General features: G+C 47.6%; 71 protein-coding genes. 11 read left to right on the top strand and 60 right to left on the bottom strand.

Going from position 1 to position 83,172, the window contains the following annotated elements; genetic code table 11:
- Positions 1–30 precede the first annotated feature (30 nt).
- From ARB69_RS12180 to ARB69_RS12130, 11 genes are all read right to left on the bottom strand, one after another.
- Entirely contained in the window at positions 31–1,041 is a 1,011-nt protein-coding gene (locus tag ARB69_RS12180) for an aldo/keto reductase (protein ID WP_050640106.1), read from the bottom strand.
- Positions 1,042–1,094: 53 nt separating this feature from the next.
- The gene (pfkB, locus tag ARB69_RS12175; RefSeq protein ID WP_055153340.1) at positions 1,095–2,027 is read right to left on the bottom strand and encodes a 1-phosphofructokinase; all 933 of its coding nucleotides are present in this window, start codon (positions 2,025–2,027) and stop codon (positions 1,095–1,097) included.
- Positions 2,028–2,245: 218 nt separating this feature from the next.
- Entirely contained in the window at positions 2,246–3,289 is a 1,044-nt protein-coding gene (locus ARB69_RS12170; protein WP_055153338.1) for a galactitol-1-phosphate 5-dehydrogenase, read from the bottom strand.
- Position 3,290: 1 nt separating this feature from the next.
- On the bottom strand, positions 3,291–4,811 hold the full coding sequence (gene xylB / locus ARB69_RS12165) for a xylulokinase (RefSeq protein WP_055153336.1): 1,521 nt from the start codon (positions 4,809–4,811) through the stop codon (positions 3,291–3,293).
- A gap of 93 nt (positions 4,812–4,904) precedes the next feature.
- Positions 4,905–5,903, bottom strand: a complete 999-nt coding sequence (locus tag ARB69_RS12160) for a LacI family DNA-binding transcriptional regulator (protein WP_050640110.1) — start codon at positions 5,901–5,903, stop codon at positions 4,905–4,907.
- A 100-nt stretch (positions 5,904–6,003) separates the two neighbouring features.
- Positions 6,004–6,855: a class II fructose-bisphosphate aldolase gene (locus ARB69_RS12155; protein ID WP_055153334.1), complete on the bottom strand. Its 852-nt coding sequence runs from the start codon at positions 6,853–6,855 to the stop codon at positions 6,004–6,006.
- A gap of 229 nt (positions 6,856–7,084) precedes the next feature.
- Positions 7,085–7,399, bottom strand: coding sequence for an L-rhamnose mutarotase (rhaM, locus tag ARB69_RS12150; protein WP_050640112.1), 315 nt, complete (start codon positions 7,397–7,399; stop codon positions 7,085–7,087).
- 218 nt (positions 7,400–7,617) lie between these two features.
- Entirely contained in the window at positions 7,618–8,703 is a 1,086-nt protein-coding gene (locus ARB69_RS12145; RefSeq protein ID WP_050640113.1) for a rhamnose ABC transporter substrate-binding protein, read from the bottom strand.
- Positions 8,704–8,923: 220 nt separating this feature from the next.
- Entirely contained in the window at positions 8,924–9,934 is a 1,011-nt protein-coding gene (locus ARB69_RS12140) for an ABC transporter permease (RefSeq protein WP_050640114.1), read from the bottom strand.
- Between the two features lie 2 nt (positions 9,935–9,936).
- Entirely contained in the window at positions 9,937–10,929 is a 993-nt protein-coding gene (locus ARB69_RS12135; protein WP_050640840.1) for an ABC transporter permease, read from the bottom strand.
- Between the two features lie 15 nt (positions 10,930–10,944).
- Positions 10,945–12,435 carry a sugar ABC transporter ATP-binding protein gene (locus ARB69_RS12130; RefSeq protein WP_050640115.1) on the bottom strand — a complete coding sequence of 497 codons (1,491 nt, stop codon included), beginning with the start codon at positions 12,433–12,435 and terminating at the stop codon, positions 10,945–10,947.
- A gap of 305 nt (positions 12,436–12,740) precedes the next feature.
- Here ARB69_RS12130 and ARB69_RS12125 point away from each other — a divergent pair, with 305 nt between their 5' ends.
- Both ARB69_RS12125 and ARB69_RS12120 read left to right on the top strand, forming a co-directional pair.
- The gene (locus ARB69_RS12125) at positions 12,741–14,312 is read left to right on the top strand and encodes a response regulator transcription factor (protein ID WP_055153332.1); all 1,572 of its coding nucleotides are present in this window, start codon (positions 12,741–12,743) and stop codon (positions 14,310–14,312) included.
- A complete protein-coding gene (locus tag ARB69_RS12120) occupies positions 14,309–16,339 on the top strand; it encodes a histidine kinase (protein ID WP_055153330.1) in 2,031 nt (676 codons plus the stop codon). The genes ARB69_RS12125 and ARB69_RS12120 overlap by 4 nt, the downstream gene beginning before the upstream one ends.
- A gap of 55 nt (positions 16,340–16,394) precedes the next feature.
- Here ARB69_RS12120 and ARB69_RS12115 read toward each other — a convergent pair whose 3' ends face one another.
- Complete coding sequence (locus tag ARB69_RS12115) at positions 16,395–17,897, bottom strand: L-fucose/L-arabinose isomerase family protein (protein WP_055153328.1); 1,503 nt, start codon at positions 17,895–17,897, stop codon at positions 16,395–16,397.
- Positions 17,898–18,037: 140 nt separating this feature from the next.
- On the opposite strand from ARB69_RS12115, the gene ARB69_RS12110 reads away from it, so the two are divergent.
- On the top strand, positions 18,038–18,916 hold the full coding sequence (locus tag ARB69_RS12110; RefSeq protein ID WP_055153326.1) for a helix-turn-helix domain-containing protein: 879 nt from the start codon (positions 18,038–18,040) through the stop codon (positions 18,914–18,916).
- A 34-nt stretch (positions 18,917–18,950) separates the two neighbouring features.
- Here the strand turns inward: ARB69_RS12110 and ARB69_RS12105 are convergent, their stop codons facing one another.
- The 19 genes from ARB69_RS12105 to ARB69_RS12010 all read right to left on the bottom strand — a co-directional run bounded on the left by ARB69_RS12105 (position 18,951) and on the right by ARB69_RS12010 (position 37,381).
- Positions 18,951–21,227: an EAL domain-containing protein gene (locus ARB69_RS12105; protein WP_055153324.1), complete on the bottom strand. Its 2,277-nt coding sequence runs from the start codon at positions 21,225–21,227 to the stop codon at positions 18,951–18,953.
- Between the two features lie 865 nt (positions 21,228–22,092).
- Complete coding sequence (locus ARB69_RS12095) at positions 22,093–23,238, bottom strand: 1-propanol dehydrogenase PduQ (protein WP_050640122.1); 1,146 nt, start codon at positions 23,236–23,238, stop codon at positions 22,093–22,095.
- A gap of 12 nt (positions 23,239–23,250) precedes the next feature.
- A complete protein-coding gene (locus ARB69_RS12090) occupies positions 23,251–24,015 on the bottom strand; it encodes a DeoR/GlpR family DNA-binding transcription regulator (RefSeq protein WP_050640123.1) in 765 nt (254 codons plus the stop codon).
- Between the two features lie 134 nt (positions 24,016–24,149).
- Entirely contained in the window at positions 24,150–24,698 is a 549-nt protein-coding gene (locus ARB69_RS12085; RefSeq protein ID WP_050640124.1) for a BMC domain-containing protein, read from the bottom strand.
- Positions 24,691–26,040, bottom strand: a complete 1,350-nt coding sequence (locus tag ARB69_RS12080; protein ID WP_050640841.1) for a 4Fe-4S dicluster domain-containing protein — start codon at positions 26,038–26,040, stop codon at positions 24,691–24,693. The genes ARB69_RS12085 and ARB69_RS12080 overlap by 8 nt, the downstream gene beginning before the upstream one ends.
- A 7-nt stretch (positions 26,041–26,047) precedes the next feature.
- A complete protein-coding gene (locus ARB69_RS12075) occupies positions 26,048–26,314 on the bottom strand; it encodes a EutN/CcmL family microcompartment protein (protein ID WP_025656506.1) in 267 nt (88 codons plus the stop codon).
- A gap of 295 nt (positions 26,315–26,609) precedes the next feature.
- Positions 26,610–27,257 carry a phosphate propanoyltransferase gene (gene pduL, locus ARB69_RS12070; protein ID WP_025656505.1) on the bottom strand — a complete coding sequence of 216 codons (648 nt, stop codon included), beginning with the start codon at positions 27,255–27,257 and terminating at the stop codon, positions 26,610–26,612.
- A gap of 227 nt (positions 27,258–27,484) precedes the next feature.
- Positions 27,485–27,763: a BMC domain-containing protein gene (locus ARB69_RS26695; protein WP_025656504.1), complete on the bottom strand. Its 279-nt coding sequence runs from the start codon at positions 27,761–27,763 to the stop codon at positions 27,485–27,487.
- Between the two features lie 272 nt (positions 27,764–28,035).
- Complete coding sequence (locus ARB69_RS12060; RefSeq protein ID WP_055153319.1) at positions 28,036–28,320, bottom strand: BMC domain-containing protein; 285 nt, start codon at positions 28,318–28,320, stop codon at positions 28,036–28,038.
- A 75-nt stretch (positions 28,321–28,395) separates the two neighbouring features.
- On the bottom strand, positions 28,396–28,671 hold the full coding sequence (locus tag ARB69_RS12055; RefSeq protein WP_009003872.1) for a BMC domain-containing protein: 276 nt from the start codon (positions 28,669–28,671) through the stop codon (positions 28,396–28,398).
- 12 nt (positions 28,672–28,683) lie between these two features.
- Positions 28,684–29,028: a BMC domain-containing protein gene (locus ARB69_RS12050; RefSeq protein WP_055153317.1), complete on the bottom strand. Its 345-nt coding sequence runs from the start codon at positions 29,026–29,028 to the stop codon at positions 28,684–28,686.
- 26 nt (positions 29,029–29,054) lie between these two features.
- The gene (locus tag ARB69_RS12045) at positions 29,055–30,266 is read right to left on the bottom strand and encodes a zinc-dependent alcohol dehydrogenase (protein ID WP_050640125.1); all 1,212 of its coding nucleotides are present in this window, start codon (positions 30,264–30,266) and stop codon (positions 29,055–29,057) included.
- A 16-nt stretch (positions 30,267–30,282) separates the two neighbouring features.
- Complete coding sequence (locus tag ARB69_RS12040) at positions 30,283–31,671, bottom strand: aldehyde dehydrogenase family protein (RefSeq protein WP_050640126.1); 1,389 nt, start codon at positions 31,669–31,671, stop codon at positions 30,283–30,285.
- Complete coding sequence (locus tag ARB69_RS12035) at positions 31,662–32,183, bottom strand: GlcG/HbpS family heme-binding protein (protein WP_025656500.1); 522 nt, start codon at positions 32,181–32,183, stop codon at positions 31,662–31,664. The genes ARB69_RS12040 and ARB69_RS12035 overlap by 10 nt, the downstream gene beginning before the upstream one ends.
- Positions 32,184–32,255: 72 nt before the next feature.
- The gene (locus tag ARB69_RS12030) at positions 32,256–33,065 is read right to left on the bottom strand and encodes a class II aldolase/adducin family protein (RefSeq protein WP_025656499.1); all 810 of its coding nucleotides are present in this window, start codon (positions 33,063–33,065) and stop codon (positions 32,256–32,258) included.
- Between the two features lie 98 nt (positions 33,066–33,163).
- Positions 33,164–33,661 carry a EutP/PduV family microcompartment system protein gene (locus tag ARB69_RS12025; RefSeq protein WP_050640127.1) on the bottom strand — a complete coding sequence of 166 codons (498 nt, stop codon included), beginning with the start codon at positions 33,659–33,661 and terminating at the stop codon, positions 33,164–33,166.
- Positions 33,662–33,666: 5 nt separating this feature from the next.
- A complete protein-coding gene (locus ARB69_RS12020) occupies positions 33,667–34,029 on the bottom strand; it encodes a BMC domain-containing protein (RefSeq protein WP_025656497.1) in 363 nt (120 codons plus the stop codon).
- 5 nt (positions 34,030–34,034) lie between these two features.
- Positions 34,035–34,829 (bottom strand): glycyl-radical enzyme activating protein, encoded by a 795-nt coding sequence (locus tag ARB69_RS12015; RefSeq protein WP_050640842.1) that lies wholly within the window; start codon positions 34,827–34,829, stop codon positions 34,035–34,037.
- Positions 34,830–34,849: 20 nt separating this feature from the next.
- Complete coding sequence (locus ARB69_RS12010) at positions 34,850–37,381, bottom strand: glycyl radical protein (RefSeq protein WP_050640129.1); 2,532 nt, start codon at positions 37,379–37,381, stop codon at positions 34,850–34,852.
- Positions 37,382–37,778: 397 nt separating this feature from the next.
- Here ARB69_RS12010 and ARB69_RS12005 point away from each other — a divergent pair, with 397 nt between their 5' ends.
- Positions 37,779–38,510 (top strand): phosphatase, encoded by a 732-nt coding sequence (locus ARB69_RS12005; RefSeq protein WP_050640843.1) that lies wholly within the window; start codon positions 37,779–37,781, stop codon positions 38,508–38,510.
- 79 nt (positions 38,511–38,589) lie between these two features.
- Here the strand turns inward: ARB69_RS12005 and ARB69_RS12000 are convergent, their stop codons facing one another.
- Entirely contained in the window at positions 38,590–38,967 is a 378-nt protein-coding gene (locus ARB69_RS12000) for a helix-turn-helix domain-containing protein (protein WP_050640130.1), read from the bottom strand.
- Between the two features lie 157 nt (positions 38,968–39,124).
- On the opposite strand from ARB69_RS12000, the gene ARB69_RS11995 reads away from it, so the two are divergent.
- Positions 39,125–39,772: a Uma2 family endonuclease gene (locus ARB69_RS11995; RefSeq protein ID WP_055153315.1), complete on the top strand. Its 648-nt coding sequence runs from the start codon at positions 39,125–39,127 to the stop codon at positions 39,770–39,772.
- A gap of 494 nt (positions 39,773–40,266) precedes the next feature.
- Here the strand turns inward: ARB69_RS11995 and ARB69_RS11990 are convergent, their stop codons facing one another.
- The 12 genes from ARB69_RS11990 to ARB69_RS11935 all read right to left on the bottom strand — a co-directional run bounded on the left by ARB69_RS11990 (position 40,267) and on the right by ARB69_RS11935 (position 56,503).
- Positions 40,267–41,520, bottom strand: a complete 1,254-nt coding sequence (locus ARB69_RS11990; protein WP_055153313.1) for an L-rhamnose isomerase — start codon at positions 41,518–41,520, stop codon at positions 40,267–40,269.
- 52 nt (positions 41,521–41,572) lie between these two features.
- Complete coding sequence (gene rhaB / locus ARB69_RS11985) at positions 41,573–42,988, bottom strand: rhamnulokinase (RefSeq protein ID WP_055153311.1); 1,416 nt, start codon at positions 42,986–42,988, stop codon at positions 41,573–41,575.
- A 208-nt stretch (positions 42,989–43,196) separates the two neighbouring features.
- Positions 43,197–43,490, bottom strand: a complete 294-nt coding sequence (locus ARB69_RS11980; RefSeq protein ID WP_055153309.1) for a DUF6506 family protein — start codon at positions 43,488–43,490, stop codon at positions 43,197–43,199.
- Between the two features lie 174 nt (positions 43,491–43,664).
- The gene (locus ARB69_RS11975) at positions 43,665–45,173 is read right to left on the bottom strand and encodes a glycoside hydrolase family 43 protein (protein ID WP_070102407.1); all 1,509 of its coding nucleotides are present in this window, start codon (positions 45,171–45,173) and stop codon (positions 43,665–43,667) included.
- A gap of 12 nt (positions 45,174–45,185) precedes the next feature.
- Complete coding sequence (locus ARB69_RS11970) at positions 45,186–47,129, bottom strand: glycoside hydrolase family 127 protein (protein WP_055153307.1); 1,944 nt, start codon at positions 47,127–47,129, stop codon at positions 45,186–45,188.
- An 83-nt stretch (positions 47,130–47,212) separates the two neighbouring features.
- Positions 47,213–48,949: a glycosyl hydrolase family 95 catalytic domain-containing protein gene (locus ARB69_RS11965; protein WP_157355628.1), complete on the bottom strand. Its 1,737-nt coding sequence runs from the start codon at positions 48,947–48,949 to the stop codon at positions 47,213–47,215.
- A 28-nt stretch (positions 48,950–48,977) separates the two neighbouring features.
- Positions 48,978–49,670 carry a glycoside hydrolase N-terminal domain-containing protein gene (locus ARB69_RS11960; protein ID WP_055153303.1) on the bottom strand — a complete coding sequence of 231 codons (693 nt, stop codon included), beginning with the start codon at positions 49,668–49,670 and terminating at the stop codon, positions 48,978–48,980.
- 214 nt (positions 49,671–49,884) lie between these two features.
- Positions 49,885–51,405, bottom strand: coding sequence for a response regulator transcription factor (locus ARB69_RS11955; RefSeq protein WP_055153301.1), 1,521 nt, complete (start codon positions 51,403–51,405; stop codon positions 49,885–49,887).
- Positions 51,406–51,480: 75 nt separating this feature from the next.
- The gene (locus ARB69_RS11950; RefSeq protein ID WP_055153299.1) at positions 51,481–53,286 is read right to left on the bottom strand and encodes a cache domain-containing sensor histidine kinase; all 1,806 of its coding nucleotides are present in this window, start codon (positions 53,284–53,286) and stop codon (positions 51,481–51,483) included.
- A 46-nt stretch (positions 53,287–53,332) separates the two neighbouring features.
- A complete protein-coding gene (locus tag ARB69_RS11945; protein WP_055153298.1) occupies positions 53,333–54,166 on the bottom strand; it encodes a carbohydrate ABC transporter permease in 834 nt (277 codons plus the stop codon).
- Positions 54,166–55,038, bottom strand: coding sequence for a carbohydrate ABC transporter permease (locus ARB69_RS11940; RefSeq protein WP_055153296.1), 873 nt, complete (start codon positions 55,036–55,038; stop codon positions 54,166–54,168). Before ARB69_RS11940 ends, ARB69_RS11945 begins: the two co-directional genes overlap by 1 nt.
- A gap of 133 nt (positions 55,039–55,171) precedes the next feature.
- Positions 55,172–56,503: an ABC transporter substrate-binding protein gene (locus ARB69_RS11935; protein WP_055153294.1), complete on the bottom strand. Its 1,332-nt coding sequence runs from the start codon at positions 56,501–56,503 to the stop codon at positions 55,172–55,174.
- 376 nt (positions 56,504–56,879) lie between these two features.
- On the opposite strand from ARB69_RS11935, the gene ARB69_RS11930 reads away from it, so the two are divergent.
- From ARB69_RS11930 to ARB69_RS11915, 4 genes are all read left to right on the top strand, one after another.
- Entirely contained in the window at positions 56,880–57,791 is a 912-nt protein-coding gene (locus ARB69_RS11930; RefSeq protein WP_055153292.1) for a glycyl-radical enzyme activating protein, read from the top strand.
- Positions 57,792–57,891: 100 nt separating this feature from the next.
- Positions 57,892–60,324 carry a pyruvate formate lyase family protein gene (locus ARB69_RS11925; protein WP_055153290.1) on the top strand — a complete coding sequence of 811 codons (2,433 nt, stop codon included), beginning with the start codon at positions 57,892–57,894 and terminating at the stop codon, positions 60,322–60,324.
- 365 nt (positions 60,325–60,689) lie between these two features.
- A complete protein-coding gene (locus ARB69_RS11920; RefSeq protein WP_050640144.1) occupies positions 60,690–61,358 on the top strand; it encodes a Crp/Fnr family transcriptional regulator in 669 nt (222 codons plus the stop codon).
- A complete protein-coding gene (locus tag ARB69_RS11915) occupies positions 61,355–62,098 on the top strand; it encodes a YczE/YyaS/YitT family protein (protein WP_055153288.1) in 744 nt (247 codons plus the stop codon). The genes ARB69_RS11920 and ARB69_RS11915 overlap by 4 nt, the downstream gene beginning before the upstream one ends.
- Before the next feature lie 69 nt (positions 62,099–62,167).
- Here the strand turns inward: ARB69_RS11915 and ARB69_RS28260 are convergent, their stop codons facing one another.
- From ARB69_RS28260 to ARB69_RS11885, 7 genes are all read right to left on the bottom strand, one after another.
- Positions 62,168–62,341: a Txe/YoeB family addiction module toxin gene (locus ARB69_RS28260; protein WP_276508103.1), complete on the bottom strand. Its 174-nt coding sequence runs from the start codon at positions 62,339–62,341 to the stop codon at positions 62,168–62,170.
- Positions 62,342–62,379: 38 nt separating this feature from the next.
- Positions 62,380–63,333, bottom strand: coding sequence for a PHP domain-containing protein (locus ARB69_RS11910; protein WP_055153346.1), 954 nt, complete (start codon positions 63,331–63,333; stop codon positions 62,380–62,382).
- Positions 63,334–63,422: 89 nt separating this feature from the next.
- Complete coding sequence (locus tag ARB69_RS11905; RefSeq protein ID WP_055153344.1) at positions 63,423–64,382, bottom strand: AraC family transcriptional regulator; 960 nt, start codon at positions 64,380–64,382, stop codon at positions 63,423–63,425.
- 55 nt (positions 64,383–64,437) lie between these two features.
- Entirely contained in the window at positions 64,438–65,223 is a 786-nt protein-coding gene (locus ARB69_RS11900) for a ParA family protein (protein WP_050640146.1), read from the bottom strand.
- Positions 65,224–65,238: 15 nt separating this feature from the next.
- Complete coding sequence (locus ARB69_RS11895; RefSeq protein WP_055153286.1) at positions 65,239–66,270, bottom strand: asparaginase; 1,032 nt, start codon at positions 66,268–66,270, stop codon at positions 65,239–65,241.
- A 19-nt stretch (positions 66,271–66,289) separates the two neighbouring features.
- The gene (locus ARB69_RS11890) at positions 66,290–66,850 is read right to left on the bottom strand and encodes an HD domain-containing protein (RefSeq protein ID WP_025656473.1); all 561 of its coding nucleotides are present in this window, start codon (positions 66,848–66,850) and stop codon (positions 66,290–66,292) included.
- Positions 66,847–70,674: an efflux RND transporter permease subunit gene (locus ARB69_RS11885; protein WP_055153284.1), complete on the bottom strand. Its 3,828-nt coding sequence runs from the start codon at positions 70,672–70,674 to the stop codon at positions 66,847–66,849. Before ARB69_RS11885 ends, ARB69_RS11890 begins: the two co-directional genes overlap by 4 nt.
- Before the next feature lie 371 nt (positions 70,675–71,045).
- On the opposite strand from ARB69_RS11885, the gene fabG reads away from it, so the two are divergent.
- Together fabG and pduB are read left to right on the top strand one after the other, a co-directional pair.
- Positions 71,046–71,774, top strand: a complete 729-nt coding sequence (gene fabG / locus ARB69_RS11875) for a 3-oxoacyl-ACP reductase FabG (RefSeq protein ID WP_025656471.1) — start codon at positions 71,046–71,048, stop codon at positions 71,772–71,774.
- A 68-nt stretch (positions 71,775–71,842) separates the two neighbouring features.
- Positions 71,843–72,571, top strand: coding sequence for a microcompartment protein PduB (gene pduB / locus ARB69_RS11870; protein ID WP_025656470.1), 729 nt, complete (start codon positions 71,843–71,845; stop codon positions 72,569–72,571).
- A 14-nt stretch (positions 72,572–72,585) separates the two neighbouring features.
- Here the strand turns inward: pduB and ARB69_RS11865 are convergent, their stop codons facing one another.
- The 9 genes from ARB69_RS11865 to ARB69_RS11825 form a co-directional block, all read right to left on the bottom strand.
- A complete protein-coding gene (locus ARB69_RS11865; RefSeq protein WP_055153280.1) occupies positions 72,586–74,007 on the bottom strand; it encodes an MATE family efflux transporter in 1,422 nt (473 codons plus the stop codon).
- Positions 73,994–75,235, bottom strand: coding sequence for a GTPase HflX (gene hflX, locus ARB69_RS11860; RefSeq protein WP_055153278.1), 1,242 nt, complete (start codon positions 75,233–75,235; stop codon positions 73,994–73,996). Before hflX ends, ARB69_RS11865 begins: the two co-directional genes overlap by 14 nt.
- A gap of 55 nt (positions 75,236–75,290) precedes the next feature.
- A complete protein-coding gene (locus ARB69_RS11855; protein WP_050640153.1) occupies positions 75,291–75,704 on the bottom strand; it encodes an RrF2 family transcriptional regulator in 414 nt (137 codons plus the stop codon).
- Between the two features lie 95 nt (positions 75,705–75,799).
- Entirely contained in the window at positions 75,800–76,366 is a 567-nt protein-coding gene (locus ARB69_RS11850) for a class I SAM-dependent methyltransferase (RefSeq protein ID WP_055153277.1), read from the bottom strand.
- Between the two features lie 25 nt (positions 76,367–76,391).
- Positions 76,392–77,045 (bottom strand): tetratricopeptide repeat protein, encoded by a 654-nt coding sequence (locus ARB69_RS11845; RefSeq protein ID WP_055153275.1) that lies wholly within the window; start codon positions 77,043–77,045, stop codon positions 76,392–76,394.
- Between the two features lie 11 nt (positions 77,046–77,056).
- Complete coding sequence (locus tag ARB69_RS11840; RefSeq protein ID WP_050640156.1) at positions 77,057–78,916, bottom strand: heavy metal translocating P-type ATPase; 1,860 nt, start codon at positions 78,914–78,916, stop codon at positions 77,057–77,059.
- Between the two features lie 32 nt (positions 78,917–78,948).
- Positions 78,949–79,308, bottom strand: a complete 360-nt coding sequence (locus tag ARB69_RS11835; RefSeq protein ID WP_050640157.1) for an ArsR/SmtB family transcription factor — start codon at positions 79,306–79,308, stop codon at positions 78,949–78,951.
- A gap of 198 nt (positions 79,309–79,506) precedes the next feature.
- Positions 79,507–81,930 carry a heavy metal translocating P-type ATPase gene (locus tag ARB69_RS11830; RefSeq protein ID WP_083487083.1) on the bottom strand — a complete coding sequence of 808 codons (2,424 nt, stop codon included), beginning with the start codon at positions 81,928–81,930 and terminating at the stop codon, positions 79,507–79,509.
- Positions 81,931–82,202: 272 nt separating this feature from the next.
- Positions 82,203–82,934: a GTP pyrophosphokinase gene (locus ARB69_RS11825; RefSeq protein ID WP_050640158.1), complete on the bottom strand. Its 732-nt coding sequence runs from the start codon at positions 82,932–82,934 to the stop codon at positions 82,203–82,205.
- Between the last annotated feature and the right edge of the window lie 238 nt (positions 82,935–83,172).

Below are 83,172 nucleotides of genomic sequence, written 5' to 3'. Positions count from 1 at the left end.
CCCGTCAGTCTCACGGCAGGCGGACCTTACCTACAAAGTTACAATAACCCCATCTTCATCCCAGAGGTCATGCCAGTCTTTTGCGCCTTCCCACAAGAATACCTGCCCCTTTACAAGGCGGTTGTTTCTCTCAAGAGTTGCAATTTTTGCCATTTCCTCGTCAGTAAGCGGATCATCTAACATGCTCTTTAAGTTGCTTACATACTCAACCTCATGTACAGAGAACGGAATCGGTATCTGTCCTCTCTGATGCGCCCATTTCAGTGCGATCAGAGCCGGATGCACGCCGTGAGCTTTTGCGATCTCCTGCATTTCCGGTGTCTGCAGGTCAGCCACGTCCTCCGGACACATATCTCTCTCCGGTCTCTGGGGGGAGCCTAACGGCATGAAACCGATTGGCTGGATGTTGTGAGCCACAAGATAATCGAATAATTCCTGCTGCTGGAAGCATACATGAAGCTCGAGTTCGCATGCTGCCGGCATAATTTTCATAAGAGGCAGTACAGCTTCCAGTTTCGGTATTGTCATATTGGAGATACCAATATGGCGGACCAGCCCTTTTTCTACCAATGCCTCGCACTGTCTGTAAGTGCTCATAAACTCTTCCACGCTGAATGGTTTGGAGTCCGGATTTCTGGAGTCCACATCGCATCCAGGTGCATGATAGTTCGGGAACGGCCAGTGGATAAAGAACATGTCGATGTAATCACACTGCAGGTCTGCAATGCTCTTTCTGCAGGATTCCTCCACTCTTTCGTGCATATCGTTCCAAACTTTTGTCATAATATAAAGCTCTTTGCGCTCTGCCACGCCTTCGTCAAATGCAGCTTTGAAGACCTCCCCGATCTGGTCCTCATTTCCATAGCACGCCGCGCAGTCGAACATGCGGTATCCGCATCGGATTGCTCCTGCGACCGCGTCTGACACCTGCTGTGCTGTAAATCTGTCGGAACCAAACGTTCCCATTCCTACACATGGTACTTCTTCACCTGTATAAAGCTTCACTTTTGGCACATCTGCCGGATTAATAAATTCTCCCATCTTTTTATCTCCTTCTTTCTTTTCTTATTTTCACCGTATAAATACGGGAATTTTTATTTCATTTTTACGATCCGGATTTCCGGGAAAATACGCTCCATATCTTCTTTTACATAGAAACCGGTCTCTTCTCTCAGGGCTGCCGCCGCGGAAATCGCACTTGCTTTTCTCAATACCCCTTCCATGGAAAGCCCCTCGCTCAGCCCCAGAGCGAATCCGGCTATCATGGAATCGCCGCATCCCACAGTATTCACTGCATCAATTTTCGGAACCTCTGCCCGGTATATCCCTTCACTGCACACAACGAATGATCCTTCTCCGCCTAGTGAAACGGCTACAATCTCCACGCCATCGTTGTGGATTCTTTTCGCAGCCTCTATCATATCGTTGATACTCTCGCATTCTTGCCCCGTCAGCATCCTGATCTCATCCAGATTTGGCTTAATCATCGTCGGTTTCGCTTCTATTCCCATCTCCAGCAGCCTTCCGCTTGTATCCAGAATCACTTTTTTCCCGGCATCCCTGCAGACCTTAACCAGCCTCTGGTATGCAGTTCCGTCCAGACCTTTGGGTACGCTTCCCGACATTGCCACGACATCGGCCTTAGCCGCCAGCCCCTGGAATTTTTCCAGAAATCCGTTGAAATCCTGCTCGGATACGGTAAAACCAGGTTCCAGAAATTCTGTCTGCACATGGTTCACCTCATCCCATATGTTAATACAGGATCGGCTCTCCGCCTCCATATGATAAAATGCACTTTCAATCCCGAATGGTTTCAGGGAATCTTCTATATAAGCGCCCGCATGCCCGCCGACAAAACCCGTGGCAACCACTTCAGCACCCGCAATTGCTGCAGGCTTGGAAACATTGAGCCCTTTTCCGCCCGGCGTATAAGCGCATTCTCTGACCCGGTTCACTTCACCGGTTTGAAAGCCCTCCACTACATATCTCTTGTCGATCGCCGCATTTAACGTGACTGTAAGTATCATGAATTCAGCCCTCCCAAGCTTTAGTTAATCATATCTGTCCACGACCAGATGTACTAGTACAGCCGTGCATGAATCTTTCAGTAATAAGTGCCTGATATCTGCGTCAGAGGTGTGCCTGCTTTCGCGACGGCGTAGTGGTTCCTACGTCTAGTGAAAGCAGGTGCAGCTATGGCGTAGAGAGCAGGTGCTTATTGCTGAATTATTAGTGCGCTGCTGTACTAGTTCATCAACAGAACCTTTCCTTTTACAAGCCCCGGTGTCTTAAACATCTGGAATGCTTCCTGGGCCTGGCTCATGGGCATCTTTTTATATATGAATCCCGGATCAAATTTGAGCTGTCCGGTTGCAAAATAATGCGCCGTCAGTTCCCACTCTTTTCCGGGGAACGGAGAGCTGTAGGACATCCAGGAACCTGTCAGTTTGAACTCTTTGCGGTTCATGTTCTCCCACATGGCCGGCGTAAATGTAAGGTCTACATGGGGAGTCCCAATAAAACATACATGCGCTTTATTTGCCGCCAGCTCGAAGGCCATATACATCGTAGGCGCCTGTCCTGCGGTCTCGTATACGTATGCATAACCCTTGCTGCCCGTGACAGCCATCGCTTCCTCCATGTAGTCTTCTTTTGTTGTATTGATCACTTCATCTGCTCCGAGACGTTTTGCAAGCTCCAGCCTTTCATCGCTGATATCAAAAACAACCACTTTTTTGGAACCGAAGATCTTCGCCCATTGCATCGTAAACATCCCAATGGTTCCGCCGCCCAGAATCGCAACATACTGTCCCCCCTGGTAGTCGTTCTGCAGAAGGCCGTGCAGTGCGACCGTGGAAGGTTCGAACATGGCCCCCTGCTCATAGGAAATACTCGGGTCAAAAACAACCGCATTCTGCTCCGGTACGACTACATACTCCGCATTGCTGCCCTGCTGTCTGGATCCGATAAAGCTGTAATGCTTACAGAGGGAGAAGTTGCCGTTCTGGCAGTCGTCGCATTTCATACAGGGAAGAAGCGGCGCCCCGGATACCCGGTCCCCTACTTTTACTTTCGTAACGCCTTCCCCCACTTCCACGACATCACCCGAGAACTCGTGTCCCAGTACGATGGGATAGAAATGCACGCCGTTATGAAGCACCCTGGGAATATCAGAGCCGCAGATTCCGGAAGCCTTCACTTTCACCTTGACTTCGCCCGGCCCTGCCTGGGGCTCCTCGTAATCCAGATATTGTACATCCTCATTTGCGCATACTACTGCTGCTTTCATTTTACCTGCCTCCTGTTTTTTTCATGGTTTCTTTTAAATTATGATATAGTTCCAGATAAATCTGATAGTTCTTTTCGTAAACGGAAGCATTGTCCGGATTCGGTTCATGGGACCGTCTGTTCTCCACCGTCAGGGCAACTGCCTCCTCAAAACTCTCATACATGCCCACACCCACGCCTGCAAGTATGACAGCGCCCAGTGTTGTAGCTGTATCAGAGGAAGGAACGAGGATCGGTTTTCCCGTAATATCGGACTTGATCTGTGTCCAGAGCAGTGAATTGGCTGAACCGCCCATGGCACGCAGTACGCTGACCTTTGCCCCCGCCTCTTCTGCCACATCGAGATTATGTTTCAGGGCATATGCCACGCCTTCCATGGCAGACCGGATAAAGTGCGCCTTTGTCTTGCTGAAATCCAGGCCGTAAAATACGCCCTTTGCATCCGGATCCCAGATAGGAGAACGCTCGCCGGACATGTAGGGCAGAAATACGGTTCCGCCGCTTCCCGGAGATACCTTTTCCGCCATCTCATTAAATAATTCCAGAGAGCTTTTTCCCTGTCTCTTCCCTTCTTCCCTCTCGTAGTCTCCAAACTGCTGTTCCAGCCACCTCATAACACCCCCGCCGCCGGTGGTGCCGCCCTGAAGCAGCCATTGGCCCGGAACCACATGGTATCCCAGAATTAATCTTGGGTCCGCCTGATATGTATCTGTGCAGATGCTCATGCCGCCCGCCTGGCCGCCCTGTTCCTGAGTCTCTCCCGGATGGATGACCCCCGCGCCTAAGGTTCCGCACGCCGCGTCCAGACCTCCTGCCACCACCGGTGTTCCAACGGCCAGACCGCTTTCTGCGGCAGCCTTCTCCGTAACCTTACCGATCACCTCATGGCAGGGATGGATTTCCGGCAGAAACTCCGCCGGGATCCCAAGCCTCTCACACATTTTTATATCCCACGTTCCTGTGTGCATGTCAAAGCAATGCAGCCCATATCCCTGGGAAAGATCCTGAGTCATCTCCCCCGTCAGCTTATAGGCAATATAGCTGTTGGACTGCAGAATCTTATAAGTTTGCGCATATATCTCCGGCAGATTTCTCTGGTACCAGATAATCTTGGCCGTTGTGTAAGAGGGCTGCAGAGAATTACCGGAAAGTTCGAATATCTCGTCCGCCCCGATCTTCTTATTGAGTTCATCGCAGATATCCGCAGCCCTTGTATCCATCCAAATCGGTGTATTCGTAAGCACACTGCCCTCCCGGTCAACCGCAATTGCCGACCAGCTCTGCCCGTCAATTCCGACGCCGGCAATCTGCTCCGGCCGGATACTGCCGTGGGACAGTACTTCTTTAACCGCAGAACATATGGCATCCCACCATTCTTCCGGATTCTGTTCTGCCCATCCCGGATGAGGATAATACACCGGATAACTGCCATTTGCCGTGGCTATTACCTTACCGCCCCGGTCAAATACAGCAATCTTACAGGCACTGGTTCCTATATCAATTCCCAGTAAATATTGTTCCATCTCTACCTCCCATACCATCCGCTGTTTATATAAACGGAAATATCAAATTGCTCTCTATCGAAACGTTTCGGTTCTCCTTAAAAGAAAATTCTGTCATCTGACAGATTTTCCTTCCACAAAGGTCGTCTTTAGCTTCACCGTCTCTTTCTCTTCCTGCGCTCCCGCATCGTCCAGCCTCCTAAGCATCAGTTCCGACACGCAGCTGCCAATCTCTTTTGTGGGCTGGGCCACAATACTCAGCCTGGGAATGCTTGCCTTGGCAAACTCCACATTATCAAACCCAATAAAGGAAAGCTGCCCGGGGATCTCAATCCCCAGCTCGTTAACCTCTATGATCGCACCCATGGTCATCTCGTAATTGGAAACGAATACTGCCGTCATATCCGGATTTTTCCTGAACAGTTCCTTCATGGCTGCCGCGCCGCCCTTAATCGTATAGTCGCCGCGGACCACCAGCCCTTCTCCAAAGGCAGCGCCTGCCTTCTCCATAGCCATACAATAGCCCCGGTACCGCTCTTCTGCGGTATAGATTTCTTCCGGTCCGGCAATCATGCCGATCTTCCTGTGTCCTGCCTTGAGCAGCCGTTCCACAGCATCCCTTGCCGCACCTTCATTGTCTACCAGGACACAGTCGCATTCTATGTCTTTGAGTTTCCGGTCAATCAACACCACCGGCTTTCCGGCCCGAAGGAACTTCTGCAGATATACGCCCCTTTTTCCTGAGGGCATAATGATCAATCCGTCCACTCGCCTGTGAAGCAGAAACTCGACAGCCTCCTCTTCCCGTTTTTCGTCCGTACGGCAGTCGCAGATCATGGTTGCATATCCATGGCTTCTGAGCTGGTCCTCCACTTCCGTGATAATCTCAGCACAGAAAATATTGTTCAGCTCCGGTATGATAATTCCGATTGTTTTCGTCTTATTTGTCTTCAGGCCTCTTGCCACCTCGTTGACTTCAAAGTGAAGCTCCTCTATCGCTTCCTCTATCTTGATCCGGTTCTTCTCTCTTACATTGCCTCCATTTAAATAGGAAGAAATAGTTGCCAGGCCAAGTCCGGTTTTCTTCGCAATATCCTTGATCGTAGCTGCCATGGTTATCCCTGCCTTATCTGCCCCTGTGCCGTGCACAGAAAGACTATTTTACGTTACTGTTCAAACCGTGCCGTATACGCCCAAAGGGTGTGAACAGGAACTAATTCACTTTATGGTCGCATCCGCATACCTTCATGCGCTCCATCACCAGATTCTTCACTGCTTCCATACCCACAATGCCAAGTTTCTTAGGATCAAAGGTATCTGGTTTCTCCTTAAGAAGTTTTTTGCCTGCGTCTGTATAAGCAACCCGCAGCTCTGTGGCAAAGTTCACTTTGCACATCCCGCGCTCCACACACTCTTTGACATCATCATCGCTGAGGCCTGAAGCCCCGTGAAGAACAAGCGGTACAGAGACCACCTTTCTGATCTCGGACACTCTTTCTTTATCCAGCACCGGAGTGCCTGCATAGAATCCGTGAGCCGTCCCGATTGCAATTGCCAGGGAGGAAACCCCGGTTCTCTCCACAAATTCCTTTGCTTCTGCAGGATCTGTATTGGTATCCGCTTCTGCTTCCAGATCGTCTTCCTTACCGCCGACCTTACCCAGCTCTGCTTCCACCGGTATGCCACATGCTTTGGCTGCATCTACCACCTTTTTGCTGACAGCAATATTATCTTCAAAGCTCTCATGTGAGCCATCGATCATGACCGAGGTATACCCCGCCTTGATTGCCTGTACCGCCAGATCAAAGCTGCTGCCATGGTCCAGATGTAAGCATACAGGAACCGAAGCCTTTTTTGCTTCCGCAGCAACGATCCCAAAATAGGTGTCCAGTGAACCGTACTTCACTGTGGAAGGGGTCGTCTGCAGCATAACAGGCGCACGCAGCTCCTCCGCAGCCGCAATCACGGCCTTCACCATCTCCATATTCTCCACATTAAAGGCACCTACAGCATAACCGCCCTTCTGCGCATCCCATAACATTTGTTCTGATGTAACTAATGGCATATGTATTATCCTCCTTAGGGTTAACCGAAACGTTTCGGTTTGTTTATATTTATATAATAATCCGGTTTTGTCAGAATGTCAATCCCCAGTTTTCAAAACATTATAATAGAAACAACTTAAAATCTTAACCGGATAGAGGCTCATGTGTTTCTTAACATAGAGAAGGGGAGCCGTCTGTTTCCCGACAGTCCCCTTATTGCAGATCCAATACATATGCACGATGTTTATATCAATCCAAATGAAATACAGGATAAAGATCGGTAGATACAGGACTATTATCCGGATTGGTCTCCATGATATCCGCCATGAAGTCCCACCATTTACGGCAGATCTCTGTGTCCGCGCTCTTGTCCCATTTTTCTGCGTCTTCGAGTTCTATATAGCCGTACAGAATATCGGTCTCCTTATCGAGGAAGATCGAATAGTTGGATCCGCCGTATTCATGGATCATATCTCTCATCTCCGGCCACAATTGATTATGGCGCTTTTCATACTCTTTTTCCATTCCCGGGTATAATTTCATTTTAAAACTTTTTCTGATCATGTTGTCTCCTTTCATGTCTCGGCATTCTTATGTACATGCCCTTTGTGCTGTTTCCAGAATATCACTTACCACGGCTTCTGTCCAGTGAGATATCCTGCATTTATCCGGAATCTTTTCACCCGGATTTCTTGTGCAAGCAGCGTCTTTTTGGAATCATAAGTAATATAAGCGAGCCATTTTGGCCCGCTTATATTACTTATTTATGGGTTTGTAAAATTTTAGTAAACGTCTTTCCACTCGTCGATGTTAGAAGGATCGAATTTGAACGGTGCGCCGAGGATGACTTCTGTTCCGCCGTCTGATGCTTCTACTACTGTGTAGTCGCCCATGTCGCCGGCTGTGAATGTGTCGTCTACTGCTCCTGTGATTGTTCCGTCAACTAATGCGATTGATGTGTAAGCCCCAAGGCGTCCAACATCGATCGGATTCCACAGATACATATACGGGCAGGAATGAGCGTCGTCATCACCGATGTATTCAGCCATTTCTGAAGGCAGTCCAAGTCCTGTCAGTTTTACAGATGATTTCTCGTCCTGAAGTACCTTAGCTGCTGCATTGATACCAACAGTTGTAGGTGCGCAGATAACTTTCAGATCCGGGTATTTGGATAACAGAGCCTGTGTCTGGTCTGTTGATTTCTGCGGCTCGTCATCTCCGTATGCAACTTCTACAAGTTCCAGTTTGGAGTATTTGTCTTCTTTCATGATCTCTTTCATAGCGTCGATCCATGCATTCTGGTTTGTTGCCTGTGATGTAGCTGAAAGAATTGCCCACTGTCCTTCTCCGCCTGTGATGTCCAGAACTGCGTCCATCAGAGCCTGGCCGATCTCAGTTGTTCCAGCCTGATTTACGAATGTCTGACGGCTGTCAGGGTTCGCTTTAGAGTCAAGGCAGGATACTTTGATTCCTGCATCCATTGCTTCTTCCAGTGCTGCCTGAAGTGCATTCTCATCGTTTGCAGCGATACAGATAGAATCTACTCCCTGGGAAATCAGTGACTGGATAACAGATACCTGTGCATCCGCTGTAGCAGCCTCAGGATGTTTTACGATGCATTCTCCGCCTTCTGCCTCGATTACTTCCTGGAATCCTTCTGCCTCTTTTTCATTGTAAGGATTTCCTGCTGATTTTGTGACAATTGCATAAGTCTTCTTTCCAGAATCACTGCTGTCATCTTTTGCAGTGTCCTCTGTCTTTGCGTCAGAACCGCCGTCTGTAGTGCCCTCATCCTTTGAGCCGCATCCTACAGCCAGTGTTGCCGCCATTGCTACACATAACAGTACGCTTAAAACTTTTTTCTTCATGCTTTCTTTCCTCCCTATGGAATTTTATTATATACAAAGCGCCTTTCCCGGCGCCCGGTATCAGATTAATAAGAATAGAGTTTCGCTTGCGAAACTCGCGCCTGCGGCGGTCGCACCGCGACATCTACATCTTACGCCGCAGTGCGCAACCCGCCTGGAAGGCTTTTTTATCTTATAGGTGAACTTTCCTATAAGATAAAAACAAGTTATCAGAAACAGACTACTTAACTGCTGCCGTTTTTTTCTTTAACTTTAACTCGCCTCCGATATTTGGCAGTAATACCGCCAGAATCAGCAGAGCGCCTAATATAATCAGAATTAACTGCGGGTTCATGTTGATCTGTCCAAGACCGATTCTCAGGCAGATGATGATGAATGCGGATATGATTCCGCCCTGTAACTTACCCTTGCCCCCGGCGGTTGAGATTCCTCCGAATACCGCCATTGCAATGGCATCAAGCTCAAAACCGTTTCCTGTCGTGGTGTTGGCTCCATAAAGTACGGATGTAAGGAAGAGCGCTGCAAGCCCGGCCATGAATCCCATTGCCATATAGATGATCAGGCGGATCTTCTGTACATGAATTCCTGAATAGTAAGCTGCCAGCCTGTTGGAGCCTATGGCATATACACTCCTTCCGAATGTCGTCTTGCTGAGTACAACGGTAAAGATGACTGCAAATATAATCACTACGAAGAGAATATAAGGGATCATCCCCACTTTTCCTGCGATCATGCGGAACCCGTCAGCGTTGCTTAAGGATATGGATCCGCCGCTTCCAAGAGCGATCTCCGCAATTCCTCTGAATACGATCTGCGTTCCCAGCGTTACAATCATAGGAGGCAGTTCGGTAAACTTTGTAAGGATCAGCCCGTTCACCAGTCCGCAGACCGTGCCGACCACAAGCGCGGTCAGAACGACTAAGATAAACGGCATATCTTTGTTGCATACCATGCATGTCATCGTGGCTGACAGGCAGACCGTAGCGCCTACGGAAATATCAATTTCTCCAAGTATCAGGATGTATGCCATGGGAAGCATCAGAAACACTTCTGTCAGATATTTGGGCATCTCTCTGAGTACATTGGATACCTGATAGCTCTGGGAGATACTTGCACAAAAAACGTTGATTAAGATAAACAATACTACCAGCATGCCTTCCCAGCTGAGAACCGTCTTTTTCCATGACTTCTCTGGCACATTGGCTATGGTTCTTCCGGATTTTCCTGCCATGATTACATCTCCCTTCCCTTCAGATTATTTTTATCCATTACACGCTGTGTTACGACGTTCAGGATTACAACGACTAATATGATAACACCCTTTACTGTATTCTGTGCAATCGAGTCGATTCCTACGAGAGGAAGTGCCTTTGCGATAATCGCCAGGATCAGAGAGCCAAGGAATGCTCCTACAACGCTTCCGCGCCCGCCAGTCATGCTGACACCGCCGATTACACAGGCTGCGATAACATCCATCTCTTTTCCGTACAGCATATTGGGCTGTGCGGAAGAGTAAACCGCTACGGCCAGGGCTCCGCACAGTCCGGCGAGAATTCCCATTACCGTATAAACCATCAGTTCCACATTGGACGTATTGATACCGGATATTGCAGCCGCCTCACGGTTGCTTCCTACCGCATATACTTTTCTTCCCACCTTCGTCCATTTCATAACAATGAAGAATATAATATAACATGCAAACATGATTAATACAACATTATTAATTCCCAGTACCTTGCCCAGGGCAAAGTTTTTGAATTCACCCAGGTTCTCTGCACTTGCCCACTGGCTGTTTCCGATCATGTAGGCCATGCCCCGGTATATGTACATGAATCCCATCGTTGCAATGATCGGGAGTACCTTTCCCTTTGCGATGACAAGTCCGATTACCAGCCCGCACAGCGCTCCGATTCCGATTGCAATCACAAAGAGCAGAAACGCATTTTCTACGATGTTATATTTCAGCAGCATCCCGACTGTCATTCCTGAAAATGCAAGCGTGGATGCGATTGAGATATCGATGCCGCCAAGCAGCAGCACTCCCAGCATTCCCAGCGTCATGATCATGATAACCGCGTTATTTTTCAGCATATCTGATATAGATTTTAGCGTCATGAACGAAGGGCTTCTGAATGAAATGACCACACAGAGGATAATCAAAACGATCAGAAGGCTTGCTTCACGGGAGCCGGTGATTTTTTTCCAGATAGATTTATTTTCTTTCATCTTTCCCATTTCCTCCTATTTTGATTTTTCCATTGCCAGCTCAAGAATTCCTTCCTGGGTCGCCTCATCACGGTTCAGTTCACCAGTTACTTTTCCGCCGCACATCACGACGATTCTGTCGCTCATGCCAAGGATCTCCGGCATTTCGGAGGAGATCAGGATAATCGCGTATCCCAGTTTTGCCAGGTCGCCCATGATCTGATAGATCTCTGCCTTGGCTCCTACGTCCACACCTTTTGTCGGCTCATCCATGATGACAACCTTCATCTCCTGGCCGAGCGCCTTTGCTACTACGACCTTCTGCTGATTACCTCCTGAGAGTGATGTCGCAGGATCGAAAATCGTAACTGCTTTTGTATCCACATCTTCGAGGAGCTTCTTCGCAATTTCGCGTTCTTTCTTCTCGTTATTAAAACCATGCTTTGCATATTTGCCCATGGTCGGAAGTGTGACGTTTCTGCCCAGGCCCCAGCTCATGATCAGTCCTTCTTTCTGACGGTCTTCGGGAAGAAGGATGATCCCCTGCTTCATCGCATCGGACGGCTGTTTGATATGCGTTTCCTTGCCTTCCAGAAATACCTTTCCGGCATCCGGCTTTGTGATGCCGCAGACACTTTCCACGACCTCGGTCCGCCCTGCTCCAACCAGTCCTGTCAGACCTACGATCTCACCTGCATGCACGCTGAAGGAAACATTCTTGAAATATCCAAGTCTGGAGAGTCCTTCCACACGCAGTACTTCGGGTCCGATCTGCACTTCCGGCTTTGGAAACAAATCCTTGATCTCACGTCCGACCATTGCTTTTATCAGATCCGCATTGGTGATTCCGTCCACATCATAAGTGCCGATATACTGTGAATCCCGGAACACGGTAACCGTGCTTGCCAGGCGGTACATATCCTCAAAACGGTGGGAAATAAAGATGACGGAAACACCGCTTTCTTTCAGCTTATCAACAATCCGGTACAGTTCCTCAGACTCATTCTTGGTCAGCGCTGCGGTAGGCTCATCCAGAATAATGATTCTGGCATTTGTTGAAAGCGCCTTCGCAATCTCCACCATCTGCTGCTGTGCCACGCTCAAAGCTCCCATCTCATCGGTAGGCTTAAAGTCGGCGTTCAGCTGCGCCAAGAGCTTGCCTGCCTCCTCATTCATCTTCTTCCACTGGATCATGCCTTTGCTGATGATCTCGTGGCCCATGAAGATATTTTCTGCTACTGTCAGATCCGGATAAGATGTCGGATGCTGGTAAACCGCTGCAATGCCGGCTGCCTGCGCATCCCTGGGGCCTTTGAAGTCAACCTTCCTGCCGTCCAGGAACATCTCGCCTTCTTCTGCTTTATGTACTCCGGTTATGACTTTGATGAATGTAGACTTACCGGCTCCGTTCTCGCCCATCAATGCATGGACCTCACCCTTTTTGAGCTGGAAATGCACATTGTCCAAAGCCTTAACGCCAGGAAATATTTTTGTGATACCTTTTAATTCCAAAACATATTCAGACACCGTGTTTCCCTCCTTTTCCTTTCTAAAATAAGTGTAACAGTTCTAATTTTTTTCTAAAACAGCAAAATTTTTCGATTAAGGGTAAATTTTTTTTGTGTTAACCTTCAGGCGGGTCTGCAGCAGAGCTGCAGAATAAAGTCTAGATTTCACAGATGGATTTTGTTAGAATGATAGCATATAGTATGAATATGATGAAACTTCTATTTTTGAGGGGGCCTGTTCGTAAGCCCCTGCCAGCATGCGGATTCTCCATGCCCAGCACATCAGGGCAAAGGACGATCTGATTACGAAGGAGAAACGATACGATGAAATTATTGATTGTGGATGATGAAGAGTTAACCCGTGAAGGACTGATTGCGTCTCTTGACTGGAGCGCACTGGGAATCGAGCAGATCTTTCAGGCCGATGACGGAGTGAACGCGCTGGATATTGCCCGCGCGCAGAAACCGGATATTATTCTGTGTGATATCCGCATGCCGCGCATGAACGGGATCCAGCTGGTCGAACGTCTGGAAGAGTTTCTTCCGGATACCAGCGTCATTTTTATGAGCGGTTATTCTGACAAAGAGTATCTGAAGGCGGCCATCAAACTGAAAGCGATCAATTATGTAGAAAAGCCTCTAAATCCGGAGGAAATCAAAGAGGCCGTGCTGGAAGCCATCGAACGCCGTGAAAAGAATCTGCGCACCAGACAGAACGAAAACCTGTATTCTATGGAGACTGCCTCCCAGCTTGCACTGCTTCTGACCAAACCCTATAAGGAGAATACCGGACAAATCACCAGCCTGACCGAAGAGCTTTCTCTCCGCCTGATGCCGGGAAGCAGTTTTACAACCTATATCGTCAGGCTGAAAACCTCCGAACCTGACGGCGTACTTCTGCGCAATATCCGGGATGACCTGACCGATTATCTTACGCATTATCACCTGCATGTATTTTACATACAGATCCACGCCGTATATCATGTGTTCCATATTATGGGAAACAGCGCGCCCTCCCCAATTGCACTGTCTGCTGTTGAGAATTGTCTGAAAGAGCAGTTTCTTCCCCTGGGTGATTATTTTATCGGGCGGGGAGACACGGTGAGCGGAATCAGCCGGGTCTATCACTCTTATACGACCGCGGTGGTTATGCTCCAGAGCAGTTTCTTTTTCAGCCCGGGTACGCTTCTTGCTGCATCGGACATGGAAACCGCACCGGGAATGGAACCAGGTGCACAGGAACAGACGGAAAAGATTGCGGTAGATTTTAAGGATGCGCTTCTTGCCAAAGATCAGGCTGCCTGCATCGAACTTCTGAGCCGGCTCTATCGGTGTTATTCTGAAAACAGGGTGTTTCTGCCCAACCAGGTCAAGGATATCTACTACAAGCTTTTTATCAGTATCAATGACTGCCGCCAGACGCTGAAGCTGAGCCATGATCCTTCGGAGACCAGTACAGAGGAAAGTATCATTGACCATCTGGAACGCTGTTTTACTTACCAGGAGCTTCACCAGCTGCTGGTCACCAGGACGGAGCAGTTTTTTGCAGGCATCAGCGCCCATGTTCCGGAAGATTCCACGATTTTTCTGATCAAGGATTATATCAGCCGGAATTATGCCAGCGATGCGCTCTCCATCAAGGAGATCAGCGATCATGTATATCTGTCTGCCTCTTATGTCTGTACCTATTTTAAGAGCCAGACAGGACAGACCCTCAATCAGTATCTGACAGAATACCGCATGGAAAAGGCGATGCAGCTGCTAAGCGACGCCCGCTATCAGATTACAGATATATCCTCTAAGGTGGGCTACAGCAATGGCAATTATTTTAGCAAAAGCTTTAAAAAATTCACGGGGCTGACCCCGTCCAAATACAGGGAGAAGATGCTGGGATGAAATTACATACAAAGAAGAGCGGCAGTTTGTATAAGAACCTGAAGCTTCAGACCAAGTTTACGATTACACATCTGGTGATCGCAACGATCCCCATGATTGTGCTTGCAGTCTTTTTCTATACGAAACTTTACGACATGATCATTGCAGACACCATCCGTACGGAACAGAATGCATCCACGCAGACGGCCCCGATGATTGAGGATGCGGTTTCCAGCATCCTCCGTTTACACGACCAGATTACGGGGGAAGAGTTCTACCACCAGATTGTCAGCTCCGCCCGGACAGAAACACTGAGCAGCCTTGCAGATACAGATTCTGCAGACAGCTTTATGGAAACAATCAAAGAAGCCACTGATGACTCTCTGATCACAGATGTTAAACTGTATATAGATATTCCACGGACAGATCGTATCTTTTCAAATTATCCGATGTGCAATACCATCCTTCCGATCAATAATGCCTGGGGAACCTACTGGTATGGGATATTTAACGGGGCTCCGTCACTGCGCGCGCTCTTCTGTCCGTCTTTCTATCTCGGCTCCTATGAGATCAGGCATAACGGGGAGATGGCATACATAACAAAATCAAGTATTATTTATGAGGGTGAGCGGGTCCCCTGCTACATGGCGATCTATTTTTCCCAGGATTATTTCGACAGCCTGTTAAAAGACAACCTCTCTTCCAGCAGCAACGTGGCTTACATCATTAATGACAGAGACAGTCTTGTGGCCACATCGGATCCGGCATTATCCGGCGCCTATCATTTCGGATATGATGAGGTACAGGAACATTTTATGTCCTCCAATAACTTTATCTTAAAGCGGGTTCTGGGGGAGGACGTATACGCCGGCTTTTACAGCATAAAAAATACGGACTGGTACATGGTCGTCGCCATGCCGTCCCAGCCCATGATTACGAAAAGCATTACAATTATGGCGGGCTTTATTCTGGTTTATGTGGCGTGTATCCTGATCGCATTCCTCATTGCCACGCTGCTCTCCCATTCCATTACAAACAGGCTGTCCGCCGTCATCAATCAGATGGCAAAGTCGCGGATCGGGCCGCCCGTGGCACTGCCTGACGCAGACACTTACGATGAGATCGGGGATCTGATCTCCACCTATAATTATATGACCCGCGTGATTAACCAGCTTATGGATGAGCAGGCCAAGGCCGCCGAGGATCTGCGGGTAGCGGAATTTAATTCTCTGCAGGCCCAGATCAATCCACATTTTCTCTATAATACAATGGATATGATCAACTGGCTGTCCCAGCAGGGCCGCTCCCAGGATGTAACCTCGGCGGTCCAGAAGCTGTCCCGTTTTTATAAGCTGACGCTGAGCAGAAAGCAGAGCCTCAGCACCATAGCAGATGAACTGGAGCATGTTTCTATCTACGTCCAGCTGCAGAATATGCGTTTTCATGACACCATAGATTTTCTGATCGATATTCCGGATAATCTGCTCGAGTACTCGATCCCAAAACTGACCTTCCAGCCGGTCATTGAGAACTGTGTCCTGCACGGCATTCTGGAAAAGGACTCCAAACAGGGAACTATCGTCCTTACCGGATGGCTGGAGGAGGAGGATATTGTGATTCTGATTTCCGATGACGGAGTAGGCATCTCCGAAGAAAAGCTGGATGACATACTGACCGGACACGGCCCCTCCGGCGGAAAAGGTTCGAAGATTGCGGTCTATAACACACACCGCCGGCTGCAGCTGATGTACGGTCCAGGGTATGGGCTGACCTATTCCAGTACCCGCGGCAGCGGCACCGAGGTGGAGATACGTCTGCCTGCACGCTATCCCAAGGATGGAATCGCAGACGCCAAAGAAGAAAGCAGTCCGGAGGATCTGCTGAAAGAAAGCCATTTTATCCAGGCTATGACCCTGCTGTCCCGCCCGGAAATAAATATATACGAGATTGCAGCGGAATGCGGATACAGCGACACGCAGCAGTTCTTTGCCGAATTTAAAGAACGGTTCGGTTATACACCAGAAGAATACAGGCGCCAGGTGCTTTAACCCACAATCATGAGTTAATAAGCCGGCCCCGCGCCTGTTGAACTTTCATATACTTTTATTTATCCAGTACCACTGCCGGTATCTCCAGCAGATCTGCCACTTTCTCATAAAGGGATGCATTGTGCCCGATGCTCATTGCAAAATGATGTGTCGGTGCCTCTGCAAACCATTCATCCATATAGGAATCCGGATCCTTTTTGAACTTAACAGGGGTCTGGGTGTTTCCTATGGTCATGATATCGCCGTCCGTCGACTCAGCCTCCGTTATGATAAACTTGAGCTTTCCGTCCACCGTCTGGGTACATCCCAGGTTAGTAATGTCACCGGTGCGCACTTTGGCTTCCACAGATACGCCGGTCCCCTGTTTTCCATGGTACAGCCCCATCCCTCTTAAGATTGGCTTACCTTTCGCGATCTCCAGGTGGAACGGGCCGTCATGCCCCAGTAGAATGGTGCCGTCCTCATAATCTGCCGTGACAATTTCACAGAAGCTCCCACCCTTGCCAAGAATGTCGCATATCTTCATCGCAAGGCAGGTTTTCAGGTCTCCCTCACCGGCGCACGGAATTCCCCTGGCCGTTAAAAGAGAATGCCCGACTATAAAGCCTCCCTGCACCTCTTCGTAATGTCCTCCGGGCGCCCCATGATAATAATAGGTTAATGCATCCAGACCGAACTCTTCCACCAGTTTCTCCTGTGCCACAGCCACTCTGGCCGACCAGTTCATCTGCTCATCCGTCGGTTTCTGGGCAAGAGGGTCTGCCGCCGCATCTTCACTTATCGTAAAAAACGCCTCGATCTCCTTTCTTTTTGCCGCTGTCTCTTCTTCTGTCACACTTTGCAGGTGCCTGTCCAGATCACACATTTCCAATACCTGCAGATGGGCGCCGGTCTGTGCCTGAAACATGGTGAAATCGCTGTACATATCCAGCATACCGCTGTAGGTATTGCCAAGGAACCCGAATCTGGCACCCCTGAGGCCGCATTTTACTTTGGCGGCCTGTACCCACTCTTCAATCTGCCTCCACGCCCGCTTCGCCTCCGGGCGCTGTGCGGTATCTTCATTGGCGAGAGATATCTCCGGAGTATAGTCCAGTCCCAACAGGCCGTTTACAACCCGGTATTTGATTCCTGCACGGTGGAAGGCATTGGAAAGCTCAGGCACCGGGCACGCACCGCAGTGTGCCAGCCATTCCCCGGTGGTCGTCTTCTCATAATTAATCTTTGCCGCAGGCTGCAGGTTCAGAATCACGACCGGTGCGCTGCAGATCTGATGCAGAGGGAGCACCGATGCACTCGTAACATAAGTCGCGGAATGAGCCAGTATCAGGTCCACATGGTTCTCATTGAAATACTCTCCCGCTTTTATCCCTTCCTGTTCACAGTCCACCAACCCATAGAAGCAGGTATCTGCCCCGAATTCCTGTACTTTACCTGCGATAAATTCCCCATATTCTATCAGACGTTCCCGCAGACCCGGAAACTGCCCCCAGTAATGCTTCAGTCCCATAGAATAAATTCCGATTCTTGGTTTTTTTACTTGTTTTCTTGTATTCATCGTCTTTCCTCCTGTTTTCATGATAAAAATAATATATTAGTATTGTTTCTATTCGTGTTTACAAACCCATTATATTCCTGTAAAATAGAGATTGCATCCAAGCAAATTGTTTAAAAATAACAGAATATTGTGGTGACATTATGAGGCAGAACACAAAGGTTTTGGAGCGCGGCTCCCACACCTGGAGTGAAGACTCCATCCGGATGATACTCACGCCCAGCAGTACGGCACGATCCACCTATTTCTATACGCAGGAGGTAGGTTATTTTAAAACGTTCCACCCCTATTTTTCAGAACGGGAGAATCTGGACTCCTTCCTGATTGTTTACACGGTATCGGGCAAAGGATATCTGGAATATGAAGGGCAGACTTATCCAATTACAAAGGGGCAGTGTTTTTATATCAACTGCGAACAGCACCATCTCTACCGTACGGACCGGGAGGAAGACTGGGAGATCCTGTGGATTCATTTTAACGGAAACAGTGCGTTGGGTTATTACAAGGAATTTACCAGAAACGGGTTTCAGATATTGAGCGTGCGCGATGAATTTTTCATGGAGCGCACACTCTGGCGCATTATTGCGCTCAATCAAAAAAAGGATCTGACCACCGAGCTGGTCACATCCAATTTAATCAACGGTATGCTGACAGAACTGCTGCTGCAAACAGCTACAAATAATGCAGATACCTTTCTGATCCCCGATTATATCAGGCAAATCGTGCGGGAAATAGATAAGAATTTTAAATCCGGCCTCCCGCTGTCATATTTTGAAGAATTTACCCACCGCAGCCGCTATCATATCTTAAAAGAATTCAAAAAATATATCGGCGTCACGATCCACGAATATATTATCACTGCCCGCATTTCCTATGCAAAAGAGCTGCTGAAGTATTCCGATCTTCCGGTCAGTGAGATTGCCTTTGAATCCGGAATGAACAATGTGACGCATTTTATCAATCTTTTTAAGGCCAGGGAAGGCACCACCCCACTGGCATACAGAAAGGCATGGAGGGATTAAAGCTTCCATGCACATCGCAGGAATACGAACGTTTCTAAAATTCATACTTTTTTTGAGGTGATTTCAAAATACAAGCATACTGATCTGCCGACATTGGCCTGGCGCAATAATAACCCTGTATGTCATCTATCTTCATACTTTTTAATATCTCATACTGTGCTTTATTTTCTACGCCCTCCGCGGTTACGCTGATATGAAGCGACTGTGCGAGCCTGATAATACTGCTCAGGATCAGCCTTACTTTTTCATTGTCTTCCACGGAATCAACCATGCTCTTATCAATCTTCAGGATATCAATCGGCATAGACTTGAGCATCGTAACCGATGAATATCCGGAGCCAAAATCATCCATTAATATCCGGATTCCCCTGCTGCGGAGTTCTTCCAGGCTTTCGGAAAGAATGTCTTCATTGGAGAACAGCGCCGTCTCGGTCATTTCCAGCTGTATCAGCTCATGCGGGATCTGATGACGGTCAATGATTTCCAGATACCGTTCCACAAAATTCAGCCTGTATAAATGCAGCTGCGATACATTAACCGAGACAGGCAGAACCTCAATTCCTTCCTGAAGCCACCGGTGTATCTGGCTGCAAGCCATCTCAAGCACGAACTCATCCAGTTCCACGATGCTGCCGCTGTGTTCCAGAACAGGAATAAACTCCGCCGGGCTGATAGCCCCTGTTTTAGGATCTTCCCATCTGACCAGGGCTTCGGCGCCGCAGAACCGCTGTACTTCCACCTGGAATTTGGGCTGGTAACACAGGTAGAACTCCTGGTTTTTAAGCGCTTCCGAAAAGCGATCCTCTATCTCTCGATTCCGCAGCATACGGCGGCGGATGGTCTCGCTGTAAAAATTACACGAATTAATCTCCGGGTTATATTCCGACCGCGCCGCCATAGCCGCCCGATCCAACATGGATTCCAGCATTTCCTCCCGCTGCTGCACCATATAGACCCCGGCCTGCACTTTCAGCACATAAGGGGTACCCCCCACGCGGTTATCGGCCTCACATTCGATTTTTTCCAGAATCATATCCAGCCGCTCCTGCAATTGATTCTGATCCTCGTAAACCAGTAATACGGCATAATGATCGGACTGCATTCTTGCCGCGCACTCATAGGTTCCGACCGCCTCCCTCAGCGCCTTCATCACGCGTTTCAGCGCCCGGTCTCCCTCTTCATAACCATACAGGTCATTGATGTACTGGAACCTCTTTATATTCAATACAGCAAGGGCATACTTTTTGTCCGTATATGTATGCAGAAGTTTCTGGGCGTCCAGCATGAATTTAGCGTACGAAGCATCTCCGGTAACTTCATCTACATACGCCGCCCGCTCCAGCATCTTCCTGCCCGCCTTCTGGATCAGGTACACCCTGCATGCCAGATACAGGATTCCAAGCAGACACACCAGCAGGATTGCATAGGCCGTAGCCATAGGACCATTGATATGAGTCTCAACTACCGCCTCCGGTATCACGCTCATCAGATACCAGTCATTGATCTCCAGAGGCTGATAATATACATAGCGGCTGCCTTTTTCCGTCTGAAAAGTCACGAATCCGTCCCGGAAGGCATCTATATCTTCCTGAAGCCGCCGTATGCCCTCTCTGTTCCCCTCCGATTCCTCAATAATATGATCATAATAATTCTCAAATGAGTTCCCATTTTTGTTTTTAGAGTCAATGACACAGTCCCCATTTTTTCGAATAATGTAACTGTACCCTTCCCCTCCGAATGTCGATACGGACAAAATCTCCTTATAATACTCGATCCCATATGTACCGAACAACACATACCTTGTACCATCCGGCCAATTAATCGTAGTGCTGTAAAGAGTAACGTCTTTCCCGTCATCCAAGTCCTTGAGACGGTCCGAAACCACCGTTTTCCCTTCCATAGCAGCCTGGAACCGCTCCTGAATACTCTCCCGATCCGGAACAAATCCCCTGCCATCGGTAGCCTTTCCAAAATAATCATCCCGGATAATCCCCATCCGCTTAAACCCGTTCATCTTATCCACATTCACAAGCCGCTCAATCAGCACATCAATATCCTTCGTATCCCCCTCACTAATATAAATAGCCAGATTCGTCAAAAGCGTCTTATTCTTTTTAACCTCCTCCTGAATCACATTCACGCTCTGACAAGATATCTCAGAAAGAGTATTCAAAACCTTCCTCTCCGAAGACTGCTGAAACTTCCACGTAAAAAAGACTGCCAGCAAAACAGTCACGGCAATAACGGCAATAATATCAATATACAATTTCCTTTGTCTTCTGCCTTCTCTTTTCATATCCCAATTATACACACTCCCCAGCCCCCCGTCAAATGGGACTAGTGAGCAGATTTTGCGAGCGGAAGATGGGGGACGCCTGAGTGGAGCGGGAGGGGACGGAGGCGGATTGGGGTATGCTGATTTTGGAAACCGGCCGCTTAGCTTAGAAGTGCTAACTGCGAAAAAGCCGCATCTTATGGCACCGAGCGTATTCACTTAGAAAGCCGATGCTTTCTAAGCTCAGACGCTCTGGAAAACTGATTCGGAAATCAGTTTTCCTCCATAAGATGCGGCTTTTTCGCAGTAAGCACTTCTACAGCACACTAAAGGCTTCCAAAATCAGCATACCCCAATCCGCCTCCGTCCCCTCCCGCTCCACTCAGGCTGCGTTCATCAAGTCGGCACAAAACCTACCCGGGAGAAGAATCCCTGCCAGAGCAGTGGATCAATCCGCCTATACATAAAATTTACTTCCCCAGCCCACAAAGCCACCTCATTCCCAATTCCATCCGCCGCTCCCATACAAGGCCTTCCGGGAAGGAGGGGCTTTGCCACCCGGATGCGCATAGCTGAGTAAGAGCGGCGTCTGCCGCCTGCTGTGGGTTTCCATGCCGTTGCTGCGGACATATAGTGACGCTTAGAATATCTTACAGAAAAAATAAGGAAAAGTGAGGGCAGCATTTGATTCACAAAATCAAATGCTGTTGCCGCCGGCGGTGTGAATGCATCGGCATTCACGCCAACTGCGGCATGTCCCTTACTTTTCCTTATTTTTTCTGTTAGATATTCTTAGCCTCACGGCCAGTCGGCAGCAACGGCATGGAAACCCACAGCAGGCGGCAGACGCCGCTCTTACTCAGCGCCCCCATACCAGCCAAATCCCCTCCGTCCCCACCCGTTACCAGAGGTTTTTGTATATTTGTACTACATCTGCCTTCCGTGGCACGCGCGGATTTGTATCCGTACACCCATCCGCCATTGCCCCATCTGCCATGTGGTCTATGGCATTGAAGTACTCTTCTTCGGAGATTGTCCCCATCTGTGATATGGAGAGCGGTATATCCATCTCTTTCAACATGAACTGTACCCAGTTCACGAGTGATCTTACCGTCATGATCTTGTTATAACTGCTCAGTCCCAGCAGCTGTGCCACTGTGGAGTATCTTTTCACAGCCGGCAGGTACTCCGTACGGCTCTTGCTGTGCTTGTTGATATCACTGTTGAACTCAATGATATGGGGAAGCAGCATTGCGTTTGCCCGTCCGTGGGGGATGTGGAATGTTGCGCCAAGCTGATGCGCCATTCCATGGTTCAGTCCCAATGACGCGGAATTGAATGCCAGCCCTGCCAGGCAGGATGCGGAATGCATCTTCTGGCGCGCATGGGTATCATTTCCGTCCAGATATGCACGGAGCAGGAATACGCCGCAGATTTCGATTGCTTTCTCTGCAAGCGCCGTTGAAAAATCGTTTCTGTTTGTGCTTACACAGGCCTCAAGCGCATGCGTAAATACATCCATACCGGTGTCCGCTGTAATTGACGGCGGCACACTCTTAACAAGCTCGGCATCCAGAATTGCCTCATCCGGTGTCAGATCTCTGGAAACCAGAGGGTATTTCATCTGTTCTTTCGGATCGGATACAACCGCGAAGGATGTAACTTCTGAACCAGTTCCGCTTGTTGTCGGGATTGCGATCAGTCCGACTTCCCCGTAATTGTCCACACGAAGTGCAAACTCACGGATTGATTTGGAGGAATCAATGGCAGATCCCCCGCCGACTGCGACAATCGCGTCCGGCTTATATTCCAGCATCTTTTTGACACCTTCACTGATTTTTTCGATCGGAGGATCCGGCACAACATCCTTGAAAATGTCAAACTCTATCTTTCCCTTTTTAAGAGGATCGGTAATCAGATTAATCATACTGCTCTGAGCCATAAACGGGTCAGTGATTACCAGTACCTTGCTGTATGGAATTTCTGCCAGACGATCCAGCGCCTGATCGCCAAAATATACTTTAGTCTTAATCTCAAAGCTTTTCATAGTGTTTTTCCTTTATTCCGGGTAGATGCACTCTATCCCTAACTCTTCAAATGCCTGAAGCCATTTGGCCTCGGGTTTTTCATCAGTAACAACGGTCGTGATATCTTCCAGCATTCCGATCGCTGTAAACGCAATTTGATCAAATTTACTGCTGTCTATTGCCAGAATCTTCTGTTTTCCTGATTCCAGCATGGTTTTCTTGTTGTTCGCGTGAAGCTCATCCGAATCTGTAAGACCGGAAGCAAGGTCAACCCCTTTGCAGGAAATAATCGACTTATCCACGTGATAAGAACGAAGCATCTTATCCGTCTGCGGCCCCACGAGCGCAAACGAACCTTCCCTGGATACGCCGCCGGTCGACAGCACGCTCCAGTCAGGCACATCAAACAATTCAATGATAATCTCAATTGAATTTGTGATCAGCGTCAGGTTTTTTTTCTCTTTTAATGCCTTTGCGATATAAACTGCTGTTGAGCTGCCGTCCAGCATAATGCTGTCGCCATCGTGGACCATTTTGTTTACAAGATCCGCAATCCGCTGTTTTCCGACAACGTTGCGGTTCTTTCGGATATTAAATGGAAGATCGATGTTCACATTTTCATTGATAACAGCTCCGCCATAGCTTTTTATGGCATAGCCGTCATTCACCAATTTTTCCAGATCCCTCCGGATTGTCTCTTCAGACACATCATATATCTGGCTCAGCTCACTTACCACTACACGCCGTTCAGCCTGAAGCTTTTCTAATATTTCATTCCGTCTCTCTATTGCGAGCATCACATTGCCTCCCGGTCATATTGCCCTTCAGTGTCCTTCTCTACACACTGCAGCGGACTATACAGCAAATCTTTGTTTCGAATCATGCAGCTGTGCAGTAAATGTACAATCCTGTGCTGAACAATTGCGAATGATTATAATATCGCTTCGCGGATCTGAGCATCCGGATGCGCGATCACAGAAGAGTCCAGGTACATTCCCTGGTCTGCCACTGCAGCCTTTGCCCTCTCGATAGCAGCTTCTACGGCTGCCACATCGCCTGTCAGCATCAGATAAGATTTCCCGCACATTCCTCTGGCAATTCTAAGTTCAATCAGATCAACAATCGCTGTCTTCGCAGCCTCATCTGCAGCCACAATGATAGAGGTTGCATCGTAAGTCTCCATAATACCGAGAGCTGATACATCATCGATCTTAGTAGCCCCATAGATTGCCGGGAAAATAGATTTATGCGGGTTGCCGAGTACAAAACTGTTGATCAGATGTTTCCCATGCAGTGCTTTGGAAGTCTCAACCGCAGCGTTTACCGCGCTCAAATCTCCTGAGATAATTACGATATACTTCCCCGGACATACTGTCTGGGCCTCAATGATACTAACTTCAGAAGTCTTTACCATAGCATCTGCTGCTACAACACCTGCTGAAACAGTCTTATATTCTACCATTCCAATTGCCTTACTCATTGCCTGCACGTCCTTCCTGCGTTTCTATGATTATATATTTCTCATTTACTTCACGAACCGTACCGTCTATGCTCGCATGTATTCCCACGCTCAAGCCTTTGCCCGGTTCGGCTATCATCTGTCCCTGCGTTACTTTATCACCACGTTTTACAATTGCAGATGCAGGTGCGCCTATGTGCTGGCTTAACAGAATCTTCACTTTTCTTACAGGAACTGCAGTCTCATCAAGAGGCGCCTCCCTGTCATATTTTGTAAGGTCCAGTCTTGCCATAAGGCGTTCCATCGGCACCTTCCGGTACTCTCTCTCTTCCCCCACCGGTTTGGGTATGACGCCCTGCGGAGGTTTGAGCCCGTTGGCACGCAGGCCCGCTTTATATTCTGCCATTAATGATCTCGGTGACAATCCCTGCATACAGGAATACATTTCGCACAGACCACAGGAAGAACAAAACATGGTATTTATAAATATGTTTGGTTCCTGTAAATCTTTACAGGTTGCCGCACGCATGAACAAATGCGGCTCTATCGGATGTCCAAGCCGGTTTCTCGGACACAAATCCGTACACATCGTACACTGGCAGCAGCAAGCCGCTGCACGTTTTAAATCGATGGATGATTTTCTTCTTTTCTTTTGGATAATCAGGTGTTCCTCCGGCAGTACCAGCACGGCATTTGTCGTCTTGGTAACCGGCTGTGAGCCGCTGCCGATAAATCCCATCATCGGGCCTCCGATAAAATATACCGGATCCCTTGCAGTGACATTGCCTGCCAGCCTGACGGTCTCTTCGATCGTCGTTCCGATCGGCACCCGCACCGTTACCGGGCGCTCTACCTCAGCCACGACAGATACCAGCTTATCTGTTACCGGAGCCTGCTGGTTAAGCGCTCTGTATACGTTGTATACAGTTTCCACATTGAATACGGCTACACCGCTCTCGATTGGGAGCCCTCCCGGCCTTACTACTTTACCAGTCACTTCATAGATCAAAACAACTTCGTCTCCGGCCGGATATACTTCATCCAGCAGCCCAAGCCTGACCTCGGGATACTCACCAATGACTTCCTCCAGAGCTTCAATTGTCTTTTTATAAGCCTTTTTAATTCCAATGACTACTTCTTTTGCACCTACAACCTGCCCCATCATATGGAAGGTCTCAACGATTTCCTGTGCATACTTCTCAAGCAGCTGCCTGTGCAGCCGAAGAAGCGGTTCACACTCTGCACAATTCAGGATGATTGTTTCAGCACGTTCATCTAGCTTTGCATATGTAGGAAAACCTGCACCACCTGCACCAACTATACCGTTTAACTGCAATATGCTGCTCAATTCTTTCATATCCATCATTTCATTACTCCAGTCCTGTTCCATCGTCAATAATTCCAACAATTGCTGCATCAATAGGTGCATCTGGCATTCCGGAACCAATTCTGGCTGCGCTGCCCTGTGCTACCAACACATACTCACCTATACCCGCACCAATCTTATCAATCGCAATCAGCTGATTCGCACCATTCTGCATATGCTCTAAGACATCCACAATCATAAACTTATTGCCGACCAGATTCTCACATTTGCGTGTTGAAACAACACTTCCTTTTACTTTTCCTATCAGCATAACTCCTCCTCATGCGTTACTGTTCACACCCTTCGGGAGTGCACAGTAACGGCATCTGCCCATTTAAAGTCGCCTTCGGCGAAGGGCAGATGCCCGATGGCCATCACTTTATCGGCTCCGATGCCGTGCAGCAAGGTGCACGGCACGGTCTGAACAGTAACCCTCCTGCAACTATAATCTTCAGTGTTTGATACTAGTACAATTACCCCGCACAGACGGCGCGCCAGTGCCGGAACTGTCCGGCACCGTAAAAAAGCCTGTGGGATGAATCCCCCTTCGTCTGCTGCGGGGTATTTTACTTAATGATTCTTACGGTATCTCCTGTCGCAATTTTCGCTGCGTTCGCTTCATCTGTATCGATATGCATCTCAAGAGTAAAGCTGTCGTCAACACGGATCTGAACATGGTTGAATACGGTTCCTCTCTCGTTGTCTGCCTTCACAGATACAATGTCCCCATCATGAACACCGGCTGCCATTGCATCTTTCGGTGACATATGAATATGCCTTTTTGCAATAATGCATCCTTCATCCAGATAAATAGCCCCTTTTGGCCCAACGACTGCAATCGCTGCTGAGCCAGCAGTGTTGCCGGATTCGCGGATCGGCGCCTTTACTCCGAGACGGATGGAATCTGTTGCAGACACCTCCACCTGGGATTTGCTTCTTACAGGTCCTAAGATCCTTACATTCTCTATCGCTCTAAGCTTCAGGCCGACAATTGTCACCAGTTCGTTTGATGCAAACTGACCGCCCATCAGCTCTTTTTTCTTCGTCAACTGATATCCCGGACCAAACAGGGCTTCAACGTGCTCCTGTGTGAGGTGGATATGTCTTGCGGATACTCCGATTGGCACAAGATATCCCGTATCTCCGGAAGCTTTCTGCTTCTCAACTGCTTCCAGTACCATTTTGGTAATCAATGCTACATTGTTATTGTCCATATCAATTCTCCTCATTAAGTATTCACAGGCCTTACGCATCTGCCTGAGGAAGAGACGTAAGGCCGTAAATCTTTAGCTGAACGTATCTGTTCAAGAACATGGACAGATACGCCGCAAGCCCATGAAAATCGCCTGCGGCGATGGGGCTTGCTTTTGGCTGTTCAGCGCTTTCGTACGGACTGTGCAGTAAATGCACAGTCCTGTACTGAACAATATGCTAACGCTTATTATTTCACTGCCGGAAGAATTTTTTCTACATCGCTGTGTGGTCTTGGGATTACGTGTGTTGCTACTAACTCGCCAAGTCTTCCTGCTGCCTCTGCACCTGATTCAACTGCAGATTTAACAGCTCCAACATCTCCACGAACCATGACTGTTACCAGTCCGGAACCGATCTTCTCTGTTCCTACTAATACTACATTAGCAGCTTTGAGCATGGTATCTGCTGCTTCGATTGATGCTACTAAACCTCTTGTTTCGACCATTCCTAATGCTTCCTGTGACATTCTTTTTTCCTCCTTTAATTGAATCTTTTCTTCTACCTGTTCTGCCTGCTGCGCCGACTGTTTCACCCGCTGGATGGTTTTGGCCGGTGCCTTCGCAGTCGTCGTTTTTCTGGTGGATGCAGCTTTCGCAGCGCCTGTTGTCTTTTTCGCCGTACTCTTTGCAGTACCGGCCGACCTGGCTGTGCTTTTTTTGGCTGCACCTTCCGGCTTGGAAGTGTCTGGTGCCTTCTCCTCGCCGCTTGGTTTATTATCTTCTGCCATTTAACTGCCTCCTAACTTACCCGGTTCGCGCTGTTATTGATCAGCTTCAGTATCTCCCTGTGAGGATTTGCAATCACCACATGCGCTACTGGTTCTTTAATTCCGTTTGCAGCAGCAGTTTCAATGGCTTGCGATACAGCTGATACGTCTCCGCGGATAATGATGGTTACAAGTCTTCCACCTAACTTTTTTTCCCAGGTGACAAGCTGCACTTCTGCTGTCTTGCACATGATATCAATGGCAACCACCGCTGCCGTCACACTTGGGATTTCAAAAAATCCATACGCCTGTCCCATGAGACTGCTCCTTTACTCATTCTTCTTGCTGCTCCCTGTTTCAGTGACAGGAAGAACTGCAGTCATCTCCGGTTCCTATACAGTAGGAAGAATTTTCTCTACGTCGTTGTGTGGTCTCGGGATTACGTGTGTTGCTACTAATTCGCCAAGTCTTCCTGCAGCGTCAGCGCCGGTTTCAACTGCAGCCTTAACAGCTCCTACGTCTCCGCGAACCATAACTGTTACCAGTCCGGAACCGATCTTCTCTGTTCCTACCAATGTAACCTCAGCAGCCTTTGTCATTGCATCTGCAGCCTCGATTGCTGCTGTAAGTCCTCTTGTTTCTACCATTCCTAATGCTAATTGTGCCATTTTCATTTCCTCCTAAACTTCTTTTACATAGACTTTATTTGGTTTGCCTTTATCTAAACCGCTCAGCTTCAGCATCTTTTCCGTATCCTCTGTCGGTCTTGCAATTTCGTATTCAGCTACAACTCCTGCAAGTTCTTCTGCTTTCATTTTCGCTGCGTCTAATGCTGCCTGAACATCGGATACGCTTCCGCGAAACTTGATCATAACAATCAGCGGTACGGGTAATTCATCTGCATTTGCCGGTTTATTCTTGTCAAAAGTCTCCAGACTCACATCGCCCGCTTTACATCCGGCATCCGCCGCTGCAAACGCTGTTGCCAGTCCGAATACTTCCAACATGCCTACTGCTTCTCCCATGTCAATTCTCCTTTTTGGGATTGCTGCTATTTATTTACAATAGCGATCTTCAGACCTTCCATCTTCAGGTTCGTCTGATGAGCCTCGTTGATCTGATCCAGCGGGAATTCATGTGTGATCAGGTCGTCCATCGGAAGTCCGATTCCTTTTGCTCTCTTCAGGAAATCGAATGTTGTCGCATAATCTCTTAATGTATATACCCAGGAACCAACTAATGTAATTTCCTTAGAGCACAGGTCAAAGTGCGGGTTGATTGTAGCGTCTCCGCCGTTGATGAAGAATCCCAGCTCGCAAAGTCCGCCGCCGTTGCGGATGAACTTATAAATGTTGGCATGTGCAACCGGTGATCCTGTACACTGGAATGCGAAGTCTGCCGGATGTCCGTCAAACGCTGCCTTAACGCCGTCTGCCAGAGCCTCAATTCCCTTGAAATCCTTGAAGTTTACAGAGCGCTCAGCTCCCATCTTCTTGGCAAAATCAAGTCTCTTCTGCTCTCCGTCTACAGCTACGATGTTCTCGATGCCCATTGTGCGGAGAACTGCGATACAGATCAGACCGATCGGTCCGCATCCCTGTACGACAACTCTGCTGTTGAATCTCAGGATTCCTGTTGTCTTAGCTCTCTCTACAGCATGAATCAGTACTGCACATGGTTCGATCAGAATTCTGGACTTCAGGTCCAGGTCGCTTACGTTGAATACAGTAGAACCCTCGCGAACCACAATGTAATCGGAGAACCATCCGTTCAGATGAATATCATCATCCGGGAGAAGTCCGTATACATCAGCGCCGCCTACGTTCTGCTTGTTCAGATCGTACATTGTGATGTCCGGATCATCCTTGAAGATCATACAGGTAACAACCTTATCACCGACCTTCAGTTCTTTTCCTGCGCTGTCGATCTTTACGTTCTTGCCCATCTTTACGATCTCTCCGGTTCCTTCATGTCCAAGGACAACCGGGATCAGGCCGAACGGGTCTCTCTTGAATTCATGGGCGTCAGTACCGCATACGCCGCATCCTTCAACCTTTACAAGAATGTCTCCGTCTCCCAGTTCAGGGATCGGGAATTCTTTGATGTCATAGTGTTCCAGTGCTGTCAGCATAGCCACACGAGCAGTTTTTGGAACTGCCTGGCTTCCTGCTGTTGTATTTGCTGCAGGAGCAGCCTTTTCGCCCAGCATACTTTCCAGTACCTGTTTCACGACTGCTTCTACATTTGCAGAATTCATTTCCATTTTATTTCCTCCTGTCTTAACGAATGCATAAACTGTCTGACATGACGCAGCGTCTTCTCTTTGTGAATGTGCTTGCGCTTGTAAGACCCTCCCCTGTCCTGCTGGCGATTGTGAATGTACAGAAGCCTTCGCCTCCGAATCCAAGTGCCGCATAGGACGGGCCGTTCTTTACAAGAATCGCAGTGTCAATGGCTTTTGCATACTTCGTGATGTTGTCTACGTTCTTGGAATGTATGTGTGCGGAATGTCTGTTGCCGTGTTCCAGCCATACAGCCTGTTCAACCGCATCATCAAAATCTTTTGCTCTGACTACGCCAAGGATCGGCATCATAAGTTCTTCTGCAATCAATGGATGCTCTTTCGGGCCTTCAAATGTGATACATCTGATATTGTCCGGAACGCTTACACCGATCATTCCCAAAAGGGTCTTTGCATCCCTTCCCACACACTTTCTGTTCAGTCTGCCGTCTTTCAGGACAACTGCTGTCAGGGCATCCTGCTCTTCCTTAGAAGCCAGGTAACATCCCTGCTCGCTGACCATGTAGTGCATCAATTCGTCAATGACAGAATCCACAGCTACGATTTCCTTCTCAGCGATACATGGCAGGTTATTGTCGAATGTACATCCGTTTACAATATCTTCTGCAGCTTTCCGGATATCCGCTGTCTCGTCTACAAGCGCCGGCGGGTTGCCTGCCCCTGCTCCGATCCCCCTCTTGCCTGAGGAAAGAACCGCTGTTACAACTCCCGGGCCGCCTGTTGCTGCGATCAGATGAATCTCTTTGTGCTTCATCATGATGCTGCTTGATTCCAGTGTCGGCTTCTCTACCGTGCATGCGATGTTGTCCGGGCCGCCTGCCTCAAGAGAAGCTTCATTGATCATGTTGATCGCATAGATCGATGTCTTGATTGCTCCCGGATGAGGGTTAAATACGACTGTATTGCCGCCGGCCAGCATGCCGATTGTATTACAGAGTACGGTCTCACTGGGATTGGTACATGGAGTAATCGCACCGATCACACCAAACGGCCCCATTTCTATCAGTGTCAGGCCTCTGTCCCCTGACCATGCAGTTGTTGTGATGTCTTCCGTTCCCGGCGTCTTCTCAGCAACTAACTGATGTTTTAAAATCTTATGTCCGACATTTCCCATGCCTGTCTCTTGTACACCCATGCGTGCAAGTATCTCGGCATTCTCAACTGTCTTCTTTCTGATGTTGGATATGATTTTCTCTCTTTGATCCATGGACATTCTGCCCACGATCTTCTGCGCTTTTTTCGCAGCTTCAATCGCTTCATTCATATCAGCAAATACGCCGTGGTTTCCTGATACTTCGGAAGCAATCTGCATCTTTGCCATGACTTCTGAAACGATGTCCTGGATCATCTGTTCATTTACAGACACGCTAATACCTCCTCGAAAACTTCTCTGCCATAAGCGGCTATTGCGGTATCTTCTTCAGCGGTACCGCCGCTCACACCCAAGGCCCCGATTATTTTTCCATCTGCTTCCAGCGGCTCCCCGCCGCCAAATATAACGATCTTCCCTTCATTCGTAAATTGGATTCCGTACAAAGGCTGTCCCGGCTGGCTTAGATGGCTAAGCGCCTCCGTGGACATCTTGAGGCTCGCTGAAGTAAATGTTTTATTGATCGCAATATCAAAGCTTGCTATGTAGGCCCCATCCATACTCTGAACCGCAACAGGCCTGCCCGCCTGGTCTGACACGGCGGCCACCACATTGACGCCCATGCTGGCAGCCTTTGCAGTCACTTTTTCGATCAGTGCATTGGCAGCCTTCAATGTCATCTTATGCTTGTGGCACCTGCATACATGTCCTTTTTCGTGATGAGAACCACTTTCCTTCATCTGGCCCAATACCGCTTTTACGGCATTGGTAATATCCTGTTCGTTCATAGCAGTCTCCTAAATATATTTTGATTCCGCCCGCGGGGCGTTCTTTTGGGAATCCCCTTTGGGTAAGCTTTCTTACAGTCCCAGCTGATCCATCACTTTCTTTGTGATAGATGCAACTAAATCAGCATCTGCAGTGGAAGCTTCCGGTGCAGCAGCACTGCATGATCCTCCGCAGCTGTGGCAGCTTGGCTTGCCGGCTTTTGCGTTCGGGCATACGTTTGCAGGATGTTTTCCTGGCAGTCCCATTTTTCTTCTGATTTCATACAGCTTGTCCATCTGCTCTTTGTTGAACTCCTGTGGCTCGCCAAGCATCTTTGACTGATACAGAAGCTGTGCGTAGAATTCCAGGGATTCCATCTTGTGGTATGCGCTCAGAAGGCTGTCTGAGTATGCAAGCGCTCCGTGATTCTCAAGCAGAACTGCATCGAAGTACTGTAAGTGCTCAGAAACAGCGTCCGGAATCTCCATTGTAGAAGGTGTGCCGTATTTTGCGATCGGTACGCATCCCAGAGCGATAACAGCTTCCGGCATGATCGGCTGTGTCAGAGGAATACCGCAGATAGCAAATGTTGTAGCGTACAGCGGGTGAGCATGTACTACGGAGTTTACGTCCGGTCTTTCTTTATATACACGCATGTGCATCTTTATCTCTGAAGAAGGTCTGAACCCCTTGTTTGCCTGCAGTACATTACCTTCAGCGTCTACTTTGCAGATATATTCCGGTGTCATGAATCCTTTGCTGACACCTGTTGGCGTACATAAGAATTCATTGTCATTCAATTTAACAGAGAAGTTTCCATCATTAGCAGCAACCATCCCGCGGTTGTACACTCTTTTACCGATTTCACACATTTCTTTTTTGATTTCGTATTCGTTTTGCATCCTTTTTTTCCTCCTTGGATTCTTAAAACAAAACTAAACATTTGTTTTTTGTTGTTTCTAACTCGATATTACCACACAATCCCACAGTAGTCAACTTATTATTGTGTTGGATTTGTTGTTTTCTCCATCTTTTTTTCAGCCTCTTCCAGCTCCCACGGAAGCACATCTCCTTCTTCTTTTAAGTATTCCAGAATTTCCGGAATTCCCTCATAATTTTTCGAGTCAACGAAGAAGATTTTCTTGCAGCCTGTCAGCCTGAGCCACCTCTCGGCGCGCTCTACATTTGCATTCTTATCATGGATCTTAGTTACAATGCCGATGACTTCCCGGTTGCACATGGCTGTACAGCATGGCGGATAAAGGGAATACGGCTCTGTAGCCGATATCAGAAGCCCGACAACATCCGCCTCATAGGAGTATAACGCAAGGGCGTATCCCAGATGCTTGGTCTGGGCGTATTCCCCCGGGGTATCTATGATAACATCGAAGTTATTCACATACTGTGTTTTGTGATACTGGATTTTTTCACCTTTTAGTGCCTGGGTCAATGTGGTTTTCCCACATTCACTCCTGCCCATCAATACGATTTTCTTCATATTTATTAAGTCCTTGTTATCTCACATACAGAGAAGCCCATCTTATCCCTCACATAATCCAGTACTGCGCGGATCGCGGCCTCTGTTTCTGAAATCGTGCCGGTTACTATCAAAGTACCGCTGAAGCGGTCTACGAAGCCCAGTTCGATTCCCGCCGCTTTAATTGCAATATCTGCCGCAATAATAGCGGTTTCTGCGGGACTGATTGTCAGTACGCCGATTGCCGATTTACTGTATTCCACCCTTGGGTCCAGTCCCAGCTTCTCATACAGTGTGATATCCGGACTTGCAATCAAATGGGCGATTGTTATTTCCTTACCGGGAACCAGTTCCTGTACGATTCTTTCCGGCATTTGTTCATAACTCATGTTTCTTAGCCTCCTATCTGACATTCAATTCCGGATGCCAGTTCTGCAGTTTTGAGCAGCATTTCCATCGTTTCGTTTGACGGCGGCTCTGCATTCCCCATCAGGTATTCTCTTCCCAGTCCTTCGTACTTGTCCTGGCCAAGTCTGTGGTAGGGAAGCAGGTGAAGCCTTTTTACGCTGCCCAGCGCTTTTGTATACTCTGCGATATCCCGGATCTCTTCTTTTGTATCGTTAAACCCTGGAATAACAGGTACCCGGATGCTCAGTTCCGTCATGCCTGATTTTGCAATCTTCATCGCATTTTCCACCATCAGTTCATTGGAGCGCCCGGTGAATGCTTTATGTTTTGCCGGATTCATATGTTTGATATCCAGCAGGTACTGATCCAGATACGGGAGCAGGCCCTCGATTACTTTGTAATCGGCGCATCCCATGCTTTCCATCGCCGTGCTGATTCCGGCTTCAGATGCCGCCCTCAAAAGTGCAGCGGCAAATTCGGGCTGGCACAGGCTCTCGCCTCCCGACAGCGTCAGGCCGCCTCCGGTCCTGCGGTAATAGGTGCGGTCTTTCTCGACCGTCTCCATCACTTCTTTTACGGTGACGTCCTCTCCGATTACCTTTGGCTCCCCTTGTACCATCATGGTCTCGATCTCGTACTTCTGTGACTCCGGATTACAGCACCACCGGCATCTCAGAACACAGCCCTTCAAAAATACAATCGTCCGTATTCCGTTGCCGTCGTGGATCGAATATCTCTGTATATCGAAAATGCGGCCTTTTGTATTTAAATAATCTTCCATGCTGCGATTCCTCTCTTCCATCAGAAGCCCTGCTCCGTTCTCCGGATGATATCATCCTGAAGCGACTTGGAAAGCGTGGTGAACAAAGCGCTGTATCCGGCTACCCGGACAACCAGATGCTTGTACTGCTCCGGATTCTTTTGTGCATCCAGCAGTGTTTCGCGGCTGACTACATTAAACTGCATATGGCTTCCCTTCTGGTCAAAGTAGGAACGGATCAGGCCTACGAAGTTCTCAAGCCCTCTCCTGCCGCTCAATGCGGATGGGTGGAACTTCTGGTTAAACAGTGTCCCGTTGGATGCAATATAGTGATCCAGCCTGGAGACAGAATTTGCTGCCGCCGTCGGGCCGCTTATATCTTTCCCTGCGGACGGTGAAACGCCGTCGGCAACCGGTGTATGTGCAAGACGCCCATCCGGCGTGGCCCCTGTCTGTGCCCCCAGCGGAACATTGGCAGATACCGGGTATAAGCCCGCCTGGAATATGCCGCCCCTTGGATTCTTATAATTCTGCAGAGGCTTTGTATATGTATAGGCCACATCTCTTGCAAAAGCATCCACTTCCGGAATATCATTGCCGAACTTCGGAACTTCCTCGATCAATTTGAGGATACGTTCTCCGTTTGCTTTTACTTCCGGAGCCTCTGAAGCGGCTACTACCGTCTTCAGAATTGCTGCAACCTCCCGCTCAGTGACAGCCTGTCCGGACGCTTTCATGCCGCCTGCAATCTCTGCAGTCATGGACGCAACATCCTCACCGCTTAAGCCTTTGCCGTAGTTTGTAGCCAGGGCCTCTTTGAGTTCCTTCATGGTAACTTTCTTTTCATCGTAAACCAGCTTTTTCACTGCATACAGGGAATCCGCCATGTTCGCGACTCCGAATCCCTGAGGGCCGGTAAAGTTATAGACTGCTCCGCCTTCCTGCACCGTTCTCCCTTTCTTCATACAATCATCGACCATAGAAGAAAGGAACGGAAGGGGGCATCTCTCTGCATGGGCAACGTCAATGGCATTGTCCGCATTCACCAAAAGTTTGATCGCGTAATCCATCTGGATCTTATATGCATGGTAGAATTCTCCGAAGGTCTTCATATCTTCTACCCGCCCGGTCTGCGGTCCTACCTGCACCCCTTTATCCTTACCGTTGTTAAAAACCAGCTCCAGCGGACGGCACATATTAAAGAATGCCGCATCATGCCAGCCCTCTGTCTTACCTGCCTTCTGCGGCTCAACACAGCCAATAATATTGTAATCCCTTGCATCCTCCAGCGTCAGGCCTCTGCTCACCAGGGAGGGAATAATCACTTCGTCATTGTAATACGCCGGAAGGCCGATACCCGTACGGGTCAGCTCCGCCGCTTTAATAAGGAATTCATGAGGCGAACCGTTCCATACTCTCACGGACAGGGAAGGCTGCGGAAGGTAAACATGCATGGATGCCTCAATGCTCATAAATGATAGATCATTCGTCACATCAATCCCTTCCTCATTCTGACCGCCTGCGATCAGATTCTGGAAAAGGCTGTATCCTGCAAACCCTTCTGCTGAGACAGCATCACGGCACTTATTCAGGTCATTTAACTTCACCCAGATGCAGTCCATCAGTTCCTGTGCAAATTCTCTTGTTATCTTTCCACTGTCCAAATCCTTCTTATAATAAGGATACATATACTGGTCAAATCTTCCCGGAGAGATTGAATGTCCACTGGATTCTATCTGAAGCAGCTGCTGTACGAACCAGAATGACTGGCATGCCTCATAAAATCCCGATGCCCCTTTTTCCGGAACATTTGCGCAATTCTGGGCGATCTGAAGCAGCTCTTTTTTGCGTGTCATATCCGAACACTTTTCCGCCTCCTCCAGAGCCAGCTTCGCATAACGCCTGGCATATGTAACGGCAGCATCACAGCTGATCATAACTGCTTCCAGAAATCTCGACTTCTGCTGATAATCACCATCGGCCAGGCACAGCTTTGCCATCTCGGCTTCCGCTTTCGCCTTTATACCGGAAAATCCAATTTCCAGGACTTCGCCATACTTTACCGTAACATGGCCTACGCCGTTATAAAAATAATTGCCCGGTGTGAAAATGTTATGTTCCATAGCAAGCAGTGTCTCAGGCTCCATATAGGAGGTGGCCAGCTCACTTGTTGTCTTTCCCTTCCAATATGCATTGGCCTGCTTCAGCTCCGCCTTGGTCTGGTCTGATATATAGAACGGATCTGCGCTTCTGTTCTCAACGGTTTCAAATTCCTCTTCCAGCCACTCATACGAAAATTCCGGATATGTCTGACAGCCTCTTGGCGCAAGCGTTGTGCTGCCTGCAATCAGCTCCAGGTCACGGATGATAATCGGAATGTTTTCCAAAATATGCTGAAATGCCTTTGCACGGCGGATAATCACCGGCTCGCTCTCTGTCTGCTTATAGGATTCCGTCAAAAGAACGGCTCTGGCTGATTCTATCTCCGGCATCTTGGCATACAGGTTCTCCACAAGCTTTGGAATACGATCTGACTTTGGTATGTCCGTACTGTCATAGGTATATAGTCCCATTTGCTTTGTTACTCCTTTCCTTATGTATAAATACAGCCTGCATCTACACATAGAATATTAACCTTCCGAAGATAAATCAAAGCTCCGCCTGCGGCGGCCGCACTGCAGCATCTGCTTAAGCCGCAATATGCATCCCCCGCCGGGTTTTAATGAATCTCCACCCAGTCTTAATTATTATACTTGAACAATACTCAGAAGTCAACACGAAGCAACATGATTTTAACGATTTTTATATGTGAATCCAACCAATCCCAACACTAATTTTGTTGTTTTTATTGGTATTTTCATTTTTTATTTTAGTTTTTTATTGACAAACCAAAGAGCATCGCGCATACTATATATTAGGATTTTTTTGATGAAAGTGTTCATTAATTATAGATAGAAAGGCCTAATGATTATGTCTTCTTTCCAATTTGATATACATACGCACACAATAGCAAGCGGACATGCCTCTACTGCAACCATCACAGACATGGCAAAAGCCGCTGCTTCCAGGAATCTGAAAATGCTCGGAATATCCGACCACGGCCCTGCCACCTGCGGCGGCGGAAAGCCATCTTATTTTCGCAGCCTGTTCTATGCCCAAAAGGAGCGTCTGGGAGTGGAGATGCTTTATGGTGCGGAAGCAAATATTTTAAATAATGAAGGAAAGCTGGATCTGGAGGATTCCATACTTGCAAAACTGGATTATGTAATCGCCAGCATTCATAAACCGGTTAAAAAACCCGGCACCATGGAGGAGAATACAGCCGCATACATTGCCGCCATGAAAAATCCCTATGTCCGTATTATCGGACACTGTGATGATGTAAAGTATCCGGTTGATTATCTGGAAATTGTAAAGGCGGCCATGAAATATGATGTTCTTCTGGAGATAAACAACAGTTCCTTAAGCCCTGACGGCTACCGGGGAGATACCCGGTTTAACGATCTGATGATCTTAAATCTATGCAGACATTATCATTACCCGGTTATATTCGCAAGTGACAGCCACGGCACAAAGCATGTCGGAGACTTTACCTTTTCGCTGGAACTGGCGCGGCTTGCCGGGATGCCTGATTCTCTGATCATGAATTATTCTTTGAAGGCTTTCAAATGTTTTCTGGAGAGATCCCGTCAGGATGTCTGATGAATTATGTGATCGGCTGAGTGTTCCATCTTGAACTCTTTATGGAACATTCAGCCGGTCACATCAGTTATCTTGCATACTAAAGCTTCAGGCGGTATGACAGGATTCTTATGCCGGCCTTCCCCACCCTTTTGCAAAACCCTCCGGGCAGCTGCTCATCCCAGTTTATGATGAGCTCATCGAGGGGCATGTGCAGCATCTGGCTTAACGTGTAGAAGTTATCCAGAGATGGCAGTGTTCTCCCTCCAAACCAGCCATAGACCGACTGGGGGCATCCCAGGCCAAGGCATTCGCAGATCTTTTTTACGGGTATGTTCTGAATCTTGCAGACGAAACGCAGCCACTTTCCTGTTCTTGCCATCTGAATCCCGGGGTAACGGCTTATCTTGGATAGATCTTCTTTTTTTCGTTCCCCCTCCGCCGAACCGCCTCCCGCTTTATTCTGTTTTTCTTTCATCCGTCCTCACTTCCTTCCCTTTCCATCATAACACAGGCGGCACAAATTTAGCTACTGCTTAGTATGTCAAGCAGTTTGTAACTGCATGACTCTGCCTGCCTTTGCATGTAAAATGGATCTATATCAAGAGTACTCTCAACTGTAAAGGAGGCGCTCCATGAGTAATTATAAAGATCTTTCCCAGGACAGCCAGACAAATGATAATGCTAGGAAGCCTGTGTTAAATGGCGCACAATCGGAAAGCTGTTTACCTGACTGGATTGCCCAAAAGCAGGGGCAGTGCTCCCGCCAGGATTATGAACTGCTGCCTTCTTCTCTTCATACCCAGCTAATGAACGGATATATTCTAACCCGACCTCCTGTTTCATTTATGCATCAGGCTGTCATCACGGAATTACTCTGTCAGATTGTATCATATGGCAAAGAATCTTTTTCTCCCTGCAAAGCTGTTACCTTTCCCATTCGTTTTTACCTCAATGGAGGAAATACTATACTGATTCCCGATATTGCCATAATTCTGCATCCCGGCAGAATCATTGGATATAAGATTACAGAAGTTCCTGTTTTCGCTGCGGAAGTCGTCTCACCTGACAGCAAAGAGCTGGATTGTTCTGAAAAGGTTCATTTGTACAGAGAGCTGGGAGTCCGCGAGTACTGGATTATTGACGGACAGAAACAGACGGTAACAGTCTGCCTGTTTCGTTTGAATGAAACAGAGGCAATGGAGGAATACGGCTTTTCTGACAGAATACGTGTGCATACGGTAGAAGGACTTTATCTGGATTTGAAGCGGCTTAAGGAATAGATCAGCCGGGCAGTCCTGAATAACCCCATCAAAAATAGTATACTTACCCAGGCAGCCGGGAGGGCGGATCCATCCGTTTCGGAGTATAACGAAAGGGGTGGTGCTTATGTATGTTACATACGATAACTTATTTACATTTGTATTGATGATTATTGCTATCATTACGCTTGTGAAAAGTTTCTATGATAAGCAAAAAAAGTAATCGCCCCGTCTTGGTAGGATAGGCGATTACTCTTTGAAATAACATCTTACCCGGTACGGATAGACTTCATCTATCAATCCCGGCTGTCTTGTTAAGTATATTATAACAAATTTGCTTTAAATGTCAATTTTAGATTTCTTCTTATACCGAACCGCTGTCGTTACTGTTCACGGCACAGGAGCCGCGCATAGTAACGGTATCTGAGCCATTTCTTTGGTAAGGTATTTATTTTTGATTCTAAGTGGAGGAAAATCTCCACAAAAGCAACAGTTTTGCTAAAGATCATCTAAGGTTAGGCTCTTTTAGAAAGTACTTCCGCCTCATAGTTCTGAACTTCTTTAAACCAGTCTTCTCTCTCCGGAACATTGTTGATTTCGCAGAAATAATTCCATACATCGCCAAACGGATAGCATTTCAGTTCTTCCTGCATTGCCATCAGCTCTGTAAACTGCTGTGTATCCTGCAGTTCTTTCAGCCGTGCATTGGGGCTTAACATCGCACACATCAGAGCCTTCTGCATATTTCTCATTCCCACTACCCATGCGGAGATTCTGTTGATACTTGCATCAAAGAAGTCAAGGCCGATGATCACTCTGTTTAGAGCATCATTTCTTACAATCTCTTTTGCAATCTCTTTTGTCTCATCATCCAGCAGTACTACATGGTCACTGTCCCAGCGGATTGGTCTTGTTACATGAAGAGCAATCTTATCATTGAAGAGAAGCATAGATGAAATCTTATCAGAAACTACTTCTGTCGGATGATAATGTCCATTGTCCATCAGAGGCACAATCCCCTTGTTCATCACGTAATTCATCGTAAACTCTGCTGAACCTGCTGTGTAAGCTTCCAGGCCAATACCAAACACCTTAGACTCCAGGCATACCAGCACTTTTTCTTTATCATAGTCAATTCCCAGAATCTGATCCAGAGAATCTTTATATCTCGCTCTCGGTCCAAGCCTGTCAGCCGGAATATCCTTAAAACCATCCGGAATCCAGATGTTCATCAGACAAGGCGTTCCCAGTTCCTCAGCAAAATACTGAGAGATGCGGATGCAGGCTTTTCCATGCTCGATCCAGAACTTACGGATCTCTTCATCCGGGCTTGTCAGAGTATATTCATCGGCCTTCGGGTGTGAGAAGTAGGTCGGGTTGAAGTCCAATCCAAGACCTCTTTCCTTAGCAAACTCCACCCATTTAGCTAAATGCTTTGGCTCCAGCTTATCACGGTCTACCCATTCGCCTTCTTCAAAAATAGCATAACTTGCATGAACATTGATTCTGTGTGTTCCTGGTATCAGGCTCAAAGCCTTGTCGATATCTGCCATCAGTTCTTCCGGTGTTCTTGCTTTACCAGGATAATTTCCTGTAGCCTGGATACCGCCTGTAAGCGCCCCCTCACTGTCAAACCCACCAACATCATCCCCCTGCCAGCAGTGCATAGAAATCGGAACAGACTTTAATGTTTCCAGAACCTTATCAGTATCCACACCAATTTTCCCATAGATCTCTTTCGCTGATTCATATCTTTCCTTCGTTGTCATCGTAAATCCTCCTTCATTTTTCAAAGGGGTCTGACCCCTTTGCGTCTCATTGTCAGAATTGTTTTCCATTTTCATCGTACTTCTTTATATCAAATGACCGATCGATACATGTCCGCGCCTCCGGAAGGCTTGCAAACACGCCATCATGCATCATCTGAACGGTTACATTGCCGATTGCAGTTGCCTCGGTGGGGCCTGCCGAAACTTTCTTTCCGGTATATTTTGCAGTCAATTCATTCAAATATCCGGCATTGGCACCTCCGCCCACTACGTAAATCGTGTCGTATGTATTGCCTGTGATTGCTTCGACCTCTTTCACGGTATCGCCATAGCATTTTGCAAGGCTGTTGTATATGACTGCTGCAATCTCTCCGATCGTGAGCGGAACCTGCTGGCCTGTTCTGCTGCAGAAATCCTGCACTGCCTTAATCATGCTCTCAGGTGCCAGGAAACAGTCGTCATTGCAGTCTACTATGGATGGAATCGTTTCTTTGGATGCCCTGTCGCAGATTTCAGCAAAGGACAGATCCTCTGCAAACTCTTTTTTTACTGACTGGATCATCCATAATCCCATAATGTTCTTTAGAAAGCGGAATCTGTGGTCATATCCGCCTTCGTTTGTAAAGTTGGCTTGCATGCTTTCCATCGAACAGTCTGCTTCTTTTCTTTCGATGCCCATCAGTGACCAGGTACCGGAGCTTATATAGATTGCATTATCATCGTTTGTCGGCACTGCCAGTACCGCTGAGCCGGTGTCATGAGTGGCAGGAAGTACGACTTTACAGTCAAAGCCAACTTCTTCTTGGATTTCTTTTGTAAAATTGCCAACCACAGTGCCCGGCATAGATACTGGACGGAACATTTTTGAATGATATCCCAGCATATCGATCATCTCGTAATCCCAGTCGTTTGTTGTAGGATTAATCAGCTGCCCCGTTGTGGCATTGGTGTATTCGTTCTTCTTAACACCGGTCAGCAGGAAATGGAAATAATCCGGAATCATAAGTATCGCCTCCGCCTGCTCCAGATGTTCCGGATGGCTCTCCTTCACCGCCATCAGCTGGTAAATGGTATTGAAGACCTGCTTTTGGATTCCTGTTCTTGCATACAATTCTTCCGGGGAGATCTTCTCATATACCTTCTTGTCTATCCCACTGGTACGGCTGTCACGGTATCCAACGGTATCTCCCAGAATCTGATCTTCTTTATCAAGCAGCACATAATCAACGCCCCAGGTATCAATCCCCATCGAAGCCGGGATCTTTCCGACCTCTTTACATTTTTTCAGCCCGTTTTTGATCTCATTGAATAAACGCTCTACATCCCAGCACAAGGTACCGTCCTTATTATCCATGCCATTCGGAAAGCGGTACACTTCCTCGAGCCGCATCCTGCCTTCGGCCATATATGCAAGCATATGGCGTCCGCTGGATGCCCCGATATCAACGGCCAAATAACATTTCTCCATGTTGTGCCTCCTTATATTTTCTTCATACTTTTTCAATTGTAAGTCTATTATAGTTGGTAACGGGGTACAAAAAAAGGACGCTATTTATTTATCACAGCGTCCTTATTTGCACTCCTTAAATTATTCTCATATACTCATTCTAAATCTATTAAATACCTTCTTCTGCAGCATTGCCGAAGAGCATGATTTATGGGCTGCACCTTGGTTATCATAACATTCCGCTGAACACCTTTTCAAAAATCTCATCCTGTTCCCGCAGATGAGTCACATATCCGACCGGAATCTTATTCTCTGTAACATCAATAATTGATTTAGCTCCCGCTTCTCCAAAAGCACCGCAGAGTTCAATGCAATCTATCCCTTCTTCATATAGCTTTTTTGATACTTCGCATGCTTCTTCCACACTTGATACGCCTATTGTCTGCACCGCTCCCTCGTGTATACTGGCACAATCTTTCAGTGAATCAAAATCCTCTCCCATAATGATAAATGCAAATCTCATAAGAATCCTCCTCTATACTACTGACTTTAATATTTTTTTCAACTAATTATACCATATTATGGAAAGAAAATATATGAATAGGGGCTAGTTGATTTTCATATCATGGGCGGGGTGGTTTATTTGTAACTTTGTACGGGCTATAGGCCGTGCATAGCAATGCTTTTCCCCCATCCTCTATATCGGACGGTATTGAAACCGCTCAAACCAAGCGTCTGTTTTTTCAGCAAACACCCCCACATAGCATCCGGTGAAGGTCATGGGCATACACTCTGTTGATAAAAGCTGTGTCCTCCCGCTGCCTGCCATTTGCAGATGATTCTCATCTCTTCCCGCAAGAAAACAATACTCCAGTTCATCAGATTCAATCCTCAGAAGCACTTTTCCCGGACCGTACAAAAATAAGGGCTGGCTCTCCGTCTGCATATCGCCCACCCTTTTATACAGAATTACACACCGTTTCCCCTCCCTGCATGATACAGCAAGATCATAATGGTGCTCATTCGTATGATAAACCGTTAATCCCGCACGCTCCTGCAGGCCCTGCGGTTCGGCATCCAGCCATACCTCAGCCCGCATACAAAAGTGTTGCTGCCTCCGCCCCACAAATGCAGGTGAACATAGTTCATCCAATGTCTCATCCCCACCGGCCAGCTTAAGGCTTCCCTTCCTGTCAGTAAGGCTGTACCGGCTCAGATCCGGGTTCCTCAAATAATTCCACACCTTAGGCAAGACAGAACCATAAAAGGAATCCGGATCCTCCAATCTGATCTCATAATCTTCCTCCGGAAGCCGCATGACCTCCATGTTTTTCAGAATCTTTTCCCCCTGATTCACCACAGGCCATCCGTTTTCGTCCCATGTAACAGGGGCAAGCATGGTTTCCCGGCCCAGATGATGGAGCATATACTGGCTTGTCCGAATCCCATGGAATACCATCCAGAAGTCCCCTTCTTTTGTATCGGTTACGTCCCCGTGCCCGATTGCCTGAAAATGATGCAGCATCGTATCACGGTGGGTCAGTATCGGGTTATGCGGACAGCTTTCTAACGGACCCCATGGGGAGGTTCCTCTTGAAATCGTAACCATATGACCGTACTCCGTTCCACCTTCCGCTGCCAGCAGGTAGTACCATCCCTCCCGCTTAAACATGTGGGGGCCCTCGGGATATTTGCCTCCGCTCCCTTCCCAGATGATCTTCGTATCGGAAAGCCTCTTCCCGGTATCGATATCCATCCGGCACTGCCCAATCGCTTGGCTGTCCGGCAGGTCATAGGTGCTTGTTAAATATACGCATTCGTCAGAGTCAAAGAACAGGGAAGGATCGATCCCGCCCTGCTCCATCCACATTGGGTCAGACCACTCTCCATAAATATCGTCTGTCCAGACAAAGAAATTTCCTCCATGGCTGAAGTTCGTGGCTGACACATAGAATCTGCCTTTATGGTGACGTATTGAAGGCGCCCATATGCCTCCGGAAGCCGGACACTTTTCCAGCAATGCCTGCGTTTTTCTGGTCAGAACATGCCCAATCTGTTCCCAGTGAACCAGATCCCGGCTGTGGAACAGAGGGATTCCTGGAAAGTATTCAAAGGAACTGGTCACCAGAAAGTAGTCTTCTTTCACCCGGCAAATGCTCGGGTCAGGGTAAAATCCCGGGATGATTGGATTCCGATAATGTATCATTGGCTTCCTCCTTTACACGCGCACCCACACCAGCATTTCGCCCGGCTCTCTGTTCCCCCAGAGGAAATAGGGTACCGCTTTTACTGTCACTTCGTTCTCCTGCCGTATATATGGCCGGTAGAGCCCCGCCGCCCATCCGTCTTCTTCCGTACGATATCCCTTTGCCGTAATTGCTGGTATGCCGCCGGGCAGTACAGTTTCAGCAATCTGCAGTCCACAGTCCGTATCTAACCGAATTGCCGAAAGATTGCTTCCGTTGTCTTCCTCTTCCAGACAGTACACAACCGGCCCTCTTTGAATTGCAGCCTTTCCGGCATCTGCCCGAACCTTTGGATTTGCCTGGATCAGTTCTGCGGCCATAAAGAACAGCAGATGTATCTCATCTCCCGCCCGGATGCCATTTTCAAGATATGCATACCCCTTTTCCACCCGGCATTCTACCTTTTTTCCATTCTGCCGTATTTCAAACTCACGGCACCATCCCGGGATCCGCACCCCAATCCTGCTGTCCGCATCCGGCACTGAACACAACGTAAGCCGGATATCACCGTCCCACGGATAATTGCCGTTCTGCCGTACGAAGAATTCACCATGGCCTGTTTTTATCCTTGCTTCCCCGGCTATATAGAGATGGACGTACAGCGTATGTTTTCCATAGGAATACACGTATTTTCCCAGAGAAGAGAGCAGTCTTGCGATATTAGGCGGACAGCACGCACAGCCAAACCATTTCTGGCGTTTTGTTTGCACATGCCTCCGGTCCGGATTCTTTTCATTAGCCAGAGGCCAGACTTCCTGCGGATTCACATAGAAGAAATGTCTTCCGTCACGCGACATGGAGCTTAGAACTACATTATATAATGCCTTTTCCATAACATCCCCATATATCCCGTCTGCCTCTATCATCTGCATTCGATGCGCAAAAAAGATCAATCCGATGGAGGCGCACGTCTCCGCATATGCTGTCTCATTGGGCAGGTCATAATCCGCGGTGAAAGCCTCTCCTGTCCGCGTGGAGCCTATCGCCCCGGTAATATACATCTGCCGTTCCACCACATTTTCCCAGAGCCGTCTGCATGACTGGTACATTTCCCTGCTGCCTGCGGCCCTTGCCACATCCGCCATTGCCGCATACATATACATTGCCCTGACTGCATGGCCTGCTGCCGAAGTCTGGTCATGCACAGGCAAATGTGACTGGTTATAAACCAGGTCAGGACTCTCCACCGGCAGGTTTGTCTTAAAGGAACATTTTTGGCGTAAATTCTCCCATTCCCATACGAAATAATTCGGTTCCCTGCCACGCTCCTCCAAAAAATAACAGCTTAGCTCCAGATACTCCCTGTTATCCGTCGCTTCATATAGTTTAACCAGCGCAAGTTCTATCTCCTGATGGCCCGGATACCCCTTCTGTCCCCCTTTCCTGAAATGTTCCGCAATATGATCCGCACATCTGCACATCACGTCCAGCAGCTTTCTCTTTCCTGTCGCTCTGTAATAGGCAGCCGCCGCCTCCATCATATGTCCGGCGCAATACATCTCATGGCATTCATACAGATTGGTCCATTCCTTTTCCTGATTCCCTATCGAAAAATAGGTATCCAGATACCCATTCTCCTGCTGGGCCGCGGCTATAAGATCAATCACCTCATCCATGACGGCTTCCAGCTCAGGCTCCGGAGCGCTCTCCAGACAGTATGACGCAGCCTCCAGCCATTTTGCCAGGTCGCTGTCCTGGAACACCTCCCCATAAAAACAGCCTTTGTCCATGCCTGCTGCAATTTTAAAATTCCGAACCGCATGGCTTCGCTCAACGTCCGGCACCCGGTCGTTCAGAATCTCCCACTGATAGGGAATCACCGTATCCCTTACTAATTCCATATACTGTGACCAGAAAGTATCCTGAATCTGTACCTCTTTTATTTCTGCCGGTCTGCATATTTCCAGCCGTTCCATATTCCGCCTCCTTTTTCATACATTAATTTGCAGCTTGCTGCAAACCCGTCCCACAGGGGCATGCATTACGGGGTGCCCTTTGCTCAGAATAAATATTCTAAATGAACCACTGCATTCTTTTTAAATTCTATATCGGCTCCATTTTCGTCTTTATCATACAGCTTCCCGTCAACCCGCATCTCCTTGTAGCCCACCGGGAAAGAAACATAAATCACCTGGTCTTCCATACTAAATATTTCAACCTCCGCTTTTCCGGCATCCATATCCCAGCTCATCTTCTCAATCTTAGCAAATGTATAAAGCCACATTCCTTCCAGATTTCCTTTGCTTAAATCCCCGGGAACTGCAGGCAGCAGCTTTATAAAACCTTCATCGGAATATACCAGCATTTCCAGGACAATTGCCGGCATAGCCCCCAGCAGGTCCGGACAGAATACCCGGTATGGATAGTGCACAGTGTTCAATGTACGTGTTACGTAGCCGTGCTCCATCAGGGTACGGAGGTTATGCATGGCATCCGGCAGATCGCCCAGCCTTACCGCCGTAAAATACCGATGGATGACGCCATGGGCAGAATCATCCTGATGCCCCCGTTTCCGGTTGGAAAGGATAAACGGCTTTACAAGCTCCGGCGTTTTCTCCGGTGAGACAGCCCTCCCCGGCCAGATATCATAATGGTGGGAGACGTGCCTGTGATCATAGTTTTCCCCTGAATACTTGAAGGACCACTCCTTAATCGCCCCGTCCTCATCCATCAGATAGTCCGGCAGCCTGCCCCTGAGCGCTTTCCATTTCGGAAGATCCGGTTCGTCCAGGCCAAGAACCTCACACGCCTCCATCAGGTTATCCAGTACCTCTCTGCATACCATCACATCCATCAGCGAATTCACATTCATTGCATAGACGTCCTTCGGGAAGGGTACGTGATAATCATTCATAGAAGGATCTTCCGGCGAATAACTCGGATAGAACATTACCTTTCCATTTTCATCCACATCAGAGAGATAGTCTTCATAAAATAATGCGATTTCCTTCAGTCCCGGGACAATACGTTCACGCAGGAATTCTTTGTCACCTGTCACCAGATAGTGCCCCCAGAACTCGTTATATATCCATCCCAGACATGCGGTCCAGCAGTAATGTGGATATACAATTGAAAACTGATAGAACTTACCTGAATTATAATCACAGTGAATGTTTCCAAGTACACCCCTCGCTCCGTAGAAACGCTCTGCATTCAGGCGGAAGTCATCGAATTTGTCCTCGTAGAATTTGAAATATGTATCCATGATTTCAGGCAGCCCTGTCATGTTCCCGGAACACACCTGCAGGTTGGTATTAATATTATGCTGGAACAGGGACGGCGGATCATCTCCGGTGTCCGTTATCATAAAGAAACGTCCCATATCGTACAGCTTTTCCAGCATCATAGCACTTAACTCACCGCCGCCGTGCTGTTCGTTGAGCAGTTCCTCTGCCGCCATAGCCCAATCCCCGTCAAGCCGTATCACGGAGCGTTCCATCAAAGGCTCCAGATATGCCCGGTTTGCCGCCAGCATATCTTCATAGGAATCCTGGATTTGGTTCACTTCCTCCAGCACCTGCTCTGCCAGAGAATGGCGGTATGCTTCTTCATATTTTACGGTCCGGGAAATAATGGTGATCTCCTTTGCTCCCTCCACCTGCAGATAACCGCCCTCTCTGCAGGACACCTTTCCATCCGTGCGGATCACAGAACAGCAGCAGTACCCACGTTCACCGAACTGCGGGTCATATGCCAATGATACCGTGCAGCTTTCGGGCGTTGTCTTGATTTCCACATCGCTGCCTTCTATCCGATACATATCGTTATAGGTAACAAGCACAAACTGGTCGAAATGGTCGGGAAGATCGTACCCCCCCCGGTGCAACAAAGCGTATGTTCATATCAAACTGCTCTTTATTCAGGCGCTCTGTTTTTTGCACAACCGCCTCTTTATCAAAGGAAACGAAAGACCTGCGGAGAACGCCTCCTTTTTCGTCCTGTATGCGCACCACTGCTTCTCCCAACATCATATCAAGATACCGCAGATAATCGCAGCGCTCCTTTCCTTCTTCGATTTCGGTCAGCAGCTCAATCACCGAATGGAGACGCGGATGCAGGCGCGGAAATTCAACGCCAAAGGGGCGGCTGTCTATCCACTGATCATACCCCGCTGCTTTCGTTGCTTCGTCCATCACCCTTGCAGCCTCTTCAAACTTCCCCTGTTTCAGATAATTTCTCGCTTCCGGGATCGCATAAGCCACATCCGGCGGCTCTGGAGTGTCCTTCCAGCGCATATCCATGATCCTTTCACGGCGGTAAATTACGCGTTCATGATAAGGGTCCCCCACAATATCAATTCTCTGCCTCCCGTTTGCAGTCACCAGAACATCTTCATCCGCCTTAGCCGGATACAGGCTGCTCACACTTTTATAAGGGAGAAGCTCTCGTCTTTTTTCAATTCCCATGGGTGGATATTTCAGGGCAAATTCCACTGCTTTCATACCATAACTGCTCATAAAATCCTCCTTGTCCTCTCTTCATATGATTCAGAATTTCCTCTCGTGCCTGCCGGCGTCCGATGCCGGATGGATCGCTAGGTTTTATGAACAGATTATACGTCCCGCAGGGCTGATGGTAAATGGAATATCATAGACTGAGGGAGGGAATATTTTGAACGTATCGGCCCACTGCGCTAAGGCCCACTTTTTCCGGCAGTCTCAAGCTTTATCTTCAGCCGCCCGTTTCGTCCGCAATATCCTTTTGCATCTGCGACTTATACACGATTGGACTGACTCCATACTGCTGTTTAAACACTTTACTGAAGTAATACTGATCACTGAACCCCAGCATCTCTGCAATATCCTTCACCCGTATGTTCTCGTATTCCTCCAGCATCATTTTTGCTTCATTGATTTTAAGCCTGTTATAATAACTGATCGGGGTATCACTGTAATATACTTTAAACAGCCTGCAGATATAGGACGGCGAGATATCAAAATAATCCGCTATTTCCTGCAGAGATAAGTTCTTATACAGATTCGCCTGCATATATTCGGCCAATTTGTACGCAGCCTCCATCGATACTCCGCTTTTGTCCTCTTTTGAGGCCGACATAAATTCGCCGTACCCCTGCAGGCATTCTTCCAGTTCCCCGTACCTTCTGCAGTCATTCAGTATCTGATCCGCCAACGTACCCGGCTCATCCGCCAGTTCTCCATTCCCGCCTGCTGCCGCGAACATTTCATCCAGCAGCGCCAAAAGGAATTTCCGCAGTACCACCACGGTATAATGCTTTTCTTCCCAGGAAAGAATATTCTTATGGATTTCTTTGTGGTAATCATCTGCAGCCTTATTTTTCAGAATCCATTCTATTTTCCTGCGGAATACTTCGATCTCCTCTTTCTGCCGGATATAGCGCTCTCTCACCTCCGTATACTTCTCATCCTCAAAGACTTTGCTGCAGTCCAGCATCACCATTCTTCCCAGCCGGTTAGAGAGATGCGTATACTGCATATGAAGCTGGGTAATATCCGTAAGACAGCCCGAACAGATAATATTAACGCGTGTATACTTCTTCCGCAGTTCCGATAAAAGTAAATTATTTAACAGCATAATCCTCTTTGGGGAACTCCTTTCCAGATTAAACATCAAGATTTTTTCACTGTTCAGTCTGGTGTTTGCTGTCCGAACATCCGGCCCCGCCTTGTTCTCTGTCATGATTTCTTTGACCAGTTCCTTTGATAAGGGCGCCGCATACTGCTGAAAAAGCCCTACCCGTACCAAAGAGAGCATGTAACGTCCCGGGAATCCGCTCTCCTCTGCTCCAATGCCTTCCTGAATCATCTTTTGCAGGGCGGATTCTTCCTCCTCTACCTTTTTGCTGTCCGCCTTCATGGTCAGCTTCTTTAAAATCACTGCAAACTCCCCTGCATCCACAGGCTTCATGATATAGTCGTCTACCTGCAGCATCAGAGCCTCGTGGGTAAAGGTAAAGTCTGCATATCCACTGATAATAACGCTTTTAACCCCCGGATAAAGCGCCTTGGCCTTCTGGATGAGTGTCAGCCCGTCTATGACCGGCATTTTGATGTCCGTAAAGATGATATCCGGCTCAAAGTCTTTTAAAAGCTCCAGAGCAGTTTCCCCGTCATATGCCGTTTTAATAACGGAATCATAGCCCGCTTCATTTATGAGATGGACAATGTCTCTTAAGATGACTTTGCTGTCCTCCGCAACAAGAAACTTATACATGTTTCATCCCTCCCCCTGTGCAAAGGGGTCAGACCCCTTTTGTTAGTATTTGCGTTTTCCATAACTTATTAGACACTACTCATCCTCAGATATGAATCTGCCGCCCAGACAGACTGCAGCGCCTTCTGCCGGAGAATTATTCTTGATACTGAATTCAAAATCTCCCGCAAAAAAGATTCTCAGCCGAAGGAGTGTGTTCAGAATCCCCAATCCTCCCATGCCTGGTTCCCCCTCAGGGCTGTCTTCCATATTGATGACCAGGCTTTCTTCTTTCATCCTGTTTTCGATCTCTTTAATTTTATCCCTTGAAAATCCTCTCCCATTGTCTCTGACCTCAACTCTCCATTTCCCGTCGCTGGCGATTGCCGTTACACAGATATGATAGGGCGGCTTTTGTCCCTCAAAAGCATGCTGTATGGCATTTTCTACAAATGGAAGTATACAAAGCCTGGGGATCAGGATGGAACGCGCCTCCTCCTGCACCTCAATCTGATATTGCAGGAAATCTTCATAGTACTGCTTCTGAAGTGCAAGATAATTTGTAATGTATTGTATCTCCTCTCCAAGTGTTACCGTATGTGCATTGGAATTCACCGTATAGCGCAGCATGTCCGAAAGCTGTTTGCACATGGCCTGTGCGTCCTCTGTGCGGCCTTCTCTTGCAGAGATGCTGATCGAATACAGAACATTATGGATAAAATGCGGGGAAATCTGCGCCTGCAGGGCAGAAAGCCTCGCCCCTGCCTCCGCCTTATTGGACTCGATTTCTCTGAAAGCCGCTAATTTCAGATCATCCAATATCTTCTGGAACGCATCTTTAAGCTCGATAATTTCATTATTAGAGACATCCTCCAGATTCAGCCCCATATTCTCATAGGTAACCTTCAATACGCTGTTGCGCAGTTCCTGGAGAGGCTTTACCAGCATCCGCGAAAATACAACTACCATCAGAATTGCAGCAGCCGTCACGCACACAAAAAAGATAATTGTAGTATGCTGCAGTAATTTCATTGAGGAATATATCGTATCTTTTGGATACTGTATATAAGTCGTGATCCCCGAATAATCTGATGAGGCATAAAAGTACATATGGTTTTCCAGGCTAAATACACCGCTTTTATTCTTTTGTGCCAAATTTCTTTTTAATAAACCGCTCTCCTCTGCAGAAACGGAACTGGACGGATATACGATATCGTCTTTATCATTCAAAAGAAATACATTGCCTATATGGTTAATGTTGCAGATTTCATCCAGCTTCTTATAATCTGACTGCACCTCAATATAACCATATCTGTTGGCGCTTACATCAAAGACCGCACGGATAAATGATATCGTTGCACCCTGTTCATCCGGGGCGCCGCTGTCATGATCCGCATAGATAACAAGCTCCTTCCTCCCCAGTTTTTCTCCATTATCCTCCATTGTAAGGGCAGATTCAAAATTGCTTTTGTGCTGGTTGTATATATAAGAAAAAGAACCATCCTGACTGTAAAGATATACATTGACATGAGGAAAAGAGGTCAGCGTAATCGCATTGGAAACAATGGCTGCGATTTCTCGGTTCCTCTTTAATTCCTCATAGTCCGACAGTGCTTTGGGATTGTTTTTCACCTCCCGCATAATCTGCAGAAGTCCCGGATTTGAGATCAGTTTTTTCGTAATATCATCCATTTTTTCGATATAGGTGTCTACATTTTCGGATATTTTTATGCATAGCTGCATATCATTATGGGCTGACTCTTCTTCCATCTGTTTAAAGATGTGCATTCGGATAAACAGGCTGAAAGATGCTGCTGCAAATAAGATAATAACAGAAAATACGACATATAGTTTTGTCCTGAACTTAAAATTCATACTGATCTCTCTCCTCCTGGTCTGCATGACTGTTCCTCCTTTATTATCCCAAATAACACTGAAAAGTCAAACATCAGCCTTTTACCGCTCCTTCTGTCAGACCGCTGATAAATTGCTTCTGCATAAACAAAAACAGCAGGATCACCGGCAGCGCCGCTAGTGTCAGGTCTGCAAACACCAGATTCCAGTTACTCCCCCCATACATTCCGAAAAACTGATACACAGAAAGGGGCAGCGTCCTCTTTGCCGGGTCGTTTAAGAAGTAAAGCGGAATATTGATTTCATTCCATATTCCTGTGAACAGAAGAATCAATACGGTGATATTACATGATTTCAGGAGCGGAAGTATGATATAGAAATACGTCTGCAGTGTGGATGCCCCCTCGATAAATGCGGATTCATCCAGCACCCCCGGAATCCCCCGTATAAATCCGGTGTACAGAAAACAGCTGAAGGGGATGTTGATCGCCGTATATAAAATGATAACATTCAGATAACCGCCATAGATATCCAGCACCGTAAATAAACGAATCGTAGGCATAATCTGCATCGGGATAATCGTGCCGATAAAGAAAAAATAATACAAGAATCTGGAAAACCTGGTCTTTCGCCGGGCAAGAATAAAGGATGCCAGTGAGCTTGTGAATATTGTGATCACGGTGGAAGCTATGGTGATCAGAATACTGTTCTTAAATGCCAGCAGTAATTTCCCCTGTTCAAAGACGGTTTTAAAATTTTCCACCAGCCATTGCTCCGGAAGTGTCAGATCAAACGCTGTTACTTCTGCCGAATTCTTAAAAGCCCCCAGCAGCATAATCAGAAGCGGAATCACAATAACCAAAGAAATCAGAATCAGCACGATCTGCAGAAGTACCTTCGTTATTTTCTCTTTTTTTCTGCCATACATTATTCCTCCACCTCCCTTTTCCGCATATTATATAGCACCGGAATACAGATAATCGAGACGAAAACCGCCAGCGTAACATTCAATGCGGTGCCCAGCCCCCATTGGCCTCTTCCAAACTTAGAGAACACTTCCAGTGCAATTACCTGAGACGCATTTCCGGGTCCTCCGTTCGTAAGTGCATAAGGCTCGCTGAATACCTTAAGCCCCCCGATCAGGCTTAACAGCATATTAATATTAAATGCAGGGGCCAGCATCGGAAACGTAATATTCGTAAACCTCTGCAGGGCGCTGGCCCCGTCTATCTTCGCCGCTTCATAATAAGACGCCGGTATTGCCTGCAGGCCGGCGAGATAAACAACCATATGATACCCGCTCCACTGCCAGATTGACACCCCCGCTATGGAGACCATCACGATCCTGGTATCCACCAGCCATTCCTGCTGCAGGGCCTGAAGGCCCACATGCCCCAGAAATTCATTCAGAATTCCGTTAGGATGTAAAATGGGCACAAACACAAGCCCAATGATGATCGTAGAGATCACGCATGGCAGAAAGAAAATCACCCGGAAATATCCGCGCAGTTTTGTCTTTGTGTTTACCGCCAGCGCCAGCAGAAGCCCATTGACATTTTTCCCGATCACCACAATAATGGCGTATACGAAGGTATTATATATGGCATGTTTCAGTTCACCGCTTTGAAAAATCGTCTTATAATTCTCAAGCCCCACAAAACTGATGGTATCCTTCCCTATCGTCCAGTCTGTCAGGGAATAGTATATTCCGTAGATGCTGGGTACCACAAAAAAGATTCCAAATATCAGCAGTGCCGGCAGGATTAGCAGATATGTATATAAGTGTCTGGTCCGTCGCATTGTGATGCCCCTTGCCTTTCTATCATGATTATATCGAAGGAAATTAAGAAGAAAGGCACCGCCCAGTCTGACAGAAGCCCGCCTTTCATACGCTCCTTCCGGACTGTCCGGTGCCTTATATTCGTTTTTCGGTTTAGAAATTTTCTATGCCTTTTGACTTCATCAGTTCTTCAAAAGTAGCATCCCAGGAAGAAAGCACTTCTTCCGGTGTCTTCGCTCCCGCAAACATATCCTGGAAATATACCCAGAGATCGTTTAAGTCAACCTTCATATAGGCATTCATTTCCAATACTGTCTTCCCTGTCTTATTGTATTCTTCATATAAACGTCCTTCAAATTCGTCAAATTCAGGTTCCTTGGCACCTTTTACGTTCGGAACAAAAGAGGCTGCCTTCTGAGCCGTATCGCATTGCTCGGGCTGTGCCATGAAGTTCAGAAACTTCTTTGCCTCCTCGATATGCTTTGCATCTTTTGGAATAAAGAACTCTGCATCCAGCTGGCTGATGGTAAGATATTCGTCCTCCCCCTCATATACAGGATAGGGGAACATATCAAACTGAATATCCGGATAAGCATTCAGTAAATCCCTTACCGTGGTATTTGAGCCCACTGTCATGGCATAATCGCCGCTGCTCATTGCCGCCGGTATGCTGTTGTAATCGTCGGAAAGTACCGTGCTCTGCATATATCCGTCTTTATACAGATCATATGCTTTCTCCAGGCTCTCCCTGAATGCGGGTACCTCGTCCCAGCCAATCTCGTTAGCATTCAGGCGGTCCCACAGATCCGGCTCAGATTTGGCTGCATAATAACCCCAGGTTGAGGTCGTCCACATCTGGAATGTCCACACATCTTTAAATGGCCCGTAAAACGGCGTAATTCCCTGTGCTTTTAAATTTTCGCAGGCTGCCAGAAATTCCTCATATGTCTTGGGAATTTGCACCCCTTTTTCCTCAAACAGATCTTTGTTATATACAACCCCCATGCCGCCGGTCTTCACTGCAAATGCAAACCCATAGATCTTCCCGTCCGGTGCCGTCAGGATTTCTTTGTCTGCAAGGTTCTCCACGAACGGCTCGTCCGATAAATCAACACAATTTTTCGCAACTTCCAGTTCATTCTCTGCGGAAACCTTATTGTAACAAACTAAATCTGACGGCTGTCCTGAAGCCAGCTTTGTTTGAATGATCGATGTGTTCTGCGCATCCGGGTTCAGCACCAGCTCTACCTTGATCTCCGGATATTGTTCCTCAAAGGCCGCTATATTTTCTTCGCTGAAAGCATATGGGATATTATTTACGATCTCCTGGCTTGCCTCCACGGTCAGGGTGACGCTTTCTGCCTTCTTATTCCCACTGCTCTCTTTTCCCTCATCCGAAGAACTGCCGGCCGAAGAACCGCAGCCTGCGGTTATAAGGGACACTGCCAGAAGCATTCCGGCAACCTTCATTAACTTTTTCTTCATAACTCTTTCCTCCTTATAAAAAATCTGTTTTTTCGAAGTACATTCATATTCCGCGGAACTTTCATTTACATTATGTTTATTTTAGCTTTCGTTTGTAAATAAGTAAATGGAATTAAATGAACGGCAGGATTAATAATATTGAACAATTGACCGAAAAAAATTTTTAAAAAAATACAGAACGACGCAGTTTGCACTTCTTATATTTGTTTAAATCTTATAGAATACACCTAATATCCGGAAACACATAAGGCACTTTGACCATAAAAAATTTGATGCTGCCATACATACAAATCAATTGCAGCAGTTAATTAAACTTAAAAACAGCATAATTACGTAAATAAAATAGAAATAAATTTTAAGAGAAAGGAGGTGTGACATGAGTACGATATATAACGCAGAACTCGTCGGGCAGGTTTTTAATATTCAGAGGTATTCTACACATGACGGCCCGGGGGTACGTACAACAGTTTTCTTAAAGGGATGTCCCCTTCGCTGTTATTGGTGTCAGAATCCGGAATCGCAGAGCCTGAAACCAGTGCTAATGGTCAAAAAGGACCGGTGCACGGGATGCGGCCGATGTGTGCAGGCCTGTCCGCAGAAAGCAGTCTATTTTACAGATGGCGCTGTCGTAACAGACCGTTCACTCTGTACTGTATGCGGAAGTTGTGTCGATGCATGTTTCAACAAAGCCCGCTCAGTAGCAGGCGAACCAATGACCGTGAAACAGGTCATCGATAAGGTCAGGAGAGATTACAACTTATTTTGTAATTCCGGGGGCGGCATGACAATTTCAGGCGGAGCCTGTGAAATGCAGCCGGATTTTACAATCAATCTTTTAAAGGCCGCTCATGATGAAGGCATACGTACTGCTGTAGAAATGGAAGGGGCGTTCCCCTGGGAAACGGTAAGGGCGATTGCAGAACATTGTGATTTTATCATGTATGATTTGAAACATATGGACAAGGATCAACACATGATGGGGACGAGAGTTTCAAACGAAAGAATCTTAGAAAATGCAAAGCGTCTTGTAAAGATGGGAAAAAAGCTGAAATTCCGTACACCGCTGATCCCCGGCTTCAATGATTCTCCGGAATCAGTTGCAGCAATTGCCCATTTCATTAGGGATGAGCTTGGACTTAGCCCGGGAGAATGCCATGAACTCTTAGGATATAACAATCTTGGCGAAGACAAATATGACCGTCTTGATATGCCGGGAATCTGGCCGAAAAATAAACGTCAGTCAGAGGAATATCTGGCCGAATTAAATGCAATACGTGAATCTATTTAAACGCGTGATTCCATTCAGTTTCTATTTGCCAGATCGAAAGGGCCCTTGGTCAGGTAAGAATATAGATATTAATGTTCAATATGAGAAAGGTGGAAATGAAATGACAAAAGTTACCTATAAGCAATATCATGAAAAAACTCGTGGTGAAACTATTTGGGAAAGATTAAATCCTCTGCGCTATACACAGACAATGTCTATGGCACGCGCCCAGCTTCTTGCAGACGCCTATGAAGAATACGCCGGATATTCATTTTATCGTAAACGTGGATATTCCATTGCAAAAATACTGAAAGATATCCCAATTTATATTGATGATGAGCAGTTATTAGTTGGTGATTTCAGTGCTAAGCCAATGGGGCCTGAGTGGTTCCCGGACCTGGCTGCCACATGGGTCAGTGATTATGTCGATAAATATGGGTGGAAGGGAAGCGGAAAATTCTTTGCATTCGAAAGCCCTGAACAGGCGCAGCAGGCAAAAGACATCGCCCATAAGTTCCAAAATGCGGGCGGTAAAGAAATGTGGTATAAGTATCTTGGTGAAGAGGAGGTCGCTTTTGCAGAGAGTGTCGGTGAGCAGGGTGCGTGGGTCTGCAACTTCCTATCAGAGGTGTATGCTGAAAAGGCATGGAATGTACCGGATATATCAAGAATCGTATCAAAGGGTGTTAAAGGACTAATTGCCGATATTGATGAGCAGCTTGAAAAACTTGTGATCTTAACAGATGAGGATTACCGTGCTCATGAGTTCTGGCTAGGACTTAAGTTAATGCTGGAAGGAAGTATTGAATATGCACATCGTTATGCAGCACTTGCTTCAGAAAAAGCGGCAGCGGAGAAAGATCCGATTCGTAAGGCAGAACTTGAGGAAATTGCAAGGGTGTGCATGCGGGTTCCGGAGTATCCGGCAGAAACATTCCAGGAGGCTCTTCAGTCATTCTATTTTGGAATCCTGATGATCTTCTATGATACCCGTACATATGGAATGGGCTTTGGCCGTGTTGACCAGTTCTTATATCCCTGCTTCCAATCAGATATTGAAACAGGCTACATCGATGAAGAATATGCCACACAGCTTCTCGAATGCTTCCGGTGCAAGGTCATGGGCAAGCGCCAGTTTTGGCCGGATCTCATGACACCAAACTTAAGTTCAGAGTCACATTTCCATAATTGTATCCTTGGTGGTGTTGATCCGATCACAGGACGCGACGCAACAAACCGTTTATCTTATCTGTGGCTTGATGCTGCTGAGCGCGTTCATACACCGCACCCAACCCTTTCCGTCCGCTACCATGCAAACATTGACAGAAAATTCATGGAACGTGCGCTGGAAATTGTAGCACTTGGCATGGGATTCCCGGCATTTATGGGTGATGATAACAGTATTCAGTATCTGCTCAGCCGTGGGTACACGGTACAGGAAGCCCGCGATTATGCCATCGGCGGATGTGTGCTTCATGGGGTTCTCGGTAAGACCAGCTCTGTATGGCCAATTGTAATCAACTGTGGCAAGATGCTTGAATATGCACTCCGTAACGGTTATGATGTCCGCATGAATAAGCAGCTCGGGCCTAAAACAGGTGATTTCTTTCAGATGAAGACATATGAAGAGTTTATTGAAGCATACAAGGCACAGTGGGCATACTGGGGGGATTATTCTGCAAGCAGTAACCGCCAATGCCGTATCCAGCATGTAGAATCCTTCCCGGATATTATGATGTCTGCATTTACAGATGACTGTATCAAGCGTGGTAAAGTAACCAGCCTGGGCGGTGCGGTTCATAATGATAATACACAGTATATCGTTCCGGTAGGCGTTCAGGACTTCGGCAATGTGGCTTATGTTCTTAAAAATTATATCTTCTGTGAGGATCCTATCTGCAGCAAAGAAGAATTAATGGCAGCTATTGATGCAAACTGGGAAGGTTATGAAGAGCTTCATGCAAAATTGTCTGCTCTTCCTAAATATGGCAATGATATCGCTGAAGTTGACGACCTTGTAGATGAAGGTTACAGAATCATTGAAGATGTATGGTATCAGATTCCTTCCGCATTTGGGCACCATTTTGAAGTCGCGCCTCATTCCCTTGGATTCCATGCAGGAACGGGAGCTAAGACTGGAGCTCTTCCGGATGGACGCTGCGCATGGGAAGCTATGTCAGATGGTGCTGTATCTCCCAAACAGGGAACGGATTGCGAAGGCCCGGCGGCTGTTATTGCATCAGCGGGCCGCGTAGACCATACCGAGTTATATGGTGTGCTGTTCAATATGAGGTTTACTCCTGAGTCTCTAAAGACTATGGAAGGCCGTGAACAACTGCATGCTCTGATTCGAACTTACTTACATGACCTAGGCGGTAAGCACATTCAGTTCAATGTGATCAGCAATGAAATTATGAAGGACGCCAAACAGCATCCGGAAAATTATACAGATCTGATCGTTCGTGTAGCAGGTTACAGTGCGTACTGGACAGACCTTACCGATACAATTCACGATGAATTGATTCTTCGATCAGAACAGGAATTCTCCTTATAGGCTGCCATTTAAATAAACCGAAAAAATCAACAGCCAGTGCCTTTCGGCGTATATATGCCGGCAGGTACTGGGCTTCAAAAAGTCTGGCTGTTGGTGTAAAATATAAGTATACAGTTCCCTTACAAATATTATATACCCAATGTGCACCCCCGTATTGCATACCCCTGCAGGGCGGGTTCGCAGCAAGCTGCAAAATAATGGGCGCAGAAGTTTGTGAGGGGTATGGTTGTATAGGAAAATGAACTTCATTTTCCTAAAGTGAAACTATTTATTGTATTCGAGTTGAAAATGACCCGAAAAACAGATAGCTTTGCAGTACTTCATAAGGGTTCGTTTTTATACTTGTATGAGAGTGAGGTTTAAGTATGAGCACGGGGAATATATTAGAGGAAATTATACCCAGGCATATTTTAGAAATGCTGACAGTTGTTGAGTTAAAAAAGAAAGTTGTTTTTATTCCTTTAGAGGAGCAGAAAGATATTGAATTGTATTATATATTAGAGGGTAAAGTTTCGTGCTTTACTGTGGACTTTAACGGACGGGAATTCTTAGTCGATTCATTAGGGCCCGGAGAATTTATAGGAAAATTCTCCCAAATGCGCAATATGAATTTTAACTGCGGCGTCCGGACAGCCACCGACTGTAAGCTGCTGAGGCTTACCCCCTGCAAAAAGGAGCTGTTAAGTGACAAGAACTTTTCCCTGTATTTCTATTTGAAGACATCGGACCGTGTGTACGAAATGTACAAGCTGGCGATGCTCCGTATGCTGTTCCCTTCGAATGAGGTACTGGCCTACTGGATTTTAAAACTAGCGAAAGATGGAACTAATATTGAAGAAAAAGCTGAGAGTATCTGCCTGCAGACGAATATCAGCAAGCGGCAGTTCTTCTATTGTATTAAAAATTTTTGTGATGAAGGGCTGATTGAAAAATCCGGAAAACAAATTAATATTTTAGACAAAGAAGGCTTAAAGGAAATCGCGGGTAATGTGTATTTATTTATGAATGAAAATATAAAGGAGGATCCGGTATGATAAAATCCAAACCGGTTAATTTAGTAAAACAATTTGTTTGTTATATATTTGGCTTATTTCTAATCTCTATAGGCGTAAATTTTTCCAAGATGTCAAATCTGGGAATTACTCCGGTAAGTTCCATTCCCCGGGCATGTGAACAGATCTGGGGATTTACCCTTGGTGTTACAACAATGATTATTTATATATTGTTAGTTGTTCTGCAGCTCATTATCCTGCGGAAACGCTTTAAAGTAACAAACGCACTGGGTATTATTGTTACATTCATTTTTAGCTGGCTGATAGACTTTACAGGCACTGACCCAAATGCCTTCGGCCATCTGCTGCTCAACTTCCCACGCCCTCAGAATTACCCCATGCAGCTTTTGTATCTGGCAATCAGCCTGGTCATCAGCGCCCTTGGTGTTTTTATATACCTGCGTCCCCAGTGGCCTCCTATGCCGGCGGAGGGCTTTGCCGGAGCCATAGCAACGGTTACAGGAAAACCTTTTGGAAACTGTAAGTCTATCGCAGACACTTCTATGGTTGTGATCGCTATCATCCTGCAGATCGCATTTTTAGGAGGCCTTAGCTCTTTTATCGGCGACGGAGTCGTTGTACGTGAAGGGACGGTCATTGCGGCCATTGCTATCGGACAGATTGTGAAACTTCTGACCAAGCCTTTTGGGAAACCGCTTACCGACTGGCTACATAAAGGCGACGATGAAATAGAAACAAAAGCTGTGGCTGCCAGCAAATAACTGAATACAGCCGTTGGCTTTTCCACTGTAAAAGGCCCGGCAGATTCATTTCCTGTTCCAACTAGCTGATTAGTTCTCACCATAATGATAGCGGCAGGCTAATATATATACATTTTCTTCATCTATCTTATATATTAGCCTGTTTTTGTCATTCATACGTCTGCTCCAAAATTCTGTCAAATTTCCTGTCAATGGCTCTGGTTTCCCGACGCCTTCTTTTTCATTACGAGATCTAGCTTCTATTATCAGTTAACTGCGGATCTTCCCGAAGGGCCAATGCTTTATATATTACGTTGTAATAGCGCAGCCAGCGTCCGGTTCCCATAAAAATATTCCTCTGTAACCCCGCATTCTCCAAGTTCCCTCGGATGCGCCGCTCCTTTTTTCTGATCCGCATGGTAATCCGATCCGCCCGACATAATGGCTACCCGATCCGCATAATTCTCCCGGATATAAGCCTCCGCCTCGCTCTTGGTCAAAACGCCTTCATAGCTGGTCTTGTCATAGGTATAACAGGCCTCAATTCCATCCAGTCCTGCCTCTACGAGCCGGTCGATATACGCTTTCCTTGTCATGATAGTTCCGTCTGTTTCGGGCTGTTCCGCAATAAGCAGTGGGTGTGCCAATATCGCAATCCCACCCGCACGATGCACCTCCCGGATCAATGCAGCAGGATCCGGCTTCTTCCTCTTTATCTGGTATCCCGGCGTATTTCTTACCATAAGCTTAGCCTGCTTCCAGTCCTTTGCATAGCCTTTCCTTGCCATCTGTTCAAATATCATCTTCTTCAGGACATGCGCCTCACTCACCGGGTGCCCTCCGTTATCGAGAACTTCCTCCCAGGTAATATGCATCCCGTCCTCCCGGAGACGTTTCAGCAGTTTCTGATATCCCTCGCTTCTGGATCTGGAAAGTTCCCGCTCTAGCTCTGCAAACCATGCATCCTCCCATCTGCAGCCAAGACAGACTATATGCACGTCCTCCACATCTGTCTCGCAGGAAATCTCGGTGCCCAACAGCAGCTTTACTCCTAACGTTTCGGCAAGTTCCAGGAGATCAGTTTGATGTCCATCCTCATCCATATATCTCTGCTCCGGAACGGCATCGTGGTCTGTCAGGGCCAGCACCCGGACTCCCAGGGCGGCAGCGCGGCAGATCACCTCCGGCGGGGTATCTGCTCCATCTGAACGTGTCGTATGCGTATGAAGATCGCAGGCATAATTACATTTTTCCATAGCGGCCTCTTTTCCTTTCTTACAATAAATATATTCTTTCATAAAAACAGCTTTTTACCATTAAGAAAAGCAGGGACCTTCATCCCCGCCTATTGTCTCTCGCGGTATTCCTTAGGGCTCATACCGTACTTTTCCTTAAATTTCCGGTAAAAATAACTGGTATTGTCATAGCCTACAGACTCTATAATATCAGCAACCGGCAGTGTCGTACTGGACAGCAGGTAGGCGGCCTGGCTCATGCGCCGCGCCTGCAGGAGTTCTTTATAGTTTCTGCCTGTGCGTCTCTTGATCTCCCGGCTCAGCCAATACACATCGTAACCAAGCATTTCCGCCAGCTCAGACAGTGTTCCGTTCCGGTAGTGCTCCTCCACATAGTTCAGCACAACTCCAGTCAGTTCCTTGTCAAACTGCCTGCTGCCCGTCTCCATCTTATCCATGTAATTCAGAAGCTGAAGAAATAACAGTCCCATGGTAATCTGGTTGCAGCTGCGTTTATTCGACAGGTCATAGAAAATGGTCCACACCATGTTCTCCACCAGATTCTGGATAGGAAGCACGTCCGCCACATGAAAATACAGATAAGAGGTTTTCTCATTTTTACCACAGAGCGTCCCCACCAGAAACTCCTTCAGCATATTGTCCTCTTCTTCCATCATGGAAAACGCCATATTAAAAAATTCAGGAAGAATGATAAAATTAACTGCAATATCTTCTTTTCCCGCCGGCAGTATCTCCTGCACTGCGTTCTGATTGAGGAACAGCAGGTCACCCTGCTCAAGAACCACCCGGTTTCCATCCACAATATGCGTGGTAGTCCCCTGGCACATATAGATCACTTCCACATAATTATGCCTGTGTTTTGGGAAATTTACAAAACGGGTGTGCGGTCTGACCTGGATCAGCTTCCCCTTTTTCAAAAGCTTCTCACAGTCCACGATCAGTTCCTTCTTCTCCGTATAAAGGTGCTGGTCGATTCCCTCTCTTCCGTCCAATATCATCTGTTCTTCTTCCGTGATCACAGACAATTCTCTGATCAATTCCGGATGCATACACTCACCTTTTCCATTTCTGTACGCTGACTTCTGTACTCTTTTTGCCGTACTCCTATTGCTGTTCTGCAATCTCTGCCGCCAGTTCCATGTATTCTGCGGCGCTCCGGCTGCTTTTCTTGTATGCCATGATCGGCGCATTGTTATCCTGTGACCACTCGATAGCGCTGTCCACACGGATATATGTATCAAAAACCTTTACCTGTTCCAGTTCCCTGAGTGTCTCCAGGGTTTGCTTAAAATAATTTTTCCTTGTATCAACCTTTGTAATCACAATGCCGCCCAGCTGCAGATCCGGGGCGATCTGCTTTACCTCTTCCAGAAACTCAAACATATTGCCAAGTCCGAAGAGCCCCCACGGTGTTGATTCCACCGGAATGATTACCTGGTCAGAAGCACAGAGTATATTCATCACCCAGCCGCCCAGTGTCGGCGGCGCATCGATCAGTATATAATCGTACACGTCAGTCTCCCTGACAGACGCCAAACATTTTCTCAGGATATACTCTCTCTGCCACTTTGTAAACAGTTCATACTCAATGGAACTCATCAGCGTAGAAGACGGAATAAGATCCAGTCCTTCATAGGGGGAATGCACGATATAGCTGCACAGATCATCCTGCCGCCTGATTCCCTCATACAAATTCTTTTCCCCCTGGGCAAATTCCAATACCTGCTCCTCATCAAACAGGGAGAGTGACAGGTTCAGCTGCATATCCCCATCGATCAGCAGCACCTTCTTTCCCAGCTGGGTGAGCCCGTATCCTACATTGGAACAGGTCGTGGATTTTCCGCTGCCCCCTTTATTATTTGCAAAACATATGACTTTTGTCTTTCCCATCTTTGCGCCTCCGTATCATTGGCCCGAAACCGAACCCTGCCTCTTTCTGTAGCCCAGTATATCATAGTTTACGGTTCTGTAAAACTCTGATTTCATATCCTCATAACTCATATCCTGCCTCGCCATGAGCCACATGGCCTTCGTGATGGTCTCCTCCAGGGTCATGTCATAGGTCTCGAGCAGGTCCAGATCCTGTTTCACTTTTTTCCCTACTTCATACACCATCATATCGCTGCCCTCTTTTACAACCTGTGTTGCAACAATGGCCAGCTTCCCCTGTGTCCCGCAGTCCCTCATAACTTTGTAAAATTTATCCACCAGGTACTCCGGTATGCCGCCAACGCCGAAACTTTCGATTACAATACACCGGTACCGGGCAAACAGACAGTCCAGAATCTCCGGATCTATACCGGGGATCAGCTTCAGCACATAGATGCTGTCCTCCATCTCATGAAAGAACTTTACCCCGCCATGATATTCCAGCGGCGGTATATAACGGATCACTTCCTGTTCCCGGATCACTGCGGGATAGGGAAAGTTAATGCTGGAAAAAGCATTGTAGCTCTTTGCCCGTTCCTTTTTGGCCCTGGTTCCTACGATCACTTTTCCGTCAAAAACGATATTAACATCTCTCGAGCCCTCATCTGCTGCATAGATAAAACTGTCCAGAAGATTGTTTCTGGCATCCGTGTTTTCCTCGTCAATAGGTTTCTGCGCCCCGGTAATTACAACCGGCTTTTCGGAATTCTGGATCATATACGACAGCGCAGCCGCAGTGTAAGCCAGCGTATCCGTTCCATGGCATATCACAAACCCGTCATAATCTTTATAATGCTCTTCTACCGCCCGGCTCATCATTTTCCAGTGTGCAGGGGTTACATTGGTGCTGTCCACATTGCATACCTGATGCGTATACACTTCGCATACATCCTTTACATCAGGAATAAACCTGACCAGTTCCTCAGGCGTTATCGCAGGCGTCAGTCCGCCCTCCGTATGTTTGCACGCAATGGTGCCGCCGGTCCCCAGCATTAAAATCCGTTTCAATACACAGCCCCCAGTTCTATTACCACTCCAGCGAAGCCGGCTCGCTGCCGAAATTCTTCTCCACCAGAGTGCAGTATTCTTCATAGGCTTCCGAGCCTTCGAACTCTGCCTTCAGGGCGTCCCTGATCCCCTTGTAATACCAGCCTATCGCAGCCTTACTCTGCATGCGGAACCTTTTCCAGAGTTCATCCCCCAACACTGGATAATCCCTGTCGATGTCCCTCATATTGGAAAGCTTATCCGCCAATCCGATCATCTTCACAGGCAGCGGAGCCATCCCAAGGTGCTGGATCGTGGCGCCCTTTCTCTCTTCCCAGCTCAGAGACTTATCCTCGCTCTCCTGCGCCACAATAGACGCTACGCGCTCCCCGAATCTTAGTTTGAGGATCTCTTCCGTCACCTCTTTGCAGTCCTCAATCGTGTCATGCAGGACTGCCGCGCATATAATTTCTTCATCCGCAGTCATCGTGGCCACAATCTCCGCCACCTCCACAGGATGTACAATATAAGGTCTTCTTGTCCCTTTCCGAAATTGCCCCTCATGCGCCTTTGAGGCAAATTCTATGGCTTCATCAATCATTCAAACGGCTCCTCCTCGATGCCTTCCCGCAATCTTGCCTTTTCCTTTTTGTGGAATAAAGCATAGATACACGGTACCACAAACAGTGTTAATGCAGTTCCATATATAAGACCGCCGATCGTCACCACCGCCATCGGCTGTACCATATCTGCACCGGAACCAAAACCAATTGCCATTGTGGACAGGCCCAGAATCGTCGTGAGCGCCGTCATGATAATCGGCCGCAGCCTTGTCCTTCCGGCTTCCACCAGCGCTTCCTTCTGATCCATCCCCTGGGAGATCAGCTGATTCGTATAATCAATGAACACAATACCATTATTGACAATAATTCCAGATAACATAACAAATCCGACCATAGCAATTACACTTACCGGACTTCCTGTGAGCCATAGCCCCAGCAGACCGCCTGTAAATGCAAGCGGAATTGTAAACATGACGATAAACGGCGATCTTAATGACTGGAACTGTGCGACCATGATTAAATACATGAAAACCACTGCCAATGCCAGCATCTTGAGCAGTTCCACCATGGTCTCCCGGATCGTTTCATCCTCTCCCTGCATTTCTGCCGTATAACCGTCCGGCAGTTCATAAGTCTTCATCGCCTTTTCCACACGGCTGCTCACAAGTCCGATATTATCGTCCTCGGCAACCTCGGCCGTCACATTGATATATCTGCTCTGAGCGTTTCTGGAAATGGACTGAAGCCCATATCCGGTCTCAAAAGATGTGATATCCTTCAACGCAATCTGTTCTGTCGACCCGTCCTGTTTTTTTACATCCAATTTCATATCCCGGATTTCATCACGGGTCAACTCCTGATTCTTCTGATCCGCCACTACGATGCCGATCGAAGCCGTATCCATATCCAGCTTTGTTGTGGAGGCCGGTTCTTTCAGTTTCTTAGCCAATTCCTGATAAACCTGGGCAACGGTCAGATTATGGGAAACTGCCTTGTCCTTATCTACGATCACCCGCAGTTCTTCGGTTGTCTCCTCCATTCCGTCGGACACGTTCTTCGTTCCTTTGACCCCTTCCAGTATCCCTGCTATATCCTTTGCAATTTTCTGAAGTTTATCCAATTCCCGCCCTTTTATCTGAACGGATATCCCCGATGCACCGAGGGAACTCATATCCATATTGGACATGCTTAGGGAAAGCTCAACATTTTCTTCCCTGGCCAGCTTTTCTATGGCTTTCTGGATGGCGTTGTCTGACATGGACCGTTTTTCTTTCAGCAGTGCATAGAATTCCACCTGATTCGTCACCGTGCCGCCGCTGCCCATCATGCCGCCGCTCATAACCATACCGCCAACATCACCGATATCTTTGATTTTCCGGAGCTTCTCCGTAAAACGGTCTGCAATCTCTGCCGTATCCTGCAGCGGTGTTCCGTCCGGCGTCTCGATTGACATACTGATCTCCGTGCTCTGCATTGCAGGCATGAACGCGGTTCCCCTTGAAAGAGAAAGCACACCGCTCACCACAAACAAAACAAGGGCGCCGATCAGTACGAGGGGTTTAAAGCGCAGCGCGCCCCGCAGTAACTTTTCATATATGTCTTTCAGATGTACGAAGAACCGGGATTCTTTTTGATCCGTCTTTCTCAGCAGCCCCGCAGACATCATTGGCACAAGTGTAAGCGCCACAATCAGGCTGGCGAGGAGCGAGTAAGCGATCGTCAGTCCCATGTCTACAAAAAGCTGTCTTGCAATTCCCTCCGTAAATACAATGGGCAGGAATACGCATACCGTTGTCAGCGTGGAGGCCATGATAGCCCCGGCAACCTGACGGGCTCCCTGAATGGCCGCTTCCTTTGCCGATGCATGTTCCTCATTGCGCATACGGTAAATATTTTCAATCACGACAATCGAATTGTCTACCAGCATTCCAACACCGAGCGCCAGACCGGACAGCGAAATGACGTTCATCGTCACTCCGCTGAAATACATCAGTACAATGGCCGTCAGAATGCTGATCGGGATGGAGCATGCGATTACAAAAGTCGGACGGATGTCCTTTAAAAACAGCAGCAGAATCAGAATGGCCAGTACTGCCCCAAACAGCAGATTTTGAAGCACGGAGCCGATTACCATGTCTATGTAGACTCCCTGGTTCATCAGAACAACTACTTGGATGTCGTTGTTCTCTTTTTTAATCTGTTCAAAACGTTCCAGAATCCGGTCCGTCACTTCCCCTGTGGAATATCCGGTCTGCTTCTGCACCTGCAGCAGGATCCCGTTTTCTCCATTCAATTTGGCATAGGTTTCATCTGAATTATCTATCCGTTCTACTTCTGCAATATCGGACAATTTAATCGGATTGATCCCCTCCATGTCCACCAGAACCAGATTTTTAAGTTCTTCGATAGACTCAAACTTGTCCCCCACACGGATTAAGTAGTCGATCCCTTCTTCATTTACATAGCCGGCAGGCATATTGAAATTCTGAGCCGCCAGGACGGTCTGGATCGTCTCCGCGGTCAGCATAGATTTTACGTTTGCTGCTGCCTTGGCTTCTTCCTTAGCTGACTTGAGTTCCGCCTCTTTGCTCTTTAACTCTGCCTCTCCGACTGCCAGCTGGGCAGATGCCTCGCTCATCTGCATGGCTGCCTCCAGCTGCGCCGCAGAAAGCTGGGCCCTCGCCTGCGCCAGCGTAATCGTTCCCTCGCTAAGCTGCGCCTGTACCTGTGTCAGCATAGATTTTCCTTCCGCAAGCTCGGCCTGCTTCCGGGTGATCGTCTCCCGGCTCTGAGCCGCCTGGCCAAGTCCCTGCTCAATCGCAGCCATAGATTCATCGAAACGCTCTAAAACAGCCAGCTGTGCGGTCAGCGTTCCCTTTGCTATCAGCAGCTCCGGGGTCTCGCCACTCTCTTTAATTGCCTGTTCAACCTGTTGGTATTGGGATTCTATCTCCGCTCGCTGCCCGTTCAGATCTTCCAGTTCCTGCTTCTGCTGCAGCAGCGCCTGCTCGCTGGCATCGATCTGTGCTACAGACTGCTCCAGCGCAGCCTCTGCCAGCTGGATCTCGCTGAGTTTCTCATTGACCTCCATCTGTCCCTGGGTCAGTTCCGCATCGCTCTGTGCAAGCTGTGCCTCTGCATCGGCCATCTGCCCCGCTGCCTGGCTCTTGCCTGACTCCAGCTGTGCCTTGCCGTTCTCCACCTGGGCCTTTGCCTCGTTCAGTGCGTCCGAAGCTTCATTGAACTTATTGTCCAGCTGATTCTGCACGGAGCCGTCCACGCTGCTGACCTTGTCTTCCTTTACCGTGATCCGGATAGTCTCCTCGATATCTCCGAACGTATTTACCGAGGCCACGCCTTCCAGACTCTCAATCTCAGGGAGCACCTCTTCCTCTATGATCTTTGTGCTCTCCGCCGGCTCTTTGCCGTCTACGCTGATTGCGGGAATCATGACAGGCATCATGGTCGGATTCAGCTTCATGATGATCGGGTTGCCTACCGTATCCGGCCAGTATGAACTGATCTGATCCAGACTCTCCCGCATCTCAATGGTGGCAGAATCCATATTGGCGGTCTGCTCAAACTCCAGCATGACTGTGGATGCATTTTCTCTTGATGAAGAACTGACGGTTTTGATATTGCTGATGGTTGCCATTGCCTGCTCTACCGGCTTTGTCACAGTAGTTTCCACTTCCTCCGGGCTTGCTCCTGCGTACGTAGTCATGATGACCGCATAGGGGAGATTCATATCCGGCAGCAGATCCACTGTCATTTTATCAAAGGATACAAACCCCAGAATTAATATCAGTACCACAGCTACTACAACGGTGTACGGTTTCTTCACACTGAACTTGGATAACATGTGTCTACCTCTTTCTTTTTCGCTTTATGCTTCACCCGGTTCGCCTGAGAATCGAAGTGGAGGAAGGATCTGTTAAATCCCATTTATATAGAAAATCATATCATATGAGCAACCCAATCACAACCAGAAAATGCGGGAGTTTTATAGGGGGAGAACGCAGTACCGTGTTCCAAAACATCAGGGGGCAGGACAGCGGATTTTGCCGGGCTAAAGATTATTTCTTACTGTACAGACTGTGTCGTGCACGCCTGCAGGGTGTGAACAGTAACGATTATTTTTTGTTTGTGGAATGGATTCTGTGAATGGTTGTGGTGTACTTTTTGTGGTACATAGAGTATAATAGCAGAAGAATTATTGAAGTGAGGTTTTTTATGGGACGGAAGTGTGTTCTTATTACGGGGGCGTCCAGAGGGATTGGACGGGCCTGTGCCGCCGCTTTTGGGCGGCTGGGGTATTATGTTTTTGTGAATAGCAGGCATCCCGATGATCTGGCAGGTGTGTGTGGCGAGATTCGTTCGGCAGGGGGAATCTGCCGGGCTGTTCCCGGGGATGTGGGATCCGCATTGGATGTCCGGCGTATCTTTCAGGAGATTGAGGCGGAGGTTCCCGGGCTGGATGTATTAGTGAATAATGCGGGGACTGCATTTATCGGGCTGCTGACGGATATGACGGATTCGGACTGGGACAGGATTCTGCAGACAAATCTGTCTTCGGTGTTTTACTGTTCCCGTGCAGCGGTTCCATATATGGTGTCCCAGAAAGCAGGGAAGATTCTTAATATTTCCTCTATGTGGGGCATTTCCGGGGCTTCCTGTGAGGCGGCCTACTCGGCCTCCAAAGCAGGAGTAAACGGACTGACCAAGGCGCTGGCGAAGGAGCTGGCTCCGAGTAATATTCAGGTCAATGCGATTGCCTGCGGTGTGATCGACACCATAATGAACGCCCAGCTTTCCGAGGAAGAGAGGCAGCTGCTGATGGAAGAGGTTCCGGCGGGACGGTTTGGGACTCCGGAGGAAGTGGCTGAACTGGTTCTTTGCCTGGCGCAGGGACATGCATATCTGACTGGCCAGGTAATTGGGCTGGATGGTGGATTTTTGTAAAAGGTAATGAAATTATGATGTGTTTATGCTAAATAGGTTCAATTAAGATAGATAAAAGGAGTTGTTTTATGTTAAAGGTAAAAGGAATTGAGAATATACCAATGGACTGTTCTATGACAGAGTTTGTGGGCAAGACGGTCCTGGATACGATTGGGCTTGTAATTCCAGGTGTAACCCCCGCTTTGCTGGAGCAGATGCAGCTGCCCAAACCTTATCGCAGCCTTGGGCTGCTCAGCTCCCGGACTGGTGCGGCGGGACAAATTAATGCCGTAGATGAAGCAGTGAAATCAACCAACACGGAAGTCGTATCCATTGAGCTGCCCCGGGACACAAAAGGCTGGGGCGGCCATGGTAACTACATCATCCTTGGCGGAAACAATGTTTCCGATGTCCGCAGAGCCGTTGAGATTGCCGTGGAATATACAACAAAATATGCGGGAGAACTCTACATCAGCGATGCCGGACACCTAGAGTTTACCTATTCCGCAAATGCAGACCAGGCGCTGAATATGGCATTCGGCGCTCCCATTGGAAAACCTTTTGGTTTCTTCTGTGGGTCGCCGGCTGCGATTGGCCTTGTGATGGCTGATCTGGCCGTCAAGTCCTCCCCTGTTGAGATCATCAGATACATGACTCCTGACAGGGGAACCAGCCATTCGAATGAAGTTATCGTGGCTGTGACCGGCGATGCAAGCGCTGTTAAGAATTCGGTACTGACTGCCCGCGAGGCCGGACTGCAGCTGCTGGTATCTATGGGAAGTTATCCGGAGACCCCCTCCGCCCCCTACTTGTTTTAAAATGAAATATCCGCCTAATTGGCAGACTTATTCTCCGGCATTTCTGACAGAAGAGCCGGAGATTTCATTTTTTCCAACTGTCTGTAGGCAAATACAATTGCTATGACAGCCGCCGCGGCATCTGCTATCGGTCCCGCATACATCACTCCGTCTATCCCCAGGAATAAAGGGAATATCAGGATCAGCGGAAGCAGAAAGAGAACCTGTCTGGTCAGTGACATGACAATTCCTAATTTTGCTTTGCCGATAGAGGTAAAGAATCCGGAAGACATAGGCTGTATGCCGTTTGCAAAAGTCATGAACATGAAGATCTCCAGGTATCTGTCTGCAAAATGGAAGTACCGCTCACTGCCGCTCCCAAAAATACTGACTATCTGGCGTGGGAATATCTGAAAACTCAAAAAGAATAATGTGGCGATTGTGGTGCATAAAATGGCTGCTTTTTTGTATGTACTCCTGACTCTCTCATAGTTTCCGGCTCCATAATTGAATCCCCAGATCGGCTGGCAGCCCTGAGAGATTCCGATACAGATTGCCAGAAACACACTGTTCACTTTCGAAATTACCCCTACGCAGGCCAGCGGGATGTCGCTTCCATATGAGGAGGCAGCTCCATAATAGCGGAGAGTATTATTCATGGCAATCTGTACGACAGTCATAGCAAGCTGGTTGATACAGGATGCCATTCCCAGGGCTGCAACCGCCTTTAGATAGACCGCCCTCGGGCGCAGAGCGGAGACTTTCATATCCATTTTCTTATACTTCACAAAATAAAGGATAACAAGAAGCCCGGAAACTACCTGACCAATCACTGTAGCGGCAGCAGCACCTTTAATCCCCCAGTGGAACACAAAGATAAAGAGGGGATCCAGGATTGTATTCAGGATTGCGCCTGTCAACATACTCACCATTGAATAGGTGGGGCTTCTATCCGCCCGGATCAAATGAGTTCCACCAGTTGTTAATATAAAAAAGGGAATTCCAATTGCTGTTATCCCTGTATAGTCCACGGCATAGGGCAGGACTTCGCTTGTCGCTCCGAAAGCATGCAGCAGATGCTCTAAAAACAGGAGAACAATAGCGGCGATTACCACGCCGCTAATAACAAGTGTGGACAGGCCAGTGCCTGCAATTTCACTCGCTCTTTTCTCTTTTCCAGCTCCCATTTCCAGATTATAGTTCGAAGCGCTTCCTATTCCCAGCAGAAGCGCTGTCGCCGTCGCAATTGTTGTAACAGGAAATGCGATATTTGTTGCGGCATTTCCCAGCATACCGACTCCCTGGCCGATAAATATTTGATCTACTATATTATATAGTGCACTTACCAGCATACTGATGACTGCCGGTACGGCAAACTTTCCAATCAGTCTGCCAATAGGTTCTGTACCCAGCGGATTTTGATTTTTGTCCGCGGCGCTCTTCTCATATTTTTCCATAAATCTCCTTTGTAACGTAGGCCTTTACCGAAATCCCCTCCGCCACATATTCTTCCTCCAGAAGCTGTCCATGCCTTCGGATCAGCTGTATTTTCCCGGCTTCCTCAAAAGGATACATTTTTTCGATATAAATTTGGCCGCTGCGTATGATTTCTAAAAGTGCTGTTTTCAGTTCCTCAAGCCCCTGCCCGGTCTTTGCGGATGTCCTGATCGAATACTGTGCCTGGAAATCCCTGAAACTGCCTGCTTCCTCCAATTTGTCCTGCTTGTTAAACAGTGTGATCACCGGTTTGCCTTCCACGCCCAGCTGGCGCAGCGTCTCATATACCACGTACATCTGGCTGTCCATCTGTGGGTTGGAGGCATCCACCACATGTATGATAATGTCTGCATATTTTGCTTCCTCAAGCGTGCTCTTAAACGCCTCTATCAAATGGTGGGGCAGCTTTCGGATAAAACCAACCGTATCCGTCAGCAGAATCTCCTGCTTTCCCTCCAGTTCCAGTACACGCGTTGTCGTGTCCAGTGTCGAGAATAGCATTGCATCCGCCAGGATTCCGGCCCCGGTCAGCGCATTTTCTATACTGCTCTTTCCGGCGGATGTATAGCCCACCAGAGCGGCGATCTTCTTCTGTGACGCCTTCCGCTGGGTGCGTATCAATTCTCTGTGCTGTTCCACTTCACGGAGCTCTTTCTTAAGCCGGCTGATCCGTTCCCGAATCAGTCGCCTGTCCATCTCCAGCTTCTTTTCTCCGGGGCCGCGTGTTCCAATCCCCCCGCCAAGCCGGGACAGGGAATCTCTGAGGCCAACCAGACGCGCAGCCCGATATTTCAGCTGTGCCAGCTCCACCTGGATCTTCCCCTCGCTGCTGACTGCCCTGGCTGCAAAGATATCCAAGATAAGAAGTGTCCGGTCAATCACCTTGCACTCCAGCTCCCGTTCCAAATTGTGGAGCTGCACGGATGTGAGTTCGTCATCACATACAATGCCGGTTGCTTCGGTCTCCCACAGAATTTCCTTCAATTCCAGAAGCTTTCCCTTCCCCACATATGTGACCGGATGCACTGCCTCGCGTTTTTGGATCACACGCCCGGCCACCTCCGCCCCCGCGGTCTTCGCCAGTTCTGCCAGTTCATCCAACGATTCCTCCGTCCGCTCATTCTCATAGAGCTGAATGCCTACAAGAATCATGGATTCCTTTTGTTCCTCAATTTCATATAACGCCATATTGTAATCCCATCAAAGGGGTCTGACCCCTTTGCCCTTCATTTTCAGAATATTCTCAAGTTTTAAAGATCTGTTTGTCCAGATCCGCTATTGTAATCTGCCGCAGACGCCTGCGGCACTGCTGGTCTAGGTCTTTATATACATCTTCCATGACACCCGCCATACCGGAAGCTATCAGACATTTCATCTCCGAGCTGCCGCTCTTCCATCCGGATGTCACAAAGGAAAACTCCAGCGCATCTGCAATTGTACAAAGGTCTGTTTCCTCACTGTTTTTCACAAAAAGGTATCCACCGTCTATTCCTTCTTTTGTCTCCACCAGTCCGGCTTTTTTTAGTTTTACCATAATCTTTCGTATCCTTGCTGCATTCGTACAAATATTTTCTGCCAGCCCTTCACTCGAATATACAGTTCCTTTATGGTTTAAAAAAACAAGTGCATGCACTGCAATAGAAAATTCACTGGTCATCTCTCTCTCCTGTTTCACTGATAATTTCTGCTGATTTTCATATTATAAATCTTTTCCCTGGATATTTCACCTGTTTTTATGACAAAGATATGAATTTATTTCAGCCTGATGAGAAATACAGGGATCGGCGGGTCGTTCTGCCTGTTGTAAAACTGATGTACGATTACAAGCCACTTTCTTGGATCCACGCCTTTCAGGTAAGTGAGAACTGCTTCTTTCTCCTCATAACCCGAATCCTTCCCGCTGTATATGCAGAGGCTCATCACTCCCTCTACTTTCAGAAGCTTCATTCCCTCCTCGACTGCAAGTATGCTTGTCTCTGCTTTTGTGGAGATCCGGTGATCCCCGCCAGGAAGATATCCCAAATTAAAAACGATGGCAGATACGTCTTCTTTCACGTAATCTCCCATCTTTTCATGTCCGTCCCGAATCAGGCATGCCCTGGATCCCAATCCCAGCCTTTTCAGTCTCTCCGCTGTATGTCCCAATGCCTCCTGCTGGATATCAAACGCATACACCTTTCCGGTGCTTCCTGCCAGCCGGCACAGAAACTCTGTGTCGTTTCCATTCCCGGCCGTCGCATCGACACAAACATCTCCCGGTTCAATATACATCTCCAGAAACCGATGGCAGTACTCCGTAATCTGATAACTATATTTCATACGCTTCTCCTGTTATTCATACTCTCTATCTGGTGCTGAGAAAAGCCGCCTCTTTCTGTGCATCCTGGTCATCAGGATACTCGCTGACATACTCCTGTATTTTAGTCTTCGCATTCTCCCAGTCAAGTAACTTTTCATAACATACGACTTCATTAAACTTCATTTCCCGGATCACCTCTGCATCGTCCGTCTCTTCCGCCCCCGCAGTATCCCCGGCCAGCTTAATTCCCTCACCGAATGCATCCAATGCCCCCTTCGGGTCATTCAAATGCATAGAACAGACCCCTATAAAATTATAGAGAACCGCTGTTGCTTTTCCATCATGATTCAACACCTGCTGAAATGCATCCCTGGCCTTCTCATAATCCTGAAGTTCATAACAGGCCATCCCAAGTCCACGGTAGGCTTCTGCCACATCTATTTTTTCCGCTTCCTCCTTCTTTGCAGAACCGCCGGTATCTCCAGAAGAACCGGACGCCTCCTCTGAAGAACCGCCGGTATTTCCTGAAGAAGCGGAAGCTTCCTCTGATATACGGATTGCCTCCTCAAAAGAACTGACAGCCTCCTCATACTGATGTTCCTGCAAATATGCGGTGCCCTCGGACACATAGTCCGTACCGCTGCTGCACCCTGTCAGCAAAAAAACAGCCAGCACAGCGTATATTATAACTTTTCTCATATATGCTCCTTTTATTCCGGATACTTTAATACCCAGAATGAATTCAATATATTAATCAACATCACAGCCATATCCGCAATAATGGCATTCTGCATTGTCACATAGCCAAGCGCCGCCAGGAATAAAAGAATAACCTTCATGCCTATGGCAAACACCAGGTTCTGTTTTACTGCCCGGATCGTGCCCTTCGAAATCTTAATCGCATTCACAATCCTGGAAGGCTCATCTTCCATAAGGATAATATCTGCAGCCTCCAATGCGGCATCCGCTCCCAAACCGCCCATAGCAATCCCGATATCTGCCAGTGCCAGCCCCGGCGCATCGTTAATGCCATCGCCGACAAATGCGAGTTTTTCCGATTCCATCTGGCTATCCATAAACTCTTTTACCTGCTCTACCTTATCTTCCGGCATCAGGTTCGCATACACATACTCAATCCCCAGTTGTTTTGCTGCATCGTCCGCCACTCTCTGGTTATCTCCGGTGAGCATGACTGACTCAATCTGGTGTTTCTGCAGCCAGCGGATCGTCCATTTTGCATCCGGACGGATCACATCTGCAATCAGAATATATCCTTCATATTCCCCGTCCACAGCCACATGCACTGCTGTGCCAATCTCCTGTACCGGCTGATAGAAGAAGCCCTGCTGGTTCATAAACTTGGAATTCCCAATATATACCTGCCTGCCGTCAATCTGTGCACAGACGCCAAAACCGGAGGACTCCTGAATAGACTCCACCCGGCTGCTGTCGATTGACTTGCCGTATGCGGCTCTCAGAGACACCGCAATCGGATGATTGGAATAGGACTCCCCGTAGGCGGTAATTTCCAACAGTTCAGCGTCCTCCATATGCTTCGGACAGATAGCCTTCACATGAAAAATGCCTTCCGTCAGCGTACCAGTCTTATCAAAAACAAACGTCTCTGTTTTCGAAAGCGCCTCCAGATAGTTGCTCCCTTTGATCAGCACTCCCTGACGGGATGCGGCGCCGATTCCTCCGAGAAATGCAAGCGGTACCGAGACAAGCAGACCGCATGGGCAGGCCGCTACCAGGAAAATGAGCCCCCGGTAAAGCCATGTCTCCTGATCTGCCCCCTGTAACATCATGGGCGGAAGAATCATAACAAGTACACCGATCAGCGTAACCACCGGCGTATAAAAACGAGAAAATTTGTCTGCAAAGTTTTCACTCTGTGCCTTATTATTGTTGGCATTCTCCACCAGTTCCAGAATCCTGGATGCGGTAGAATCTGCATATACCTTGGATACTCTGGCCTCCAGCACGCCGCTGATATTAATGCTGCCGCTGTAAAGCCGGTCCCCAATCTTCACTTCTCTTGGTTCCGACTCCCCCGTAAGGGCCTTTGTATCTACCATACTCATCCCCTGCGTGATGACCGCATCCACCGGGATCCGTTCTCCCGGCTTAATTACAATAATTTGTCTGGGCTGCAGTTCCCGGGGATGTACCTTTTCCTCTCTGCCGCGCATCTTACGGTTCGCATATTCCGGACGGATATCCATAAACTTCGCAATAGACTTCTTCGTTGCGGACAGAGAAATGACTTCTATTGTCCTGCCAAACTGGAAGAATAGGATTGCTCCCACTGCTTCCGTGTATTTGCCAATTGCTAAAGCGCCGACAGTCGCAAGGATCATCAGCAGATTCTCATCAAAAATATGTAACCTTTTTACATTTTTCAGTATGTCCCAGAATATTCCCAGTGACATAACCAGATATGGGAGCAGGAACAAAAGCAATTCTGTCCTCCCCGTCATATCCCAGTGCCTGACCGAAAACAATGCATTGATGTATAATAGCAGGCCGATTCCAATTTCAATGCATTTCTTTCTAACTTCCCTTGCCATCTTGGCCCCCTTATTTACCTTTCACCGTGATTCTATTCTCTAATATGTTCCAGCCCCTGGTTCATAATAGTCTTGATATGACCGTCAGCAAGAGAATAGAACACCGTCTTCCCTTCCCTGCGGTTCGTAACCAGCTTCATCTGCTTCAATACCCTGAGCTGGTGAGAGATCGCTGACTGCGTCATACTCAGCGACTGTGCAAGATCGCACACACACATCTCCGACTGCCACAGCATACATAAAATTTTAATCCTGGTAGAGTCCCCAAACACTTTAAAAAAATCTGCCAGATCCTGAAGCTCCTCAGGTTCCGGCATGTTCTCCTGAACCTTCTTTACAATATCTTCGTGTACATGCATGAAATCACAATGTTCCACTTCCAGTTTTCCCATATACCGAATCTCCCTTCATATGAACAACCGTTCAGTTATTATTATACGAAAAATACGCTGACGGGTCAAGCAATGCAGGCTTGTCTGTCCTTTATATCATTCCCATTTTTCTGGGTACTTATAAAAAAAGGAACGCATACTCAACGGTCTGCGTTCCTTTCTTAAGATTTTTTTAATTTATTTCCCGGAACGATCGTGTTACAGCTTCTTATAAAGCACTCTCATAGAATTCAAAATGCAAAGCACCGCCACTCCCGTGTCCGTAAAAACTGCCATCCACATGTTGGCAAGGCCTGCAAGGCCCAGTACCATTACCATGATTTTGACAGCCAGGGCAAACACTACGTTCTGCCGCGCTATAGATCCTGTTGTCCTTGCAATCTGAAGTGACTGGGGAATTGCCTCCATAGATGACGTCATAAATACCACATCCGCTGCCTCTATGGCCGCATCTGCCCCGCTACCCATTGCGGCGCCTACGTCAGCCCCCGCAAGAACCGGGGCATCGTTAATCCCGTCACCCACAAACATGACGCTGCCATGGGCCTCGCGAATACGTTTCAATTCCTCCACCTTATTCTCAGGAAGCAGTTTTGCATGAATTTCATCGATTCCGGTCTCTTTACCCACCGTCTCAGCGCTCTTTCTGGCGTCTCCCGTCAGCATAGCGGTAAGAATACCCATCCGTTTCATAGCAGCCACCGCCGGTTTCGCGTCTGCCTTAATCGTATCCGCAATCACAAGCTGTCCGGCATACACCCCATTCAACGCCAGCAGTACTTCCGTACCGTATGAAGCATCTGAATACTGGCTTAACTCTACCTCATATGCTTCCAGCAATTTTCTGTTGCCGCACAGTACAATCCCTTCGTTTAACTGCGCTTTCACACCTTTCCCCGAAATCTCTTCCACGGATAAGGGACGCTGCAGGCCGATTGTTTTCTCCTCGGCCGCAGTAACGATACTCACGGCAATCGGATGTGTGGATGTCATCTCACAGCTGCCCGCAAGAGCCAGCAGCCTTTCTTCGTCAAATCCTGCCGCCGGCACCACATTCTGAAGGACAAAGTTTCCTTCCGTAATGGTTCCGGTTTTATCCATAACAATGGACTTTACACCCTGCAGAGCCTCGATGGCGACACCGCCTTTAAAAAGAATGCCTTTTCTGGAACCTGCACCGATTCCTGAAAAGAATGCCAGCGGTACACTAAGCACAAGGGCACAGGGACAGCTGATCATAAGAAATGTAAGCGCTGTATATACCCAGTAGTTCCAGTCCCCCGTTATCAGGGAAGGAATCACTGCTGTTGCAGTTGCAAGAGCCACTACAAAAGGAGTATACACTCTTGAGAATCTGGTAATAAACCGGTCAATCTTCGGTTTGCTTGCCGCCGCATTTTCCACAGAGTCCAAAATCCTGGTAACCATGGAGTCTTCCAATATCTTATCAGCACGTATTTTCAAAAGCCCCGATGTATTTACACAACCGGATGTAACAGCATCCCCGGCCTTGGCCGCCACAGGGACTGGCTCTCCTGTCACCGGTGACGTATCAATACGGCTTTCCCCTTCTACGATCGTACCATCCAGGGGAATCCTGTCGCCGGGCCGCACAAGAAGTATATCACCTATACGCGCTTCCTCCGCAGGAATCACCAGAGTCTCTTTCCCAACCACCTTGTTGACTACCTCCGGCCGCATGTCAATTGCATCCATAATCTGGCTCCGGCTTCTGGAGACTGCGATTTCCTCAAACAGTTCCCCGACGCGGTAGAAAAGCATAACTCCCACAGCCTCCAGGTATTCGCCAATAAGAAATGCCCCCAGGGTTGCAATGCTCATAAGGAAATTTTCATCAAACACATGACCTTTGCACAGGTTCTTTGCCGCAGTAAGCAGCCCGGCCCTTCCCAGTACGAGATACCCGATTAGAAACAGGATCAGCGAGAGATTTCCACTCACCCTTTCTGTCAGTATCCCTCCTGCCATAAACACAGCCCCAATGCCGATCTCCCAGAAATCCTTCTTGTTCTCACTGAATTTCCCTTTAGATGCGGTTTGCTGACGGGCCGGTTTTCTATCTCTCTTAGAGACAGTAACTTCACTCTCTATGGAAGAACAGATTTCCTCGAATACCGGAAGCAGTTCTTCCTCCGTATTGGTTACCACCTGCAGCTGCTTTGTCGCAAAAATAATGTTTGCAAAATCAACCTGGGGCAGCTCCTGTATTTTCCTTTCCATTTTGGCTGCACAATTTGCACATCCCAGGTTTTCCAGAATATAAACCTGCTTCTGTACATGGTCAAATGCATGATTCATCTCACGCTGCTCCACCGCCTCATGATTATGTCCGTCACTGCTATGACTGTGCCCGCCGCTTCCATGGTTGTGTCCACAGCTGCAGGTTTCGCCATGATGATCATCATCATGTCCATGGCTGCCGTGGTGATCATGATGACTGCCGCATGTCTCCCCATGTCCATGTTTATGCTCATGTGCTTCCTCATGCTTCTGTCCAGTGTGAACCTCATAATAATGTTCTTTTCCGGAATTGTGATCATGCCCGCATCCGCAAGCCGTACTCTCTGGATTTATCTTTTTATTCAAAGCCTGTTGTGCCATACTCGTACCTCCAATGCTTATACATATGAATAACTGTTCATATGTTCATATAAACACATCCAGCATAAATTGTCAATACCTATCTATAAAAATTCAAAAAATTTACCCATCGAATACCTTAAACGCTCCATTTATACGTTACAATGCTCATACCAGCGGGAAGCCTTATTAATTAATAAAAAAGCCAACATATTGAACAATGCCGGCAAACACAGCAGTGCAGCCTGCACTCCCGTATATGTCGGCATTGTTCAACATGTTGGCTTTCATTATTATCGTCCAATGATCTCATTACTTCTTTCACTTCTTCTGCCCCCAATGACATTAGCCGTAATGTCATCGAGCCGCTCTTTCTCATGCTCACTGCTTTCTTCTACAAGGCATGCCTGAATAGCCTCATTCAGAGAGAGCATCTTATCATCAAGTTCAGCAACCATCTGTGCACATTCCCGGAGATCCCGGCTAATATAGTCCGGCGCATTCCCTTCGAACTTATAATAAATCTTATGCTCCAGACTTGCCCAGAAATCCATGGCAATTGTCCGGATCTGTATCTCAACTTTGGTATCCACGACACTGTCGGATAAGAAAATGGGCACTGAAACCAGCATATGATAGCTCTTATAGCCGCTTTCCTTCGGGTTCTTTATATAATCTTTAATAGAAAGAACCTTCAGATCGCTTTGATTCCCGATCATCTCGGCCAGACGGTAAATATCAGATGTAAAAGAACAAATCAGACGGACACCCGCAATATCATTAATATACTTAACCATATTCTCAATTGATGTCTCATGCCCGTACCGTTTCAGCTTCTTTACGATACTTTCCGGAGTTTTAATACGTGTCTTAATATGTTCAATCGGATTATACTGATGTACATGCTGAAATTCATCGTTCAGAATCTCCAGCTTTGTCCCAACTTCTTTCAGCGCAGCATTATATAAAAAAATAACCGTTTTCCAGCTATCTACATCTTCATAATTTTTGATAGCATCGTGCATCTGCAGTTCTCCTCTCAATTTGGAAAATCCCCCTTTCCCAATCCTTTCTAGTATATCATAAAACAGACTTCATGTCAGCCAGTTCATTTTTTTTTAACAAATCGGGATTTAGTCGGCTAGCTTTAGCCTAGTCGACGGACGGGGACGCTTCATGACAGGGAGGCCGGGGAGGCGCTGGGGCTGTATATGCCGTTGCGATATGCACCCGTGCTGCTAAGTGTTTCTAGAACAGCCGCTG

The sequence above is a fragment of the Faecalicatena contorta genome (assembly GCF_001404335.1).
GTDB classification, from domain to species: Bacteria; Bacillota; Clostridia; order Lachnospirales; family Lachnospiraceae; genus Faecalicatena; species Faecalicatena contortus_B.
This window is presented reverse-complemented; position numbering and strand designations above follow the sequence as displayed.

Bases quoted from the DNA above. Each gene is read 5' to 3' on its own strand.
- ARB69_RS12180 (WP_050640106.1), bottom strand. From the start codon at position 1,041: ATGGGAGAATTTATTAATCCGGCAGATGTGCCAAAAGTGAAGCTTTAT.
- pfkB (WP_055153340.1), bottom strand. From the start codon at position 2,027: ATGATACTTACAGTCACGTTAAATGCGGCGATCGACAAGAGATATGTA.
- ARB69_RS12170 (WP_055153338.1), bottom strand. From the start codon at position 3,289: ATGAAAGCAGCAGTAGTATGCGCAAATGAGGATGTACAATATCTGGAT.
- xylB (WP_055153336.1), bottom strand. From the start codon at position 4,811: ATGGAACAATATTTACTGGGAATTGATATAGGAACCAGTGCCTGTAAG.
- ARB69_RS12160 (WP_050640110.1), bottom strand. From the start codon at position 5,903: ATGGCAGCTACGATCAAGGATATTGCGAAGAAAACCGGACTTGGCCTG.
- ARB69_RS12155 (WP_055153334.1), bottom strand. From the start codon at position 6,855: ATGCCATTAGTTACATCAGAACAAATGTTATGGGATGCGCAGAAGGGC.
- rhaM (WP_050640112.1), bottom strand. From the start codon at position 7,399: ATGATCAGAAAAAGTTTTAAAATGAAATTATACCCGGGAATGGAAAAA.
- ARB69_RS12145 (WP_050640113.1), bottom strand. From the start codon at position 8,703: ATGAAGAAAAAAGTTTTAAGCGTACTGTTATGTGTAGCAATGGCGGCA.
- ARB69_RS12140 (WP_050640114.1), bottom strand. From the start codon at position 9,934: ATGGCAGGAAAATCCGGAAGAACCATAGCCAATGTGCCAGAGAAGTCA.
- ARB69_RS12135 (WP_050640840.1), bottom strand. From the start codon at position 10,929: ATGAAAGAAAATAAATCTATCTGGAAAAAAATCACCGGCTCCCGTGAA.
- ARB69_RS12125 (WP_055153332.1), top strand. From the start codon at position 12,741: ATGAAATTATTGATTGTGGATGATGAAGAGTTAACCCGTGAAGGACTG.
- ARB69_RS12120 (WP_055153330.1), top strand. From the start codon at position 14,309: ATGAAATTACATACAAAGAAGAGCGGCAGTTTGTATAAGAACCTGAAG.
- ARB69_RS12115 (WP_055153328.1), bottom strand. From the start codon at position 17,897: ATGAATACAAGAAAACAAGTAAAAAAACCAAGAATCGGAATTTATTCT.
- ARB69_RS12110 (WP_055153326.1), top strand. From the start codon at position 18,038: ATGAGGCAGAACACAAAGGTTTTGGAGCGCGGCTCCCACACCTGGAGT.
- ARB69_RS12095 (WP_050640122.1), bottom strand. From the start codon at position 23,238: ATGAAAAGCTTTGAGATTAAGACTAAAGTATATTTTGGCGATCAGGCG.
- ARB69_RS12090 (WP_050640123.1), bottom strand. From the start codon at position 24,015: ATGCTCGCAATAGAGAGACGGAATGAAATATTAGAAAAGCTTCAGGCT.
- ARB69_RS12085 (WP_050640124.1), bottom strand. From the start codon at position 24,698: ATGAGTAAGGCAATTGGAATGGTAGAATATAAGACTGTTTCAGCAGGT.
- ARB69_RS12080 (WP_050640841.1), bottom strand. From the start codon at position 26,040: ATGGATATGAAAGAATTGAGCAGCATATTGCAGTTAAACGGTATAGTT.
- ARB69_RS12075 (WP_025656506.1), bottom strand. From the start codon at position 26,314: ATGCTGATAGGAAAAGTAAAAGGAAGTGTTGTTTCAACACGCAAATGT.
- pduL (WP_025656505.1), bottom strand. From the start codon at position 27,257: ATGGACAATAACAATGTAGCATTGATTACCAAAATGGTACTGGAAGCA.
- ARB69_RS26695 (WP_025656504.1), bottom strand. From the start codon at position 27,763: ATGTCACAGGAAGCATTAGGAATGGTCGAAACAAGAGGTTTAGTAGCA.
- ARB69_RS12060 (WP_055153319.1), bottom strand. From the start codon at position 28,320: ATGGGACAGGCGTATGGATTTTTTGAAATCCCAAGTGTGACGGCAGCG.
- ARB69_RS12055 (WP_009003872.1), bottom strand. From the start codon at position 28,671: ATGGCACAATTAGCATTAGGAATGGTAGAAACAAGAGGACTTACAGCA.
- ARB69_RS12050 (WP_055153317.1), bottom strand. From the start codon at position 29,028: ATGGGAGAAGCAGTAGGCATGTTGGAAGTATTCGGACTGGCAACAGCG.
- ARB69_RS12045 (WP_050640125.1), bottom strand. From the start codon at position 30,266: ATGGAAATGAATTCTGCAAATGTAGAAGCAGTCGTGAAACAGGTACTG.
- ARB69_RS12035 (WP_025656500.1), bottom strand. From the start codon at position 32,183: ATGAACGAACAGGATATTACCAATGCCGTAAAAGCGGTATTGGGCCAG.
- ARB69_RS12030 (WP_025656499.1), bottom strand. From the start codon at position 33,065: ATGCAAAACGAATACGAAATCAAAAAAGAAATGTGTGAAATCGGTAAA.
- ARB69_RS12025 (WP_050640127.1), bottom strand. From the start codon at position 33,661: ATGAAGAAAATCGTATTGATGGGCAGGAGTGAATGTGGGAAAACCACA.
- ARB69_RS12020 (WP_025656497.1), bottom strand. From the start codon at position 34,029: ATGAGTTATGAACAAATGCCGGAAAGAATCGTACAGGAACTGGTTCCC.
- ARB69_RS12015 (WP_050640842.1), bottom strand. From the start codon at position 34,829: ATGGAAGATTATTTAAATACAAAAGGCCGCATTTTCGATATACAGAGA.
- ARB69_RS12010 (WP_050640129.1), bottom strand. From the start codon at position 37,381: ATGGGACTATATACCTATGACAGTACGGACATACCAAAGTCAGATCGT.
- ARB69_RS12005 (WP_050640843.1), top strand. From the start codon at position 37,779: ATGTCTTCTTTCCAATTTGATATACATACGCACACAATAGCAAGCGGA.
- ARB69_RS12000 (WP_050640130.1), bottom strand. From the start codon at position 38,967: ATGAAAGAAAAACAGAATAAAGCGGGAGGCGGTTCGGCGGAGGGGGAA.
- ARB69_RS11995 (WP_055153315.1), top strand. From the start codon at position 39,125: ATGAGTAATTATAAAGATCTTTCCCAGGACAGCCAGACAAATGATAAT.
- ARB69_RS11990 (WP_055153313.1), bottom strand. From the start codon at position 41,520: ATGACAACGAAGGAAAGATATGAATCAGCGAAAGAGATCTATGGGAAA.
- rhaB (WP_055153311.1), bottom strand. From the start codon at position 42,988: ATGGAGAAATGTTATTTGGCCGTTGATATCGGGGCATCCAGCGGACGC.
- ARB69_RS11980 (WP_055153309.1), bottom strand. From the start codon at position 43,490: ATGAGATTTGCATTTATCATTATGGGAGAGGATTTTGATTCACTGAAA.
- ARB69_RS11975 (WP_070102407.1), bottom strand. From the start codon at position 45,173: ATGATACATTATCGGAATCCAATCATCCCGGGATTTTACCCTGACCCG.
- ARB69_RS11970 (WP_055153307.1), bottom strand. From the start codon at position 47,129: ATGGAACGGCTGGAAATATGCAGACCGGCAGAAATAAAAGAGGTACAG.
- ARB69_RS11960 (WP_055153303.1), bottom strand. From the start codon at position 49,670: ATGAGCAGTTATGGTATGAAAGCAGTGGAATTTGCCCTGAAATATCCA.
- ARB69_RS11955 (WP_055153301.1), bottom strand. From the start codon at position 51,405: ATGTATAAGTTTCTTGTTGCGGAGGACAGCAAAGTCATCTTAAGAGAC.
- ARB69_RS11950 (WP_055153299.1), bottom strand. From the start codon at position 53,286: ATGCAGACCAGGAGGAGAGAGATCAGTATGAATTTTAAGTTCAGGACA.
- ARB69_RS11945 (WP_055153298.1), bottom strand. From the start codon at position 54,166: ATGTATGGCAGAAAAAAAGAGAAAATAACGAAGGTACTTCTGCAGATC.
- ARB69_RS11940 (WP_055153296.1), bottom strand. From the start codon at position 55,038: ATGCGACGGACCAGACACTTATATACATATCTGCTAATCCTGCCGGCA.
- ARB69_RS11935 (WP_055153294.1), bottom strand. From the start codon at position 56,503: ATGAAGAAAAAGTTAATGAAGGTTGCCGGAATGCTTCTGGCAGTGTCC.
- ARB69_RS11930 (WP_055153292.1), top strand. From the start codon at position 56,880: ATGAGTACGATATATAACGCAGAACTCGTCGGGCAGGTTTTTAATATT.
- ARB69_RS11925 (WP_055153290.1), top strand. From the start codon at position 57,892: ATGACAAAAGTTACCTATAAGCAATATCATGAAAAAACTCGTGGTGAA.
- ARB69_RS11920 (WP_050640144.1), top strand. From the start codon at position 60,690: ATGAGCACGGGGAATATATTAGAGGAAATTATACCCAGGCATATTTTA.
- ARB69_RS11915 (WP_055153288.1), top strand. From the start codon at position 61,355: ATGATAAAATCCAAACCGGTTAATTTAGTAAAACAATTTGTTTGTTAT.
- ARB69_RS11910 (WP_055153346.1), bottom strand. From the start codon at position 63,333: ATGGAAAAATGTAATTATGCCTGCGATCTTCATACGCATACGACACGT.
- ARB69_RS11905 (WP_055153344.1), bottom strand. From the start codon at position 64,382: ATGCATCCGGAATTGATCAGAGAATTGTCTGTGATCACGGAAGAAGAA.
- ARB69_RS11900 (WP_050640146.1), bottom strand. From the start codon at position 65,223: ATGGGAAAGACAAAAGTCATATGTTTTGCAAATAATAAAGGGGGCAGC.
- ARB69_RS11890 (WP_025656473.1), bottom strand. From the start codon at position 66,850: ATGATTGATGAAGCCATAGAATTTGCCTCAAAGGCGCATGAGGGGCAA.
- ARB69_RS11885 (WP_055153284.1), bottom strand. From the start codon at position 70,674: ATGTTATCCAAGTTCAGTGTGAAGAAACCGTACACCGTTGTAGTAGCT.
- fabG (WP_025656471.1), top strand. From the start codon at position 71,046: ATGGGACGGAAGTGTGTTCTTATTACGGGGGCGTCCAGAGGGATTGGA.
- pduB (WP_025656470.1), top strand. From the start codon at position 71,843: ATGTTAAAGGTAAAAGGAATTGAGAATATACCAATGGACTGTTCTATG.
- ARB69_RS11865 (WP_055153280.1), bottom strand. From the start codon at position 74,007: ATGGAAAAATATGAGAAGAGCGCCGCGGACAAAAATCAAAATCCGCTG.
- hflX (WP_055153278.1), bottom strand. From the start codon at position 75,235: ATGGCGTTATATGAAATTGAGGAACAAAAGGAATCCATGATTCTTGTA.
- ARB69_RS11855 (WP_050640153.1), bottom strand. From the start codon at position 75,704: ATGACCAGTGAATTTTCTATTGCAGTGCATGCACTTGTTTTTTTAAAC.
- ARB69_RS11850 (WP_055153277.1), bottom strand. From the start codon at position 76,366: ATGAAATATAGTTATCAGATTACGGAGTACTGCCATCGGTTTCTGGAG.
- ARB69_RS11845 (WP_055153275.1), bottom strand. From the start codon at position 77,045: ATGAGAAAAGTTATAATATACGCTGTGCTGGCTGTTTTTTTGCTGACA.
- ARB69_RS11840 (WP_050640156.1), bottom strand. From the start codon at position 78,916: ATGGCAAGGGAAGTTAGAAAGAAATGCATTGAAATTGGAATCGGCCTG.
- ARB69_RS11835 (WP_050640157.1), bottom strand. From the start codon at position 79,308: ATGGGAAAACTGGAAGTGGAACATTGTGATTTCATGCATGTACACGAA.
- ARB69_RS11830 (WP_083487083.1), bottom strand. From the start codon at position 81,930: ATGGCACAACAGGCTTTGAATAAAAAGATAAATCCAGAGAGTACGGCT.
- ARB69_RS11825 (WP_050640158.1), bottom strand. From the start codon at position 82,934: ATGCACGATGCTATCAAAAATTATGAAGATGTAGATAGCTGGAAAACG.